Here is a 115,343-nt window from a genome sequence, read left to right as displayed (position 1 = left end):
CAACGTCGGCGTGCAGGACGCCACGAACCTCGGCTGGAAGCTCGCCGCGACCGCGCTGGGCACCGCGCCCCACGGGCTGCTGGACAGCTACCACGACGAACGCCACCCGGTCGGCGCGGACCTGCTGCTCAGCACCCGCGCGCAGACCGCGCTGATGAACGCGGCCACCCCGGAGGTGCTGGCGCTGCGCACGCTGCTCAGCGGGCTCATCGCCACCGTGCCGGAGTTCTCCCGCACCCTCGCCGAACGCCTGTCCGGCCTCGCCGTCGCCTACGACCGCGGCGCGCACCCCCTGGTCGGCACCCGCGCGCCCGACCTCCGGGTCGGCGACACCACCCTGTTCACCCTGCTGCGCACCGGGAAGCACGTCCCGCTGGACTTCACCGACGAGCCCGCCAAGCACGACGGCTGGGAGGACGTCCGCGGCGCGGTGGTCCGCCCCGACGGCCACGTGGCGTGGGCGAGCGGCGACACGGCCCCGGATCCGGCCACCCACTAGCCTTCAGGCATGGCGAGCACGCGGCTCTACCGCAAGGGCAGGTTGGAGGCGTCCGACTTCGACCTGGACCAGGTGTCCGACCACCTCCAGGACCCGGACGCGGTGGTGTGGGTGGACTTCCACTCGCCGAGCCAGGAGGACCTGGCCACGATCGCGCAGGAGCTGGGACTGCACGCGCTCGCCATCGAGGACGCGCTGGCCAAGCACGAGCGGCCGAAGTTCGACCAGTACGACGGGCACTCCTTCCTGACCGCGAAAGCCGTCCGGTTCGACGACGGGGTCCTGGCCCCGACCGAGGTGTCCGCGTTCATCACCGACCGCGCGCTGGTGACGGTCCGGGACGAGTTCGACTTCGCGGACGTGCTGAAGCGGTGGGACGAACCGGGCGACCTGTCCGGCGTCGGGGTCGGCTTCCTGCTGCACGGGCTGCTGGACTCGATCGTCGACGGGCACCTGGCCGCCGCGCAGAAGCTCGACGACGAGATCGAGGACCTCGAGGACGTGCTGTTCGAGGAACGCCCCGACCACAAGGGGATGCAGCGGCGGGCGTTGCGGCTGCGCAAGAACCTGGTGATGCTGCGGCGGGTGGAGCTGCCGATGGCGGACGTGGTGGGGGCGTTGCTGCGGACCGACGACACCATCGTGACCGACGAGCTGAGGCCGTACTTCCAGGACGTCAACGACCACGTGCTGCGGGTGACGGACTGGACGGAGTCGTTGCGGGAGATGACGACGACGCTGCGGGAGACGCAGCTGACGGCCCAGGGCAACGTGATGAACATGATCATGAAGAAGGTGACGAGCTGGGCGGCGATCATCGCGGTGCCCACGGCGATCACGGGGTTCTACGGGCAGAACCTGCCCTATCCGGGGTTCGAGAGGGCTTGGGGGTTTTGGGTGTCGACGGCGGCGATAGTGGCGCTGTCGGGGGTGTTGTACGCGACGTTCAAGAAGAGGGACTGGTTGTAGGTCTATTGTGGAGGGTTGGGCGGTGTCGGGGGGCGCTGTGGGGGCCGTGGTCTCTGGGGGTGTCGCTGCGGGGGGCTCCGGGGGTGTCGCTACAGCGGACCCAGGTGCGGTCGGCTTGACTTGGGGCCCCTTTTTTGGGCTTCGTCGGGCGAAAAAGGGCAGGTGGCAGAGCCTGCCCGCCGACTCATTGTAAGCCCAAAAACCCCAAGTCAAGCCGACCGCACGAGCGGACGAGCATGCTCGCTTCCAGCGTCGCTGGGGGCTTGTGTGCTGCTTCCAGCGTTGTTGGGCGACTTGCCCTTTGGTTCCAGCGTCGCTGGGTGACTTGTGTGCTGCCGCCAGTGTCGTTGGGTGACTTGTCTTTGGTTCCAGCGTTGTTGGGTGGCCGGGTCGCGGAGTCCATTGTGAACTTACAGCCAGCCGTGGTCGCGGGCGGTGGTGGCGGCTTCGGTTCGGTTGCGGGCGTTGAGCTTGGCCATGGCGGTGGAGAGGTAGTTGCGGACGGTGCCTTCGGCGAGGTGGAGGCGGTGGGCGATGTCGGTGTTGGAGGCGCCGTCGAGGACTTCGCGCAGGAGCTCGCGTTCGCGGTCGGTGAGCGGGTCGGCGGAGTCCCAGGCGGCGACGGCGAGTTCGGGGGCGATGACGCGGTGGCCGGCGTGGACCTCGCGGAGGGCGTCGGCCAGTTGGGCGATGGGGGCGTCCTTGAGGACGTAGCCCAGGACGCCCGCGTCCATGGCGCGGCGGAGGTAGCCGCCGCGGGCGAAGGTGGTGACGATGAGGACTCGGGTGGGGTCGTCGCGTCTGCGGAGCTCCGCGGCGACGTCCAGGCCGGAGCGGCCGGGCATCTCGATGTCGGTGAGCAGGACGTCGGGGCGGTGTTCGGTGACGGCGGTGAGGGCCGCGTCGCCGTCGGAGACGGCCGCGACGACCTCGATGTCCGGTTGGAGGTCGAGGAGGGCGGCGAAGGCGCCGAGGACCATGCCCTGGTCCTCGGCGAGGACGACCCGGATCACGTCGCCACCCGCAAGGGGACGGCGATGGTGACGGTGGTGCCCTCGGTGGCGGTGCGGTGGACGCGGCCGCCCAGAGCGGCGATGCGCTCCCGCATGCCGGACAGGCCGTTGCCGTCGGCTCCGCCGCCGACGCCGTCGTCCGCCACCACGACCCGCAGCTCGCCGTCGACGGCGTGGATGCCGACCTGGCACGTGCGGGCGTCCGCGTGGCGGGCGACGTTGGTGATCGCCTCCCGGACGGCGAGGGCGAGGGCGTGTTCGGTGGAGCCCAGCAGGGCGAGGTCGGGGTCGCGGCGCACGTGCAGGTCGACCCCGGTGCTCGCCAGCGCCCCTCGGGCGGCGTCCAACTCGGCCTCCAGGCTGGCCTGCCGCCAGCCGCTCACGGTGGCGCGGACCTCGCTGAGGGCGTCCCGCGCGGTGCGCTCGATCTCGCGCACCTCGGCCCGCGCCCGCTCGGGGTCCACGGCCACCAGTTGTTCCACCAGCTGCGCCCGCATCACCACGGCGGTGAGCGAGTGCCCCAGCAGGTCGTGCAGGTCCCGCGCGATCCGCTCCCGCTCGGACACCGTGGCCAGGTGCTCGATCCGCGCGTTCTCCATGCGCAGCTCGGTGTTGGCGCGGGCGCGGGCGGCCTCCGCGATCTGCACCAGCCCGATCACCCAGATGAACAGCACCGGCGGGACGACGTTCCACAGCCGGTAGGGCATCGGGGTCGCCGAGAGCACCCCGAACACCAGGGTCAGCGTCGTGAGGAACCCGAACCACCTCAACGCCGTCCGCCGCGTCTCGGTCAGCCCCGCGCACGCCGCCGCGTAGACGAACAGGACCGCCGCACCCGCGTTGAAGTGCACGGCGAGCACGCCGAGCACCGTCGCGGGCACCGTCAGCCACCACCGCGCCTGCCACGGGCGCAGCAGCGACATCGCGTACATCGGCAGGAACGCCACCACGATGAACGCGACCAGCGCCCAGTCCCCCGCGTCGGCGGTCGGGTCGAAGATCGGCTGGAAGGCGGGCAGACCCAGGTACACGAGGTGCACCCAGGTCCACACGCGCAGGCGGGATGTCGTCATGGTCGAGCGGAACGATAGGACAGACCGGCCAGTCCCGCGCTCACGACCGTCATGGCGACCAGCACCAGCGCGTGCCCGAGCACCCCGTCACCCGGCTGGAGCTGCGCCAGCGCGAGCTGGGCCAGGTGGTAGGGCGGCAGGAACGGCGCGACGTGCGAGAAGAACGCGGGCAGGAAGGCCAGCGGCATCCACAGCCCCGAGAAGATCGCCGACGGCATCAGCAGCGCGTTCAGGATCGCCGCCGCCGCGTTCGTGCTCGCCCGGAACCCCACCGCCAGCCCGAGCAGCGCGAACGGGAACGCGCCCAGCAGCAGCACCACGACCAGCCGCGCCATCTGCCACGGCGTCGCGCTCAACGACCCCGTCGCCGCCGCGGCCGCCGCCATCGCCACCAGCACCCCCACCGCGTACGGGAACGACGCCGCCACCTTGGCCGCCAACGTCACCCACACCGGCACCGCCGACACCTGCTTCGCCCGCAGCCACCCGCGCTCCCGGTCCTTCGCCACCCCCATGCCGGGGTTCATCAGCGTCACCGCCAGCACGCCGAACGTCCCGAAGGTCGCCAGCATCCCGCTGTTCTGCCGCCCGAACATCGACACGAACAGCACGAAGAACCCCACCGGCATCACGATCGAGAAGAACAACGCCGTGGGCTCGCGGACGATACCCCTCAGATCGTCCACGAGCTCCACGACGAAGACCCGCCCCAGACCGACCGGTCCACGCTCCCGGCCGACCGGCCGCCCGACAACTCCCGACGCGCTCACGCCACAGCTCCTCTGCAGGTCACATGTCCCGCACGCCGCGCGCGCGAGTAGGACGTCACCAGACCGCCCAACGGTTCCCCGGTTCCACCACCGGAACCGGAAGTCGGGCAGACCGACCGGTCTGGTGTGGACGGACGAGTGCGCACCGGTCGGTCCGCGGAGCGCACCCTCACACCCCCGCCCCGATGCTCACCACGGCCTCCTCCAGCCCCGCCTGTTCCACCCGCAGGTCCCCCAACCCCGGATCCGCCGCCAGCAGCACCCTCAACACGGCCTCGGGCTCGCGGGTCCGCAGCCGCACCCACCGCCCCTCCCGCGTCATCGACAGCACCCCCGGCACCCCGGCCAGCACCGAGTCCTCCAACGAGGACGTCGCCACGATCGTCCGGTCCGGCAGCACGGCGACCAGCTCGTCCGGTGTCCCCGACGCCAGCACCCGCCCCTTGTCCACCACCACGACCCGGTCGGCCACCCCGGCCGACTCCTCGATCAGGTGCGTGGTCACCAGCACCCCGACCCCGCGGGCGCACCGGGCGGCCACGATCCCCCAGAACGAGCGGCGGGCGGCGACGTCCAGCCCGACCGTCGGCTCGTCCAGCACGAGCAGCGCCGGGTCGCCCACCAGCGCCATGGCCAGCTGCAGCCGCTGCCGCTGCCCGCCGGACAGCTTCACCGCCCGCCGCCCGGCCAGCTCGGCCAGCCCCAGCTCCGCGAGCACCGGCCCGGCGGCGGAGCGCGGTCGTCCGGCCCGCACGGCCGCCCCCACGACCAGCTCGCGCACCTTCAACGTCGTCGGGAACCCCAGCGACTGCTGCACCACGCCCAGCTCCCGCCGCGAGGCCGCGGCGCGCGGGTCGCCCCCGACGATCGCGATCGTCCCCGCCTGCCTGGCCAGCAGGCCGACCACCAGGTTCACCAGGGTGGTCTTGCCCGCCCCGTTGGGCCCGAGCAGCGCGACGCACTCCCCCGCGCCGACCCGCAGGTCGACCCCGTCGAGCGCGACCGTCCCGCCGTAGCGGTGGCGCACCCCCTGCACGTCCAGCACCGTCGTCATGGACACCAGCCTGGGGCAGGACCAAGTGGTCCAGTAGTGCCCCGACGTCACCGATCCCGGATGACAATTGTCAACCCGCAGGTCACGAAGATCCACAGTGGTCTAACGGGGAGGACACGGGTCTGCATCGTAAAAGGAAACCCGCGAATCGAACTGGTAGGAAGGAGTGGACGGGATGCGAATTGGACCCGCTGTCACGACCACGATCCGTGGATTGAACTCCGAAGTAGCAATAAATAAAACTTGGTCGATCCTTAAATAGACTTTAAATGCCCTAATCCGGGGCTGTGACGGAAGATCACGATCCGTGACATCGCTGGCGAGGACATGCCAAGGAATGGGAAGTCCGGGACTCTCCGTCACCGAGGTCGTACAGTGCCATGGCCTCGGTGATCCCGGGGCTGCCGACACCCGTCGACAACCGCGGAGATACCGATGAACGACTTCAGGGTCCGCCCCTACGCCCTCACCGGCGGACGAACCCGCTCGAACGTCACGTTGGACATCGAGACCATCGTGACCACGAACGACGAGGTCGAACGGGATCCCATGACCGACACCCTGGAGCACCGCACGATCAGCGCGCTGTGCCGGGACCCGCACTCGGTGGCGGAGGTCTCCGCACGTCTGAGGCTTCCACTGGGGGTGGTGAGGGTCCTGCTGGCGGACATGTCCGACCTGAGCCTGATCACCGTGCACCGCAACGAGGGGGTCAGGGACAACCGGCCGTCGACCGCGCTGATGGAGAGGGTCCTGGCGGGGCTGCGCAACCTGTAGGACTCAGGTGGGCATGTTCAGCAGGGTCGCACCACTGCTGTCGCGCACCACGAACGCGGCGATCTCGTTCCACCGCATGCCAAGGCCTCCGTCCAGCTGGACGGGGGCCTTGTCGCCGTTCAGCGCGGGTGCGCCGACCAGCCACGTCGTCACGGGCATCGTGCCCCCGTCGCGCGTCAGGGCGACCAGCTCGCACCGGCCGGGCCCCTTGGCGCCCTCTACTTCGAACTCGATGGACGTGCCCCACGCCTCGGGACGGGCGTGGATCTTGGCCTTGAGCCCCGTCTTGGGGTCGGAGCGGCTGAGCTCCTGGAACACGTCGGTCTCGTTGTTGGCCACCGCGGACTGCTTCGGCGGGCTCTGCGTGTTCTGGGCCACGTTCGAGGTGTTGCCGCTGCCGGAGGTGAGCTTGACGGTGGCGGCGGCGGTGCCACCCATCAAGAGCACGGCGACCGCTGCGGCCGCCAACGCGTAGTTGCGCCTCTTGCGCCCGCGGTCGATCGACACCGAGTCCAACATCGCGCGAACCGAGCGACCGTCGGGGCGTTCCCCCGCGGTCCCCCGAAGGAGTCCTGCCTGGTCAGCCTCGTCCAGAAGGTCGGGCAGAACGGCGAAGTCCTTCAGGTCCAGCGCGCACTTGCGGCACTGGGCGAGATGGTTCTCGAAGGCGTCGACCTCGTCCTCGTCGAGGACACCGAGGACATACGCCGCCACGTCGATGTGGTCCGGCAGCGCTGTCACCTGGTCAGCCCCGATCCTGCAGTGCCCGCCGAAGGGCGCGAAGTGCGTAGTAAACCCTGGACTTCACCGTACCCGCGGGTACGCCGAGCACCTCGGCGGCCTCGCCGACGGTCCGGTCGCGCAGGTACGTCTCGAGAATAGCCTCCCGGTGCTCCTCGGTCAGGCCGCTCATCGCTTCCGCGACCACGATCGCGGAGAGCGTGCGGTCCGCCTCGTCACGCACCGGAGCCTCGTCCGACGGCGTCAACTGGGACTCCTGGGGTCGCACGCTGCGCTTGCGCCGGTCGTCGATGACCAGGCGTCGAGCCACCGTGAACAGCCACGATCGGAGCAGCACCGGGTCGCGCTCGAGCTTCTCGGCGTTGCGCCAGGCTCTGACGAGCGTTTCCTGCACGATGTCCTCTGCCCATTGCCGGTCGTGACCGGTCAACCGCATGGCATGTCCCAGCAGGGGACTACCGAATTCTTGGTATAGCCGTCGGATCAGTTCGTCTTCCAGACTTCCGTCCGGTTGCCACATCTGATCACGCTCGGTTTGCGTACGTCTGTGCCGCGCCACGTCACGCATCTTGGCTTGAGTTCGCCTTCTAGTCGAGAGTTTTGGCGGAAGAAAAGTTTTCGAATCGTTTGTGAACCTTCATCCAGGCCGGACCGTACTCCTAGGTATCCGCCACATTGGCCTGGGGGCACCTCCAGCCCATTAGGCCGATCGGCGGATCCGGACAGGAGAGAAGGGACCCACGTGATGCGAAGCCGACATGTCAGGCGGCCGCTGCTGCTCGTTCCCGCAGCCGCCGCCCTCGTCCTCGCCAGCGCGTGCGCGGTGCCCGCCGCGACCGGTGGGCCCTCGACCGACCCCGGCTACGACGCCGCCCCCAACGGCAACGCCGCGGGCACGGCGGGCGGCACGGGGGAGTCCCCCAAGAAGGGCAGCGCGGGTGGCGAGACCACCCTGCAGCTCTCGGCGACGGAGTCCAAGGACGTCGGCTGGTTCGTCGCCGACCGGGACGGCTACGCGCTCTACCGCTACGACAAGGACACCGCGAAGCCCCCGAAGTCGGCCTGCGAGGGCGACTGCGCGAAGACGTGGACCCCGGTCCCCACCAGCTCGCACACCATGGTGAGCGGCGTGGACCCGACGATCGTGGGCGAGGTCGTCCGCGCCGACGGGACGAAGCAGGCGACCCTCGCCGGGTGGCCGCTCTACCGGTTCACCGGCGACAAGGCCCCCAGCCGCACCAACGGCCAGGGCAAGGGCGGCACCTGGTGGGTCGTCACCCCCGAGGGCGGCAAGGCCCAGTCCGCGACCGGCGCGGCGACGACGCCGACGACCGGCGCGGAGGGGTACTGAGGTGACCTTCGTGTCCCCCAAGCGGTTCCTCGGCGTGCTGCTCGCACTCCAGTTCTTCCTCGCGGTGGCCGTGACCGGCACCGCGACCGCCGCCGAGCCCGGTCAGCAGACCCCGCTCGGCGTGATCACCGAGTCCGACAAGGACCTGCTCGTCAAGGTCCGCCAAGCGGGCTTGTGGGAAGGCCCGATGGGCGAGGAGGCGCAGACCCGCGCCGAGGCCCAGCGGGTCAAGGAGGTCGGCGCCCAGCTGGCCAGCGACCACCAGTTCCTCGACCAGCGCGTGACGAAGCTGGCCGAGCAGATGGGTGTGCCGCTGCCGTCGGTGGCCAACCCCAACCAGCAGTCGTGGATGGACGAGCTCCGCGGCCTCAACGGCGCGGCCTTCGACCAGACGTTCGCGAACCGGTTGCGGGCCGCCCATGGCCAAGTGTTCGGTGCTATCGCTAAGGTTCGAGCCGGCACGGGCAACGAGGCCATCCGGGAGTTCGCCCAGATCTCCAACAACATCGTGCAGAAGCACATGACGCTGCTGGAGAGCACCAACCTCGTCAACGCGCAGGGACTGGCCGACCCGGTCCCCGCGGGTGGCATGGCGGGCATGGGCCCGAACGGCGGCGATCCGGCTCTGGCCGCGCGGTCCGGGTTCCTCGGTGGACTGCTGTCCTCCGACGGCCCGAGCCCGCTGATGATCGGCCTCATCGTCCTGGTGGGAGCGGTCGTCACGACCGCCCTGCTGCGCCTGACGAAACCCAGGCATTCGGTGAAGTGACCGAAGCCGTGCCGGGGTGCGAACCCCGGCTCCCCGCGAACGAGGAGGGAGGTGGTCCGAGAGGACACGACGACTTCCATCGCGGAACTGTTTCCACCCGCCCGTCCGTCCTGGCGTGAACACTCCTGCACGCCAGGGCGGGCGGGTACCGCCCCCGTCCCCCGAGCTGTCTCCACCCCGCCGTTTTCTCGGAGGTTCCACGTGTTCAACCAGGTCCCGCTCCTGCTCGCTCAGGCAAGCGCCGACCAAGACGCCGGAGTGAAGAGCGTTGCCCAGCTCTCGGCCCGTCTTGCCTACGCGACCATGTGCGCGACCCTCGCCTGGGGCGTCCTCATCGCCACCGGCTGGGCCCACAAGATCACCGGCACGCAAGGTCTCCGCAACACCCACATGGTGCTCGCGACCCTCGCGCTGGCGTTCGGCAGCCTCCACGCCTTCTGCTTCACCATGTTGAAGACCATCGACTTCGGACTGATCAAGGTCCTCTTCCCCTTCGTGAACGGCGGCCTGCTCCGGCACGCGCTCGGCATCGTCGGGCTCGAGCTGATGATCGCCATCGCCTTCACGGTGGGTCTGCGCAAGAAGGCCCTGTACCGCAAGTGGTTGCGGTTCCACCAGATGGCCTACGTCGCGGTGACGATCACGATCGTCCACTCCTGGTTCGGGGCCATCGCCAACGGGAACCTGGCGATCCTGTGGCTCGCGGGGCTGACGATCTTGATCCCGACGGCTACGATCGCCATCGCGAGGTTCCTGCCGGCGGAGATCCTCATGCGACTCGGGATGATGGAGCCCGAGCCGGGCTTCGAGCCCGAACCGACCGGCGGCGGAAACGCCATGGATGTCAGCGTCGACAACCACCGGTGCCACAGGTACGGCGTCTGCCAGGCCGAGGCACCGGAAGTGTTCCAACTCATCGAGGACAACAGGTTGACCTACGAGCGCAGGCCTTCGCCCGAGCTGTTCGCGAAGGTCCGCACGGCGGCCAGGTCCTGCCCCATGCGGGCGATCGAACTGCGGGAGCGTGTGCGGTGAAGGCGGAGGAACGGGTAGTCATCGTTGGCGGTGGCCTGGCGGGGCTGCGGGCCGGGGAACGCTTGCGGGAACTGGGCTTCAACGGCGAGCTGATGATCCTGTCGGCCGAGAAGCACAAGCCGTACCACAGACCGGCGCTGTCCAAGGAAGTCATCACGGGTGAGCTCAACCCCCGTGAGCTGGGGTTCAAGATCAGTGACGAGATGGGCGCGACCTGGCGGCTGGGAGTGCCCGCCGAGTCGTTGGACACGAGCAGGCGCATGGTGGGTCTCCCCGGCGGGGAGGAGGTCCGCTACGACGGCCTGATCATCGCGACGGGCGTGGAGTCCCGGCACATGCCGGGCGCTCCCCGCCAGGACGAGCGGGTCCACGTGCTGCGGACCGTCGACGACGCCATCGCGATCCGCAACTCGATCGCGACCACGCAGGGCCTCGTCGTCGTCATCGGCGGCGGCCTGATCGGCTGCGAGATCGCCGCCTCGGTGCGCGGCATGGGCCGCGACGTGGCGATCATCAACCGCAGCAACACGCTGCTGGGCGGCGCGACCGGCAAGGTGATCGGCGACTACGTCACCGACACGCACCGCGCCAAGGGCACCCGGCTCGCGCTGGGCGTGAAGATCCTGCACTGGATGCGCCAGGCCAACGGCATCGCCATCCACCTGTCCGACGGCCAGGTGCTGTTCGCCGCCGTCGTCGTCCTCGCGGTCGGCTCCGTGCCCTCGGTGTCCTGGCTGCGCGGCTCCGGTCTCGTCCTCGAGGACGGGCTCATGTGCGAGCCCAGCTGCCACGTGGTCGGCGGTACGGACATCGTGGCCGCCGGTGACGTCGCCCGCTGGCCCAACCTGCGCTTCGGCGGCGTCCAGCGCCGCGTCGAGCACTGGCTCAACGCCGTGGAGATGGGCCGCGCCGCGGCCGAGAACCTCCTGGTCGGCCGGGACAGCTCCCGCCCGTACACGCCGGTCCCGCGCTTCTGGACCGAGCAGTACGGCATGCGCATCCAGGGCGCGGGCCTGGCCTCGCTGGCCACGGACACGACCACGCTGTCGCAGCCGACCGGCGACCACCGGACGATCACCGGCTTCATCAAGGACGGCAAGCTCGTCGCCATGGTCGCCCTCGACTCCCCCGGTGCCCTGATCCGGCTGTCGCCGCAGCTGTTCCAGCAGAACGGCATCACCCGGCCCGAACGCACCCAGTTCGTGCCCCAGCCGCAGGTCGCGCAGGAGCAGCAGGTCCCGATCGCTCCTCCGGTCCAGCAGCCGGTGGCCGAACCGCCGACCCGGTACGCACCGCAGCAGTCCGAGCCCCAGTACCAGGCTCCGCCCGCCGCGCAGTTCGAACCGGAGATCGACGTCGACCCGGCCCAGGAGCGCGAGCTGGAGGCCGCCATGGCCGAGGCCTTCCTGCCCCGCAGGAGCCAGGGCCCGACCATCCGCTCCAGGTCCGGCGGCCAACCGCGGCTGCTGGTCCGCTCCGGCGGTGGCGGCGGCCGCAGCAGCGCCCGCCCACCCAGGTAGTCAAGAGGACCCGGAAGGCCGGGTGCCGTGTGGATGTCCACACGGCACCCGGCCTTCCGCCGTTCCGGCACAGGACGACCACCCGCCGGGCGGGTCCGTCCACGGCGGGTGGTCCCGTGGCACCAGCGCGACAGCCGACCTCCCCGGTGCCGGCACTGTTCACCTGCCCGACCTGTTGGGGTAATGACCGGTCCTCAGCATTCCGGGGAAGACTTGCCGCCGAACAGGCGAACGACCTCGGGGAGTTGTGGTGTCAATGCCGACGAACAGGACCGGTGTCACCGTCGTGGGGATCCCGGCGCGCAACGAGGCGACGACCGTCGCCGCCGTGGCCCGCGCCGCGGACGCGGGCCTGCGGGCCGCGTTCCCCGACGGCGGGAACGTGGTGGTGCTGGCCGAGAACGGCAGCACGGACGGGACGGCCGAGCGCTTCGAGGACACCGAGCTGACGGTGGGGAAGGTGGTCGTGCGGTCCAGCGGGATCGGCACCGGCAAGGGCACCAACGTGTTCGAGATCCTCGACCAGGGCGCGCGGCTGGACGCCGACCGGGTGCTGCTGCTCGACGCGGACGTCCGGTCGACCGAGCCGGAGTGGATCGACCGGTTGGCCCGCGCCGTGGACGGCGACGAGCCCGCCATCGCGGTGCCCGCCTACCGGCGCAACAGGTTCGAGGCCAACACCACCAACCACCTCGCCAGCCCGTTGCTGGCCGCGGTGTACGGGGTGCACGTCCAGCAGCCGATCGGCGGCGAGTTCGCGTTCAACCGGGCGTTCATCGAGCGCGCCCGCACGTGGGCGCGGCCCGCCAGCTCGTACCTGTACGGCATCGACGTCTGGCTGACCGCCAACGCCCTGCGGGAGAACCTGCGGGTGGTCGAGGTGCCGTTGGGGCGCAAGCTGCACAACTCGCCGTTCCCGAAGATCCTGCGGCTGCCCCAGCAGGTGCTCGACTCGTTGTTCCACGTCCTGCTGACCACCGACGAGGTCCGCCCGCCCGCGCCCCGCGAACCGGTGGCCCGTGCCGCGATCGACAGCGCCTCCGTGCGGCCCGACCCGGTCGTGGTCGCGCACGTGACCCGGTCGGTCGGCCGCTACCTCGGTGACCACTGGAGCGGGGTGTGCGACCTCTTCCCGTCCGCGCGCGACCTCCAGGCGGCTCCGTGGGGGCTGCGGGTGGGCACGGACGAGTGGCCGGAGCTGCTGGCCGACGCCGTGGCCGGTGTGGCGCACGGCGACCTGGAGACGACCAGGGACCACCTGGTGCCGCTGTACGTGAACCGGGTGCTGACGTTCTGGGAGGAGATCGAGGAGCTGGACGGCTCCCAGATCGACGTGCTGCTCGACCGGCAGGCGACCGAGACCGTGCGGGCCCTGGGGTCGCGTTCGATCGCGTTCGGCCGAACGGCGGAGCACGCCGTCTTCCACGAGAACCACTGGGTGGGCTACAACGACGAGTCCGAACAGCCCCTTGGCTGGAGTGTTCCGGCCTGACGTAACGCCGGGGCGCTCTGAAACGCTTTGTAGTGCATGAGCCGACGCGGCGACCTGCCGAGCACGGGACGCCCCCGCCTGCCCAAAGCACTGATCCTGTTGGCGATCGTCTTCCTCGCGTTGGCCGCGTGGAACGGCTGGCTCGCCGTCGGCGACTCGGCCCTCTGGCGCAGTGTCACGGCGGCGGCGTGCCTGTTGTGCGCCGTCGCCCTGACCCTCATCGCCGTAAACGACGGACGGAGCTGAGAACCCCTAAAGTTGACCCATGGTCTTCTTCGGCGGTCTGCTGGTCCTCCTGGCGCTGGTGACGCTGGTCTTCCGCGACGCCGACGTGCTCGGCGTCGCCCCCACGACGGTCGGCATCGCGCTGCTCGTCATCGGCGCGCTGTCGATCGCCCTGGGCTTCCTCCGGAAGGCACGGGCCCGACGCCGCCGCGCCGCCAGGGGCGAACCCGAGCCGGTCGGCAACGTCTTCGAACGCGCCCGCGCCCTCCCGAGGCTGCTCAGGGCCGCGCGCAGCAAGGAGGGCTACGCCGGGCTTCCCAAGGGGCGCATGGCGCTGTGGGGGTTCGCGCTGCTGTACCTGGTGTCGCCGATCGACGTCCTGCCGGAGTTCCTGCCCATCATCGGCGTCACCGACGACGCCGGTGTCGCCGTGTGGCTGCTCACCAGCGTGTCGGCCGCCGCCGGGATGTACCTGAGCTACGAACGCGAACGCAAGAACGTCCCGCCCGCCCGCTAGCCCAGGGTCTGCTTCACGCGACCGCGGAGTCGGCTCGGCGGTCGTAGATGTCGGCCCAGCGGCTGAACATGGCCAACGACTGCTCCGCGTCCAGGGCCAACGCGGCCAGTTGCCTGCTCTTGCTCTCGAAGCGCTTGATGGCGACCTCCTCCTCCGCGAAGACGGTCGAGACGTCGTTCTCGGCGTAGGCCACCGGCTTCGTGTGCTTCTCGAAGGTCATGAGGTTGTACGCGTGGCCGAGGACCCAGTGGCCGCCCGCCGCCATGGGGATCACGCGAGGGCGCAACCGCGACCAGCCGCACATGAAGGCCAGCCGCATCATCTGGTCGTGCATCACCCGAGGGCCTCCGACGACCACCTGCAGCGCCACCTCGTGGATGTAGAAGGTGGTGTCCGGCGAGTGCTGTCCGGTCAGCACCGACTGGCGGTCCATCCGGGCCGCCACCAACAGCTCCAGCTCCTCCTCCGACAGGCCCTCGTGGGCGAGCATCACCGCCCGTGCGTAGGCCTCGGTCTGCAACAGACCAGGGATCACCATGGGCTCGTACTTGTGCATGGTCCGCGCGGCCCGCTCGTGGATGGTCAGGCACAGCAGGTTGTCCGACAGCCGGTCCGCGTGGGCGCGGACGAACTGGCCCACGTCCTGTTCGGACGCGATCCGCTGAACGCGTTCCCTGGTGCGCTGGTCGGCGCCGAGCTTGCCCAGCAGGGTGCCGTAGTCCCAGGAGGTGGTTGTGCGCCAACCGTTCTCCAGCTTGCTGAGCTTCCCGGCCGACCACCCCAGCTCCTCGGCGACCGTGGTCGCCTTGAGGTTGGCGCGCTTGCGGGCCAGGTGGAGTTCCTGGCCCAGCTCCCGGCTGCGCGCGGTGGTCAGCCGTGCGTAGTGCTCGGTGTCCAGGTCTGCTTCCATGACATCCGAAACTAGCGCTCGTCGGCCCGGAAACCACTGCTGAGCCTGGTTTTCCACTCCAAGGGATCACCTGTGGAGCAGTCGTGACAGGCGGTCAAGATCTGCTTGAGCAGGCCGACCCACCAGGCGATCGCATGGCCGTTCGTGCGTCCCCATGCCGGTCTTCCCCCAGATGTTTTAATTCACTGTACTAAAATATATCCGGAGGTAAAGTGCCGGGCATGGCGGAGGATCGGGGCGTCGACCTCGGACGCGAGCTGAGCACGGCGGTGGTGATGTTCCACGAGGCGGTGGGGCAGCACCTCGGTGTCAGCGCGGGTGACCAGCGCGCGCTCGCGCTGATCCGCGGCGGACCGCTGTCCGCGGGCGCCCTCGCCAAGGAGATCGGCCTCACCCCCGGCGCGGTCACCGGCATGATCGACCGGTTGGAGGCCGCGGGACTGGTGCGGCGCGAGGTCGATCCGAACGACCGCAGGAGGATCCTGGTCGGCAGCACCGACTCGGGCATCAGCGCCCACAGTGGACTGTTCGACGAGCTCGCCGCCGCCATGCGGCGGATGGCGACCCGCTACACCCCGGCCGAGCAGGCCGTGATCGACGACTACGTCGTCCGCACCGTCGCGATCCTGCGCGGGCAGACCGAACGGTTGACCGAACGCAAGCAGAGCGGAAAGCGCTGACCCGGCTGTCATCGCGTCGCGAGGGGTGACGGGTCGGTGGTGGAACAACACCAGCGGTGCGCGTCCGCATAACGCCGGGGACGCCGCGCCGAGGCCGGATCAGCGGTGCCGGAGCAGGGTCGAGCCACGGGTGGACGAGTCCGATGTGGCCCAGGTCGCCTGCGCACCACCGGCGGTGCCGGAAAGGTTGCCCTGGCAGGGGTTCGCGACGGGTCAGAGGTAGTGCTGTTCGCGGAGCCGGGCGTTGGCGAAGTTCCGCTCGGCCAGGTCCTTGTGCGTGATCAGCCAGTACGCCCCGCAGCGGCCGGGGTCGTCCAGGTAGGGGAAGAACGACTGGGCGAGCAGGACTTCCGCGTCGGCACGGGTGTCGGGCCACTCGCACGGGTCCTCGTGGATGGGGTGGGTGTAGCCGCCGATGATGAGCTCGTTGGCGGTGGCGGGACACCCGTCGACGCTCAGCAGGTGCTCGTCGAACAACCCGCTGACCTCGGCGCCGAGAGCGATGGTGTTGTTGAAGTCCGGCACGTGCCGGTCCAACCTCGCCACCAGCGGCCGCGCTCCCCTGGTGTACTTCAGGTGCTCGGGGGTTGGGACCCGTTCGGAGGTCGGCGTGCCCGCCGGGACGTACACGACCCAGCAGTGGACGTCGGGTTCCCAGTCAGGGGTGCGGCGGTCGGCGAAGAACAGCAGGTGCCCGTCCTCCGGCAACGGGATGTCCAGCTCCCCCACCGGAACCGCTGACAGGTCTACCGAGGCGACGAAGTCGGGGTAGCCGGACCATTCCACGTCGTCGGGAAGGTACGGGTTGCCCAGGTACTGGCCCACGGGTGCACCGGGTGCGCCAGCGGAACCGTTGAAGCCGTTGGTGCCGGAGAGCACGAAGAGTTCTAGGCTGGGACGTGCCAGTGCGACGGCGCGGTCGACGACGTGCTCGGGCACGTCCTGCTTCCGGGCCGCTTCGCGGAACTCGTCCAGTGCGCTCATGGCCCGCCAGTGTGCCGCACTCGACGGACAAAAAAGTGACGAAGTTTCATGTGTGTGTTGGTGGGTGGGTGGAGTGGGGGTCGCCCGGTGTCGGTGCCGCGGACTCCAGGGGTGTCGGTGCCGTGGACTCCGAGGGTGTCGCTACAGCGGACTACGGGGTATCGCTGCAGCGGACCTAGGTGCGGTCGGCTTGACTTGGGGCCCCTTTTTTGGGCTTCGTCGGGCGAAAAAGGGCAGGTGGTAGAGCCTGCCCGCCGACCAATTTTAAGCCCAAAAACCCCAAGTCAAGCCGACCGCACGAGCGGACGAGCACCGCTCGCTTCCAGCGTCGTGGGCCGCTTGTTGGCCGCTTGTTGGCCGCTTGTTGGCCGCTTCCAGCGTCGTCGGGTAGCCGGCTGACTGCTCCAGCAGCGTTGGGCCGGTTCGGTCGCTTCCAGCGTCGTTGGGCGACTTGTCTTTTGTTCCAGCGTCGTTGGGTAGCTAGCTGGCTGCTTCCAGCGTCGTTGGGGTGTTTGTTCGCTTCCAGCGTCGTTGGGTGACCTGCCCCTTGGTGCCGACGTTGTTGGGGCGTTTGCTTGTTGCTCCAGCGTCGTTGCCCCTCCCTCCCCTTCCCTCCCTGACGGTGGGTGCGCTGGTGCTCGCTTCCAGTGTCGTTGCGCGACTTGCCCTTGCTGCCAGCGTGGTCCCCCCTCCCGACAGCGGGCGCGGCCGTGGTCGTTTCCGGCGTCGCCGGACCCTCTGCGGTGTCGTGGCCTGGGTGGGTGGTTTGCTTTGGTGTCAAGGCAATTGGGCGGTTGGGGGCCGTGCGGTCAGGCGCTGGCGTACTGCCAGAAGTCGCGCATGACCGGTGGTGTGGTGGGGGAGGTCATGGCCAGCTGGGTCATCATGAGGGCGATGGTGCCGGTTGACGGGGTGATGTGGGCGGTGGTGCCGGTGCCGCCGACCCAGCCGTAGCGGCCGGGGATGGTCCAGGGGTCGGTGTGGTCGATGTCGACTGAGCCGCCGTAGCCCCAGCCCTGGCCTTCGAGGAAGATCGCGCCGGCTTCGCGTTGGGAGCGGGTGAGGTGGTTGGTGGTCATGAGGCGGACCGAGTCGGGGCTGAGGAGTTTGGCGCCGTCGTCGAGGAGCATGCGGCCGAAGGCGTGCCAGTCGTCGACGGTGGAGACGAGGCCGCCCGCGCCGGACGGGAAGGCGGGTGGGGTGCTCCACTGGCCGGTGGGGGTGTCGAGGAGGGTGGTGCCGGTGTCGGTGGGTTGGTAGTAGGAGGTGAAGCGGTCGAGCTTGTCCGCCGGGACGGAGAAGGCGGTGTCGGGCATGCCGAGGGGGTCGAAGAGGCGTTCGGTGAGGAAGTCCTGCAGCGGTAGGCCGGAGATCCGGGCCAGCAGGACGCCCAGGATGTCGGAGCAGGTGTTGTACAGGAAGGCCTCGCCGGGCTGGTGGAGCATGGGGACGCGGGCGAGGGCGGCCATCCAGTCGTCGGAGGACGTGACCTTCTGGGGCTGCGGTGGGCCTTGGGTGAGCTCGCTGAAGAGCGGGGCGACGGCGGGCAGGGAGAAGTCGGCCGGGAAGCCGTAGCCCGCGCGGAAGGTGAGCAGGTCTTCGAGGGTGATGGGGCGGTCGGCAGGCACGAGGTCGTCGACGGGGGCGTCGGGGGTGCGGACGACCATGGGGGACGAGAGCTCGGGGAGCCAGCGGGAGACGGCGTCGTCCAGGGCGATGCGGCCGTCCTCGACGAGGAGCATGGTGGCGGCGGCGATGACGGGTTTGGTGGTGGAGGCGATGCGGAAGATCGTGTCGCGCGCCATCGGGGCGGACCCCTCGACGTCGACCGAGCCGACCACCTCGACCTCCACCTGGTCACCGCGGGCCACCAGGGCGACGGCGCCTGGGGCCTTGCCGTCGCCAACGTGGGCCTTCAGGGTGTCGTGCAGGGTCTTCATCGGATCCGCCTCTCACGTGTGCTGTCCTAGGGCGTGCATCGAAGTCCGTGTTCGCGGTAGCCGGGCCTGACGCGGCCCCTGCGGGCACGGCCGACTGACCCGCATACAACAGCGGTATGCGGACCAGACGGCCGCACCGCCAGGAACCACCTCAGGCGCGACTCCCATCGAACGAGACTTCGACACACGCCCTAGGTAGGACACGCGCCGGGCCGAAATGTCATCGCTCGCCGAGCACTGTTCTCACGTACCTGCGGACGGCGTCCGCGTCCGGGCGGCTGCTTTCGCGGTCGGCGTGCAGGAGGTGGCCCGAGCCGATGAGGGTGGGTGCGAGGACCTCGACGTCGGCGTCCGCGTCGAGGCGGCCCAGGTCGCGTTCGGCGGCCAGGTAGGCGGTGAGCATCGCGCCCGCCTCGGTGAGCAGCGGCAGACCGGTCGGGCTGGTGGCGCGCAGGCGGGCGCGGAGCTCGTCGCGGAAGATCAGGAGGCTGACGACGGCGACGGCGACCGAGCCGAACAGGTCGGTCAGGGCGTCGGCCACGTTGTCCACGACGGTGCGCGTGCCCGCGGCGGCCAGCAGGGCGGCCGACTGGTCGGCGATCCGGGCGATGCGGTCGCGGACCAGCTCCGCGAGGAAGTCGTCGAAGTCCGCGAAGTGCCGGTGCAGCACGCCCTTGGCGACGTCCGCCTCCGTCGTGACAGCCCTGCTCGTCAGCCCGTTCGGGCCGTCGCGGAGCAGCACGCGCTCGGCCGCGTCGAACAGCTGCTGCCGCGCGTCCCGGATGTGCACGCCTGTCGGCACCGTGGTCGCACCTTCCCCTAGTGGGCGCTTGCCCACTAGGGTGGGCACATGCCCACTGTAGAGCCCCACCGGTTCCGCCAGGTCGCCGAGTCGTTCGGCGAGGACGCCGCGCGCTACGACCGCACCCGCCCCGCCTACCCCGAAGCCCTGATCGCCCGGATCGCCGCGGCGGGCGCGGACGTGCTCGACGTCGGCTGCGGGACGGGGATCGAGGCCCGCCAGCTGCGCGACGCGGGCTGCACCGTGCTGGGGGTCGAGCCGGACGAGCGCATGGCCGAGCACGCGCGCCGGTCCGGCCTGGACGTGGAGGTCTCGACGTTCGAGACGTGGGACGCGGCCGGTCGTGCGTTCGACGTGGTCGCGGCCGGGCAGGCCTGGCACTGGGTCGACCCGGTGGCCGGTGCCGCGCGTGCCCTGGAGGTCCTGCGACCCGGCGGGCTGCTGGTCCCGTTCTGGCACGTGTTCGACCCGCCCGCCCCGGTCGCCGAGGCCGTCGCGTCGGTGTTCCAGCGCGTGATGCCGGTCCCCCAGGCAGCTCTGCCCAGGCGGGCGATGGACGCCTACGACGCGATGTGCGCCAAGGCCGCGGACGGGATGCGCGAGGTCGGCGGGTTCGGGGAACCGGAGCGGTGGTCCTACGAGTGGGAGCGGGACTACACGCGGGAGGAGTGGCTGGACCTGCTGCCGACCACGGGGGTGCTGACGCGGCTGCCCGCGGCGGAGCTGGCCGAGGTGCTGGACGCCGCGGGTGCCGCCATCGACGGCATGGGCGGCGGGTTCACGATGCGGTACACGACGGTGGCGGTGGCCGCGGTGCGGGTCTGAGGCCCGCCTAGCCGCGGCCCACCAGCTCCAGCAGCACGATCCCCGCCACGACCAGCCCGCCGGCGGCCAGCCGGACCCGGCCGAACCGCTCGTGGAACACCACGGCGCCGATCACCGCTCCGAGCACGATGCTGGTCTCGCGCAGGGCGGCGATGGCGGGCAGGTTGGCGGGTTCGCGGTTCTGGGCCCACACGACCAGGCCGTAGGCGACCGCCGACAGCGCTCCGCCGACGACGGCCCGACCACCCGCGGCGCGCAGCCGGGGCGGCAGCGCCCGGCGGTGCCGGAGGAGGGCGTACAGGGGCAGCGGCAGCGCCTGGAGCAGGAACTCCCAGCCGATGTAGCCCAGGACGCTGTCCGCGTGCCGGACGCCGCTGCCGTCGACCACGGTGTAGGCCGCGATCATCAGGCCGGTGCCGAACGCGGCCGCCAACGCGGGCAGGTGGCCACGACCGGGCACGCCGTGGGCCAGGGTGAGCACCACCAGGCCGAGCGACAGGGTCAGGACGCCCGCCCACTGGTGCGCGGGCAGCGGGTGGCCGAGCACGGTGGCGGACAGGACCGCCACCACCCACGGCGACGTGCCCCTGGCCAGCGGGTACACCTGGCCGAACTCGCCGAGTCGGTAGGCCTGGAGGAGGAACACCTGGTAGGCGACCTGGAGGACGACCGAGGCCGCGATGAACGGCCACGCGGCGGGGTCGGGCGGCGGCGCGAGGACCACCAGCGGCAGCGCGCAGGCCAGGCTGCCCAGGCAGAGCAGGACGAACCCGGCCAGCGTGTCCCCGGTCGCGTGCGCCAGCGCGTTCCACGTCGCGTGCAGCACGGCCGACGCCAGCACCACGACCACCACGGTCACCGACACCGCGCACCCCCTCGCACCGCGGGCCGCCACCCGACCCGGTCGTCCGGCGACCCTCCCATCCGGCAACTACGGTCGGACGCGTGACGGTGACCGGTGTGGTGGCGGGCGTGGTGGACAGCGTGCTGGACCGGGCGATCGCGCCCGGCTACTCGGTGCTGGGGTTCACCGCGCGCAAGCACTTCTGGCCCGCCGACCCGCCCGCGGGGGCGCTGCGCGGCCGGGTCGCGGTGGTGACGGGGGCGAACTCGGGGCTGGGCAAGGCGGCCGCGACCGGTCTGGCGGAGCTGGGCGCGATCGTGCGGCTGGTGGTGCGGGACACCGCCAAGGGCGAGAAGGCGCGGGCGGAGATCCTGGCGCGGGTGCCCGGCGCGGAGGTGCGCGTGGACCGGTGCGACGTCAGCGACCTGGCCGACGTGCGGAAGTTCGCCGAGGGGCTCACCGGACCGGTGGACGTGCTGGTGCACAACGCCGGTGTGCTGCCGCCGAGCCGGACCGAGACCGCGGACGGGCACGAGGTGGCGTTGGCGACGGCGGTGCTCGGGCCGTTCCTGCTGACCGACCTGCTCGCCCCGGCGCTGCGCGCGTCCGCCGACGGGCGGGTGCTGTTCGTGTCGTCGGGCGGGATGTACAGCCAGCCGTTGCGGATGGACGACCCGGAGTACCGCGAGGGCGAGTTCGCCGGGGCGAAGGCGTACTCGCGGGTGAAGCGGATGCAGGTAGTGCTGGCCGAGCTGTGGGCCGAGGAGCTGAGGACGGACGCCGTGGTGGTGCACAGCATGCACCCCGGCTGGGCCGACACCCCCGGCGTGAGCACGTCGCTGCCGAGGTTCCACCAGCTCGCGAAACCGTTCCTGCGCACACCGGAGCAGGGCGCGGACACCGTCGTCTGGCTCGCCGCGTCCGCCGAGGCGGGCCGGGAGACCGGGCGCTTCTGGCACGACCGGCGGGTCCGGCCCACCCACTACCTCCCGTGGGGCAAGGAGTCCGAAGTGGACCGCCAGGCCCTCTGGGCCTACTGCCGGTCCGCCACCGCGGCGTGCCGCCGGTAACGGCCCGGCGCCACGCCGTACTCGCGCTTGAACGCCTTGGCGAACGCGTACTCCGAGCCGTACCCGGCGCTGCTCGCGACGGCGCTCAGCGGCACGTCCGACTCGCGCAGGAGCCGGGCCGCGCCGGACATCCGCCAGCGGGTGAGGTAGGTCAGCGGCGGTTCGCCCACGAGCGCGGCGAACCGCTTCGCGAACGGCGAGCGCGACAGACCCGACCGCCGGGCCAGGGACTCGACGGTCCACGGTGCCGCCGGGTCGTGGTGCATGGCGGCGAGGGCGGGGGCGACGACCGGGTCGCTCAGCGCCGAGGCCCAGCCGCCCTCGTCCCGCGTGGACTCCAGCCAGGCGCGGAGGATGTAGAGCAGCAGCGAGTCGATCAGCGCCGCGACGACGCTCTCCGACCCGCAACGCGGTCGGTCCAGCTCCGAGCCGAGCAGCCCGACGGCGGCGGTCAGCTCGGGGTGCCCGCCGGTGCGCAGCAGGATCACCGGGGGCAGCATGCCGAGCAGCGGGTGCCGCCTGCCGTGGTCGAGGTGGTAGCGGCCGCACAGGATCCGGGTGCGCGGCCCGCCACCGCCGAACGAGAGCACGCCGACCGGTGAGCCGGGGCTGACCCACTGGGGGGCGATGTCCGAGGCCGGGGTGGCGGGGTCGTCGGCGAGCACGTGACCGTCGCCCTCGGCGAGGAACACGACGTCGCCCTCCGCCAACGCGGTCGGCGCGGCGCCGTCCAGCGGCACGAGCCAGCACCCGCCGTGCAGCACCACGTGGAAGCCGGTGCCCCGGACGCCCAGCCCCCACGGCGCGTACCCGTCGGTCCGCACCGACGACGGGCGACCGGTCCGCATGGACTCCAGCACCTCGGCGAGCACGTCCACGTCAGACCGTCAGCACGATCTTGCCCGTGGTGTGGCCGGACTCGACCAGCTCGTGCGCCTTCGCGGCCTCGGCGAAGGTGAACGCCTCGCTGACGTGCACCCGGATCCGCCCTTGGTCGACGAGCGCGGCGACGGCGGCCAGCGCCGGGCCGTCCGGGACGACGCTCGTGCCGACGAACCGCCGACCGGCCGCGGTGACCCGCGCGGCCAGCTCCTCGTCGGTCTGCTCCTTGATGGTGACGAGCGTCCCGCCGGGCCGCAGGACGGTCAGCGAGCGGTCGGACTGCCGGACCGAGTCGAACACGACGTCGAGGTCGCCGAGCACGGTGGTGAAGTCGGTGCTCCGGTAGTCGACCACCTCGTCGGCGCCGAGCCCGCGCACGAACTCGTGCTTCGCGGCGCTCGCCAACGCGATCACGTGGGCGCCGTGCGCCTTGGCGATCTGCACCGCGAGGTGGCCGACACCGCCCGCGGCTCCGTGCACCAGCACCCGCTGGCCCTCGGTGATCTCGGCCCCGTCCACGAGGCCCTGCCACGCGGTCAGCACCGCCAGCGGGAGCGCGGCGGCGTGCACGTGGTCGAGCGAGACGGGCTTGCGGGCCAGCTCGTCGGCGGGCGCCGTCACGTACTCGGCGTAGGCGTTCGCGGCACCGGGGAAGCGCGGCATCCCGTAGACCTCGTCGCCGACCTGGTACCCGCCGGCGGCCTGCTCGACCACGCCGGAGACGTCCCAGCCGACGACGAACGGCGGCTCGCCCAGCAGCCGGTAGCCCCCGGCCCTGACGAGCGCGTCTACCGGGTTGATACCGGCCGCGTGCACCCTGACCAGAACCTCGCCGGGACCGGGCGCGGGGCGGTCGACCTCCGCGACCTTCAGCACCTCGGGTCCACCGAAAGCGGTCTGGAGGACAGCGCGCATGACTTTCTCCTTGGTCGTTCCTGATCTGTGCCGACGACGCTACGGACGGCCAGGTGGGACGAACAATATCCCCGCGTCCCCCGGTGATGTCCGATCGTCCTCGAAGGGGTGCTCTTGAGGTTCCGCAACCTGGTGAACGGCAAGGAGTCGGACGCGGCCGACGGGCGGGAGCTGGAGGTCGTCGACCCGGCCACCGGCGAGGTGTACGCGACCTCCCCCCTGTCCGGCGCGGCCGACGTGGACGCCGCCCTCGACGCCGCGTCGACCGCGTTCGCGACCTGGCGGTGGAGCACGCCCGCCGAGCGCCAGCTGGCCCTGCTGCGGATCGCGGACGAGCTGGAGGCGCGCACGGCCGAGGTGGTGGCCGTGGAGGTCGCCGACACCGGCAAGCCGGTGGCGCTGACGGCCTCGGAGGAGGTGGGGCCGTGCGTGGACCACCTGCGGTTCTTCGCGGGTGCCGCGCGGCTGCTGGAGGGGCGGTCGGCGGGCGAGTACGCGCGCGGCTTCGCCTCGGTCGTGCGGCGCGAGCCGGTCGGGGTGTGCGCCCAGGTGACGCCGTGGAACTACCCGCTGATGATGGCCGTGTGGAAGATCGCGCCCGCGGTGGCGGCGGGGAACGCGGTGGTGGTCAAGCCGTCCGAGTGCACGCCCGCCAGCACGGCGCTGCTGGGCGCGATCTGCGCCGGGCACCTGCCGCCGGGGGTGGTGAACGTCGTCTGCGGGGACCGCGACACCGGGCGGGCGCTGGTGGCGCACCCGCGGCCGGACCTGGTGTCGATCACCGGGTCGGTGCGGGCGGGCACGGAGGTGGCCGGGGCCGCCGGGCTGAAGCGCACCCACCTGGAGCTGGGCGGGAAGTCGCCGGTGGTGGTGTTCGCGGACGCCGACCTGGCCGCGGCGGCCGGGACCGTCGCCGCGGCGGGGTTCTTCAACGCCGGGCAGGACTGCACGGCCGCGACCCGCGTCCTGGTCGAGGCGTCCGCGCACGACGAGTTCCTGGCCGCGCTCGTCGGGCACGCGCGGGCCACCCGGACCGGCGGGCCGGAGGACACCACCGCCGACTACGGGCCGTTGAGCAGCGCCGACCACCTCGCGCGGGTCGCCGGGTTCGTCGACCGGCTGCCACCGCACGCCGTGCTGGAGACCGGCGGCACCAGGGTGGGCGACCGCGGCTACTTCTACGCCCCCACCGTGGTGTCCGGACTGCGGCAGCGGGACGAGGCCGTGCAGCAGGAGATCTTCGGACCGGTCGTCACGGTGCAGCCGTTCACCGACGAGGAGTCCGCGGTGCGGATGGCCAACGGCGTCGCCCACGGGCTCGCGTCGTCGGTGTGGACCCGCGACCACGGGACCGCGCTGCGGATGTCCGCGCGGCTGGACTTCGGGGTGGTGTGGGTCAACGCGCACTCGGTGTTCGCGTCGGAGATGCCGCACGGCGGGTTCAAGGACTCGGGGTACGGCAAGGACCTCTCGGGGTACGCGCTGGAGGACTACACGCGGGTCAAGCACGTGATGAGCGCCTTCTGAGCGCCGGTGGAGGTGCCCGGCTCAGCCGGTCCTGATCCCGGCCAGCAGGTCGGTGATCGCGGCCATGATCCGGGCGGTCGCCTTGTCGAGGACCTCCTTGGTCGGCTCCAGGTCGTAGAGGTCCGACAGGTCCACGGCGGGCCCGGCGGCGACGTCCACGCGCTTTCGGGGCAGCGGCCGGGGCAGGAACGAGCCGCGCGGCAGCAGCCGCTGCGTGCCCCACTGGGCGATCGGCACGACCGGGACGCGGCTGGCCAGCGCGGCGCGCGCCACCCCGGACTTGCCCGTCATCGGCCAGCCCTCGGGGTCGCTGGTGAACGTGCCCTCCGGGTACACCGCCACGCACTCCCCGCGTTCCACGGCGCCCTGGGCACCGGTGAGCGCGAGGCCCGCGCGGGCCGTGCCGCGGTCGACCGGGACGTGGCGGCCCGACCTCATGATGGAGCCCACCAGCGGCAGCCTCCACAGGCTGGCCTTCGCGAGGTAGCGCGGCACCCGGCCGGACACCAGGGCGAACACCGTCGAGCTCACCGGGTCGGCGAAGGAGATGTGGTTGAACGCCAGCAGCACGCCACCGGTCTTCGGCACGTGCTCGCGGCCCGTCATCCGCATGGGGACGAACAGCACGACGACCGACCAGAGGACGTCGATGGTCAGGCCGAACCAGAACCCGCGGCCGCGGCGCGGCATCAGCCGGGTGAGTGCGGCCATCTGACGCACGGTCAGCGCCTTTGTGGACTCGTTCACACCAGGATCTTCGGCGCAGGGCCGCGAAAGGTTTCCGCCGGGGCCGTCCGGACCGCCTCCGGGCGATCCGGAGGGGCTGTTCGGCGCTCCTTCGAGGGCCCCGCCGAAGGCGTTCGACTACTCTCCCCGCTCGTGCCCAGCCTCACCGAAGCGGATCAGGTCGTGATCTCGACCCGACCTGTGCGCGTGCTGCTCGTCGAGGACGACGAAGGTGACGCCGTGCTGGTCGAAGCGCTCCTGGAGGAAGTGGACGCGCTGGTCGAGCTGACCCGTGCGCGCAGTCTCCAGGAGGCCGAGAAGCTCCTGCCGCACGCCGACTGCGTACTGCTCGACCTCGGGCTGCCGGACACCACCGGCCTGGACGGGCTGCGCAGGCTGCTCGCGCTCTCCTCCCCCGCCGCGATCCTCGTGCTGACCGGCCTCACCGACGAGCGCCAGGGCACCATGGCCGTCGCGGCCGGTGCCCAGGACTACCTGGTGAAGGACCAGGTCGACGGCGCGCTGCTGATGCGCGGCATCCGCTACGCCGTGGAGCGCAAGCACGCCGAGGAGACCACCCGCCAGCTGCGCGACGAGCAGCTGCACGCCGCCGAGAAGACCCGCCTGGAACGCGGCCTGCTGCCCTCGCCGATCATGCACGGCGAGGACCTGGCCCTGGAGACCCGCTACCGGCCCGGCGGCAGCCGGATGCTGCTGGGCGGCGACTTCTTCGACGCGGTGCGGCTGTCCGACGGCACCCTCCAGGTCATCATCGGCGACGTCTGCGGCCACGGCCCCGACGAGGCCGCGCTGGGCGTGTGCCTGCGCATCGCGTGGCGCGCGCTCGTGCTGGCCGAGCAGGAGCCGTGGAGGGTGCTGCGCACGCTGCACCAGATCCTGGTGCACGAACGCCACCAGCCCGGCCTGTTCACCACCGTGTGCATGCTGACCATCTCCCCGGACCGCCGCTGGGCGCGGGTGTACCTGGCGGGCCACCCGGAGCCGATGCTGCTGGTCGGCGACCGGGTCGTGGAGCTGCCCCGCGACCGCGCGGGCCTCCCGCTGGGCGTGCTGGCGGACAGCACTTGGAGCGGCCTGGACGTGCCGCTGCCGTCGGGCTGGTCCCTGATGCTCTACACCGACGGCCTGGTCGAGGGCCGGGTCGTCGGCGACCCGGAACGGCTCGGGTCGGAACGGCTCATCTCCCTGATCGAGGGCATGTCCGGCAGCGAGCCGGACTGGCCGCGCAGGCAGTCGTGGCTGCTCGACACGCTCATCTCCAAGGTGGAGGAGCTCAACGGCGGCGAGCTGGACGACGACATGGCCGTCCTGCTCCTCTCGGAAAGGACCCGATGACCACCCCGGACTACACGACGAGGTGGCCCGCCAAACGGCTGCTGTTCGCCTCCGTGGCGATCCTGATCCTCGTGTCGGGCGGGGCGGTGGGCGCCGTCGCGGTGTCGTTGTCCCAGCTCACCGACGCGCGGCTGCTCGTGCTGGAGCAGATCGGTCCGGCGCGGCGGCACGTCCAGGAGCTGTCGACGGCGTTCGTCAACCAGGAGACCGGCGTGCGGGGCTTCGCGCTCAGCGGCCGCGACGACTTCCTCGCGCCCTACCTGTCCGGCCAGGGCGACGAGCGGACCGCGCTCGACAACGCCCGCACCCGGATCGGGTCGACCTCGCCCGCCTACACCGAGGAGCTCGGCCGCATCGAGCAGTACGCGGTCGAGTGGCGCGGCGGCTACGCCGAGCCGCTGATCGCCCAGGTCCGCGCCCAGGGCCCCAGTGCCGCGGCGGCGTCGACCGACCAGGGCAAGCAGCTGTTCGACCGGCTGCGCGGCGCCACCGACGACCTGGAAGCCAGGATGGCCGTCGACGTCGACGCGGCCCGCGCCAAGCTCGACCGGGCCGCGAACATCGTCCTGTGGGTGGCGCTGAGCGTCGGCGTCCTGATGGTCGGGCTCATCGCGGTCGTCGCCTTCGTGCTCTACCGGATCCTCATCGCGCCGCTGGCCGGGCTGGCCGAGCAGGTGCGGGTCGTCGCGTCCGGCGACTTCGCCAAGCAGGTCGACGTGACCGGTCCGCGCGAGATCGTGATGCTCGGCCACGACATCGACGGCATGCGCCACCGGATCCTCGCCGACCTGGAGTCAGTCCAGGAGGCCCACCGGCGGCTGGACGCCCAGTCCACGGAGCTGCAGCGCTCCAACGCCGAGCTGGAGCAGTTCGCCTACGTCGCCTCGCACGACCTCCAGGAGCCCCTGCGCAAGGTCGCGAGCTTCTGCCAGCTGCTCGAACGCCGCTACGGCGGGCAGCTCGACGACCGCGCCGACCAGTACATCGGCTTCGCCGTCGACGGCGCCAAGCGCATGCAGGTGCTGATCAACGACCTGCTCGCGTTCTCACGGGTCGGCCGCATGGCCCGCGAGCACACCATCGTCGACCTCGGCGAGGTCGTCGGCCAGGTCGTGGCGTCGCTGTCCCCCGCCATCCAGGAGGCGGAGGCCACGATCGACGTGGCCGCGGACCTGCCGTCGGTGCGCGGCGAGGCGTCGCTGCTCGGCGGGGTGTTCCAGAACCTCATCGGCAACGCGCTGAAGTTCCACGGCACCGAGAAGCCGGAGGTGCGGCTGACCGTCGAGCGCACCGACGGGTTCTGGACGTTCACCTGCCGCGACAACGGCATCGGGATCGACTCCGAGTACGCCGAACGGATCTTCGTGATCTTCCAGCGGCTGCACCACAAGGACGCCTATCCCGGTACGGGGATCGGTCTCGCGATGTGTCGCAAGATCATCGAGTACCACGGTGGCACCATCTGGTTGGACACCGACCAGGACACCGGCACCACCTTCCGTTTCACCCTGCCCGTCGTCGAGGAATCCGAGCCCCCCCATGAGTGATGCACTGAGCGTGGTAGACGTCCTGCTGGTAGAGGACGACCCCGGCGACGCGTTGATGACGCAGGAGGCCTTCGAACACCACAAGATCCGCAACTCGCTGCACGTCGTCCGCGACGGCGTCGAGGCCCTCCAGTTCCTGCGCCGCGAGGGCGAACACGCCAACGCCCCCAGGCCCGGCCTCATCCTGCTCGACCTCAACCTGCCCAGGATGGACGGGCGCGAGGTGCTGGCCGAGGTGAAGGCCGACGAGCGGCTGCGGTCGATCCCGGTGGTCGTGCTGACCACGTCGGAGGCGGAGGAGGACATCCTGCGCAGCTACAACCTCCACGCCAACGCCTACGTCACCAAGCCGGTGGACTTCGACCGGTTCATCGAGGTCGTCCGGCAGATCGACGACTTCTTCGTGACCGTGGTGAAGTTGCCGCGCTGAGGGTGGTTTGACCTCGGACGGCGTCGGGTAGCTGATCTTCATGACCAACGCGTCCCGCAGCCCCCGAGGCAAGTTCGACACCCTCCGCCCCCCGGGCCGGTCGCGACGCGGCACGCCGTCGCAACCGGCCCCTCGGCGTTGAGGGGCTTTTTCACTGCTTGACGTGGACGCTGACCGCGTAGTTCCCACCCGCATAAGGCTCCCGGTCCCACGTGGCCCAGCGGTCCTCAAGGCGTAGCCCCGCAACCTCGCACCACCCGTCGTACTCGACCACCGAAGGCCAGTCCGGGCGGAGTTGGAAGCCCGCGACGAGACGGCCGCCGGGTGACAGGTGGGACGCGCAGGTGGCGACGGCCGTGGCGCGGACGTCCGGCGAGGCGTACGGGATGACGTTGCCGGCGAGGACGACGAGGTCGAAGAGTTCGTCGAGGGCCATGGACTCCAGGCCCGACTGCACCCAGCGCAGGTCAGGGGCTTTGCCGCGAGCCGCAGTGAGCATGGTCTGGTCGTGGTCGACGCCGACGACGTGGACGCCGCGGCCGGCCAGTTCGATGGCGACGCGGCCGGTGCCGCAGCCGCCGTCGAGGACGCTTCCCGGTGAGTACGACATGACCAAAGAGGCTTCGCCGTGCGGGTCGTGGCCGGCGGCGGCCATCCGGCGCCAGCGGTCGTCGTAGGTGGACACGTCGACGCGGTCGCGCCAGGCGGACCAGTCGGCGGGCAGGTCGGTCACGTGATCTTCAGCTCGGCGGTCAGCCGGGTGTCGCCGTAGTCGTGGCCGACCTCGACGACGTACGTCCCGGTCAACGTCCGCCACGCGCCGTCCTCCCAGCCCTGGACGGCCCGCTCCGGCACCTCGACCACCACCTCGACGGTCTCCCCCGCCTCCGCCGCGACCGAGGCGAAGCCCGCCAACCAGCGGGTCGGGCGGTCGGGTAGCGGGGTCTCGGGGACGAGGTAGACCTGGACGACCTCGCGGCCCGCGCGGGTGCCGGTGTTGCAGAGGCGGACGGTGACTGTGACGGTGGCGAGGTCGGTGACCTCGATCGACTCGTAGGACCAGGTGGTGTAGCCGAGGCCGTGGCCGAACCAGAAGGCGGGGCGGACGTCGCGGCCCTGCCAGGCGCGGTAGCCGATGAACAGGCCCTCGCGGTAGGTGAGCACGCCGTCCACGGGGTCGACGTCGAGCACCGGGGCGTCGTCTTCGCGCACCGGCCAGGTGGTGGGGAGGCGGCCCGCGGGCTCGGCGTCGCCGAAGAGGACGTCGGCCAGGGCGGCGCCCGCCTCCTGGCCGGGGAACCAGGTGAGCAGCACGGCGGCGACGTCGTCGAGCCAGGGCATCTCGACGGGCGACCCGGCGTTGACGACCACGACGGTGCGGGGGTTGGCGGCGGCGATGGCGAAGACCATGTCGTCCTGCCTGCCGGGCAACGCGAGCGAGCGGCGGTCGAAGCCCTCGGACTCGACCTCCTCGGTGGTGGCGACCACGACGACGGCCACCTGGGCGGACGCGGCGGCGACCACGGCGCGGCGGATGAGCTCGTCGTCGGAGGGGCCCGGCTCGGCGTGGCCGAGGGTGAGGCCGACGACGGTGCCGAGGCCGGGGCGGACCCAGACCTTGTGGCGCAGGGACACCAGCACGGGACCGGCGACCTCGGCGGTCACCTGCGTCTCGGGGTGCAGCAGGATGCCCGCGGCCGGGTCGTCGTCGTAGGCGACCTGCTTGTCGTCGAACAGGACCTCGCCGTCGACGGTGAGCACGAAGTCGCCGATGCCCGCCACGCCGAACCGGTGCTCGCCGAACACCAGCGGGCGGAACAGGGCGGTGACCTCGACGGTGTCCAGCAGCGAGCTGTCGAGCTCGACGGGCATCCTGCCGATCCAGCCGGTCCTGGCCTCGTCCAGCAGCACGCGCCCGAGCTCGGCGCCCGCCGCGTCGCGGAACACCATGCGCAGCCCGGTCTCGCCGGTCTCCGGGTCCGTCCACTCCGGACCGGACGCGGCGGGCAGCTTGGTGCGCGGGTCGACACCGGGCTCGTAGACGAGCTCGACGCCGCGGTCGCGCAGACCGTCCAAAGGGGACACGACGTGCGGCGGGAACACGTGGACGCTGCCGCCGCCGAGGATGCGGGCCTGTTCGGCCGCCATGCCGACCACGGCCAGGGTCGGGGACGCCAGCGGAAGCGTGCCGTCGTTGCGCAGCAGCACGAACGAGCGCTCCGCCACCTCCTTGGCCAGCGCGTCGCCGTCGACCTCGGGCGGCGGCTGCGCCACGACCGGGTCGACGCCGTCGAGCAGGCCGACGCGGCCCGCTAGGCGCAGCACGCGGCGGACCATGTCGTCCACGACGGACTCGGGGACCTCGCCGGAGCGGACGGCCTCGACGAGCTTGGCGCCGTAGGGGTTGCCGGGTCCGGGCATGGCGACGTCCAGACCGCCCAGCGCGGTTCCGGCGGTGGTCTTCGCGGCCGTCCAGTCGGAGACGACCACGCCGTCGAAGCCCCACTCGTCCTTGAGCAGACCGTTCTGCAGCAGGCCGTTCTCGGACATCGTGCGCCCGTTGACGCCGTTGTACGCGGACATGACCGCCCAGCCGCCCGCGCGCACGACCGCCTCGAACGGGGCGAGGTAGAGCTCGCGGAGGGTGCGGTCGTCGACGGCGGCGTCGAGGACGAAGCGGGCGGTCTCGGAGTCGTTGGCGACGAAGTGCTTGACGGTCGCGCCGACACCGCCGTCCTGCACGCCGAGCACGTAGCCGACGCCGATCCCCGCGGTCAGCAGCGGGTCCTCGGAGTAGCACTCGAAGTGCCTGCCGCCCAACGGGGTTCGGTGCAGGTTCACGGTCGGCGCGAGCAGCAGGTGCACGCCCTTGCGGCGGGCCTCCTGGGCCAGCAGGGTGCCGACCCTCCTGGCCAGCGCCGGGTCCCAGGTCGCGGCGAGCGCGGTGGGGCTCGGGAGCACGACCGCCGGGTCGTCGGGCGTCCACTCGGTGCCGCGGACGCCGATGGGTCCGTCCGACATGACCAGCGAGCGCAGGCCGATGTGCGGGACCTCCGGCAGCGACCACACGTCCTGGCCCGCGAGCAAGCCGACCTTGGTCTCGAGGTCGAGCGCGGCCAGTGCGGTGTCGATCGGGCTCATCGTCCTCCTACCGAGCGGGCGGTCGGTTCGTGACCGGCACGTTACCCGGCGCCCGCGGTCAGCGGTACCGGGACCGCGGTGGCCAGCAGGGCCTCGACCGGCGCCGGGTCCACGGCCACCGACCGGACCAGCCGGGTGGCGTAGTCGCGGAAGCAGGCGACCATGTCGACCCGTTCAGGGCGCAGCAGCCACTGCAGCTGCAGGCCGTCCATCACGGCGACGACCTCGCGGGCCAGCGCCGCGCAGTCGGTGTCCGGGCGCACGGTTCCCCGTGCCACGCCGTGGCGCAGACCGTCCTCGACGGACCCCGTGACGCGCTCGTAGCGGTCGGTGAACCAGGTCCGCGCCGGGTGGTCGTCGGTCACGCTCTCGCCGGACAGCGCGGTGTAGATCTGCACCAGGCCGCCGAGCCTGCGGTTGCGGTCGACCAGCCGCAGCAGGCTGACCAGCAGCCGGGGCCCGGACAACCCGTCGGGGTCCAGCTCGGCCAGCCACTCGCGGTCGAGCCGGTCGCGGGCCTCCAGCACGGCCGTGAGCAGGTGCCGCTTGGTCGGGAAGTGGTGCAGCAGCCCGGTCTGGCTGATGCCGACCTGCTCCGCGATGCCCGCCAACGACGCACGGTGGTAGCCGTGGTCGGCGAACACCACCATCGCCGCGTACAGGATCTGCTCGCGGCGCGCGTCCCCCCGTGTCACCATCAGCCGAGGGTAGCGCTGTAGTGCACGACTCCGTCCACAGTGGACGCGGCGAGTCGCCCGTCGCGCACCAGCACGTCCAGGTGCGCCGACGTCTCACCCGTCGCCAGCACCTGATTGAACAGGTTCAGCTCGTCGAACCGGCGCTGCCTGCGGGTCCAGCCCAGCCTGCGCGCGGTCTCGTACGCGGTGGCCGTGCCGCCCGCCACGGACGCCGCGGTCGCCTCCAGCCGCTCCTCGTGGTGGCGCAGCAGCTCGTCCACGCGCCGGTGGACGCTGTCGGTCACCGGGCCGTGCGCGGGCAGCAGGCGCAGGTCGGGGTGCTCGCGCATCAGCCGCAACGAGTCCAGGTAGTCGCCCAGCGGCAGCTCGGGCCGCGAGGGCTCGAAGCCGATCGACGGGGTGATGTGCGGCAGCACGTGGTCGCCCGCGAACAGCAGCGACGACGCGGTGTCCACGAACACCACGTGGCCGGCGGTGTGGCCTGGCGTGGGCACGGTCTTGAGCACGCGCTTGTCGAGGTCCACGACGCTCGCGCCGGTGAGCCACTCATCGGGCAGCTCGTAGGCCGCCACGGACTTGCGCTCCAGCGGCACCGCCGCCTTCCGCCAGCGCTCGGCCAGGTCGGTCGCGCCCCAGCCGAGCAGGTTGGACAGCTGCGCGTCGGCCCGGCCGCCGAGGATGCGCTCCAGCGACGGCTGCTCGCCGACGCCCAGCGCGATCCGCGTGCCGAACCGCCTGCGCAGCGCCACGGCGAGCGTGTAGTGGTCGCGGTGCATGTGCGTGACGAGGAACCGGCGGATGTCGGCGAACCCGTACCCGAGGGTGTCGAGGGCGGCCTCCAGCCGGTCGGTGGCCTCGTCCAGCGCCCACCCCGCGTCGATCATGACGACGCCGTCGCCGTCCTCGATCGCGTAAACGTTCACCGTGTGCAGGCCGTCGTTCGGCAGCGGCAGCGGGATCCGGTGCACGCCCGGCGCTACCTCGAAGACACCTGGCTCAGTCCAGTCCGTCATGGCTACCGGAAGGTAGCATGCCGCTACAGGGCGAACTCCGCTCGACGGTCCGGGGGCACGAGGTCGAGGTAGTCGGGGTGCTTGCCGATGTAGCCGCGCACGAACGGGCAGGCGGGCAGCACGGCGGTCCCGGCGTGGCGGGCGTCGTCGAGGACGTGCCGGACCAACGTGGACCCCAGCCCCTTCCCGCCGAACGCCTCGTCGATCACGGTGTGCGTGAACGTGATCGTGCCCTCGCCGCGCTCGTACTGGGCGTAGCCGGCGAGCGCGCCGTCGTGCACGACCTCGTAGCGGTGCAGCTGCACGTTGTCCACCACGGTTGTCATCAGTCGACCTCCACACTCGTCGCGGGCCACTCGCCCGCGCGGCCTGGGCACGCGGCCCGTCCTCGTCCGGGTCGACGGTGTGACGGTGGTCATCCCCGGTGACCGGGAGGACCACGGTAGTCCGGCGGGGCAGGATGGCGCGATGGATGTCTACCTGCTGATCCTCGGCGACCACCTCCCGGACCCCGCGACCGGTGTCGTCGTCAGCGAGGCGACCCGGTTGCAGGCCGTGGTCGAACAGGCCGTGGTGGCCGAGGAGGCGGGCTTCACCGGCGTCGCGATCGGCGAGCACCACTTCACCCGCTACATCGTGTCCGCGCCGGAGCTGCTGCTCGCCACGATCGCGGCCCGCACGTCCACGCTGCGGCTGTCCACCGGCGTCACCCTGCTCGCCCACCGCGACCCGGTGCTGGTGGCCGAGGAGCTGGCGACGCTGGACGTGCTGTCGCTCGGGCGGGCGGAGCTGGTCGTGGCGCGCGGGGTGTCGCCGCGCACCGACGCCGTGTTCGGCGTGCGGTCGGACGACCTGCGGGCGCGGTTCGACGAGAACCTGCGGCTGCTGCTGCGGCTGCTGGAGGAGCCGGACGTCACGTGGGAGGGGCGGTTCCGGCCGCCGCTGGCGGGGGTGACGACCACGCCCCGGCCGTTGCAGCGGCCGCACCCGCCGGTGTGGATCGGGAGCGGGTCGGCGGTGTCGGCGGACCTCGGCGCGGAGCTGGGGATGCCGCTGATGCTGCCCAGCACGCTGCGGGATCCGGCGACCCACCTGGAGGTGGTGGAGCGGTACCGGGCCGCGATGGGCGCGAAGGGCCGGATCGCGCTGCCCAGCCACGTGTTCGTGGCGGACGACGCCGTCCGGGCCCGTCGGCGGTGGCGGCCGTACCTGGACGGGTACGCGCGGTTCGCCGACCCGTGGCGGGGCGACGGGGACGTGGACGTCGACCTGCTGATGGACGGGGCCGCCGTGTGCGGGGACCCCGCCGAGGTGGCGGGGCGGCTGAACGAGCTGGCGCGGACGCTGGACCTGGACGCGCACCTGGTGATGGTGGACGTCGGCGGGCTGCCGCAGGAGGACGTGCTGGGGGCGATCAGGCTGTTCGGCGCGGAGGTCCTACCGCTGCTCAAGCGGTAGGATCTCCGTCCCTCACCCGCCCGTGGCGGCTCGGGGGCGCAGGCCGTGCAGCGACGCGGGCAGCGGCGCGGTGTGCAGGACGCCGAGCCGCTGGGTGGCGCGGGTCAGGGCCACGTAGCGCTCGCCCGCGGCCATCAGGTGGGGTTCGAGCACCAGGACGGTGTCGAACTCCAGGCCCTTGGCCTCGCGCGGGGTGATCACCGGGCCGGGCAGGTCGGTGACGGACTCCGGGGCGATCACCGCGACCGTCCCCCCGTGCCGGAGCGCGAGCTCGGCGGCCACGGCCCCGCGCAGGTCGGCGACCTCGGCCGCCCACGGTGCGATGCCGTTGCGGCGCACGGACCTCGGGACGGTCGCGGTCGGGTCGACCTCGGCCAGCACCGCGGCCGCCACGTCCATGACCTCCGCCGGGGTGCGGTAGTTCAGGGTCAGCTCGCGGTAGGCCCAGCGGGATCCCGCGTAGCGGTCCAGCACGTCCGACCAGCCGCGGGCACCGGCGGCGGACTGGCGCTGCGACAGGTCGCCCACGATCGTCATGGACTTGCTGGGGCAGCGCCGGAACAGCAGCCGCCAGTCCATTTCGGACAGCTCCTGGGCCTCGTCCACCACGACGTGGCCGTAGGTCCACTCGCGGTCGGCGGCCGCGCGCTCGGCTAGGTAGCGGTGGTCGCGCTCCTCGTGCCGCTCGGCCAGGTGCTCGGCGTCGATCAGGTCCACCGCGCGCAGCAGGTCGGGGTCCATCGTGGGATCGGTGTCCAGGATCTCCAGCACGCCCTGCGCGTACTCCTGGCCCGCCTTCTCCTCCTTGGGCTTCAGGGCGTGCTCGCCCAGCAGCTCGGCGGCCTCGTCGAGCAGCGGGACGTCGGACACCGTCCACGCCCGGCCGACCTCGCGGTGGAACTCCGGGACACCCAGCTCCGCGCAGCGGTCCGGGGACTCGTAGAGCTCGGCCAGCAACCTGCGCGGGGTGAGGGCGGGCCACAGCACGTCGACGGCGGCGCGCAGCTCGCGGTGGGCGTACAGCTCCCGGCGCACGTCCGCGGCCACGCCGTCCCACGGCTCGTCGATCTCGGCCAGCGCCACGTCCAGCAGCACGTCCACCAGCGCCTCGTGGAAGACGACGCGGGTGTGGTTGTGCAGCAGCCCGGCCTGCCGGGCGCGGGTGCGGGCCACTTCGGCGACGGCGGCGTCGAGGTGGACGACGCAGTGCTCCAGCTCGATCGGGACGGGCTCGGCGGGCAGCTCCTGGCGCTGCGCGACGGCGGCGGCGAGCAGGTCCAGGATCCCGAGACCGCCCTTGCGGCGCTGGACCTCCGGGACGTCCTCGCGGACGGTGCGGAGCCGGGGCATGAGGTCGCCGGGCGAGGCGAACACGACGTCGGTCTCCCCCAGCGACGGCAGCACGTTGCCGATGTAGCGGAGGAACCCGGAGTTCGGGCCCACGACCAGCACGCCCCGCTTGGCCAGGCGTTCGCGCTGGGTGTAGAGCAGGTAGGCGACGCGGTGCAGCGCGACGGCGGTCTTGCCGGTGCCGGGACCGCCCTCCACGACCAGGACGCCGGGGTGGTCGAAGCGGATGATCTCGTCCTGCTCGACCTGGATCGTGGCGACGATGTCGCGCATGACCTCCTCGCGCGGCGCGTCCAGCGCGGCCGTCAGCGCGACGCCGTCCAACCGCAGCTCGTCGTCGTGGAAGTCCTGCAAGCGGCGGCCGCGGGTGTGGAAGTGCCGCCTCCTGGTCAGTCCTTCGGGGACGGCGGCGGTCGCCACGTAGAACGGGCGGGCGGCGGGGGCGCGCCAGTCCGTGAGCAGGGGCTCGTACTCGTCCTGCTCGTCGAACAGCCCCACCCGGCCGATGTAGGTGCGGGTGCCGTCGACGTGGTCGGTGCGGCCGAAGCAGAGCCCGTCGTCGGCGACCCTCAGCCTGCTGAGCTGGTCGGACAGCGTCCGCACGGACACCTCGCGCTGCCAGCGCTGGGCGGTCGTGTCGCCCAGGGCCTCCTCCAGCGCGCGCAGTGCGACGGCCCGCTGGGCGTCGAGCTTGCGGTACAGGAATGCGACGCGTTCACGTTCCGCGAGCAATTCCTCCATGTGGTGGCCTGTCCTTTCGCGGTGCTACAATAGATGCAGAATCGGCGGAACCAATTCCTTGGTGCCGATCTTTCATTCTCACCCCTTTGTCAAATCGACCCCGGAATTCATTGTCGTTTTTCCCCGCGCGCGCGAAAACGCCCCGGTGGGCACCGGGGCGCGGGGGACGCGGTGGGGTCAGCTCTCGGGGACGGGGCAGGACCCGGAGACCGAGCCGAGGCTGTTGATCTCGGCGTTGCTCCGGTGGTCGCCCGCGTAGTCGATCTGGTCCGTGCACTTCACGCCCTCGGTGTACGGGCGGGGCACGGGGCAGGTGCCGGTGGCGAAGCCCACGCTGTTGATCTCCGCGGCGCTGCGCGCGTCACCGGCGTAGTCCGCCTGGTCGGTGCACTTGACGTTGGAGAACCCGCTGCCGGGCGTCGGGGAGGCGGTGGCCGAACCCGTCACCGCGAAGACGGTGCCCGCGCCCGCGGCGCACAGCGCTGTCACGACCAGTGCACGACGCATGTTCATGAGCCCCCTGTACCTCCGGCCGCACGCCGGTAAACGCTCTGACCAGTCGAGACACCGGGAAGTGATCGCGGTCGCACCGGGGCAACCCACCACCCCACCGGTCGCCGGGCGGCACCGTCAACCCCCGGTCGGTCGGGAACACCGAGCGTGAAAGCGCTGTCTTGGTTGGCCATTCCCTTTCACCCCAATGGGTGCGACGGGAGAATTGGTATGGACATCTAGGGTCGGGAGGGTGTCCACACGGCGGCAGTTCATGAAGTTGGGCCTCGCGGCAGCGGCCACTCCCCTTCTCCCGACGGGCTTCCCGCGAGCCGAGGCCGAGGTCGACGCGGCGGCGGGCATCCAGCCGTTCGCGTCCTACTGGCACCCGAACACCCTGCTGGCCTGGGACCCGGCCACCGACCCCGACGCCCGGTTCAACCGGGCGAGCGTCCCGCTCGCGCCGAGGGCGGTGCCCGCGCGTCCCGCCAACGCGCACGCGCACCCCGGCGAGGCGAAGGTGCAGCCGCTGGTGGCGTACGCGCCGACCAGCGGGAACCCGGCGCAGGGCGCGCTGGAAATCAACTACTACGCCACCAACTACTGGCAGTACATGGACACCCTGGTCTTCTGGGGCGGCTCGGCGTCGGAGGGGCTGATCCTGGCGCCGAACCCGACCGTCACCGACGCCGCGCACCGCAACGGCGTCAAGGTGGTCGGCAACGTGTTCCTGCCGCCCACCGCGTACGGCGGCCGGATCCAGTGGGTGCGCGACTTCGTGCAGCGCGACGGGGACCGGTTCCCGGTGGCGGACAAGATGGTCGAGGTCGCCCGGCACCACGGGTTCGACGGGTGGTTCGTCAACCAGGAGACGGCGGGCGGTGACGCGGCGCTGGCCGCGGCGATGCGCGACATGGTCGCCCAGCTGCGGGCCAGTGGGCTGCACGTCATCTGGTACGACGCCATGACCCGCACCGGCGGCGTCAGCTGGCAGAACGCCCTGACCGCGAGCAACCAGATGTTCCTGCAGGACGGCGCTACCCGCGTGAGCGACCAGATGTTCCTCAACTTCTGGTGGAGCGGCTCGGGTCTGGCGGGCTCCGCCGCGCTCGCCCGGTCGCTGGGCCGCAGCCCGTACGAGCTGTTCTCCGGGGTCGACGTCGAGTCCAACGGCTACAACACCGCGGTCGGCTGGTCGTCGGTGTTCCCGGAGGACCAGCCGCACGTGACCTCGCTCGGCTTCTACCGTCCGGAGTGGACGTTCAAGAGCTCGACGGGTCCGGCGGACTTCTACGCGCGGGACAACAGGTTCTGGGTCGGTCCGAACGGCGACCCGGCGAACACCACGTCCACCGCGAGCTGGAAGGGCGTCGCGCACTACGTCACCGAGCTGACGCCGATCACCTCGCTGCCGTTCGTCACGAACTTCGACACCGGTCACGGGCGGCTGTTCGCGGTCGACGGGCAGGTCGTGAGCACGAGCCCGTGGCACAACCTGAGCCTGCAGGACGTGCTGCCGACCTGGCGCTGGAGCGTCGGCTCGACCGGCACGAAGGTCGTGCCCGGCCTGGACTGGGACAGGGCCTGGGACGGCGGCACGTCGCTCAAGGTCACCGGGACCCCGAGCGCGGACAACGACATCCGGCTGTTCGCCACCGAGCTCGCCCTGGGCGGCGCGGCGAGCCTGGAGCTGGTCTACGACTCCGGTGCCGCGGGCCCGTCCCGGCTGCTGGTCGGCCTCCAGTTCGCCGACGCGCCGGACACCACCGAGCTCCTGGACGTCGGCGACTCGGCGGGAGGCTGGCAGCGCGCGGTGTTCGCGCTCGACGCCCACGCCGACCGCGTGCTGGTCGGGATCTCCTTGCGGGTCACGGCGGGTGGCGCGTTCACCGGGTACGTCGGCAGGCTCGGCGTGCACGAGACCGCCACGCCCGCGGAGATCGCCGCGCCGGGGCCGGTCACCGTCGAGCAGGTGGCGCGGAGCAGCACCACCACGGCGGCCGTGCGGCTCGGCTGGGTCCGGTCGCCCGACGCGGTGCGCCAGTACCGGGTGTTCAAGCGCGACGCGGACGGCACGCGGACCTTCCTGGGCGGCACCCCCAACGACGCCTACTTCGTCCCCGCCGTGGCCAAGGCCGAGGGCGAGGAGGTGACCCTGGAGGTGGTCGCCGTCAGCGAGGCCTTCGCGGTGTCGACGGCGAGCGAAGTCGTCGTCTCCTAGGACCTCACAGCGCCGTGAGGGACTCGGCGGCCGGGACCCGCTGCCGCTTGAGCGGCACGACCAGCGGTGTCCCGGTCTCCGGGTCCGGCACCACCCGGCACGGCAGGCCGAACACGTCCTCGACCAGCTCCGCCGTCACGATCTCCGACGGGTCGCCTTGCGCGACGATGCCCTGGCCGGGCTTCATCGCGATCAGGTGGGTGGCGTAGCGGCAGGCCTGGTTGAGGTCGTGCAGCACGGCCACGAGCGTGTGGCCGCCCTCCTCGTGCAGGTCCGCGCACAGGTCGAGCACCTCGACCTGGTGGGCGATGTCGAGGAACGTCGTCGGCTCGTCCAGCAGCAGGATGGTCGTCTCCTGCGCCAGCACCATCGCGAGCCACACCCGTTGCCGCTGGCCGCCGGACAGCTCGTCGAGCATCCGGTCGGACAGCTCCAGCACGTTGGTCAGCCGCATCGCGTCGGTGACGACGGCCTCGTCCTGCGCGGACCACTGCTTGAGCAGCCGCTGGTGCGGGTAGCGGCCGCGGGCGACCAGCTCGCCGACGGTGATGCCGCCGGGCGCGATCGAGGTCTGCGGCAGCAGGCCGAGCCTGCGCGCGACCTCCTTGGACTTGTAGGAGGAGATGGCCTCGCCGTCCAGGTACACCGCGCCCGCGCGCGGCTTCAGCATGCGCGCCAACGCCTTGAGCAACGTCGACTTGCCGCACGCGTTCGGCCCGACGATGACCGTGAACGAGCCGTCGGGGATCACGACGCCGAGCCCCTCGGCGACGGTGCGCTGGTCGTAGGCCAGCGTCAGGTCCTCCGCACGCAGTCTCGTCATCGTGCGACACCCCTTCGCCATTCGTGCGCCAGCAGCCAGATCAGGTACAGCCCGCCGAGGGCACCGGTCGCGATGCCGACCGGGAGCTGGGCGGGCGAGAACAGGCGTTGCACCGCGAGGTCGCCCGCGGTCAGCAGCAGCGCGCCCATCAGGGCGGCCGGGACCAGCCCGGCGCCCGAGGACCCGGTGAGCCTGCGGGCGAGCTGCGGTGCGGCCAGCGCGAGGAACGACACCGGTCCGGCGGCCGCGGTCGCCACGGCCGCCAGCCCGACGCTGATCGCGATCAGCGCGAGCCGGGTGCGCTCGGAGTCGACGCCCAGGCCCTTGGCCGTGCTGTCGCCCATCTCCATCAGCGCCAGCCGTCGGCCGAAGTACAGGGCCAGCGGCAGCAGCACCGCGGCGGCGGCCCCGACGACCTGCGCGTGCTCCCAGCCCCGGCCGTTGAGCCCGCCGACCTGCCACGCCTGCGCGGCGATCGCGTCCGACAGCGACGCGCGGGTGATCAGGTACTTGTTGAGCGACAGCATGACGAAGCTGACGCCGATGCCGATCAGGATCAGCCGGAACCCCTGCACGCCCTGCTTGAACGCCAGCACGTAGACCACCGCCGAGGTCGCCACGCCGCCGACCACCGCGCCCGCGCCGATCTGGACCATGCTGCCGTCGGCGAGCACGATCACCAGGATCGCGCCGGTAGCGGACCCCTGCACGAACCCGATGATGTCCGGGCTGGCCAACGGGTTGCCGGACAGGCTCTGCAGGATCGCGCCGCTGACCGCGAGGGCGGCGCCGACCAGCAGGCCGGTCACCAGCCGGGGCAGCCGCAGCGTGAGCACGATGAAGTCGGACGCCCCGTCACCCTGGCCCAGCAGGGCTTTGACGACCTCGGGGACGGTCAGCTCGAAGTCGCCGGTGGTCAGCGTGACCAGCCCGACGCCCACGACGACGGCCAGCAGCGCCAGGCACACCACGACCGCGCGCTCGGCCACCCGGAAGGACACGTGGGCCGTGCGGACGACCCGACCCCGGACGGCCGCGCGCTCGCGCGCCGGGGCGCTCACAGCTGCGCCAGCTTCCGGCGGCGGCACAGGGCGATGAACACCGGCGCGCCGAGGAACGCCGTCACGATGCCGACCTGGAGCTCGGCGGGCGCGATGACGACCCGCCCGACCACGTCCGAGCCGATCAGCAGGATCGGGGCCAGCACCAGCGAGTACGGCAGCACCCACCGCTGGTCGGAGCCCGCGATCATCCGCGCCACGTGCGGGATCGTCAGGCCGATGAACGCGATCGGCCCCGCGGCGGCCGTGGCGGCGCCGCAGAGCAGCGTGACCGCGAGCGCGCCGAGCGCGCGGGTGCGGCCCAGGTTCGCGCCGAGCGCCTTGCCCGTCTGGTCGCCCAGTGCCAGGACGTTGAGCGAACGGGCCAGGCCGAGGGCGAGGGCGACGCCGACCAGGATGAACGGCGCGACCTGCGCGACCGCGTCCATCTTGCGGCCCGCCAGCGCGCCGACGTCCCAGAAGCGGAAGGAGTTGAACGCCTGCGTGTCGAGCACCAGCACGGCCGACACGAACGCGACCAGCACGGCCGTGATCGCGGCACCGGCCAGCACCAGCCGTTCCGGTGTGGCGGCGGAACGACCGGACGAGCCCAGCACGTAGACGAGGACGGACGCGGCGGCCGCGCCCGCGAAGGCGAACCAGATGTAGCCGGTGACCGTGGAGACGCCGGTGAAGGCGATGGCGACGACCACGGCCGTCGCGGCGCCCATCTCGACGCCGAGCAGGCCGGGGTCGGCCAGCGGGTTGCGGGTCAGCGCCTGCATGAGCGCACCCGCCAGGCCGAGCGCGCCGCCCACCAGCAATCCCATCAGGCCGCGCGGGACCCGCAGGTCGTGGATGATCACGGCCTCGGTCGAGCCGTCGTTGTGCAGCAGCACGTGCCAGGTGGACGCGAACGGGATGTCGCGCGAGCCGACCCACAGGCTCAGCACGAACACCAGGACCAGCACGCCGATGGCGACCACCAGCCCGACCGCGCGCACCGCGTGGCCCGTGCCGCCACGTGGTCGCGCCTGCACCGCGGTGTCCACCGCATCTCCCCTGTGTCGAAGCCGACCCCCTGGACGTCCGCCAGATTAGCGTAGCCTTACCTACCGTTACGTCCGCTGTCCAACTGCATGGGGTGGGTTTGTGCGCGCCGGAGATCCGACGGGTCGCGATGTCCTGAAGTCAGCGATCAGGGGCCAGTGGCGCCACGTGACGGCGGCGTCGATAGCGGGCGCGGGCCACCAGGCGGGCGAGGCGCTGGTCCCGGTGATCATCGGCGTGGTGATCGACCGCGCGGTGTCGACCGGCGCGACCGCGGAGCTGGTGTGGTGGCTGGTGGCGCTCGGCGTGGTGTTCGCGGTGCTGTCGGTCAGCTTCCGGATCAGCCTCCAGGCCGGTGAGCTGGCCTCCGAGCGGGCCGCGCACGCGCTGCGGGTCCAGGTCACCACCCGCGTGCTCGACCACCGCGGCGGTGCCGGGACGGGCAGGCTCGCGGGCGGGCTGGTCACCATCGCGACCAGCGACGCGCTGCGGGTCGGCCACGTGAACCGCGCGCTGCCCACGGCCGTCGCGGCGGGCACGGGCCTGCTGGTGGGCGCGGTCGCGCTGCTGCGGGTGTCCGTGGTGCTCGGGCTCGTGGTGCTGGTCGCCACTCCCCTGCTGCTGTGGCTCGCGCACGTGCTGGGCAAGCCGCTGGAACGGCGCAGCGAGGCCGAGCAGGAACGGGCCGCGCACGCGTCCGGGATCGCCGCCGACCTGGTCGCCGGCCTGCGCTCGCTCAAGGGCTTCGGCGCCGAGCGCGCCGCCGTCGACCGGTACCGCGGCACCAGCCAGGGCTCGATGCGCGCGGCCATCCGGTCGGCGCGGGCCCAGGCCTGGCTCGACGGGTCGATGCTCGCGGTCACCGGGCTGCTGCTGGCGCTGATCGCGCTGGTCGGCGGGACGCTGGCGGCCGACGGCGCGATCACGGTCGGCGGGCTCGTCGCCGCGGTCGGGCTGGCGCAGTTCCTGCTGTGGCCGCTCAACGTGATCTCGTGGGTCAACGGCGCGTTCGCGATGGGCCGCGCTTCGGCCGCCCGGATCGCCGAGGTGCTGGGCGCCCCCGCCGACCTGGTCGCGGGCGAGGACGCCGTGCCGACGCCGGTCGCGGGCGCGGTCCGGCTGCGCGGGCTCACGCACGGCACGTTGCGCGGGATCGACCTCGACGTGGCGCCGGGCGAGCTGCTCGGCGTCGTGGCGGCGGACCCGGCCGACGCGACCGCGTTGCTGCACTGCCTGGCGCGCGAGGTCGACCCGGAGGCCGGGACGGTCGAGCTGGACGGCGTCGCGCTGTCCACACTGGACCCCAGCGGGGTGCGGGCCGCGATCCTGGTGGCCGCGCACGAGGCGGACCTGTTCTCCGACAGCGTGGTGGACAACATCCGCGCGGTGTCGGCCCGACCCGAGGAGGTCGACCGCGCCATGACCGCGGCCGCCGTGCACGACGTCGTCGAGGCGCTGCCGCAGGGCGCGGACACCGTCGTCGCCGAACGCGGCCGGTCGCTGTCCGGCGGGCAGCGCCAACGCGTGGCGCTCGCACGGGCGTTGGCCGCCGCACCTCCGGTGCTGGTGGTGCACGACCCGACCACGGCGATCGACGCCGTGACGGAGATGGCCCTGGCACAGGGGATCCGCGGGATGCGGCGGGGGAGGACGACCATCGTGGTGGCCACCAGTCCGGCACTGCTCGCCACGGCCGACCGGATCGTGGTGCTGACCGGTGGTGTGCTGACGGCCGAGGGCTCGCACGCCGACCTCGTGCACGACGCCGACTACCGGGCGACGGTGCTGGCATGAGCGAGCTCCTCCCCACCGCGGGCACGGCCCAGACCTGGGCGGCCGTGCGGAAGCTGGTGCGGCCGCAGCGCCTGCTGGCGTCGACGACGATCGCGGTGCTGCTCGCGGGCACCGCCGTCGGGCTGGCGACCGCTCCCCTGCTCGGCGACATCGTCGACCTCGTCGCCGCGAGGCGGCCGTCGACCGACATCACCCGGCCGGTCGTGCTGCTCGCGCTGGTCGCGGTGGCGCAGGGCGTCGCGACGGCGATCGGCGCGGCGCTGATCTCCCGGCTCGGCGAGAGCATGCTGGCGGAGCTGCGCGAGCGGTTCGTCGACCGCGCCCTGAACCTGCCGTTGGAGCAGGTCGAACGGGCCGGGTCCGGCGACCTGACCGCGCGGGTCACCGGTGACGTCACCAAGATCGCCGAAGCCGTGCGGCAGGCGCTGCCGCTGCTGGCCCGCTCGGCGCTGACCATCGTGCTGACGCTGGGCGCGCTGGCCGTGCTCGACTGGCGGTTCGCGCTCGCCGTGCTCGCCGCCGCGCCGGTGCAGGTGCTGACCGTGCGGTGGTACGGGCGCAACGCGAAGACCATGTACAGCGCCGAACGCGTCGCGATCGGGGCGCAGCAACAACAGCTGCTGGAGACGATCGGCGGTTCGTCGACCGTGCGCGCGTTCGGGCTGACCGACGAGCACGTGCGGCGGGTCACCGAGCGGTCCGGCGCGGCGGTGGGCACGACCATGCGGTGCATCCGGCTGCTCGGCGGGTTCTTCAGCAGGCTCAACCTGGCCGAGTACGTCGGCCTGACCGCGTTGCTGGTCACCGGGTTCTTCCTGGTGGGCGCCGGGACCGCCACCATCGGCACGGCCACCGCCGCCGCGCTGTACTTCCACAGCCTGTTCAACCCCATCAACGCCGCCCTGTCGCTGGCCGACGACGCCCAGTCCGCCGCCGCCAGCCTGGCCCGCCTCGTCGGCGTCGCGGACCGCCCCGCCACCCCCGAGGACACCGGCGAGGTGCCGTCCGACACGACGCTCAAGGTCGCGGGCCTGGGCCACGCCTACGAGGCGGGCCACGACGTGCTCGCCGACATCGAGCTCCACCTCGACCCCGGCGAACGCGTCGCGCTCGTCGGCGCGTCCGGCGCGGGCAAGACCACGCTGGCCAAGCTCGTCGCGGGCGTGCACCGCCCCAGCCGGGGCACGATCACGTTCGGCGGCACCGACATCGACGACCTCGGCCCCGCCACGACCCGGCGCGCCATCGCGCTGATCACCCAGGAGGTCCACGTCTTCGCGGGCACCCTCGCCGACGACCTCCGCCTGGCCAGGCCGACCGCCACCGACGACGACCTGCACGCCGCCCTCGACCGCGTCGGCGCCCTCCCGTGGGCCCGCGCCCTGCCCGACGCCCTCGCCACCGTCGTCGGCGAGGGCGGTCACCGCCTCACCGTCGCCCAGGCCCAGCAGCTCGCCCTCGCCCGGCTCGTCCTGGCCGACCCGCCGATCGCCGTGCTGGACGAGGCGACCGCCGACGCGGGCAGCGCCGGTGCCCGCGTCCTGGAGTCCGCCGCCACCGCCGCGCTGGCGGGCCGCAGCGGCCTCCTCGTCGCCCACCGACTCACCCAGGCCGCCACCGCCGACCGCGTCGTCGTGCTCGACCACGGCCGCGTCGTCGAGTCCGGCACCCACGCCGAGCTGGTCGAGGCGGGCGGGCGCTACGCCGAGCTGTGGGCCGCGTGGTCGGACCAGCGCTGACCGCTATCGTCACGCCGACCGGGTGACCACGAGGTTGGGCAGGCGCGTTGACGACAGTTCCCGCGGACACCACGATCCGCCACGTCCTGGAACGCGCCTGCCCCGGCCTGCGCGTCGACTCCGTGCACCGGCTGGACGCCGGCCACACCAGCAAGCAGTGGGTCGCCGCCACCGACGAGGGCCGCCTGCTGGTCAAGATCCCCCAACGCGACCGCGACCCCGCCCACTTCCACCGGCTCGTCGCCACCACCCGCCTGGCCGCCGCCCACGACATCCCCGTCGTCCGCTACCGGACCCTGATCCCCCACGACCCGGACGCGGACGGCCCGGTGCTCGTGCAGGAGTTCCACGAGGGCGACGCGGCCGGTGACGTGTGGGAGTCGCTCGACGAGGACCGGCGCAAGATCCTGTGCCGCGACCTCGGCGAGCTCGTCGGCCGGGTGCACGGCATCCGCGGGAGCCACTTCGGCGACCCGCAGGGCGACGGTCCCGCCACCCTGCCCGAGTCCGTCGACGCCGAGCTGACCGCCCTGCTCGGCCGGACCGACGTCCTCGACGACACCGTCCGGACCACCGTCATGGCCGCCGTCGCCCGCCTCGACCCCGCCGCCAGCACCCCCGCACTGGTGCACGGCGACCTGTGGCTGCCCAACTTCCTGGTGTCGAACGGCCGCGTCACCTGCGTCCTCGACTTCGAGCACGCCACCTACGCCGACCGCTTCCGCGACTTCGGCAAGCTCGACGAGCACATCTTCGACGGCTTCCCCGCAGGCCGCGGCGTCTTCCTCGACGCCTACACCGACGCCTGCCCCGTCCCCGACGACTGGGAACAGCGCACCGACCTCGCCCACGTCCTGCACGCGGCGACGATGCACGTCTACTTCCAGCGCTGGTCCCCCCAGTGGGCGCCCCAGTACGCCCAGCAGGTCAAGGAATGGCTGGCCCGCAACGCCTGAGCGTGGTGGCCGCGAGGCGGGTGCCCCGGAGCGGGCGCACCCGCCCCACCGGCTCAGACCCCGCTGTCGACGAGGTCCCGCCCTGGCAGCCACCCGTTCGGGATGTCCGTCGCGCGCCATGCCATCACCTGGAGCTGCACGGCCTCGATCGGCGTCCCCAGGAACGGCTCGACCTGCGGCACCTTCGCGAGCAGCACCCGGCGCACCTCGTCGGCCTCAGCACCCCGCACGATCCGCGCGGTCGCCTGCGCCTGGAGGAACGGCTCGGCGGGCGTGCCGGAGGAGATGATCACCGACACCACGGGGTTGTCGCGGAGCGCGGCGAGGGTGCGGCCGCGCTGCTCCAGCACCAGCGACAGGGTGAACAGGCCGGTCTCGGCGAAGTACGCGCCGTTGACCCACGGGCCCGCGCTGCCGGACGTCGCCAGGTAGAAGGACTGGTGCGCGGCAAGGGTGTCGCGCACCACTGCCTCGATCTCGGAGGCGGTCTCGACCATCGTCATGCCGCGAAGGTAGGCAACGATCGGACGGCTTCCGGCCGATCGGACCGGTGCCCACCCGTTCGAGCGAAGGAACCCGCTCGAACGGGTGGGTCACTCCAGGAACCCGGTGGGCCCCAACGGGATCACCGTCAGGCCATGGCCTCGCGCAGGCTCTTGGGGCGCAGGTCGGTCCAGCGCGACTCGACGTAGGCCAGGCACGCCTCGCGGGTGTCCTCGCCGAACACCGGCCGCCACCCGGCGGGGACGTCGACGAACGACGGCCACAGCGAGTGCTGCTCCTCGTCGTTGAGCAGGACGAGGAAGCGGCCCTCGTTGTCCTCGAACGGGTTGCTCATGACTGGGTCCTCCTGGTGGGAACGGACGGGTCGGCGACCGCGGCCGCGAGCACGCCGACGACTTCGGCCGCCAGCCCCTCGACCGTGGCCCGGTCGAAGAGGTCGGTGGGGTGGATGAACTCGCAGGGGACGGGTCCGCCGCCCCGCGGCTCGTACAGGCTCAGCGTCAGGTCGACGTCGGTCGTGGGGACCGGGACGGCGTGGAACTCGCCGATCCCGCCTTCGAGCACCTCGGCCCTGGCGCGCTCGTGGTGGATCAGCATCACCCCTGGCCGCGGCGCCCCGGCGGCCAGCACGTCCGCGAACGGGACGTCCTGCCGGTCGAACGCGCTGAGGTCGGTCTCGCGGATCCGGGTCAGCAGCTCGGTGAAGCTCGGGTCGCCCGCGGTGTCGGTGCGCAGCAGCACGGTGTTGAAGAAGCAGCCGACCAGGTCGGCCAGCGCCTCCTCGCTCCGGCCCGCGACCAGCGTGCCGATCGGCAGGTCCTCCCCCGCGCCGTGCCGGGTCAGCAGCACCGCCAGCGCGGCCTGCACGACCATGAACAGGCTCGTGCCGGTCTCGCGGGCGAGCCGGTCGATCCCCTGGTGCAGCACCGGGTCCAGCTCGAACTCGACGACGCCCGCGGCCCCGGTGGGCTCGGCGGGACGCGGCCGGTCGAACGGCAGCGCCAGTTCCGCGGGCGCGCCGCGCAGGACCGCTCGCCAGTGGTCGAGTTGCGGCGCGGCCGCGGTGTCGAGCCAGCCCCGCGCCCACGTCGTGTAGTCGGCGTAGGTCACCGGCAGCGGCGCCCAGCCCGGCGTGCGGCCGGCGAGCCTCGCGGTGTACGCCGTGGTCAGGTCGCGGAACAGCGGCACCACCGACCACTCGTCGAGCACGAGGTAGTGCGCGGTGAGCAGGAACGCCTGCGCGCCGGACCGGTCGGTGACCAGCGTCGCCCGCACCGGGAACCCGTTGTCCCGCGCCAGTTCCGCGAGCCGGGCGGCCAGGTCGTCGGTCACCGGGTCGAGCTCCAGCACCGGCGGGGTGCCGGGCCGCTGCTCCGCGCCGTCGCACGCGGTGCGCAGCGGTTCGTGCCGTTCCACGACGTCCGCCCACGCCCGCGCCAGCACGCCGGCGTCGAAGCCGTCGGCCGAGCGCAGCGAGAGCGCGTGGTCGTTGGCGCGGCCGCGTTCCCACTGCCAGCGCTGCGGCGGGGCGAGCGGGAGCACCTCGGGCCTGCTGGTGGGCACCAGCGGCGGACGGGCGTCCGCCGCGCCCGCGAGCCGTGCGGCGAGCCCGGCCACGGTGGGCGAGTCGAACACGTCCCGGATGGACAGCTCGACGCCGAGCGCGGCCCTGACCTGGCCGACCAGCCGCATGGACGACATGGAATGGCCGCCCAGCGCGAAGAAGTCGTCGTGCACGCCGACCGACGGCAGCTCCAGGATCGACGCGAACAGGTCCGCGATCACCTGTTCCTGCTCGGTGGCCGGGCGGTCGTCGCCGGTGAGGGCCGACCAGTCCGGTTTGGGCAGCGCCTTGCGGTTCACCTTGCCGTTCGGGGTGAGCGGCAGCGGGCCGTCCAGCGTGAGGACGGTCGCCGGGACCATGTACTCGGGCAGGCGGTCGGCCACGAAAGCCCGCAGTTCCAGGGGATCCGCGTCGCCGACGACGTAGCCGACGAGCCGGGTGACGTCGCCTTCGCGGTCGGCCACGACGGTGGCCTGGGTGATCGCCGGGTGCCGGGTGAGGGCGGCCTCGATCTCGCCGAGCTCGATGCGGAACCCTCGGATCTTGACCTGGTCGTCGACCCGGCCGAGGAAGTCCAGGGAGCCGTCGGCCCGCCACCGCGCCCGGTCGCCCGTGCGGTACATGCGTTCGCCGAGATCGCCGAACGGCGAGGCCACGAACCGTTCCGAGGTGAGCGCGGCCCGGTTCAGGTAGCCGCGGGCCAGGCCGCGACCGCTGACGTACAGCTCCCCCACCACGCCGGGCGGCACCGGGCGCAGGGCGGAGTCCAGCACGTAGACCGTGGTGTTGGGGTCGGGGACGCCGATCGGGACCGCGCCGGACCAGCCCGTCCTGGCGCGCCACAGCGTGGAGTTCACCGTGGCCTCGGTCAGGCCGTAGGCGGCGAGCAGGTTGAGCCTGCCCGCCCAGCGGCCGATCACGTCCGGCGGCACGGTCTCGGTGCCCACCAGGATCGTGGAGCCGGCGGGGAGTTCGCAGTCCTCGGGGAGCGCGGCGACCAGGGACGGCGGCAGGATCATGTGGGTGATCCGGCGCTCCCGCAGGAAGTCCGTGAGCGCCGGGCCCGCGACCCGCACCTCGTCGGGGGCGAGCACGAGCCTGCCGCCGACGGTCAGCGCCATGGTCAGTTCGAACACGGCCACGTCGAAGCCGACCGAGGCGAACTGGAGCACGCGGCTGTCGGTCTTGAGGTCCATCCTGTCGACCGCCGTCGCCGCGAGGCTCGCGATGCCCTCGTGCGGCACGACGACGCCCTTGGGCTTGCCGGTCGAGCCGGACGTGTAGATCACGTACGCCGCCGAGTCGAGCGCGACCGGACTGGTGTCCACAGTGGACCCATCCAGGCCGGCGAGTTCCTCGGCGATCGCGGGGTCGTCGAGCAGGACGCGGGGCAGGCCATCGACGTGCGGCACCCGTGCGGCTTCCTGCTCGGTGCCCACGAGCAGCGCGGCGGACGAGTCCTCCAGCATGAAGGCGATCCGGTCGGCGGGGTGCGAGAGGTCGAGCGGCAGGTAGGCCGCGCCGACCTTGAGGACGCCGAGGATCGTGGCGACCATCTCGATGGACTTCGGCACCGCGATGCCGACGACGTCCTCCGCGCCGACGCCTCGACCGGTGAGCAGGCGGGCGATGCGGTTGGACAGCGCGTCGAGGCGGGTGTAGCTGATCGACCGGGACCGGTCGACCACGGCGACCGAGTCGCCGAACTCCTCGACCCGCCGGGCGAACAGGGCCGGGAACGTCTCCTCGGGCACGTCCCGCACGGTGGCGTTGAACCCGTCGACCACCAGCGAGCGCTCGGCGTCCGACAGCACCTCGATGGCGCTGACCGGCGCGTCGGGGGCCGCCGTGACGGCTTCGACCAGCGCCGACAGCCGCTCGCCGAGGCGTTCGGCCGTGGCCGCGTCGAACAGGTCGGTCGCGTACTCCAGCGCCAGCACGAGCGCGCCGGTGTCCACGTGCTCGGTGAAGCTGAACACCAGGTCGAACTTCGCCGAGCGGGTGGTGACCGGCTCCCAGTCGACGTCCAGGCCGGGTAGCTCCAGCCAGTCGCCGGACCGGTTGTGGTAGCCGACCATGACCTGGAACAGCGGGTTGCGCGCGGTCGAGCGGGTCGGGTTGACCCGTTCGACGACGGCCTCGAACGGCACGTCCTGGTGGGAGAACGCGGCCAGGTCGGTCTCGCGCACCCGTGCCACCAGCTCCGCGAAGCTCGGGTCGCCGGACAGGTCGGTGCGCAGCACCAGGGTGTTCACGAAGAACCCGACCAGGTCGTCCAGCGCCTCGTCGGTGCGGCCCGCGATGGGCGCGCCGAGCGGGATGTCCACGCCCGCGCCGAGCCGGTGCAGCAGCGCGGCGACGGCGGCGTGCAGCACCATGAACATGCTGGCGCCGGTGCGCCGGGTCAGCTCGCGCAGACCGTCGGCCACCGGGCCGAGATCGACCTCCAGCTCCGCGCCGCGGAACGACGGCCGCGCCGGGCGGGGCCGGTCGGTCGGCAGCTCCAGCTCCTCGGGGACGCCGTCCAGCGCCGTGGCCCAGTAGTCGAGCTGCGCGGTGGCCAGGTCGCCGTCGCCGAGCACCTCCTGCTGCCACAGCGCGTAGTCGCCGTACTGCACGGCCAACGGCGGCAGCTCCGGGTCCCGCCCGTGCGACCTGGCCGCGTAGGCGGCGGCGAGGTCGGCGAGGAACGGCCGGTCGGACCACTCGTCGGTGGTGATGTGGTGCAGCAGCAGGACGACGACGTTCTCCTCGGCTGACAGCCTGCCGACCGTCGTGCGCACCGGGAGTTCGACGGACAGGTCGAACGGATGGTCCACAGTGGACGCGACGAACTCCTCCACGTCCGGATCGGCGGAGAGGTCGATGACCTCCAGCACCGGGTCGGCGACCGGCACGACCCGCTGGAACGGCACGCCGTCCCGTTCGCCGAACACCGTCCGCAACGCCTCGTGGCGGGCCACCACGTCACCGATCGCGGCGCGCAGCGCGCCGACGTCCAGCCTGCCGCGAAGCCGCAGCACCAGCGGGAAGTTGTACGCCGACGACGTGCCCTCCAGCTGCTGCACCAGCCACAGCCGGCGCTGGGCGAAGGACAGCGGCAGTTCCTCCGGCCGGTCCAGCGCGACCACGGCGGGGCGCGCGGCGGCACGGGAACCACCGGCCCGGACGGCCAGCTCGGCGACCGTCGGTGCCTCGAACAGGTCGCGGATGGCGAGTTCGGTCTCCAGCGCGGTGCGGGCCCTGCTGATCAGCCGGGTCGCGAGCAGCGAGTGGCCGCCCAGCTCGAAGAAGTTGTCGTCCACACCGATCCTCGGCACACCGAGGACGTCGGAGAACAGCTCGCACAGCACGCGTTCCTGCCGCGTCCGCGGGTCGCGGCCGCCCGCGGCGGAGGTGATCTCCGGCTTGGGCAACGCCCGCACGTCCAGCTTGCCGTTGACGGTCAGCGGGAACGAGTCCACGGCCACGATCGCCGTCGGCACCATGTACTCCGGCAGCCGCGTCTTGAGACCGGCGCGCAGGGCGGCCGGGTCGGCGGTGCCGACGACGTAGCCGATGAGCCGCTTCTGCTCGTCCACGACCACGGCGGCCTGCACCACGTCCTCGTGGTCGCCAAGTGCCGACTCGATCTCGCCGAGTTCGACGCGGTATCCGCGGATCTTGACCTGGTCGTCGGTGCGGCCCAGATAGTCAAGGAATCCCGACTCCGTCCGATTGTCGGCTCCGCCGACGGCACGTGACCGCACCAGGTCACCGGTCCGGTACATCCGGGTGCCCGGCTCGCCGAACGGGTCGGCGACGAAGCGTTCGGCGGTCAGCCCGAACCGCTCGTGGTAGCCCCTCGCCAGGCCGACGCCCGCGATGTACAGCTCACCGGGCGTGCCCGGCGCGGCGGGCCGCAGGTTCGCGTCCAGCACGTAGGCGCGGGTGTTCCAGATGGCCCGGCCCACGGTCGGTGTCGCACTGTCCTCAGTGGACGCGCCGAGGGTGTTGATCGTGTACTCGGTCGGCCCGTACAGGTTGTAGCCGTACGTGCCGGGGGTGTCGCGCAGCCGGTTCCACACCGCGTCGGACACGGCCTCGCCGCCGAGCAGCACCAGCGCCGGGACGTGCCCGTCGAGCAGGCCCTCCTCGATCAGCAGGTGCGCGTAGGTCGGCGTCACGTTGACCACGTCGACCAGGTGCTCGTCGCAGTAGGCCACCAGCGCCTGGGCGTCGCGGCGCAGCTCCTCGTCGCACACGTGCACCTCGTGGCCCTCCACCAGCCACAGCAGCTCTTCCCACGACATGTCGAACGCGAACGACACGGTGTGCGCGATCCGCAGCCGCCGTCCGCCCGCCGCCGCGATGGCCGGGGCGAAGATCGCGCCCTGGTGGTTGAGGTGCATGTTCGTCAGGCCGCGGTACGGCGTGACGACGCCCTTGGGCTTGCCGGTGGACCCGGACGTGTAGATCACGTACGCCGGGTGCTCCAGGCTGAACGAGACCTCCGGCCGGGTGGTCGGGTACTCCGCGAGCACGGCGAGGTCGTCCAGCCGGACGGTGGGGGCGGTCAGCGCCGCGCCCTTCGACAGCAGCACCACCGGGTCGGTGTCGTCGATCATCAGCTGGAGCCGGTCCAGCGGGTGGTCCAGGTCCAGCGGCAGGTAGGCGGCGCCGGTGCGGAGCACGGCGAACAGCGCCACGACCATCTCGGTCGAGCGCGGCAACGCCAGCGCCACCACGCGTTCCGGCCCCGCGCCGCGGGCGAGGAGCAGGTGGGCGAGCTGGTTGATCCGGCCGTCCAGCTCCGCGTACGTCAGCCGCTGCTCGCCGAACACCAGCGCGACGGCGTCCGGCGTGCGGGCGACCTGCGCGGCCAGCAGGTCGGCGATCGTCTCGTCCGGCACGGGGTTCGCACTCGCGCCCCACTCCGCGGCCAGCAGCGCGTTCTCGTCGTCGGACAACAGGTCCAGCGTGCCGACCGGCGCGGAGACGTCGGCCAGCAGGCGGTCGAGCGCGGTGGTGAACCGGGCCAGGGTGGTCGCCGCGTGCTCGGCCGCGATCAGGTCCGGGCGGAAGTCCAGCGCGATCCGCACGCGGCGACCCGGCGTGACGACCAGCGTCATCGGGTAGTGCGTCGAGTCGACGCTGCCCACGGCGGTGATGCCGTGCCGCTCCTTCAGCCGCGCGAACCCGTCCTCGTCGGCGAAGTTCTGCAACACGTACAGCGTGTCGAACAGGGTGGTGTGCCCGCTCTCCCGCTGCACGTCCCCGAGCCCTAGGTACTCGTGGCTCATCAGGGTCGCGCGCTCGGACTGCAAGCGCCGCAACAGCTCCAGCACGGTCTCGCGCGGGTTGAACGCGACCCGGACCGGCACGGTGTTGAGGAACATGCCGATGGCGTTCTCGACGTCGCGCACCTCGGCGGGCCGACCGGCGGCCGTGGTGCCGAACACGACGTCCTGCCTGCCGACCTCGGTCGCCAACACCAACGCCCACGCGGCGTTGAGCACGGTGTTCAGCGTGACGCCGTGCCTGCGGGCCTCGGCGCGCAGCCGGTCGCCGTCCTCGGCGGACAGCTCGACGTGGCAGCGGTCCGGGATCGCGGGTTCGCCGCCGCGGTCGGCCGGGCCGACCAGCGTGGGCTCGGCGAGCCCGGACAGCGCCCGCCGCCACTCGGCCTTGGCCTCGGTGACGTCCTGCTCGCCCAGCCAGGTCAGGTAGTCGCGGTAGGTGCCGGGCTCGGCGAGACCCGTGGCGTCGCCGCCGGTCTCGTAGAGGCCCAGCAGCTCCTCCAGGAACAGGCCCTGCGACCAGCCGTCCCACAGCACGAGGTGGTGGCTGAGCATGAGCCGGTCGTGGTCCGGCCCGAGCCGGATGACCTTGAGCCTACACAGCGGCGGGTGCGCGAGGTCGAACCGCCGCCTGCGGTCCTCGGTCTTCAGCTGCTCCATCCGGGCGTCCACGTCGGCCAGCCCGGTGAAGTCGAGCACCTCGACGGGCACCTCGGGCGCGCGGCCGACAAACTGGACCGGCCGGGACAGGCCGTCGCTGGTGAGCCCGGCGCGCAGGCTGGGGTGGCGGGCCAGCAGTGCCGCGCACGCCGCTCGCAGCCGGTCGACGTCGAGCCGGTGGTCGAAGTCGAACGTGTCCTGCGCGGTGTAGACGTCCAGCTCGCTCCGGTCGTAGCTGGCGTGGAAGTAGATGCCCTCCTGCAACGGCGCCAGCGGCCAGACGTCCTCCACGGGCACCGGGCTGACCTCGGCGACCCGGTCGATCTCGGTCTGGGTCAACGCGATCGTGGTCAGGTCGGACGGCGTGAGCCCGGCGGACGTCCCCGCCAGCTCGCGCAGCGCGGTCACCCACCGGTCGACCAGCCTGTCGTCCACAGTGGACGGACACAGCCAGGTCGCGACCAGTTCCGGGCCGCGCGGCGTCTCCTCGCACACGACGTCGAGCTGCACCTGGTACGGCAGCGCGAGGTCGTCGTCGTAGCGCGCGGAGACGGTCTCGGACGTCGGCTGCCAGTCGGCGTCCTGACCGGCGCCGAACCGGCCGAAGTAGTTGAACAGCACCTGCGCCTGGGCGGAGGTCGCGAGCAGCGGGGCGACCTGGGCGTTGAGGTAGCGCAGCATCCCGTAGCCGAGACCGTTGTCCGGGGCGGCCTGGAGGCGTTCCTTGATGGTCCGCAGGTCGCCGTCCGCGGGCAGCCGGACGGGCTGGACGCTGGTGAACCAGCCGACCGTGCGGGTCAGGTCCACGTCGGGCGCGATCTCCTCGCGGCCGTGGCGCTCCACGTCCACCAGCAGCTCGCCGCCCGCCGCGCGGGCCAACGCGGCCAGCAGGGTCTCGGTGATCTCCGCGCCGAGCAGCGGCGCGGTGTCGGCCGTGGAGAGCCGGACCTCGCGACGGTGTGCGCCGCCCGCGGTCCCGGTGCGCGGAGCGCCGGGGACCAGGTCCGCGCCGGGCTGGAGGGTCTCGACCCAGTGGGTCAGCTCGCCCAGCCGTTCGGGGCTCTGCGCCTGCTCGGTGACGGCCTTGGCGTAGCGGCGCAACGACGTCCGCACGGGCTCCAGCGGCACACCGGTCCACGCGGCTTCCAGGTCCTCGAACAGGATCCGCCACGAGACGCCGTCCACGGCGAGGTGGTGCGCGGCCAGGAACAAGCGGCCGGGTTCGAGGGGGCCGCCGTCGAACCACACGGCTTGCAGCACGACACCGGCGTCCGGGTCGAGCCGTCCGACGGCCGCGTCGGACTCGGTCTCGTAGTCCTGGTTCTCCACGCGCCGCAGCAGGTCGGAGGCCCGGACCGCGCCGACCGGCTGGGTTTCCAACGACCACAGGACACCGGCGACGCGGGTCAGCTTGAGCCGCAGGGCGTCGTGGTGGTCGATCACGGTCTGCAACGCCGCCGCGAGCCGGTCGACATCCGCGTCGACCGGGGTCCGCACGAGCATGGAGAGGTTGAACCGGCCGATCGAGCCGCCGTCGGTGCGCAGCTGGTGCACGATCGGCAGCTGCGGCACGTCGCCCACCCCGTCGGACACGACGACCGGTGCGGCCTCGACGGGCACGAGCGCCGCCAGCGCGGCGGGAGTCCGGTGCTCGAACACCTCGCGCGGGCTGATCTTCAGCCCCTCCTTGCGGGCACGGCTTGAGACCGAGATCGACAGGATGCTGTCGCCGCCCAGCGCGAAGAAGTCCTCGTCCGCGCCGACCTCCGCGAGGCCCAGCACGGCCGCGAAGATGTCGGTGAGCCGCCGTTCGCGGTCGTCGCGCGGCCCGGTGAGCGCGGCGCGTTCGACCACGGGCTCCGGCAGCGCCTTCACGTCGACCTTGCCGCCGACGGTCAGCGGCAGCGCGTCGAGCACGACGATCGCGCTCGGCACCATCGGCTCGGGCAGCGATCCGATCAGCTCGGCACGGAGTCGTTCTCCCGCGGTGGTTCCCGCGACGTAGGCGACGAGCCGCTTGGCGCCGCGCTCGTCCTCGCGCGCCACGACCAGCACGTCGGTCACGCCGTCGAGCCCGCGCAGCGCGGCCTCGACCTCGCCGAGCTCGACCCGGTTGCCGCGGATCTTCACCTGGTGGTCGGTGCGACCGAGGAAGTAGAGGTACGGGTGCTCTGCTTGATGATCGGCTTCGCCGATGGCCAACCGCACCAGGTCGCCGGTGCGGTACATCCGGCTTCCGGGCGCGCCGAAGGGATCGGCGACGAACCGGTCGGCGGTCAGGTCCGGGCGGCCGCGGTAGCCGCGGGCCAGCTGCTCGCCCGCGAGGTAGAGCTCACCCGGCACACCCGCCGGAACGGGGCGCAGCAACGGGTCCAGCACGTACAGCCGGGTGTTCCACACCGGTCGCCCGATCGGCACCGCGGTGCCGGTCGAGCCGTCGTACTCCCACGACGTCACCTGCACCACGGCCTCGGTCGGCCCGTACACGTTGACGATCGGCACCCCGGTCGCCGCGAGCCAGCGGCCCGCGAGGTCCCCGGTCAGCGCCTCGCCGCCGCTGAACGCCCGGCGCAGGCTCGACGACCAGCCCGCGGGCAGGTCGGAGCGCAGCAGCGCGGCGTACATCGACGGCACGAGGTCGACCGTGGTGACGCGCTCGCGCCGGACCAGCTCGGCCAGGTAGCCGGGGTCGCGCTGGCCACCGGGCTTCGCGACGACCACGGTGCCACCGCTGAGCAGCGGCCCGAAGACCTCCTGGATCGACGGGTCGAAGCTCGCGGAGTACTGGTGCAGCACGCGTTCGCCCGCGCCGAGCCCGAAGCGGTCGCGCAGCCAGGCGAGCTGGCCGACGACCGCGCGGTGGGTGACCAGCACGCCCTTGGGCCGCCCGGTGGAGCCGGAGGTGTACATCAGGTACGCCGGGTGGTCCGGCCCCGCGGCCCGGAGCTCGCGCTCGGGCGCGGTGTCGGTGAGCTTGACGCGCCGGACCCCGGCGACCGCGGGCAGCACCGCGGACGCGACCGTGAGCACGGTCGTCGCGCCGGAGTCGGTGAGCAGGAAGGAGATCCGGTCGGCCGGGTGGTCCAGGTCGACCGGCAGGTAGGCGGCACCGGCCTTGAGCACGGCCAGCAGCGCGACCACGAGGTCGGCCGAGCGCGGCACGGCCACGGCGACGACGTCCTCCGGGCCCGCGTCGAGCAGCCGGGCCGCGGCCGACGCTCGGCGGTCGACCTCCTGGTAGGTCAGGGAGATCCCGCCGTCGACGACCGCGGTCGCGTCCGGCGTGCGGGCGGCCCGCGCCTCGAACGCGGCGGCCAGCGTCGTCGCGGGGACGTCTCGCACCTCGCCCGCGAGCAGGTCCAGCGCCCGCCGGGCGCGGTCCGCGCCGAGGTCGGCCACGCGCCGGGACGGGTCGGCGGCCAGCGCCTCCAGCACGACGACCAGGTGGTCGGCGAGCTGCCGGACGAGGTCGGTGCCGAGCCGGGCGGCGTCGTGCTCGAAGCTCAGCCCGATCGCCGTGCCGGGCGTGATCGTCAGCTCGACGGGGTAGTGCCCGGTCTCCGACGTGCCGGTGCGCACCACGGACAGCGTGCCGCCGGGTGCGGTCGGGGTCCGGTCGAGCCGGTAGTTCTCGACCACCACGAGGGTGTCGAACAGATCGCCGACGCCCGCGGCGCGCCGCACGTCGGACAGGCCGAGGTGCTGGTGGTCCAGCAGAGCGGCCTGCTCGTCCTGCAGCCGGGCCAGGACCTCGCCGACCGGCTCGTCGGCCTGCCAGCGCACCCGCACGGGCAGGGTGTTGATGAACAGGCCCACCATCGACTCGATGCCCGCGACGGCCGCCTCGCGACCGGACACCGTGCTGCCGAAGACGACGTCGTCCCGGCCGGTGAACCGGCCGAGCACCAGGCCCCACGCGCCCTGCACGACCGTGCCCAGCGTCAGGCCCAAGTCCCGCGCGCGGGACACGACCGCCGCGGTGACCTCCGGCGGCACCTCGACGCGCACGTGCTCCTGCCTGGCCGCCTCCCGCCCGACGGCCTCCGGTGTGAGCCTGGTCGGCTCGGCGAGCCCGTGCAGCGCCCGGCCCCACGCCTCGCGCGCGGCCGGGACGTCCCGCTCGGCCAGCCAGCCGAGGTAGTCGCGGTACGGCGCGACCTCGGGCAGCCGCGGCAGGTCCTCGCCGGGGGCGTAGAGCGCGAGCAGCTCCTGGAACAGGATGGGCTGCGACCAGCCGTCGGCGACGATGTGGTGCACGGTCAGCAGCAGCCAGTGCCGCTCGGGTCCGCCGCGCACCAGCGTGCCGCGCAGCATCGGCGGCGCCGCGAGGTCGAACCGCCGTGCGCGTTCCGCGGCGACCAGCTCCCGCACCCGTGCGGGCTGCTCGTCGGCGGGCAGCGCGGAGATGTCGACCTCGCGCCACGGCAGCTCGACGTCGGCGACGACCTGCACGACCCGGCCGTCGGGGAACTGGTGGAACCCGGCGCGCAGCGGCGCGTGCCGGTCCAGCAGGCCCTGCGCCGCGCGGCGCAGCGCGTCCGCGTCGACCGGCCCCGCGAGCTCCAGGTGCTGGCCGACGACGTAACCGTCCACAGCGGACTCGTCGAACAGCGAGTGGAAGAAGAACCCCTCCTGCAACGGGGACAGCGGCAGCACGTCGGTCAGGCCGGGTGCGGACAGCCCGTCCACCTCGGCCTGGGCCAGCGACACCAGGGGGAAGTCCGACGGCGTGTGCCCGCCCGCGCCCTCGTGGCGCGCCAACGCGTCCAGCGCCTCCAGCCAGCACACCGCCAGCCGCTGCACGGACTCCTCGGCGAGCACGCCGTCCGGCCAGGTGAACGTGGCGCTGAGCCGGGGTCCGGCCTCGTCGTCGCGGACGACGGCGTCGATCTCCAGCGCGTGCCCGAACGGCATCCGCGGGTCGCGGTCCTCGCCCAGCGGCGGGGCCTCCGGCGCGGTGGCCCAGTCGACGCCGCCGGTCGCGGTGAACCGGCCGAGGTAGTTGAACAGCAGCTGCGGCACCGGCGCCTCGGCCAGTCCGGAGGCGGTGTCCAGGTAGCGCAGCAGGCCGAAGCCGATGCCGTTGTCCGGGATCTCGCGCAGCTGCTCCTTGACCTTCTTCAGCGCGTCGTCGAGGTCGCCGGTGCCGGGGTCGAGGCGCACCGGGAAGATGCTGGTGAACCAGCCCAGCGTCCGGGCGAGGTCCACGTCGGGCACGATCTCCTCGCGACCGTGGCCCTCCAGGTCCAGCACCACCTCGGTGCCGCCGCGCCACTTCGCCACGGCCAGCGCCAGCGCGGTCAGCAGCACGTCGTTGACCGCGCCGTGCACCGCCGCGGGAACGGTGGTGAGCAGCGGCTCGGTGCGCCCGGCGGGCAGCGTGACGGTCAGCCTGCGCGCGGTCGACACCAGGTCCACGGCCGGGTCGAGCGGGCGGCGGGTGAAGTCCGGGTCGGCGCCCGCCAGCATCCGGTGCCACACCGGGAGCTCCGCGCGGCGGTCGACGTCCTGGAGCGCGGCGGCCCAGCGCCGGAAGGACGTGCCGACCGGGGCCAGGTCGCCGCCGGACCAGGCGCGGGCGAGGTCGGTGGACAGGATCCGCCACGAGACGCCGTCGACGATCACGTGGTGCAGCACCAGGAGCAGCCGCCGCTCGGGCGCGAACCACACCGCGCGCAGCATGCCGCCGCGCGCAGGCGCGAGCCGTTCGGCGGCGCGGGCCGTCCACAGGTCGACGTCGAGCCCGGTGTCCACCCGTTCCACGACGTCCGCCGCCCGGACCGTGCCGGGCGCGGAGACCTCCAGCGACCAGTCCGGGGCGATCCGCGACCGGAGCAGGTCGTGGTGGTCGATCACCTTGTCCAGCACGGACTCCAGTCCCGCGGCGTCCAGCGACGCCGGGACCTGGAACAGCATCGACTGGTAGAACGCGTCGACCGCGCCGCCGAGCTCGCCCAGCCACCGGATGATCGGCGTCGCGGCGACCGCGCCGGTGCCGGTGTCGTGCGTCCGCGCGGCCTCCTGCCGGGCGACGGCGGCGAGCGCGGCGGGGGTGCGCAGGCGGAACACCTCGCGCGGGGTGATCGCGAGCCCGGCGGCGCGGGCGCGGCTCACCAGGCCGATGGCGACGATGCTGTCGCCGCCGAGCTCGAAGAAGTTGTCGTGCACGCCGACGGACGGCAGGCCCAGCACCTCGGCGACCAGCCCGACGAGCGTGCGCTCGGCCGGGGTGCGCGGCTGGGCGTGGCCGGTCAACGAGGTCCAGTCGGGGTCGGGCAGCTCCGCCCGGTCCAGCTTCCCGTTGGGCGTCAGCGGAAGCGGCCCGTCGTGGACGACCACAACCGACGGCACCATGTACTCCGGCAGCGCGTCGGCGACGTGGGCGCGCGCGGTCGCGGCGTCGGCCGTGCCGACCACGTACCCCACCAGGCGCTTCACCCTGCGGTGGTCCTCGCGGACGACCACGGCGGCCTGCTGGACGTCGGGGTGCGACATCAGGGCGCTCTCGACCTCGCCGGGCTCGATCCGGTAGCCGCGGATCTTCACCTGCCCGTCCGCGCGGCCGCAGAACTCCAGGATCGTCCCGCTTGCCCGGCCGTCGGCTCCGCCGGCGGACGCGCGCCACCTCGCGCGGTCCCCCGTGCGGTACATCCGGGAACCCGGCTCGCCGAACGGGTCGGCGACGAACCGCTCCGCGCTCAGGCCGGGCCGTCCGAGGTACCCGCGGGCCAGGCCGCGACCGGCCACGTACAGCTCGCCCTCGACACCGACGTCGACCGGCCGCAGGTCCGGATCCAGGACGTAGCACCGGGTGTTGGGGTCGGGCACGCCGATCGGCACCGGGCCGACCCAGTCCGCCTCGGCCTTCCACAGCGTGGAGTTGACCGTCGCCTCGGTGAGCCCGTAGGCGGCGACCACGGTCACCCTCTTGGCCCAGCGGGCGATCAGCTCGCTCGGCACGGTCTCGGTTCCCACAACGAGCACCGCGCCCTCGGGCAGTTGGCAGTCCGGTGGCAGGGCCGCCACCAGCGACGGCGGCAGGATCATGTGGGTGCCGCCGTGCCGCGAGATGTACTCGGTCAGCGCCTCGCCCGCGACCCGGCGCTCGGTCGGCACGACGACGACCCGGCCGCCGACGCCCAGCGCCATCGTCAGGTCCCACACCGCCACGTCGAACCCGACCGACGCGAACTGCACGACGCGGCTGTCCGCCGTGACGCCGATCCGGTCGGTCGCGGTGGCGATCAGGCTGCCGATGCCCTCGTGCGACACGACGACGCCCTTGGGCTTGCCCGTCGAGCCGGAGGTGTAGATGACGTAGGCGGCCTGGTGCAGGTCGATCGGCACGTCGAGGTTGCCGTCCGCACCGTCGAACGACTCCCGGTCCAGCAGCACGACGTCCTGCCCCGGCGGCAGCTCGGAAGCCATGTCCGACACCGAGAGCACGACCCGCGCGCCCGCGTCGGCCAGCATGAACGCCACCCGGTCGCGCGGGTGGTCCAGGTCCAGCGGCAGGTACGCGGCACCGGCCTTCAGCACCGCGAGCAGCGCGACGACGAGGTCGGTCGACCGCGGCAACGCGACCCCGACCACGTCCTCCGCGCCGACACCGCGAACCGCCAGCGCACGCGCCAGGCGGTTCGCGGCCGCGTTCAGCTCGCCGTAGGTCAGCAAGTCGTCCTCGCAGACCACGGCGACGGCGTCGGGAGTCCGACCGACCTGCCTTTCGAAGACGGCGGGCCATGACAGCTCGTCGACCTCGCGCACGGGCCAGGCAGCGGTCGGGATCATCACAACGCCTTCCTCGGTCTTGCCTTCTACTTGGCGGCGAGCAGCGGGAGCATCTGGTCCAGGGCGTAGGGGATGCTCAGGACCGTGTTGAACGACATGGCGGCACCGATCGGCGGCTCGTCGTAGGGCACGAACAGGTCGTGCTTGTCCTGCACGACCTTCAGGCCCTTGTACAGCGCCTCGCCCTTGATCTGCTCGGCCGACGCGGGGTCGGTCGTCAGCCACACCAGCCGGTCCACGTCGACGACGTCGAAGCGCTCGTAGCTGAAGTCGACGACGTTCTCCTTGCCCACGGCCTCCTTCAGCTTGTCCGGCACCACGAAGCCGAGCTGGGACAGGAAGAGCATCTTGGGGTCGTTCGGGGAGAACAGCGAGTACGTGCCGGGCTGGTAGGCGTCCGCGACGACGGCCGTCTTGCCGGTGAACTCGGGGTGCGCGGTCTTGGCGGCGGCGAACTCGTCGTCGATGTCCTTGATCAGTTTCTGCACCTGGTCGGACTTGCCGAGCGCCTTGCCCGCGAGCCGGGCCATGTCCTGCCACGGCGCCTGGTAGTCCTCGAAGCCGGTCGGCTGCGCGACCACGGGCGCGATCTTCGACAGGGTGTCGTACTGCTCCTGCTTCATGCCCGAGTACTGGGCCAGGATCAGGTCGGGCTTGAGGCCCGCGATCTTCTCCAGGTTGTACTCGTCGCGCTCGCCGACGACCTCCGGTGGCGTGTCGCCCCACAGCGACTTGGTCCACGGCCACTTGCCGTACGGGGTCTCCTTGAACCAGTCGACCGCGCCGACGGGCTTGGTGCCCAGCGCGAGCACGACGTCCTGGTCGGACAGGCCGAGGGTGACGACCCGCTTGGGCTCGGCCTTCACCTCGGTGGTGCCGTACTTGTGCTCGACCTTCACCGGGAAGGCGCCGCCGGCGGGCGCGGCGGACGTGCCGGACCCGGTGCTGGTCGTGGCGCCGCCGCCGCAGGCCGCGAGCAGCAGCGTGGCGACGAGCGCCACCGCTGCCACCGGGAGGCGGCGCACGGCGCGGGCCGCGGGCGTGGACATGCTGGACATCGGGATGTTCCCTTCGGGGTGCTGCACGGGCGGAATCGGGCGGTGGACCGCGAACCGGTCGGCTAGTGCGAGGAGGTCGCGCTCACCGCGTACTCGGGCTGCGCGGGGATGGCGGGCGGCCGGTGGTCGACGACCGACTCGAGGATCTCCCCCACCCGCACGGCGAGGTTCGACAGCAGCGACGACGTGATGCCGTGCGAGTGCTCGGTGCCGCCCTGGAGGTAGATCCCGCCGCGCACCTGGTCGTCGGTGTCCAGCCGGTAGTCGCGGCCGACCCGCAGCCGCGACCGCTCGTCGCGGCGGCAGTGCGGGGCGATCCCACCGAGCATCGCGGTCGGGTCGGACTCGCGGTACCCGGTGGCGTAGACGACGGCGTCGGCGTCGAACACCGTGCGCTCGCCGGTGGTCAGCGACTCGACGGTCACCCGCACGCCGTTCGCGGTCTCCACGACCTCGGCCGGGCGCGACACGTTGACCAGCCGGAGCCGTCGCACACCCAGCACCTTCTCCTGGTACACCCGGCGGTACAGCTCGGCGATGAGGTCGTTGTCGACCACCGCGTAGTTCGTGTTCCCGTGGTAGGCCATCAGCCTGCGCTTGACGTCCTCGGGCGCGAGGTAGAACTCGTCCACCGCGGCCGGGTCGAAGATGCGGTTGGCGAACGGGCTGTCGTCGGCCGGGCTGTAGCCGTAGCGCGAGAACACCGCGCAGACCTCCGCCTTCGGGAAGTGCTCGTGCAGGTAGGCCGCCACCTCGGCGCCGCTCTGGCCCGCGCCGACCACGACGAACCGGCGCGGCGCGTCGGCGTCGAGCTCGCGGACGCGGTGCAGGAAGTCGCGGTTGTGCCAGACGTGCTCGGACGGGGTGACGCCCTCGGGCAGGTTGGCCTGCAGCCCGGTGGCCAGCACCAGGTTGCGGGCGCGGCGGACCTCGACGTTGCCCCGCGCGTCGCGGGCGTGGACGTCGAAGTGGGTGATCACGCCGTCGTGGCGCACGGGCTCCACCGAGACGACCTCGTGGTCGTAGGACACCACGTCGTCGACCTTGGCCGCGGCCCACTCGAAGTAGTCGTGGAACTCGACCCGCAGCGGGTACAGGTTCTTGTGGTTGATGAAGTCCACCAACCGGTTCCGGTCGTGCAGGTAGGACAGGAAGCTGAACCCGCTGTTGGGGTTCCGCATCGTCACCAGGTCCTTGAGGAACGACACCTGCATGGTTGCGTCGTCCAGGAGCATGCCCCGGTGCCACCCGAAGGACGGCTGGCGCTCGAAGAAGTGGGCCGTCACCACGTCGTCGGCACCGGCGATGGCGTTGTGCTCGGCCACGGCGATCGCCAACGCCAGGTTGGCGGGGCCGAATCCCACTCCGACGAGGTCGTAGACCGGAACGTCACCATCGGTTCGTGCCTGTGGCATAGCAGTCCCATCACGCGGCAGGAGGAAGGTCGACTAAAGTTAGCCTAACTTAACTTAGGTGACACTCAGCCGGCTAGCTCCGCGACGTGATCTCCACCGCTTGCTAAACCTAGCCTGCCCTAACCGTGCGGTGGAAGCCCCCGAACGACAGCAGGCCGCCGGGCGGACGTTGGTCCACCCGGCGGCCTGCCTCCCCGCTGTGCGCGCTACTTCTCGCGCGTGCTCCTGATGGTGTCGCGGTACCACTCGGCGGAGCGCTTCAGCGTCCGCTCCTGGGTGTCGTAGTCCACCCGGACGATGCCGAACCTCTTGTCGTAGCCGTAGGCCCACTCGAAGTTGTCCATGAGCGACCAGGCGAAGTACCCGCGCACGTCGGCGCCCTGCGCCACGGCGCTGCCGACCGCGGCGATGTGGTCGCTGATGTAGGAGAGCCGGTCGGAGTCGTCGACCACGCCGTTCTCGTCCACCTCGTCGTCGAAGGCGGCACCGTTCTCGGTGATCACCATCGGCAGGCCGGGGTAGTCCTGGCTGATGCGCACCAGCAGGTCGGTGAAGCCCTGCGGCACGATCTCCCAGTCCATCGCCGTGACCGGCAGGTTCTGCGACACCGCGACGGGCTCGTGCGGCTCCTCGCCGCCCTCGAAGACGTGCGAGGAGTAGTAGTTCACGCCGAGCACGTCCAGCGGCGTGGAGATGACCTCCAGGTCGCCCGGCTCGATCGGCAGCACCGCGCCGCGCGCCTCCAGGTCTGCCACGACGTCCTCGGGGTAGTGCCCCTTGACGAGCGGGTCGAGGTAGATGCGGGTGCCGAGGCCGTCCGCGCGGCGGGCCGCGTCGACGTCCTCCGGGCGGTCGGACGCGGGCTTCGCGCTGCCCATGTTGAGCGTGATGCCCAGCTCGATCGGTTCCTTGGCCGCCGCGCGCAGGGCCTGGCCCGCGAGGCCGTGGCCCAGCAGCAGGTGGTGCACGGCGCGCATCGACGCGCCGAAGTTCTGGATGCCGGGCGCGTGCTTGCCCTGGTCGTAGCCGAGCATCGCCGAGCACCACGGCTCGTTCAGCGTCGTCCACGTGCGCACGCGGTCGCCGAGGCCCTCGTAGACCAGGCCCGCGTACTCCGCGAAGCGGTAGGCGGTGTCGCGCTCCGGCCAGCCGCCCGCGTCCTCGAGCTCCTGCGGGAGGTCCCAGTGGTAGAGCGTCACCCAGGGCTTGATGCCCTTGCCCAGCAGCTCGTCGACGAGCCGGGAGTAGAAGTCGAGCCCCTTGGCGTTGACCGGACCGCGGCCGCCCGGCTGCACGCGGGGCCAGGAGATGGAGAACCGGTAGGAGTCGACACCCAGACCGGCGATCAGCTCCACGTCCTGCGGCATGCGGTGGTAGTGGTCGCAGGCCACGTCGCCGTTCTCCTCGCGGATCACGGCACCCGGCACGCGGCAGAACGTGTCCCAGATGGACGGGGTGCGGCCGTCCTCGGCCACGGCACCCTCGATCTGGTAGGCAGAGGTAGCCACTCCCCACAGGAAGTTCGCCGGCAGCTCGGCGGTCGCTTCGGTGGCACGTTGCCCGACAATCGTCATGTCGCTCCAACTCCTGGGTGTCCCGATAGGGATGGTGTGTTCAGCCAGCAGGCGACGCTGCGGCTGCTGTCTCCGTTGGTGCCCGACAACTTCTCGAGGACCGGGATCTCCCGCTCGCACGCGTCGAAAGCACTGGGGCACCTCGGGTGGAAGGGACAACCGGACGGCACGGTCCGCATGTCCGGCGGCGAGCCGGGGATGCCGGTGAGCGGACGGCGCGGGCCGTGCAGCGCGGGGAACGAGCCCAGCAGGCCCTTGCTGTAGGGGTGGGCCGACGAGCGGTACATGTCCTCGGACGCGGCCTGCTCGACGATGCGCCCGGCGTACATGATGGCGATGCGGTCGGAGAACTCCACCAGCAGCGAGATGTCGTGGGTGATGAACAGGACGGAGAAGCCGAGCTCCTCGCGCAGCCGCATCATCTGCTCCAGGATCTGCCGCTGCATCACCACGTCCAGCGCGGTGGTCGGCTCGTCCATGATGATGATCTCGGGGTCCAGCGCGAGCGCCATCGCGATCATCACGCGCTGGCGCATGCCGCCGGAGAGCTGGTGCGGGTAGGCGCCGAGCCGGTCGGCGGAGATGCCGACCAGCCGGAGCAGCTCTGCGCTGCGCTTGGAGCGCTGGCCGCGGCTCATCTCCGGGCGGTGCGCCCGGTAGATGTCGTCCAGCTGCGAGGCCACCGTGGAGACGGGGTTGAGCGAGTTCATGGCGCCCTGGAAGACGATCGCGATGTCGTTCCAGCGGAACGACCTCAGCTGCCGGGCGGTGAGCCCCAGCACGTCGACGGGCTCCTTGTCGCGGCCGTGGTGCAGGACCTCGCCGCCGGTGATGAGGCCCGGCGGCGGGAGCAGCCGGGTCATCGCGTAGGCCAGCGTGGACTTGCCGCTGCCGCTCTCCCCCGCGAGACCGAGGACCTCGCCGCGGTTGAGCACCAGGTTGACCGAGCTGACGGCGTGCACGGCGCCCGCGCCCTGCCCGTAGTCGACCGACAGGTCGCGGATCTCCAACACGGGGGTCACGACCGCCCGCCTTCCTGCCTCAGCACCGGTGTGAACCCGACGCGCATCTTGACCTTGCCGCCGATCGACGTCCGGAGACGGGGGTTCATGTACTCGTCGATCCCGAAGTTGATCAGCGCGAGAGCGGTGCCCAGCAACGCGATGCACAGGCCCGCGGGGATGAACCACCACCACGCGCCCTGCGCCAGCGCCTGCGCGTTCTGCGCCCAGAACAGGATGGTGCCCCAGTTCCAGTTGGACACGCTCGCGACGCCGATGAACGACAGCGTGATCACCGACAGCACCGCGAAGATCACCGTCCCGACGAAGCTGGACGCGATGATCGCGGTCAGGTTCGGCATGACCTCGAACACGATGAGCCGCCACGTGCGCTCACCGGTGGCCCGCGCCGCCTCGACGTAGTCGCGCTGGCGCAACGACAGCGTCTGCGCGCGCAGGATCCGCGCGCCCCACGCCCAGCCGGTCGCGCTGATCACGAACGCGATCAGGAAGTCACCGGCGTCGGGGAGGAACGACGTCACGATGATGATCAGCGGCAGGGCCGGGACGACGAGGAAGATGTTGCTCAGCGCGGAGAGGAACTCGTCGGCGACACCACCGAGGAACCCGGCGGTGACACCGATCAGCACCGACAGCGCCGTCGCGATGGCACCCGCGACGAGCCCGACGATCAGCACGCCCCTGGTGCCGACCATGACCTGGGAGAAGATGTCCTGCCCGGTCTGGGTCGTGCCGAACCAGTGCGCGCCCGACGGCGGTTCCATGATGTCGCTGCTCATCGCCGACGGGTCGTACGGCGCCAGCCAGGAGCCCACGATCGCGATCAGGACGAAGAAGCCCATGATGGCCAGTCCGGCCATCGTCTTGCCGTTCAAGGCGGACTTCATGGTCAGGCCTTCCGGGTGCGCGGGTCGAGCAGCAGGTACACGACGTCCGCGATCAGGTTCGCCAGCAGCACCGCGAGGGTGATGATGAGGAAGATGCCCTGCATCAGCGGGTAGTCCTTGGCGTTGACACCGGTGAAGAGCACGTAGCCGATGCCGGGGTAGGAGAACACCATCTCCACCAGCAGCGTGCCGCCGACGATGAACCCGAGCGACAGCGCGAAACCGGAGATGCTGGGCAGCACCGCGTTGCGGGCGGCGTAGCCGAGCATCACGCGCCGCTCGGGCAGCCCCTTGGCGTGCGCCACGGTCACGTAGTCCTCGGAGGACACCGTGACCATCATGTTGCGCATGCCCAGGATCCAGCCGGCGATCGAGCTGATGATGACCGTGAGGGCGGGCAGCACCGCGTAGTACAGCGCGCTGGAGATGAACTCCCAGTCGAAGCCGGGGATCAGGCCGGGCTCGTAGCCACCGGCCGCCGGGAAGGCGCCCCAGGTGACCGCGAACACCGAGATGGCGATGAGCCCGAGCCAGAAGTACGGGATGGCCGAGAAGAACGTCGCGATCGGCAGCAGCGAGTCGATCCACGAGCCGCGGCGCCAGCCCGCGTAGACGCCGATCATGGTGCCCAGCACGAAGCTGATCACCGTCGTCACGCCCATCAGGGACAGCGTCCACGGCAGGCTCTGCGAGATCACCTCGGACACCGGCGTCGGGAAGTAGGTGAACGACAGCCCGAGGTCGCCCTTGAACAGGTTGCCCCAGTACGTGACGTACTGCGAGAACATGCTCGTCTGCGTGTCCAGTCCGAAGAGGACGTACAGCGAGGCGATCGCGTCCGTGCTCAGCCTGCCCTGGAACCGCGCGATCATGGCCTGCACGGGGTCACCGGGCAGCATCCGCGGCAGCAGGAAGTTGATCGTGATCGCGGCCCAGGCCGTGACCAGGTAGAACAGCGCTCGTCGAAGCAGGAACCTCATGCCCCGACCTCCACCGGCTCGCGACGCGGGTGCTCGTCGGAGGTTTCCGAGTCGTAGAGCCAACAAGCGGCGTAGTGGTCCCCGACCAGGTCGAACTTCGGCGGGGTCTCGGTGCGGCACTTCTCGGCCGCGTACGGGCAGCGCGGCGCGAACCGGCAGCCCGGAGGCGGGCTGATCAGGCTCGGCGGCTCACCGGGAGCCGTCGTCACCGTCGGCACGCCGTCGTGCGCCCGCTCCGGGTCGGGAGCGGACCTGATCAGCAGCTGGGTGTAGGGGTGGGCGGGTTCCTGCGTCACCGTCTCGCTGTCCCCGCCCTCGATCACCTGCCCCGCGTACATCACCATCGTCGTGTCGGCGAAGTAGCGCGCCGACGCGATGTCATGGGTGATGTAGAGGATGGCCAGGTGCAGCCGTTCCTTCAGGTCCCGCAGCAGGTTCAGCACGCCGAGCCGGATCGACACGTCGAGCATCGACACCGGTTCGTCGGCCAGCAGGACCGTCGGGTCGGCGCCCAGCGCCCGCGCGATGGCCACGCGCTGGCGCTGGCCGCCCGACAGCTCGTGCGGGTACTTGTCCAGGAAGCGCTCCGGAGGGGTGAGGTTGACCCGCTCCAGGAGCGAGGTCAACCCCTTCTCCAGCTCTTCTCCCTTGACCCGCCCGTTGTGCACCCGAAGTGCCCTCGTGAGGTGGTAGCGGATGGTGTGCACCGGGTTCAACGACGCGAACGGGTCCTGGAAGATCATCTGGACCTGCTTGCAGTAAGCCCGGAACGACTTCCCCCGCTTCACCTTCGTGGGCACGTCGTTCAGAACGATCTCGCCCGAGGTCAGCGGGTACAGCTGCGCGAGCAGCCTGGCCACGGTGGACTTTCCAGAGCCCGACTCCCCGACCAGCGCGGTCACGTGTCCTCTGCGCAGGTCGAACGAGACGTCGTCCACCGCGTGTACCGCGCGCGGCTGGCGGGTAAGCACTTGCCGACCCTTGCGGGACACCGGGAAGTGCTTGGTGACTCCACGTGCCGCCAGCACGACCTCGCCGGTCACGCGGTGGCCGGCTTCAAGCGGAGGACCACCTGCAACGCGTTGGTCTGCGTCGGCTGCGGCGGCGCGTACGGGTCCTCGGCGGTGGGCCAGCCGATCCAGGACTTCGTGCTGTACTCGGCGCCGACCGGCGAGGAGACCAGCGGGATGGCCGGGACCTGCTCGACGAAGATCTTCTGGAGCAGGTCCAGGTTCGTCTTGCGGGCGGCGTCGTCCGGCGCGGAGGCGTAGGCCACCAGCGCGGAGGTCGCGGCGGGGTCGTTGAACCGGCCCTGCGCGTTGGCGGCGGGCTCGCCGATCGGCTTGCTGGCCGCGGCGTCCATGATGTTCTGGTAGCCCTCGAACGGCGTCGCGCCGCTGTTGGTCCAGTGCATCGTGGCGTCGAACGCGCCGGTGTTGAAGTCCGTCGTCCACTGGTCGACGGTCTGCGTCTTGACCTCGGCGGTGATGCCCAGCGCCTTGACGGCGTTCTTGATGATGTCGAGGTCGGTCAGGTAGTCCGACCAGCCCGCGGGGTCGGTCAGCGCGAAGGTGACCGGAGCACCGGCCGGGTCCTTCAGCACGTCGCCCTCGAGCTTGTAGCCGGCCTCGGTGAGCAGCTTCTTGGCGCCCTCGACGTCGACCTTGGCGGTCTTGCCCTTGTAGTCGGCGGAGAGGAAGGGGTCACCGGCCGGGCTGGGGATGCCCGTGACGTTGTCGACCTTCGGGAACAGCTTCGAGTGGCCCTGCTGGAAGATGACCTCGCGGTCGATCACCATGTTCAGCGCCTTGCGCAGCGCGACGTTGTTGAACGGCGCCTTCGCGGTGTTCAGCCACAGGGCGTGGATGCCGAGACCGGCGGGCATCCAGATCTTGTGGTTCTTCGGGTCCTTGTTGACGTACAGGGTCTCGTAGTTCGGCATGAACACGTAGGACCACTGCGCCGCACCGCTCGCGAGGGCGGTCGTCTGCGCGCTGTTGTCGTTGTACGACGTGTACTGGATCTCCGGGACCTTGGGGAGGTCCTGCCAGTAGGCGGTGCGCACCGACAGCGTGACCGTCTGCGGGGTGAAGGTCTTGAGGGTGTACGGACCGGTGCCGACGGGCTTCTCGTTGGTGAAGGTCGTCGGGTCCGGCACGTCCTTCCAGATGTGCTCCGGCACGATGAACGAGTTGAGGATCTTGTTCTCGTTCACGAACTGGGGCTTGCTGAAGGTGATCTCGGCCGAGGTGTCGCTGACCTTGCTCGCGCCCGCGATCGGGAGACCGTTGGTGTTGAGGGCCGACTTGTCCTTCAGCAGGTTGAACGTGTAGGCGACGTCACCGGCGGTGAAGGGCTGGTCGTCGTTCCACTTGACGCCCGCCCGCGTGGTGACGGTGAGCTTCTGGTAGTTGTCCGCCCACTCCCACTTCTCGGCCAGCCACGGCGTGCCCTTCTCCGACGGCGCGATCGGGTTGGTCTGCACGAGGGGCTCGTAGATCATGAAGCGGTAGCCCAGCGACGCACCCGCCGACGTGGCGAGGAAGGGGTTGCTGTTGTTGGTCTGCACCCCGTTGGGCATGCCCACGGTGAGAACGCCGCTCGACGCGGACTTGGTGGCACCACCCGACGAACAGCCGGCGGCCACCAGCGCCGCGACGGCGACGGTGCCGATCAGCGCGAGTGTTGTCCTGCGGCGTATGCCTTGCATCGAAATCTCCCGGCGGGTTATGAGAGAGCGCTCTCAGGAAGGTGGAACGGGTGGCCCACACTAAGCAGCGGGCACGGCGAACAACAGGGTGTGGCGCTAGTTCTGTGGAGCTGACTGTCGGACCACGAGCGAGGTCGGCAGCACGAGTGGTTTCTCCGGCAGCGCCTCGCCGCCGAAGTGGGAAAGCAGCATCCGCGCGGCCGCCACGCCCATCTCCTGGAGCGGCTGCCGGACGGTGGTGAGCGAGGGCTCGGCGTGCGAGGCGATGGGCACGTCGTCGAAGCCGACGACGGACACGTCACCGGGCACGTCCCGGCCCACCTTGCGCAGCGCGCGCAGCACACCCATCGCGGAGAGGTCGTTGTGCGCGAAGACCCCGTCGAACGGGATGCCCGTCGACAGCAGCTTCTCGGTGGCCACCGTACCTCCGTCGGTGGTGAAGTCACCATCGACGACGAGACGGGGGTCCACCGACAGGCCGGCGGCGGCGAGCGCGTCGCGGAACCCGTCGAGCCGTTCCCTGGTGCAGCCGAACTGCATCGGGCCGGTCACGACGGCGAACTTGGTGCGCCCCGCGGCGAGCAGGTGGCGCGCGGCACCCTGCGCACCCTCCCGGTTGGTGGTGGCGACCGAGGGGAACTGCGGGTGCGAGCCGCGGTCGTCGATCATGACGACCGGCAGGCCCTGCGCGTACAGCGTTGCTATGTAGTTGAGGGTGTCCGGCGGCTCTATCACCAGCAACCCGTCGAAGGCGTTGGCCGAGACGTGGCTGGCGAACTGGCTGAGCGAGTCCGGACCCCGGTTCACGGTGTAGAGCAGCAGACCGTAGCCCTCCGCCTCCAGCGTGTCGACGATGCCCTGCAGGACCTCGCCCATCCACGGCCAGGTGAGCGACGGGGCGAGCATCCCGACGGTGCGGGCCCGGCCGCGGGCGAGTCCGACGGCGCGTGCGCTGGGCACGTAGCCGATCTCGTCGATCACGTGCCGGACCCGCTCCGCGGTGGTCACGTCCACATCGGGCTTGCCGTTCAGGACGCGGGACACAGTCGCCTTGCTCACCTGGGCGCGGAGGGCGACCTCGGCGATCGTGACCCGCATCTGGCACTCCTCGTCATGCGGTCCGCTACCGTCAATCCCCTCGCGGTACCGGTACCGAAACCGGTTCCGGGAGGGATGTGGTGCAGTTAACATGGCCGAAACGCCGATGGTCAATACCTCGTTGTGTAACGAAAAGGCGACGCCCGGTCAGCTACGGCAAACGGCCGCTGAACTGCGACGGACGCCAGTACGGTCACCGTCATGGGGACCATAGAGGCGGTCAGCCGCAGCTCGGAGCACGCGTTCACGAAGCCCACCGTCGACGAAATCCACTTGCTCGCCGGCCTCGGAGTTGCTGGCGACGCGCACCTCGGTGTGACGGTGCAGCACCGGTCGCGGGCGCGGAGGGATCCCACCGCGCCGAACCTGCGCCAGGTGCACCTCGTCCACGCCGAACTGCACGACGAGCTGCGCGGCCTCGGCTACGACGTGACGCCCGGCGCGGTTGGCGAGAACGTGACAACCCGCGGGGTGGACCTGCTCGGCCTGCCCACCGGCGCACGGCTCCACCTGGGGGCCGTCGCGGTGGTCGAGGTGACCGGGCTGCGCAACCCCTGCCTCCAGCTGGACGGGTTCCGTCCGGGGCTGATGAAGGCGGTGCTGGGCCGGGACGCCTCGGGGAACCTGGTGCGAAAGGCGGGAGTCATGGGGGTCGTGCTGGCCGGTGGACCGGTCCGGCCCGGTGACCCCGTCGAGGTGGAGCTGCCGGACGGGCCGCACCGGGGACTGGAGCCGGTGTAACGGGTCGTCTGGTGGGAGCGCTCTCACGGTAGCCACGTCCATGGGGCACCTTTCGTGGGATCGAGGTGCTGGAAAAGGTGTCACGGGGTGTGGTGTGGCGTCAATGGGAGCGCTCTCACGGTTAGGTCACGGGTTGTGGGGGGTGGTGTGCGCGTCTGCGTGAAGCCCGCTGCCGGTTGCGTTGTGGTCAGTCGGCGCGAAGCCCGGCCCCCGGCGCGCGATTGTCTCAATGCTTGATCTTGCTTGTCAAGACGGTGAAGCTGTCTTGACAAGCAAGATCAAGCAGGAGGGCGCTGTGGATCGGGGGCAGAGGGGAAGTCTGGCTTCGCCAGCATCGAGCTGCGCTCGACAGGGCATCCTCGGCTTCGCCGTCGGACAAGGCATCCTCGCTGCGCGTCGGACAGGGCATCCTCGGCTTCGCCGTCGGACAAGGCATCGGGCTTCGCCCGACTCAAGCATCGGCTGGCGCCGACAAGGCCCCAGGCGCTCCGCGCCGGATGCGCGCTGGCGGGCTGCGCCCAACGGGGTGGGGGTGGTGGTTGTGGTTGGTGGTTGGTCTTGCTGGGTTGTCAGTTGTCCAGGGTGGCGAAGGTTTTCTGGGCGGTTGCGAAGGCGCGGTTGGCGGTGGGGACGCCGGCGTAGACGGCTACCTGGAGGAGGACTTCGTTGATTTCGGCGCGGGTCAGGCCGTTGCGGAGGGCGGCTTTCACGTGCAGGGCGAGTTCGTCGTAGTGCTGGAGGGAGGCGAGCATGGCGAGGGTGATGCAGGATCTGGTTTTGCGGTCCAGGCCTGGTCTGGTCCAGATGTCGCCCCAGGCGTACCTGGTGATGAGGTCCTGGAAGTCGGTGGTGAACTCGTCGGTCTTGGCGATGGCGGCGTCGACGTGGGCGTCGCCGAGCACTTCCCGGCGGACGGCCATGCCCTCCTCGTAGGACATCAGCGTGCGCTGGCGGTGGTGGTGAGGTGGCCGTGCAGGATCACCGAGACGGCGTCGACGGCCTCGACGTTGGCGAGGTGGGCGGCGTCGCCGACGATGTAGAGCTCGGCGTCGGGGATGGCGTCGGCGATGACGCGGAGGAACTCGGGTGGGGTGGCTTCGTCCTGGGCGCCGGCGATGACGACGGTCGGGGCCCCGATGGTGGGGAGCTGGGGGCGGAGGTCCATGGTGGCGATGGCCTCGCAGATGGCGGCGTAGGTCTGGTCGTCGACGCTGGAGAGGGTCTGCTGGAAGGACTTGACGACTTCCGGTGACTGCTCGGCCAGCTCGTGGGTGAACCAGCGGCCGACGACGGACTCGGCGATGGCGGACGTGCCGGACTCGCGGACGGTGGCGGCGCGGTCGAGCCACGGTTGCGCGGACGGGAAGGAGGCGGTGGTGCAGCAGAGGGCGAGGCGGTCCACGCGGTCGGGGGCGTTGGCGGCCAGCCACATGCCGATCATGCCGCCCAGGGAGAGCCCGCAGTAGGAGAAGTGCCGCACGCCAAGGGAGTCGACGAGCTCAAGGACGTCGGCGCCGAGGTCGGCGATGGTGAACGGGCCGGTGGCCGTGGCGGTGGCGCCGTGGCCGCGGTGGTCGAAGCGCAGGACGCGGAAGAACTCCTCCAGCACCGGGAGCTGGGGTTCCCAGAGGGCGCTGGTCGTGCCGAGGGAGCTGCCCATCACGAGGACCGGGGCGTCGTCGGGTCCGCTCAGTTCGCAGTGCAGTCTCACCGGTCTGCCTTTCGCTGGTGTGCCGCCAGAGCGCGGTCCACGAACGCGGCCGCGCTGCCTACGTACCCCGACGGGTCAAGTGCCTCATCAATCTCCCCCGTTGACAAGTGCTCCAGGACCCTGGCGTCCGCCGCCAGAGCCTCCCCCAACGTCAGTCCTCGCGCCACCGCGTCGCGGCACAGCTCCGCGACGAGGTCCTGGGCCCCGGCACGGCCGAGGGCGGGAGCGAGGCGGACCGAGACGTTCTCGGCGAGCAGCAGACCTCCGGTGAGGTCCAGGTTGCGGCGCATGCGGGCGGCGTCGACCTCCAAGCGGGACAACAGCTCCTGGGTCCCGCGCACGGCGCCGCCGACGAGGCGCAACAGCTCGGAGGAGGTCTCCCACTCGGCGTGCCAGGCGCCCGCGGCGCGTTCGTGCTCGTGGTCCATCGACGCCAGGACGGTCGCGACGAGACCGGGGACGCGGCGGGTCGTGGCGGTGACCAGGACGGCGCGGACGGGGTTGCGCTTGTGGGGCATGGCCGAGGACGTGCCGCCGTCGGCCTCGGCGACCTCGCCCACCTCGGTCTGGGCCATCAGCAGGACGTCCCGCGCGATCTTCGCGAGCACCCCGGCCACCGAGCCGAGCGCGCCCGCCAGCTCGGCGAACCGGGTCCGGTCGGTGTGCCACGGCAGCACCGGGGCGACCAGGCCGAGCTCGTCGGCGAGCCGGTCGACCAGCGGCGCGCCCGCGTCGCCGAGTGCGGAGAGCGTGCCCGCCGCTCCCCCGAACTGCACCGCGAGCCGTTCGGCGCGCACGGCGTCGAGCCGGTCGCGCGCCTCGTCGACGGCGACCAGCCAGCCCGCGCACTTGAGGCCGAACGTCGTCGGCACGGCGTGCTGCGCCAGCGTCCGGCCCGCGACCAGCGTGTCCCGGTGCGCGACCGCGAGCCGTTCGCACTCGTCCGCGACGCCCGCGAGCCCGTCGAGGATCGGCCGGAGCGCGCGGAACGCGACCAGCGAAGCTGCCGTGTCGAGGACGTCCTGGCTGGTGGCGCCGTGGTGGACGTACGCCTTCGCCGCGGCGGGCAGCGCGTCGGCGAGGTCGCGGACCAGCGGCACGACCGGGTTCCCGGAGGCGGTGGCGCGGGCGCCGAGCGACGCCGGGTCGGGCGCGGCGGAGTCGATCGCGGACACGATGGCGCGCGCGGCCTCCTGCGGCACGATCCCGGCGTGCGCCTGCACGACCGCGAGCGCGCGTTCGAAGTCGAGCATGGCGCGCAGCCACGCCCCGTCCCCCACCTCCGCGTCGACGAGCGGGTCGCCGAAGAGCGGACCGAAGAGGTCAGAGGTCGAAGAAGACGGTCTCATCGTCGCCCTGGAGGTGGATGTCGAAGCGGTAGCCGTACGGCGCCGCCTCCGCGATGAGCGTCCCGCGCCGGGCGGGATCGGGCAGCGAGACCAGCACCGGGTCCTGGTCGTTGCCGGGCTCGTCGGGGAAGTAGATCCGGGTGACCAGGCGGACCAGCATGCCTCGGCAGAAGACCGACACGTTGAGGTGCGGCGCCTCCTCGCCGTCGTCGCACGGCAGCGCGCCGGGTTTGACCGTGTGGAACCAGAACCGGCCGCTCTCGTCGGTCGCGGACCGGCCGAAACCGCGGAAGTCCATGCGCGCCAGCGGTCCGCGCGGGTCGTCCGGGTGCGCGAACCGGCCCTCGGGGTCGGCCTGCCACACCTCGACGAGCGCGTCCGGCACCGGAGCGCCGTCGCCGTCGAGCACCTTGCCGACGACCCGGAACGCGTCCGGGCTGTCCTGGGCGACGACGAACGGCCCGTCCTCCCAGGGCAGCCCGATCGCGAAGAACGGTCCGACGGTCTGGGACGGCGTGGTCTGCAGGTCACTCATCGTCGTGGTCTTCCTCGTCCTCGAACGGGGTCGGGTCGCTGCCGCGCAGCACGATGTCCCAGTGGTACCCCACAGCCCACTCCGGAATCGTGCTGTCGAGGTCGAACTTCGCCACCATCGCCTCGCGCGCGGCGGGACGGGCGGAGGTGAAGATCGGGTCCTGGTCGAACAGCGGGTCGCCGGGGAAGTACATCTGGGTGATCAGCCGCTGGGTGAAGGCCCGGCCGAACACCGAGAAGTGGATGTGCGCGGGGCGCCAGGCGTTGTGGTGGTTCTTCCACGGGTACGCGCCGGGCGCGATCGTGATGAACCGGTAGTTGCCGTCGGCGTCGGTCAGCGTGCGGCCGACCCCGGAGAAGTTCGGGTCCAGCGGCGCCGGGTGCCGGTCGAGGTCGTGCCGGTAGCGGCCGCCCGCGTTGGCCTGCCACACCTCGACGAGGGTGTTCGGGATCGGTTTGCCGTCGCCGTCGAGCACCCGACCGCCGACGACGATCCGCTGGCCCTGCGGCTCCTCGCTGTGCTGGATGGTCAGGTCGTTGTCGTAGCGCCCCACCCGTTCCTCGCCCAGCAGCGGGCCGGTGATCTCGCCGAGCCGTTGCGGCAGCAGGACGAGCGGGTGCCGGGGCGCGCGGGCGACGTTGGACCGGTAGGCGGGGAACGACACCGGCGGGTGCGACTCGGGGTCGGGCCGGTAGTGCGCCGGCGGCCTGCGGCGCGTCGTGTCGGCGGTCACGGGAACTCCTCCGTGGGTCAGGCGGCGAGCTCGCGCAGCGCGGCGAGCTCGGCGTCGGTGGGCGGCGCGGTCGTGACCAGGTCCGACGAGACCTTGAGGTCCCAGCCGGTGCGCGCCTTGGCGGTGGCGAGGTCGACGCCGGGGTGCAGCTGCGTCATGGTCAGCTCGCAGGTCCGCGGGTCCGGTCGCAGCACGCCGAGGTCGGTGATCACCAGGCGCGGCCCGGCACCGCGCAGCCCGAGCCGTTCCCGGTCGCCCGCGCCGGTGCCGAAACCCAGTGAGGTCACGAAGTCCACCCGCTCCACGAACGCGCGGGCGGTCTGCCGGACGATCATGAACACCTCGCGGCAGGACGCGGCGATCTCCGGTGCGCCGCCCGCGCCGGGCAGCCGCACCTTCGGGTCGCGGTAGTCGCCGCCGATCACCGTCGTGTTGATGTTCGCGAACCGGTCGAGCTGGGCCGCGCCGAGGAACCCGACGTCGACCCGGCCGGGCTGCAGCCAGTAGTTGAAGATCTCGGGCACGCCGACCAGGCTGTCCGCCGTCTCGGCGAGCACACCGTCCCCGATGGACAGCGGCAGCGTGCCGGGCTTCGAGCCGATCGTGCCGGACTCGTAGATCAGCACCAGGTCCGGCGCGTGCGTACGGCGGGCGAGGTTCGCGGCCGTGCTGGGCAGTCCGATGCCGACGAAGCACACGGCACCGTTCTCCAGGGCGCGCGCGGCGGCGACGGTCATCATCTCGTCGGAGGTGTAGTCGGTCACGCGACACCCGCCAACCAGGCCCCGAAGCTCTCGCGGTCCTTGCTGATCGCGTCCCAGCGCTGGTAGAAGTCGTTGTCCCGCACCGAGTAGTCGTGCGCGTAGGACGGGTGCGCCCCGCCCGGCACCTCGGCCACGAAGTCCACCACCCAGGACGGCAGCACCACCGCTCCGGGCCGCGGCTCCAGCTCGTCGACGACCTCCTCGACCGTCACCAGCGACCGCGTGGCCGCCAGCACGGCCTCCTTCTGCACGCCGGTGATCCCCCACAGCTGCACGTTGCCCTTGCGGTCGGCGCGCTGCGCGTGGATCACGGCGGAGTCCAGCCGGAGCGCGGGCACCGCCGTGAGCACCTCACCGGTGAACGGGCACGTGATCGGCTTGATGTTGTCGGTCTGCTTCGGGAGGTCGGTACCCACGTACCCGCGCAGCACCGCGAACGGCAGACCGGAGGCCGCGGCCACGTACCTGTTGGCCATGCCCGCGTGGCTGTGCTCCTCCAACTCCAACGGCACCGGCCACCCGTTCTGGACCGCGTCGCGGAACCGGTGCAACGACCCGACGCCGGGGTTGCCGCCCCAGGAGAAGACGAGCTTCTTGGCGCAGCCGGCGCCGATGAGCTGGTCGTAGATCACGTCCGGCGTCATCCGCACCAACGTCAGATCCCGCCTGCCCTGCCGAATCACCTCGTGCCCGGCCGCGAACGGGATCAGGTGCGTGAACCCCTCGAACGCAACGGTGTCCCCGTCCCGCACGACCTCCGACACGGCCTGCGCCAAGGGCGCGATGGTCGCCATACGGGTTGCTCCTCGATGCGCGCGATACGTCTCGGTGTTCGCACAGCGAACATGTCTCCGTAGGGCGAACACTAGTCGGCGCACAGGGGGCGGGCCAGACCTGTATCCACTGAGTGGAAGGCCCTTGTTCGCCGGAACAGCCGCGCGTTGGTCAGCCGAGGACCGCCACGACGCCTGGTCTCGACGCCCTGACCACCCGGTGCTCGCGCCGGTGGCTCAGCTCCGACACCTCCGACCACGACGTCCTCCGGTCAGGCACCGCCCGTCGCCCTCGCGGTCAGCTCGCCGACCACCCGTCCCAGCAGCTCCTGCTCGTCGTCGGGCAACGAACGGCTCGCGTGCACCATGCCGACGGCCGCCAGCAGCCGCGTCCGGTCCTCGACGCCGCCGAGGTCGCCCAGGTAGGCGGGCAGCAGCACGGCCAGCGCCTTCAGGTCGGCACGGGCGCACAACCGCTCCACCAGCACCGCGAGGTCCGCGGGGCCCCGCAAGTCCTCCCTCCCCGTCGCCCGCAACCCCTCCGCGACCGCGAACCGCAGCCCGTCCCCGTACGGGCCCGCGGGAACGTCCCCGATCCGACCCGCCGCGGCCTCGTAGTGCCGCCGCGCCTCGACCTCGTCACCCAGGTCCTGCCGCGCCCGCGCGATGTTCAGGTGCAACGACGGGTAGAACCCGCGCACCCGCTCGTCCCCCACCCGGTCCGCGCGGTCGAGGCACTCCTCGTTCCAGCGCAGCACCTCCTCCGGCGTGTCCTGGTGCCGCGCCAGGTAGTGCGCCGCGATGCACGCCTCGTAGTCATCCCCCGCCGCCTCCCAGGCCTCCCCGAAAAGCCGTCGGGCATCCCTTCCCGCCCTTCCACCTCCGCCCGCATGCCTTCACCGCACAACCGCACGACCACGTTCTCCGCGTCCACCCGGACCACCTCCTGACCGTCGAGGGCAAGGAGGCGGGCGCCCGACTCCCGGACTCGCGGCGCGAAGACCGACCCGGCTTGACCGGGCACACCCGGTCGATCACTCTCCGCTAGCAACCGGGTGTCCGCGGCCGCTCGGCCGATCCGAGACCACCGGGACTCGAAGCAGTCCGATCACCAGGCAATTCCCGCTCTTTTGCGGTTAGCCGTTTTGCAAGTCAAATCGCGAAGTTGACCCTATCGAGATACCCGAGACTCACTCGCGTCACGGAAGGTAACGATGAACGGTCCCTATCGCGCTGCAAGCGGCACCTGACTACCAGAACGAGTGAACTTCGCCCGAAGCTCACAGCGCACCGCGAGGACCGTTCGCCGATCGGATCCACCGGTCGTCGCGAGCCAGTCGATCACCGGAAGCCCGACCGGGCAGGTATGACAACCGTGTCATCCACAAAGGCCGTCCTATTGGACCAGGTCAGACCGGTGGTCAACGGACGACCGTCCACAGAGGTGTAGACCAAGGGGTCTGGTCGCGGGCGGAGGCGCCTGCGCGGACGACCTGGTTAGCTGATCACCACCGCGGGGTCACGGCACCGCGGTGAGGTGGTCTCCACCCGCATCCGCTCTCCTGCGTCCCGACTCCGATCGGGTCGGGAAGGACCGGCGCCCGCCCGCTGAGGAACGGCCGGTGAGGAAGAGGGTGCGAAGTGGACGCCCCCGCACGAGGGGACGATGGCGATCTCGGCGAAGAGCCGCGACGTGAGCACGACCGGAGCTGCAACTCCGGCCGGCTCATCATCGTTCTTGCATTCCTGACGGAGGCCATGCAGCTCGTCAACAAGGTGCTGGACCTCGTCAAGTAGTGCGCTCGGGTGGTGCGCGAACGCGTGCCACCCGACCTCTAACAACCGGTGGTGCTACAGGACTATCGCGCGAGTCGTGAAAAATGTTTCACCGGCACCGCCGAATGTAGCATTCCCGCGCGCCACGATGGCGGCCACGCGTTTCCCGGGGCAACGGTAATCCCTGGTCAGAACTCCCGCGCCCATTCATCGTTCACCTGGTCGGCGACCCGAATTCCACCTCGACCACTCCAGAATCCCGCCCCACCTGGAATCAGCCCGTCGGAGCGGCCTGGATGGCGAGCAGGGTGATGTCGTCGTGTTCGGAGGGGCCGAGCCAGTCGAAGACGGCGCGGCGGACGGTGTCGACGGCGGCTTCGGCGCGCAGGCCCGTGCATTCGCGGAGGACGGCTTGGAGGCGGTCCTCGCCGAACAGCTCCTCGCGGTCGGACTCGGCGCGGGCCTCGGTGATGCCGTCGGTGTACATGAGGAGGGTCTCGCCGGGTTTCACGACGACCGAGGTGGACTGGAAGCGGACGTCGGACAGGACGCCCACGATGCCGCCCCTGGCGACGACCTCCTCCACGGTGCCGCCCGCGTGCAGCAGGATGGGCGGCGGGTGGCCGCCGGACGACACGGTGAGGCGCAGGCCGCCGTCGTCGAGCTGCACGATCGTGCCCACGACGAGCGTGGTGAACAGCTTGCTGCCCGCGGCCACGAGTGCCGCGTTGAGCAGGTACAGGAGCTGGGCGGGGCGCTGCTCGACCAGCAGCAGGGTGTGCAGGGAGCGCCGGACGCGGCCGGAGTGCACGGCGGCCTCGAGGCCGTTGCCGCAGACGTCGCCGAGCACGAACGTGGCGGTGCCGTCCTGGCGGACGTGGACGTCGTAGAAGTCGCCGCCGACCTCGGTCCGCCGCGCGGCCGGGTGGTAGGCGGCCGCGAGCAGGGCGCCGGGCACCTCGGGCAGTGGGGACGGCAGCAGGTCGGCGCGCAGGACCTCGACGACCCTGGCCTGCTCGCCGTGCCGGATCGCGGCCTCCAGCGCGCGGGCGGCGTGGTCGCCGTAGCGGCGGATCGACTCGACCTCGACGTCGGTGAACGGCTCCCTCGGCACCCGCCTGACCAGCACCAGCGCGCCGAGCGAGGTGCCGCCGATGATCAGCGGCACGGCGTGCGCCGAACCGGGCTCGCCGAAGTCCACGGGCAGGTCGGGGGTGCTCTCGCGGCCGAACTCGGCGTGCCGCACGACCCCGTCGAGCACGTCGAGCAGTCCGGTCACGACACCGGCGGACTGCCGGGTGGTGCGGCCGCGGACGACCTCGCCCGCGCCCTTCGCGCCGTACCACCACTCGACCCGCCCGCGCAGCGCTGGGACGATCACCGCGCACTGGTCGGCCAGGTGCGCCAACCCCAGCTCGACGATGGCGGTCAGCGTGGCGGCGCGGTCGGTCGCGGCGGACAGCCTGCGCAGCGCCTCGTCGAGGAACGCCGTGTCCCAGGTCGCCGGGTCGTCCAGGTAGCACGCCGTCCAGCCGTCGCCCAAGGCCTGCCTGCGGCCCGGCGCGGTGAGGGGCAGACCGGGCGCCAACGTCGGGTACAGCTCGGTCGCGGCGTGGTTGACCAGGGCGATCGTGTCGTCGGGGTCCAGCACGACGACGGCCTCGCGCAGCCCGTCCACCAGCCGCCGCCACCCGCCCAGGTCGATCCCCGGTGCGTCCGTGTCCACACGGTGCCCCTGGGCCATCGGTTGCGCTCCTGGTGGTGTGGGGACGGTGGTGGCGCGGTCCTCAACCTATCGGACCGGCTCGTGGGAGGCTTGGGGCAGATCGCCGATTCTCGCGGAGGCTGTAGTGACGACGGGGCTCAACGACACCGACGTGACGGGCGACGCGGCCCTGGAGCGCGTGCTGGTCGCCATGCGCGACATGCGCGACGGCAACTTCCGCCGCCGGCTGGTCCCCGCGGGCAGCGGGGTCGCGGCCGAGCTCGCCGAGGTGTTCAACGACATCGCCGGGCGCAACCAGTGGCTGGTCGGCGAGCTGGTGCGGGTGCGCCAGGCCGTCGGGCAGGAGGGGCGGCTGGACGTGCGGCTCGCCCCCGACGACGGGCAGGGCGGCTGGGCGCTGGCGGGCGAGGCGGTCAACGGCCTGCTGGAGGACCTGATGCGGCCGACCACGGAGCTGAGCCGGGTGCTCGCCGCCGTGGCGAACGGCGACCTGTCGCAGCAGGTCACGGTGTCCGCGCGCGGCGACCTGGCGGCGCTGGCCGAGACGTTCAACTCGATGACGGCGACCCTGCGCACGTTCGCGGGCGAGGTCACCAGGGTGGCCCGCGAGATCGGCACCGACGGGCGGCTGGGCGGCCAGGCCGAGCTGCCGGGCGTGGCGGGCATCTGGAAGGACCTGACCGACTCGGTCAACTTCATGTCCGGCAACCTCACCGCGCAGGTCCGCGACATCGCCCAGGTCGCCACCGCCGTGGCGCAGGGCGACCTGACGCAGAAGATCACCGTCACGGTCGCGGGCGAGATGCTAGAGCTGAAGGACACCCTCAACACGATGGTGGACCAGCTGTCCTCGTTCGCGGGCGAGGTCACCCGCGTCGCGGTCGAGGTGGGCACCGACGGTCGGCTCGGCGGCCAGGCCCAGGTGCCCGGCGTCGGCGGCACGTGGCGCGACCTGACCGACTCGGTGAACTTCATGGCGGGCAACCTCACCAGCCAGGTCCGCAACATCGCCCAGGTCGCCACGGCGGTGGCGCAGGGCGACCTTAGCCAGAAGATCGACGTCGACGCACGCGGCGAAATCCTCGAACTGAAGACCACCCTGAACACGATGGTCGACCAGCTCTCCTCCTTCGCGGGCGAGGTCACCCGCGTGGCGCGCGAGGTCGGCACCGAGGGCATCCTCGGCGGCCAGGCGAAGGTGCCCGGCGTCGCGGGCACGTGGCGCGACCTCACCGACTCGGTGAACTCCATGGCGGGCAACCTCACCAGCCAGGTCCGCAACATCGCCCAGGTCACCACCGCCGTCGCGCGCGGCGACCTTAGCCAGAAGATCGACGTCGACGCACGCGGCGAAATCCTCGAACTCAAGAGCACCCTGAACACGATGGTCGACCAGCTCTCCTCCTTCGCCGGCGAGGTCACCCGCGTCGCGGTCGAGGTGGGCAGCGACGGCCGACTTGGCGGCCAGGCAACGGTTCCCGGCGTCGCGGGCACGTGGCGCGACCTCACCGACTCGGTCAACTTCATGGCGGGCAACCTCACCAGCCAGGTCCGCAACATCGCCCAGGTCGCCACCGCCGTCGCGCAGGGCGACCTGAGCCAGAAGATCACGGTCAACGCCAAGGGCGAGATCCTCGAACTGAAGACCACGCTGAACACGATGGTCGACCAGCTCTCCTCCTTCGCCGACGAGGTCACCCGCGTCGCCCGTGAGGTCGGCACCGAGGGACGGCTGGGCGGCCAGGCCCAGGTGCCCGGTGTCGCGGGCACGTGGAAAGCGTTGACGGACAACGTGAACTCGATGGCCGACAACCTCACCGCGCAGGTGCGCAGCATCGCCCAGGTGACCACGGCGGTCGCGGGCGGCGACCTGAGCCAGAAGATCACCGTGGACGCCCGCGGCGAGATCCTCGAACTCAAGAGCACGATCAACACGATGGTCGACCAGCTCTCCTCCTTCGCCGACGAGGTCACCCGCGTCGCCCGCGAGGTCGGCACCGACGGGCGGCTCGGCGGCCAGGCGAAGGTGCCGGGCGTCGCGGGCACGTGGAAGAACCTCACCGACAACGTGAACTCCATGGCGGACAACCTGTCCGGCCAGGTGCGCAACATCGCGACCGTCGCCACCGCCGTCGCGAACGGCGACCTGTCGAAGAAGATCACCGTCGAGGCCAAGGGCGAGGTGCGGGCGCTCGCCGAGACGATCAACGGGATGGTCGACACGCTGCGGGCGTTCGGCGACGAGGTCACCCGCGTGGCGCGCGAGGTCGGCACCGAGGGGATCCTCGGCGGCCAGGCGCGCGTGCCGAACGTGGCGGGCACGTGGAAGGACCTCACCGACAACGTGAACTTCATGGCGGGCAACCTGACCAACCAGGTCCGCAACATCGCCCAGGTGACCACCGCGGTGGCGCTGGGCGACCTGTCGAAGAAGATCGACGTCGACGCCCGCGGCGAGATCCTCGAGCTCAAGACGACGATCAACACGATGGTCGACCAGCTGTCCTCGTTCGCGGGCGAGGTGACCCGCGTGGCGCGCGAGGTCGGCACCGAGGGGCGGCTGGGCGGCCAGGCCGAGGTGGACGGCGTGTCCGGCACCTGGCAGAAGCTGACCGAGAGCGTGAACCAGCTGGCCAGCAACCTGACCACGCAGGTGCGCGCGATCGCGGCGGTGGCCACGGCGGTGACCGCGGGCGACCTGACCCGGCAGATCACCGTGGAGGCGTCCGGTGAGCTGGCCGAGCTCAAGGACAACGTCAACCAGATGATCGGCAACCTCAAGGAGACGACCCGCACCAACCGCGAGCAGGACTGGCTGAAGACGAACCTGGCCAGGCTGTCGGGGCTGATGCAGGGCCACCGCGACCTGCACGCCGTCGCGTCGCTGATCATGAGCGAGCTGACGCCGCTGGTGTCCGCGCAGCAGGGCGCGTTCTTCCTGTTCCAGCAGGAGGGTTTCGAGCTGACCGCCAGCTACGGCTACGGCAGGCCGGACGGGCGCGTGGTGCGGTTCGCGCCGGGCGAGTCGCTGGTCGGGCAGGCGGCGCTGGAGAAGAAGACGATCCTGGTCACCGGTGTGCCGCCGGGCTACCTCACCGTCGCGTCCGGACTCGGCTCGTCGACGCCCGCGAACCTGATCATCCTGCCGGTGCTGTTCCAGGGCGAGACGCTCGGCGTGATCGAGCTGGCCACCCTCAACGAGTTCACCGACGTGCACCTGGACCTGTTGGAGCAGCTGAAGGAGAACATCGGCGTCAACGTGAACACCATGCTGGCCAACGCCCGCACGGACGCGCTGCTCGCCGAGTCCCAGCGGCTCGCCCAGGAGCTGCGCGCCGGGTCCGCGGAGCTGGAGGACCGGGCGAAGCAGCTGTCGTCGGCGTCGAAGTACAAGTCCGAGTTCATGGCGAACATGTCGCACGAGCTGCGGACCCCGTTGAACAGCCTGCTGATCCTGGCGAAGCTGCTCGCGGACAACCTGGACGGCAACCTCAACCCCAAGCAGGTCGAGTTCGCCCGCACGATCCACTCCTCCGGCAGCGACCTGCTCCAGCTGATCGACGACATCCTGGACCTGACCAAGGTCGAGGCCGGGCACATGCAGGTGCAGGCCGAGCCGGTGCGCGTCGCCGAGCTGGTCCGCTACGTCGAGGCGCTGTGCCTGCCGATGACCGCGGAGAAGGGCCTGGAGTTCCACATCAGCGTGGAGCCGGACGTGCCCGTCACGCTGCACACCGACGAGCACCGGTTGCAGCAGATCCTGCGCAACCTGCTGTCCAACGCGGTGAAGTTCACCCACGAGGGCGGGATCGACCTGCACATCCGGCACGCGCAGCCGCAGGAGGCGCCGGACATGGCGTGGCCGCGGACGACGTCCATGCTCGCGTTCGACGTGCGCGACACCGGCATCGGCATCCCGGCGGAGAAGCTGTCGGTGATCTTCGAGGCGTTCCAGCAGGCGGACGGGACGACCAGCCGCAAGTACGGCGGGACGGGGCTGGGGCTGTCGATCAGCCGCGAGCTGTCGCAGCTGCTCAACGGCCGGTTGAACGTGCGCAGCGAGCCGGGCGTGGGGAGCACGTTCACGCTGTACCTGCCGCTGACCAGGACCGCGTCGCACGCGGACATCCCGGCGCCGCTGCCGGAACCGCTGGAGGCGGTGCCCGCCGCGCCGGTCCGGCCGCAGGCGGCGGCCGCCGGTGCCACCGCCACGGCCACCGCGCCCGCGGCGCTCGTCGCCCCGCCGGTGCCGCTGCCCGCGGCGCCCACCCGGTTCCACGGCGAGAAGGTGCTGGTGGTCGACGACGACCTGCGCAACGTGTTCGCGCTGACCAGCGTGCTGGAGCTGCACGGGTTGCAGGTCATCTACGCGGACAACGGGATCGCGGGTGTGCGGGCGCTGGAGCAGTACGACGACGTGACGCTGGTGCTGATGGACATCATGATGCCGGAGCTGGACGGCAACGCGACCATGGCCGCGATCCGGGCCATGGAGCACTACGAGGACCTGCCGGTCATCGCGGTCACGGCGAAGGCGATGAAGGGGGACCGGGAGAAGAGCCTGGCCTCCGGTGCCACCGACTACGTGACGAAGCCGGTGGACACCGACCACCTGCTCCGGCTGATCGCCTACTACCTGGGGATGGGCGAGTCCTAGGGCGTGCGGCCCGCTCAGGCGGGTTCGACCTCGCGGACCTTCGCCCGGAACGTCCGCCGGTAGGCCAGCGGCGACACCCCGATCGCCGCGTGGAGGTGCTGCCGCAGGGACGTGCCGGTGGCGAAGCCGACCTCGCCCGCGATCTCGTCGACCGGCAGGTCGCTGGACTCCAGGAGGTGGCGGGCGCGGGCGAGGCGCTGCTGGGTGATCCAACGGCCGGGGCTCATGCCGACCTCGTCGGTGAAGCGGCGGGCGAAGGTGCGCAGGCTCATCCGCGCGTGACCCGCGAGGTCGGCCAGCGCGAGCGGCTCGTGCAGGTGCGCGAGCACCCACCGCCGGGTGGCAGCCGTGCCGTCGTGCGGCGCCTTCGGGACCGGTGCCTCGATGTACTGCGCCTGGCCGCCCTCCCGCCACGGCGGCACGACGCACCGGCGGGCTGCCCGGTTGGCGACCTCGCTGCCGTGGTCCTTGCGCAGCAGGTGCAGGAACACGTCGACACCGGAGGCGGCGCCCGCGGAGGTGAGCACGTCGCCGTCGTCGACGAACAGCACGTCCGGGTTCAGGTCGACCTCGGGGAAGAGGGCCCGGAACCGGTCGGCGGCCTGCCAGTGCGTGGTGGCGGGGCGGCCGTCCAGCAGCCCCGCGGCGGCGAGCACGAAGGCCGCGGTGCAGATGGACACCAGGCGGGTGCCGGGTCGGATGCGCCCGAGCGCGTCCGCGATCGGTGCAGGCAGGTCGGGCAGGTCCGGCAGGAACGCCCCGGCCGGGGCGAAGGGCGCGACCACGACGGTGTCCGCACCGGCCAGCGCCTCGGGACCGTGCTCGACGGCGATGGTGAAGTCGGCGGCCGTCCGCACCGGCAGGCTGTCGACGCTGCAGGTCAGCACCTCGTACAGGCCTTCGGCCGCGCCGAGGATCCGGCTCGGCATGCCGAGCTCGAACGGGTACACGCCGTCCAGGGCGAGGACGACGACGCGATGCGCGTGGGCCATGGCACGACTCCGTGGACCGGGGCCGCCGGGTTGGCAGGATCCCATCGGAAGGTGACCATCATGCCATCGCCGCACCGGTGGGTCCCGGACAGACTGGGATCATGAACGAGAACGCGGGCACGAGCCCGATGCGCGCCATCGGCCAGGACGTCTTCGGCGGCCCGGAGGTGCTCGCGGAGGTCGAACTGCCGCGGCCGGCGCCCGGTATCGGCGAGGTCGTCGTCCGGGTCCACGCGGCCGGGGTGAACCCGACCGACTGGAAGCTCCGCGCGGGCTTCCCGTGGCTGGACCGGCCGATCCAGGTCCTCGGGTGGGACGTCTCGGGCGTCGTCGACGAGGTCGGCCTCGGCGTCACCCTGTTCAAACCCGGTGACGAGGTGTTCGGCATGCTGCCCTACCCGAAGGGGGCGGGCGCGTACGCCGACTACGCCGTGGCCACCGCCCGGTCGTTCGCCCGCAAGCCCGCGAACGTCGACCACGTGCACGCCGCCGCGCTGCCGCTCGCCGCGCTGACCGCCCACCAGGCGCTGGTCGACACCGCGGGCCTGCGGCCTGGGCAGCGGGTGCTGGTCCACGCCGCCGCGGGCGGGGTCGGCCACCTGGCCGTGCAGATCGCCAAGGCGCACGGCGCGCACGTGATCGCCACGGCCGGCGCGGGCAAGCACGAGCTGCTGCGCGGACTCGGTGCCGACGAGGTGGTCGACTACCGGACCGCGGACTTCGCGGACGTGGTCGGCGAGGTCGACGTGGTCCTGGACCCGCTCGGCGGCGACGTGCGCACCCGGTCGCTGGACGTGCTGCGCAGGGGCGGCGTCCTGGTGGCGATCGTGTCGGACGGCGACGAGGCAGCCGCCGCGGAGAAGGCGGCGCAACTGGGGGTCCGGCTGGAGGGGATGATCGTCGAAGCCGACCACGGGGGCATGCGCGCCATCGCCGACCTCGTCGCGCGGGGTGGGCTCCACCCCCACGTCGAGGCGACCTTCCCGCTCGCCGAGGCCGCCAAGGCGCACGCCCACGGCGAGACCGGCCGGACCACGGGCAAGCTCGTCCTCGTCGTGCGGGACGAGGGGTAGGGCCGCGGGAGCCGGTCGCCCTAGGCGGGTTCCGCGGTCGCCTGGCCGACCGAGTCGTGGATGCTCATGACCGCGGTGAGGTCGGTCAGGCGGAACAGCTTGTGCACGGCGGGGCGCAACGAGGCCAGCCGGAGCCGCCCGCCGCCCGCGTCGAGCCTGCGGTGCCAGTCGACCATCAGGGCCAGGCCGGTGGAGTCCATGAACGAGAGGTCGGCGAGGTCGACCACGACCCGCCCGACCGGTTCCGGGGCAGCGCGTTCGAGGTGGTCGGCCAGGGTGGGCACCGTCTCGGCGTCCAGTTCGCCGGACACCACCACCACCTTCCACGTGCCGTGGGCCTCACTGCGCACCTGCAAGTCCATCGTCCCGCGTCCTTCCGCACGACCGGTGTCGCGATCCAGGAGATCGTGCAGCAACGGGCCCCCGCGCGCGAGCACCGGGTGGCCGAAGCGGCGAACCATCCGGTGGATGTGCGACGATGCGGTCCGGCCGATCAAGGGCGACCGGGGAGCGGATGTGCTGAACGAACCAGCGACACCCGTCGCCGTCGTGCTCCCGGCGGAGTCCGGTTCGTGCTCGCGCGCGCGGCGCATGGTCGACGAGGCGATCACGACCTGGGGACTCCCGGAGGAGTTCGCGGACGACGCGGCACTGGTGGTCACCGAACTGGTGTCCAACGGTGCGGACCACGCGGAAGGACCGCTGCGGCTCACGGTGAACCGCACGGACGACGGCGTGCTCATCGAAGTGCACGACCGCTCCACAGCCCTGCCCGTCCTCAGACCCGTCAGCCCCGAGTCCCCCCGCGGCCGCGGCATGATCATCGTCAACGCGCTCAGCAAGCGCTGGGGCGTCACCCCGGACGCCGACGGCAAGACCGTGTGGGCCGAACTGGCGGTCTCCTAGCCGACCGCTCGGCCAGCTGTTGCCCCAAGCCGCTCGCCTTGACCCCAGCTTTTCCCCTGCTCGCGGGTCGCCCAAGGTCAACCATCTCGGGCACCGACCGTCACTCAGGCCACTCGGCCTGGGTTCGCTGTCCACAGGCCATTCGCCCAGGTTCACCTTGGGGCATTCACCCCTCGCCGGCGCCCCCATGCGGACTACACCTGGGCCTGGGAAGCGCGCGCAAGGCGTCCCGCCTCGCGGCAACAGCAGGTCAAACCCGGCAAAGAACATGATGTGACCGGGATCACGATGCACTGCAGAGGCCTTCCGTCACCCAGTGAGACGTCTTGGACGTTCCCCATTCCAGGCGACTGGGGCAGGCTTGAAATCCACCTGGCGGAAGCGTAGAGCGGGTCGGGGATCCACCCCCGACCCGCCCACGCGTCTACCTGCGACAACACCAGGCTCGGCGAAGAGGACTGGCCGTCACGGGGGAAACATTGAGCCTTGGGCGCGTACGAAACCACATAGTTTTGGAGTTTGTCGCACAATTTTTCCCGATCGACACGCCTATCGCAGCCCCCAATATTACGGATAAGGCACGCATGAGATCGACAAGAACGCACACAGAGTCACAAGACTCCACCACGACTCACCCGTCGTGTTGAGGACCAGTCCTCTATCGCACATTCATTGCGCTCCGTTAGCACTGGCGACAAACGGTTGCTACTTCTAGGCTCTACCAACCCCCCAAGGTGGCGTCCTAATCCAAACGCCTTCCGACCATGAGGGGCCTGTGCTACCAGGCTCGGCGAATGGAATTCATCCACAATGGAAGCAACGCACGATCCACTCCTGATCATCACTGCCGGAGTGGTTTCCCTGGCATTCTTCGTCCTGATCGCGTTCGTGGTGTGGCGCCTGTCGGTCGCCACGCCCACCACGATGGGACGCGTTCTGATCGCGCTGGGCGGTGTCCTCGGTGAGCTGGCGGTCATCGTCTACGCCCTCGCGGAACTGCGGGGCTGAGGCGTGGCGCCCGACGTGCACTCAGAACGCAACTGGCTCAGCGACTCGTTCCTGCGCAAGTTGCACACGGTCGACGTGAAAGCGCTGTTCGACGTGGGCCACCGGATCCGCTTCGCGACCGGGGTGAGCCTGACGACCCAGGGCGAGGCGACCCCGTCGGTGAGGGTGGTGCTCAGCGGGGCGGTCAAGGTGTTCCGACTGGCCCAGCCTGAGAGCACACCGATGCTGGTCAACCTCGGCGGGCCGGGGGAGCTGCTGGGGGTGGAGGCGGTGCTGCTGAGGAAGCAGAGCCACACCGGCCACGTCGCGAGCATCCCCACGGAGTGCCTGGTGATCAACCAGAGCACGTTCCGGAACTTCGTGGACGACCGCCCGCCGGTCAAGGACGTCCTGCTCGCGATCATGGCGAAGCAGCTCACCCTGCGGGAGGTCGCTCTGGCGTTCGCCACCCACAACGTGCGCAGGCGGCTGCTGGCGTTCCTCGCGAGGCTGCAGTTCGTCTACGGAAAGGACAGCTTGCGGGGCACGGAGCTGGACCTCGGTCTGAGCCACGGTGACCTCGCCGCGGCCGTCGGCGCCTCGGAGGCGTCGGTGGCCACGGTGCTGGCGGAGCTGAAGCAGGAGCAGGTCCTGTCGACGGGCTACAAGAAGATCTACGTCAAGCAGGACCTGCGCAAGCTCCTGCGCAAACCCGAGGCCCCCAACACTCCCGCGCGTCCCCCGGCTCAGGTGTAGTACCCCTCCACCACGGCCCGTGCCTCCTCCGCCAGCCCCGGCCCCTCCGACCGGAACCCGGCGAACCCCGGCCCCGGTTTCAGCTCCGACAGCTGGGCCGTCGACAACGCGAACACCACCCGCCCCAGCCCCGACCGCACGATCGCCCCCTCGCACATCCCGCACGGCTCGCAGCTGGTGTACATCGTCGTCGTCGCGGCCGTCGCGGCGTCCAGCGACCGGGCCGCCCAGCGGGCCAGTTTGAGTTCCGGGTGGGCGGTGATGTCGTCGTCGGTGAGGACGGTGTTGCGCTCCTCGACCAGCACGGTCCCGTCGGCCGCCACGAGCAGCGAGCCGAACGGCGGGTCGCCCGCCGAGCGGGCGGTGCGGGCGAGGTCCACGGCGCGCTTGAGGAAGTCGTCGTTCTGCACGCGGTCCAGCGTAGGAAGAGCCGGTCGAATCGGGAAGGCGATGTCCCCGGCAAAACAGCGATCCAGCCGGGTTTTCCCCGGTAAAATCGCGGGATGGCCGAGAGTCTCGACGCGACGGACTGGGCGATCCTGGCGGAACTGCAGGCGGACGGGCGGGTGCCGCTGACGGAGCTGGGGCGGCGGGTGAACCTGGGGGCCTCGGCGACGACCGAACGGGTCAAGCGGTTGGAGGCGTCGGGGGTGATCACGGGGTACCGGGCGGTGGTGGACCTGGAGCGGGTGGGGTGCGCGGTGCTGGCGGTGGTGCGGCTGAAGCACGCGGGCAGCAGGCACGAGCCGTTCCACCGGGTCGTGCGGAGGCGGGCGGAGGTGCTGGAGTGCCTGCGCACCACCGGGGAGGACTGCTACGTGCTGAAAGTCGCCGCGACGTCCATGGCGCACCTGGAGCGGGTCGTCGACGAGCTGTCGTTCTTCGGGGACACGAACACCAACATCGTCTACGGCCAGACGCTCCCCTACCGCGGCCCGCAGGGGCCGTGAACACGGCGTGAACCGGCCGTAACGGCGTTGCTCCGTTGGTGGGAAGCCCGTTCGCGCACGGCCCACCGGCCGGCCGCGGCGGGGGCCGTGTTTGCCCCACCTGGGACACTGTGGGTTTGATCGAGTGCTCGAGTGGGCACCAACCCGGTCCGCGGGACCGCACAGGAGGCGCAGGTATGTCCGGTAGGCCCGAGCGGGTCGGAGTGCTCGACGTCGGTTGTTTCAGCGCTCAGCTCGTCGTGGTGGACCGGGCACGGGGCTCCCTGCTGCACCCGGAGGTCTCGCACAAGGTGCGCCTGCGGATGGACCGCGCGCTCGACGAGCGCGGCCGGATCACCAAGGCGGGTGTGGACGAGCTGGTGTCCGCCGTGCGCCAGGCCAGACGGCTGGCCGACCGGGCCGAGGTGACCACGCTGGTGCCGTTCGCGACCTCCGTCATCCGCGACGCCGCGAACGGCGCTGACGTCATGGAGCAGGTGGCGACCCGGTCGGGTGTCGGGCTCGGCGTGCTGTCCGGGCCGGAGGAGGCGCGGCTGTCGTTCCTGGCCGCGCGCCGGTGGTTCGGGTGGTCGGCGGGGCCTCTGGTCGTCATGGACGTCGGCGGCGGCACGGTGGAGATCGCGGCGGGCGAGGCGGAGACGCCCGACTTCGCGCGGTCGCTGCCCATCGGTGCGCGCACGCTCACCAGGGAGTGGCTGGACGACGTGGCCGCGTCGCCGCGCAGGCTGCGCGACCTGCGCTCGCACCTGACCAAGCGGATCGACGACGTGCTGCCCGCGGAGGTCACCGGCCGCGCGGTCGGCTGCTCCAAGGTGTTCGAGCAGCTCGCCCGGCTGGCGGGCGCGCGCCCGCAGCGCGACGGCCTGTCCGTGCCGCGGCGGCTGACGATCGACGACCTGCGCGCCTGCATCCCGCGGCTGGCCTCCCGGTCGGCCCGCCAGCGCGCCCGGCTGCCCGGCATCTCCGCGCACCGCGCCCGCCAGTCGCTCGCCGGCGCGGTCGTCGCCGAGGCGCTGATGTCGACGGCGGGCCGCGACGTGGTCGAGATCTGCCCGTGGTCCACCAGGGAGGGACTGCTGTTGAGCCTGATCGAGCGCCCCGACCGCGTCGACCACCAGATCAGGGTCGCGTGACGTGCCGCGGGAGACGATGACGCTCGCGGTCGAGACGGACCGTTCGGGCCGCGTGGTGGTGTCGGTGAAGGGCGAGATCGACCAGGCCGCGGCGGTCAAGCTGCTGCACAAGCTGGACCGCCTGGTCGCCGAGGGCCGGTCGCGGATCGTGCTGGACATGTCCGGGGTGCGGTTCTGCGGCGCGCAGGCGTTGAGCGCGCTGGTGCGCACGCGGGCGCGGGCCGACCGCGCGGGCGGCTGGCTGCGCCTGGCGGGCACGCCGCCGCACGTGCGCAAGGTGATCGCGGTGACCGACCTGGACCGGCTGCTGCCCAACCACGAGGACGTGGCCGCCGCGCTGCTCGGCAGGCGGTCGACGGCGGGGACGGCCAAGTAATCCAGGGGCGCGCGCGGCCGGTCCGCGCGTACGTTGCCGCGGTGGAGATCCGCACCGCGCGAGCCGACGAGCTCGTCCTGCTGCAAGCCCTTGAGGACGCCTCCGGCGAGGTGTTCCGGACCGTCGGCATGCCGGAGATCGCCGACGACGACCCGCTGCCCCTCGACGTGCTGACCCGCCTGCACGGCCTCGGCCGGGTGTGGGTGGCGGCCGACCCGGACCCGGTGGCGTGGGTCGCCGTGGACGAGGTCGACGGGTGCGCGCACGTCGAGCAGGTGAGCGTCCACCCCGACCGGGCGCGGCGCGGCATCGGCAGGCGGCTGCTCGACCACGTGGACGGGTGGGCCCGCGAGTGGGGTCTGCCCGCGGTCACGCTGACCACGTTCCGGGACGTCCCGTGGAACGCGCCGTACTACCAGCGGCTGGGGTTCGCCCCGGTGGAGGTGCTGACGCCGGGGCTGGCGGAGGTCGTCGCACGGGAGGCGGCGCACGGCCTGGACCCGAGCACGAGGGTCTGCCTGCGCCGGGAGGTGGGCCCGGCATGACGCACCTCTCAGATCCACCGGGTTTCGAGGTGGCGCACAGCGGGCAATCCCGGCGGGACCCCTCACCGAGAGGCTGCTCCAGCGATGGTCCACTTCGTGCACGAAGCCCTGTTCTACCGGGACCCCGGCCAGTACGTGGCCGGTACCGTCCCCTTCGTGCTGGACGGCCTGGCCGCCGGTGAGCCCGTCCTCGTCGCCGTGCCGCCGACCGGGATCGACCTGATCCGCGGCGAGCTCGGCTCCCGCGCCGCGGACGTGGAGTTCCTCGACATGACGCGGGGCGGCCGCAACCCCGGCCGGATCATCCCCGGTGTGCTGACCGAGTTCGCCGACTCCCACCCCACCCCCGTGCGGATCGTCGGCGAGCCGATCTGGGCGGGCCGCTCGGCCACCGAGTACCCGGCGTGCGTGCAGCACGAGGCCCTGATCAACACCGCGTTCGACGGCAGGCGCGCGGCCATCCTCTGCCCGTACGACACCGCCGAGCTGGCCCCCGACGTGCTGAAGGACGCCGAGCGCACGCACCCCGTGCTGGTCGAGGGCGGCAGGCGCGCGCCGAGCGAGCGCTACGACGACCCGCTGCGCACGGCGACCGACTTCAACGTCCCGTTACCCGACCCGCCGTCGTCCGCGCGCACGCACCGCTTCGACGCGTCGAACATGACCGAGACCCGCGGGCTCATCGCCGCCCACGCGCTGGCGGCGGGCCTGGGCGAGGACAAGGCCGACGACCTCGTGCTCGCGGTGAACGAGCTGACCACGAACAGCGTCGTGCACGCGACCGGCGGCGGCGAGCTGCTGCTGTGGCGCGAGGGCGCGACCGTCGTGTGCGAGGTCCGCGACGGCGGTGCGCTGGACGACCTCATGGTGGGGCGCCTCAAGCCGCCGCCGAACACCAGGGGCGGGTACGGCGTCGTGATGGTCAACCTGCTGTGCGACCTCGTGCGCATCCACTCGGACGCGGCCGGGACGGCCATCCGCGTGCACCTCGCCTGAGGCATCACCCGATCGGTCCTGGTTGTCGCGCTCATGTCACGCGCGGGCCTCACCGCCGTCATCCTTGTCTGGTTGTCTGGAGGCATTCCGGACGCCGTCGGCGGAGGACCTTCGACACATGACGACCGAACAACTGAGCCCGCTGGACGTCGCCTTCCTCTGCTTGGAGGACGACAAGAACCCGATGCACCTGGGGGCGGTGGCGACGTTCGCGCCGCACCAGCCGGTGCACCCGGCGCGCATCGTGGCGCTGCTGTGCGAACGCGCGCAGGAGATCCCCAAGCTGCGCAAGCGGACCAGGGTGTCCTGGATGCCGCTGGGCGGGGCGTCCTGGGTGGACGATCCGTGCTTCGCCGTCGAGGACCACGTGACGGGGCACCACCTCCGCGGCCACGGCGGCGAGGACAGGTTCGCCGAGCTCGTGTCCGCGCTGATGGCGCAGCCGCTGGACATGAGCAGGCCGCCGTGGGAGCTGCACGTCGTGACCGGGCTGACCGGTGGGCGCTTCGCGGTCGTCGTGAAGCTGCACCACGCGCTGTGCGACGGCATGAAGGCCGTCGGGCTGGGCGTGCGCCTGCTCGACGACCTCGGCCGCGACCTGCCCGCGGCGCAGGACTGCGAACCGGAGCCCGTCGGGCTCGCGACGTCCGTCGTGGACTCGGTGAAGGGGTTCGCGAACACGGCCACCATCGCCTCGGCGGTGCTGCGCAGCGCCCGCACGCCGATCACCCGCTCTCCCGTGCTGACCCGGTCGTCGCGGCCCCGCCAGGTGGTCATGGCGCGGCTGGGGCTCGACGAGGTGCAGCGGGTGCGCAAGCAGCACGGCGGGACGGTGAACGACGTGCTGCTGGCGCTGGTGACGGGGGCGTTGCGGCAGTGGCTGGTGGCGCACGACAGCGCGGCCGCCGGGACGACCGTGCGGGCGCTGATCCCGGTGAGCCAGCGGGCGCGCGACCCCAAGGGCGCGTCCGGGAACCGGATCTCGGGGTTCCTGTGCGAGCTGCCCGTCGGCGAGTCGGACGCGCGTGAACGTTTGCGCGTGGTCCGGGCGGACATGGACCGGAACAAGGCGGCCGGGCCCGGCCGGGGGCCGGGGGCGCTGCCGCTGCTGGCGGACCGGATCCCGGCCGCGGTGCACCGGTTGGCCACGCCGTTCGCCGGTCGGTGCGCGCCGCTGCTGTTCGACGCCGTGGTCACCAGCGTCCACCTGCCCGCGCTGCCGTTGAAGCTGGACGGGGCGGAGCTGAAGGAGATGTACCCGGTGGCGCCGGTGGCGGCCGGGCACGCGGTGGGTGTCGCGCTGTCGGTCTACCGGACCGGCGTGCACATCTGCCTGCACACGAACCAGCCGTGGATCTCCGGATCGCGGTGGCTGCTCGCGGCGCTGCGCCGGGAGCTGGCCGCGCTCGACCTGCCGCAAGCGCGTGTAGACCGGGCATAGAAGTCGTCCGTACCGTCGAAGACCTCCAGAGCCCACGGGAGTCAACATGGAGCTGACGTCGACCACCGAGTCGGAAACGCAGGAGTTCTTGGTCCCGCCGCGGGAGTGGTGGGACGAGGAGCCGACGATCGTGCGGGGCGAGGACTGAGGGCTTCCCCGGCGCACCCCGGTGGGTGTCGTCGGGACCCACCGGGACGAGCGGCGGGCCCCGACGACGGCTTCTACAGGCGCGCCTTGGCGAACAGCTCCTCGTAGGCGTCCAGGACCGCGGGCACGCTGTACCGCTCGGCCGCCGCGGCCACACCCGACTCCTTGTCCGGCGGGCTGTCCCTCAGCTCGCGCAGGCGGTCGGTGATGTCGGCGGCCACCCCCGGACGCACCAGGGCGCCGAAGCCGGTCTCCTGGACGGGGATGCGGACGCCGGGCAGGTCGCTGGCCAGTGCCGGGACGCCCGCGAGCATGCCGACGACCTGCACGATGCCGAAGGCTTCGAAGGCGTTGACCGAGGGCAGGGCGAAGACGTCCATGGAGGCGTAGAAGTCGCCCAGCCGGTCGTCGGGGACGAAGCCGAGCAGCTTGATGCGCGGGTCGCCGTCGACGTGGCCGCGCACGCGGTCGATGACGCTGCCGCCCGCCACGTTGCCGAACTCGCCGCCGATGAGCAGGCGGGCGTCCGGGTCGTCCAGGGCGCGGAAGCCGTCGACCAGGAACTCGACGCCCTTCTCCTCGACGATGCGGCCGAGGAAGCCGACGTGCAGGCCGTCGCCGTCGCGGAAGGACGGCTTCCCCGCGGGCACCGGCCGGCAGGGCGGGGGAATGGCGGCCATGGTGGGGGCGATGGAGGGCCAGAGGCGGCTGTGCCGGGCGTAGTCCTCGCTGGTGACGGCGACGGTCCTGGCGTGCTTCATGGCGAGCTTGCTGGAGGCGTCGATCACCTTGCCCTGCACGGAGTTCACCAGGCCGGGCGGCAGGCTGACGTCGCAGTGGTAGGTGAGGACGACGGGGCAGCGAGCGCCCTTGGCGACGAGACCCGCTTCCAGCATGGGGAGGTGGACGTTCAGCACGTGGGCGGTCTTCGACGCGGCGACGACCATGCGGGTGAACTCGGGGCTGATGGTGCCCTTGCCGAGCTTGGCCAGCACGGGCGCGCGGGAGACCCGGACGCCGTTGACGACCTCCTCCGCGGGCAACGCGGGGTCGTGGCGGGTGGTGACGACGCGGACGCGCTGGCCGCGCGCGGCGAGGCCCTCAGCGACGTCCCTGGCGAAGTTGGTCAGCCCGGACACGTAGGGCGCGTAGTAGGTCAACGCGATGACCAGGTCGTCGTGCACGACGGTCCTCTCCGGAGGTGATGAGCAGGAACATGCCGGTGAACCAGCCGAGACCGGAGCCGACGAGGAACGAGAGCTCGGCGCGGAGCAGCAGGTCCGGCACGAGGGCGAACACCACGGCGGCGGACGCGATGCCCGCCAGCCAGCTCCAGGCGACCTTGGCGTGCAGCGCCGAGGCGACCAGCGCCTGGGTGGTGACGATGAGGCCGAGGTGGGCGGTGACGCCGACCGCCATGAGCACGAGGTCGCCGCCCGCGAGCTCGTAGGAGTCGCCGAACACCAGGCGGACCACCCACGGGCCGAGCAGGCCCGCGAAGACCGCGGCGGCGAGGCCGAACGCGGCCAGCACGGCGGTCAGCTTGGCCAGCGCCCTGACCAGGAGTCCCTTGCCCGCCTGGGAGAGCTTCGTCAACGACGGCAGCAGCGCGGTCTGCAGCGGGACGGCGACGAACAGCGGAACGCGGACCAGCAGGAACGCGGCCAGGAACCGACCGGCGGTGGCGGAGTCGGTGGCCACGGCCGCGACGACGACCGGAAGGCCGTTGAGCAGGAGCTGGGCGCAGACCGACCCGAGCAGCAGCGGGAGCGCGGACCGCAGGAAGTCCGAAGTGGACACTTCACCGGATCCGTCGCGCGGCAGCAGGAACAGCACCGGCAGGTGCGCGACGGCGATCGCGGCGACCAGCGTCCACGCGAACCCCGCGCTGTCGGTGGTGACGGCGAACCCGAGGCCCAGCGCGAACAGCACCCGCAGCGCGGTGTCCAGCACGAGCAGCCCGCCGTGCCAGGCGAGCCTGCCGCCGCCGATGAGCGCGCCGCGCACGAGGAACTGGCCTGCCGACACCAGGCACAGCGCGGCGACGGCGACGACCGCCCACGGGCGGCCGCCGAGCGGGTCGAGCAGCAGCGGGGACCCGGCCGCGACGACCAGCAGCTCCACCCCGGCGAGCCCCAGCGCGACCTTCGTCGCGGCACCCATGGCTTTCGCGGGCGACAACCTGGCCAATTCCTGTTCGACCGGAAGAAATGCGCCGAATCCGACGAGGAGCGAAAGCGACCAGAATGCGCCGAAGTACCCGTACTCGGCGGGTGTGACGTTTCTCGCGACCACGGCCAGGTAGGCGTTCACCAGCAGGCCGGACACCACGACGCACACCCCGACCAGTCCGATGGTCCTGGTTCCGCCGCTGGTAGACGTGCTCAGGACGGCTCCTTCCGCAGGGGGACGACAGGTGGGGTCGCCGGAACCATAACGGGGGTCCGGAGAGCGTCATGACCGCGTTCCGGGTACGTAACACGCTCCTCACCTGGTTAACACGATCGTTGCAGGAACCCCAGCAACCACGTTCCTGACGTAATTGGGCACCGCTAGCTTCACGCCTCGTCGATGAATATCCGGCCGACAGAGGACCACCACGAGTGACGACAACGATTACCCCTGCGCCCGAGATCGAGTCCACTCCACCCCGACGCCGGGACGGGACGGCTCTCCGGGCGATCGTCCTGGTCGCGGGCCTGCTCACCGTGGTCTTCGCGGGGCTGCTCCCCCTGGCCCCGGTGACCGTGAACGACCCGACCGTCCAGTGGCCGCTGGACGCCTCCGCGCCGCGGTCCACCAGCCTGGCGCTCGGCGCGTACAAGCCGCTCGGCCTGGACGTGCGGTTCAGCTGCGCCGCGGTCCGCGCCGCGGGTGACCCAGGGGTGGTCGTGGCGACCATCGACCCGGCCGTACCCGCCGCGGGGGAACGGGGTCTGGTCGTCCGGACGCGGGGCGACCGGCTGGTCGTCCAGGGTCCCGGCGTCACGCTGCTGGACACCACCGTGCCCACGGGCGACTGCGCCTACCAGGTGCACGGCGACGCGACCGGCCTGACGGTGCTGCGCGACGGCACCGAGGTGGGTCACGGTGGTGTGCTGCCGGACGTCCACTCGCTGGCCACCACGATCACCGCGCTGGGCGGGGCGACGACGGCCGACCTGGACGTCGAGGTGCGGGTGGACGACCAGTTCACCACCAGCCCGTCCACCGCGAAGATCGTGCTGATGGTGCTGCTGGCGCTCGCCGCCGCCACCGCCGTGGTCGGCCTGGTGCGGATGGACGTGCGGATCCCGTTGCCGCGCAGCGGTTTCCGACCGCGGCTCGTGGACATCGTGGTGCCCGCGGTCATGGTCCTGTGGGTGTTCCTCGCGCCGATGTCCGACGACGACGGCTACTACAGCGCGATGGCGCAGAACGTTCCGGTCACCGGCTACGTCGGCAACTACTACCAGCTCTTCAACCAGGGCTTCACGCCGTTCGCCTGGTTCTACTACTTCCTGGCCAAGTGGCAGGTCCTCGGCCTGGCACCGGTGGTGCTGCGCGTCCCGGCGCTGGTCTTCGGCCTGGTCACCTGGTTCACCGTGCGCTGGTTCGTCGCGCAGGCCAAGGTGCTGCCCGCCGCCTGGTCGCGGCGCAGCCCGTGGGTGGACCGCGCCGCGCGGGTCGTGCTCGGCTCGGCGTTCCTGGTGTGGTGGCTGCCGCTGGACATGGGCGTGCGGCCCGAGGGCGTGGTCACGATGTGCGGCGCGATCGTCCTGCTCGCCGTGGCGAAAGCCGTGGAACGGCAACGACTCGCGCCGATCGCGGTCGCCATCGGCGTCGGCGGCGTCGGGTTCTTCGCGCACCCCACGGGGTTCACGGTCCTGGCCCCGCTCATCGCCGGTCTGCCCTTCCTGATCCCGGTGCTGCGCAAGGACGCCGCGGACTGGAAGACCGTCCTGGCCCGCACGCTCGGCGTGCTCGCGCCGGGCGCGGTCGCGATGATCATGGCGTTCTCCGACGGCACGCTGCGCGACTTCGTGCACGCGCAGGACATCTTCATCCGGCTGGCCGGTCAGGACAGCTGGTACAGCGAGATCGCCCGGTACACGTTCCTGCTCAACGCGAGCGACCCGATGGCCAACTACGCCAAGCGCGCCCCCGTGCTGCTGTGCCTGGTGGCGCTGGTGTGGTTCGTCGTGCTGGTGACCGCCGCCCGCGCCCGGCGCGTGCCGGTGCCCGCCCGGTTGTCGCTGGCGGGCTGGTCGACGCTGTTCGCGTTCCTGCTGCTGTGGTTCACGCCGAGCAAGTGGACGCACCACTTCGGCAGCTTCTCCGGGATCGGCTCGGCGTTCCTGGCGCTGGTGCTGGTCGGTTCCATCCCGTTGGCGCGCGAGCTGACCCGCGACCGCAAGGTGCCGCTGCCGATCGTGGCGGGCGCCGTGGTCAGCGTGTCGGCGATGATGGCGCTGGCCTTCCACGGCGCCAACAAGTGGCCGTACTCGTGGTTGCTGGGCATCCCGAACCCGAACGTCTCGCCGGGTGTCTCGGTGGTGCGGTTCGACAAGCCCTACTGGGGGATCATCGCGATCGCGGTGGTGGCGTTCCTGGTGGCGCGCAGGCTGCCGCACTGGCGCAAGCTCTCCGTCGTCGTCGCGATCCCGACCGTGGTGGTGCTGTTCTTCCTGGCCAACATCACCTACCTGGTCGGCGGTTTCTCCTACGCGACCGTGCGGACGCTCGGCACCTGGTCTCCGTGGGCCGCCAACGTCCGCGACCCGCTGGCGACCGACTGCGGTGCGGCGGAGGCGATCGACGTGCTCGACGTGCGCGGCGCACAACCCCTGGCCGCGCTCGCGGGCCAGCCGCCCGTGGACCAGTCGGCGTTCGCGGAGGGGCGCGGGTGGTTCCCGTCCTCCGCCCCGCCCGAGGGCCGCGCGGGTGAGCTCGCCTGGGGCAGCCTGGTGCAGCGGCCGGGTGAGCGGATCCCGGAGCAGACCGTCGGCACGATGACGACGCCGTGGTTCGTCCTCAACGGCGGGCCCGACGCGACCGCCGTGCTGGTGGCCGGGATGCTGGGCCACGGCAACACCCTGGTCGCCGAGTACGGCACCACGGCGGGCAAGGTCCTCTCCAGCACGCCGATGACCGACGCGCAGGACAGCGTGATGTGGCGCGACCTGGTGCTGCCCGCGGCCCCCGCGGGTGCCGAGACCGTGCGGCTGGTCGTCACCGACGGCTCGATGGACTGGGGCGGCTGGCTCGCGGTCACCGCGCCCTCGGTGCAGCGCGCGGTGGCGTTGAAGGACTACCTGCCCAAGGACGCCGCGGTCGCCGTCGCGTGGCAGTTCGCGTTCCTGTTCCCCTGCCAGCGCCAGCCCGAGCTGCGCGACGGGATCGTCGAGCCCGTCTCCTACGCCGTGCAGTGGGGCGACACCGCCACCGCCGGGATCTCCGACGCCACCTGGCAACCCGTCCGCGGCGGTCTCTTCGGCGACGTCCTGGTGTCGCAGTCGATCACCAACCTGACCGCCGGGATGCACGACTTCCCCGGCCCGTTCCCGACCCAGGTCTACCAGACCGCGGCGCGGTACCCGGCGGACCAGTACACCACCACCCACCAGCGCAAGACCCTGTTCGGCTGGGAGGCCATGTCATGACCGGCTCGATGAGCGCACGGGAGGCCGTGGCGCTCGGAGCGGTGCAGTCGGCGCTCGGATCACCACCCGTGGTCCGGGCGGCGAAAGCCCTGTCGCTGTTCGGCGAGCACAGCGCGGGGTGGTTCGCGCTCGGCCTCGTCGGCGCCGCCGTCGACCGCGACCACCGGCGCGAGTGGGCCGTCGCGGCGGGCTCCGTCGTCGCCGCGCACGCCGCGTCCATCGTGGTGAAGCGGATCGTGCGGCGGACCAGACCCGACCACCCGGACGTCCGGGTGCTGGCGGGCACGCCGAGCAGGCTCAGCTTCCCGTCCTCGCACGCCACGTCCACCACGACCGCCGCGATCCTCTACGGCGCGTTGACCAAGCAGCCCCTGACACCGCTGCTGGTGCCCCCGATGGTCGTCAGCAGGCTCGTGCTGGGCGTGCACTACCCGAGCGACGTCATCGCCGGGTCGCTGCTGGGCGCGCTCGTCGCGGGCGGCGTCCGGCGGCTCACCGCCCGCCGCCCCGACCAGGAGGAGCGATGACCGTGGCCGTGGAAGCCAACACCCGCCCCGCGCCCTGGCGCACGTTCGTCGGGCTGGTCAAGACCGCGCGCCCCCACCAGTGGACCAAGAACGTCCTGGTGCTCGCCGCACCGTTCGCCTCGACCCGGATCCTCGACGTCGACGTCCTGCGCTCCGCCGCACTGGCCTTCGCCGCGTTCTGCCTGGCCGCGTCGTCGATCTACCTCGTCAACGACGCCATGGACGTGCTCGGCGACCGCGAGCACCCGAAGAAGCGGTTCCGGCCGATCGCCGCGGGCGTCGTGCCGGTGCCGCTCGCCTACGGCGCGGCCGGTGTGCTGATGCTCGGCTCGCTGGCCACAGCGGCCGTCGCGAACTGGACGCTCGTCATCATCATGGCCGTGTACCTGGTGGTGCAGCTGGGTTACTGCTTCGGCCTCAAGCACCAGCCGGTGCTGGAGCTGTGCATCGTCGCGTCCGGGTTCCTGCTGCGGTGCATCGCGGGCGGGGTGGCGGCGGGCATCGTCCCGTCGCAGTGGTTCCTCCTGGTGACGGCGTTCGGCTCGCTGTTCATCGTGGCGGGCAAGCGGTACGCGGAGATCAAGCTGTTCGAGAGCACCGGCGCCGCGATCCGGCACTCGCTCACCAAGTACTCCGAGACCTACCTGCGCTTCGTCTGGGCGACCTCGGCCGCCGTGGTCAACATGACCTACGGCCTGTGGGCGTTCGAGATCAGCCAGCGCACCCACAACCAGTGGGGCGCCCTGTCCATGGTCCCGTTCGTGATCGCCGTGCTGCGCTACGCGGTGGACGTCGACAGCGGCAAGGCGGGCGCACCGGACGAGATGGCCCGCACCGACCACGTCCTCCAGGTGCTCGGCGTGATCTGGCTCGCGGCGCTCACGCTCGCGATCTACGTCTGACCACCGCCCGCACTGCACCGGACGCCCGCTCCTGCTGGACCCGCCGCTTCGCCGCGGCGGGACCGGTGGGAGCGGGCGAGCCCATCCGCGCTTCGGACGACGGTCACGAGTCGGGCTGGTCGAGGACAACGGTAGGACAATCGACTCCGGTGGGATCTCCGCCTCCTGCAAGAACAAGGAGGCCTGCTCGAGGTCGTACTCCTCGTGAATGGCCGCTGCGATCTTTCGGGTCAGTGCGGCAGATGCGAAGCTCCTGGACGAAACCCCGCAGTCGCGATTCCTCGGTCACGAGCCCACCGGCAAGCTCTTCCACCAGTTGAAGGCCGGTCACTCCCCGAGCAACGCCGCCGCCCGCCCGCTCTGATCAGTGAGGCGAAGAGCAGTGGCTCGCGGCGCTCACGCTCGCGATCTACGTCTGACCACCTCAGCCGTGTGATTCCCCACCCGTCGGCGTTTCGCGGCCCACGGGTGGGGAATCCGGCTTCCCATGACCAACACGCTGCTGCTGGACGTCGACGGCACGCTGGTGGACACCAACTACCACCACGCGGTCGCCTGGGTGCGGGCGTTCGGGTCGGCGGGGATCGCGGTGCCCGCGTGGAAGGTGCACCGGTCGATCGGCATGGGTGGTGACCGGCTCGTGGAGGCGGTCGCGGGTGAGCACGTCGAGGCGGAGCACGGGGACGAGCTGCGCAAGGCGTGGGAGCACGAGTTCGAGCCGATGCTCCGGGAGATCCGCCCGCTGGAGGGCGCGCACCGGCTGGTCACCTCCGCCGTGTCCGAGCACGGGCTGCACGTCGTGCTGGCCAGTTCGGGCAAGCGCGAGCACGTCGAGCACTACCTCGACCTGCTCGACGTGCGCGACGCCGTCACGGCGTTCACCACGTCCGAGGACGCCGAGGACAGCAAACCGGCGCCGGACCTGCTCCAGGTCGCCCTGTCGCACGTCGACACCGAGCGCGCGGTCGTCATCGGCGACTCGGTGTGGGACTGCGAGGCGGCCAAGAGGATCGGCCTGCCCGTCGTCGCCCTGCGCACCGGCGGCTTCGGCGAGGCCGAGCTGCGGGAGCACGGCGCTTCCGCCGTGTACGAGGGTTTGGACAACCTCCGCGCCGACCTCGCCGATCTCCCCTTCGCGACCGTCTAGGAGGCTCACCATGCGCATCGGCTACACCTTGATGACCGAGCAGGCCGGGGCCAGAGCGCTCGTCGGGCACGCCGCCGCGGCCGAGCGGGCGGGCTTCGACTTCGAGGTCATGAGCGACCACTACTTCCCGTGGCTGGACGAGCAGGGCCACGCGCCGTACGCGTGGAGCGTGCTCGGGGCCGTCAGCATCGCCACCGAGCAGGTCGACCTGATGACCTACGTGACCTGCCCGACCATGCGCTACCACCCGGCCGTCGTGGCGCAGAAGGCCGCCACGGTGCAGGAGCTCAGCGGTGGCCGCTTCACCCTCGGCCTCGGCTCCGGCGAGAACCTCAACGAGCACGTGCTCGGCCGCGGCTGGCCGCCGGTGAACGTCCGGCACGAGATGCTGGGCGAGGCCGTCGAGATCATCTCCCAGCTGTTCGACGGCGGGTACGTCGACTACGTCGGCGACCACTTCCGGGTCGACTCGGCCAAGCTGTGGGACAGGCCGGAGAAGCGCGTCCCGATCGCGGTCGCCGTCTCGGGTTCCCAGTCCGTGCAGCGGTTCGCGCCGGTGGCCGACACCATGGTCGCCGTCGAGCCGGACGCGGAGCTGGTGCGCTCGTGGGACGTGTTCCACGGCGACGGCGGCACCTCGCGCAAGGTGGGCCAGCTCCCGGTCTGCTGGGACCCCGACCGCGAGGAGGCCGTGCGCCGGGCGCACGAGCAGTTCCGCTGGTTCGCGGGCGGCTGGAAGGTCAACGCGGAGATCCCCGGCACGGCGGGCTTCGCGGCCGCCAGCCAGTACGTCACGCCCGAGGACGTCGCGAAGAACATCCCCTGCGGGCCCGACGTGGAGCCGATCGTGGCCGCCGTGCGCGAGTTCCGCGAGGCCGGTTTCACCGACCTGGCACTGGTCCAGGTCGGCGGCGAGCACCAGGACGACTTCCTGGACTTCGCGAAGGGCGAGCTGCTGCCCGCGCTCCGCGGAGCCTGAACGTCCACAGTGGACCGCCCTCAGGTGCCGTCGCTGGGCGGCGGGGTCGAGCTGGAGAAGTGCGGGCAGGGAGGCGGGCTCCCGTCCGGGAGCGGCGGCGGCGGATCCACCCCCTCCGGCAGCGGCGGGCAGCCCGGTGGCGGTTGTCGCCGGGACCCCGACCGCGGCGGCGGCTGCACCACGGTCACGGTGTGCGTGGTCGACCCGTCCCCCGCCCCCGACGGCCCGCCGCCACCGCCCGGAGACTGCTTCGCGGGATCGGTCCCGGTGTTCGCCAGCGCCACCACGACACCGATCAGCGCGGCGGCCACCGCCCCGGCCAGCACGACGGTCAGCCGGGCGGGCGTCCGCTTCTTCACCAGCGGGGTGGCGCGGGTGGGCTCGTCGTCGAAGGCCGCCTTGATGTCGGTCAGCGGCGGCACGCCGACGCTGGCCTCCTGGGCCGCCCGCAGCAGCTCCGCGCACTGGGCCGCCCGCGGCCTGCGGCTCGGGTCCGAGTGCGTCATCGACACCAGCAGCTCGGTCCACGGCTCCGGCAGCCCGGCGGGCACGCGGGCGGGCCGCGACAACCGCGCCAGCGCGGCCTCGGTGTCGCCGCCGGGGTACTCGGCCTGGCCGGTCAGGCACTCCAGCAGCACGAGCCCGAGCGCGTAGATGTCCGTCGGCGGCGCCACCTCCCGGCCGCGCAGCTGTTCGGGCGCCAGGTAGCCGGCGGTGCCGACCAGGAGGCCGGAGCGCGTCACGCGGGTCGCGTGCGCCTGCAGCGCCAGGCCGAAGTCCGCGAGGTAGGCCTGCCGCCCGGTGTCGTCCAGCAGGATGTTCGACGGCTTGATGTCGCGGTGCACGATCCCCCACGCGTGCACGAAGTCCAGCGTGTCCGCCACCTGCGCGCCGACGCGGGCGACCAGCGACGGCGGCAGCGGCTGGCGCATCCGCTGGCGCAGCGTGCCGCCGTCGACGACCTGCATCACGTAGTAGGGCCTGCCGCGGTGCGATCCGGTGTCGAACACCGTGACGACGCCGGGGGTGTGCAGCGCGGCGAGCATCTGCGCCTCGCGGTCGAGCCGGATCTGGTCCTCGGGCGTGGCACCGCTGAGGAAGAGCTTCACGGCGACGGAGCGGTCGAGCCGGGAGTCGTGGGCGCGGTAGACCTCGGCCATGCCGCCGGTGCCCAGTAGACTGCCCAGTTCATACCGGCCGCCGACGACCTTGCCACTCTGGTCACCGTCCCAGACGGCGGTCGCTTCACTGCGGCTGGTCATCCCCGACTGGCCCTCCCGCTTAGCAGATCACCCGATCGCAACCTACCCGCCAGGGGCCGAAGTTGCCCCTGTGGGGTCGAATCCGATGATCACCGTCACCCGGCGCGACCCACTGTCGACCGGGCGTGCAGATGCACGTGCATCTAAACGGTAGTCGGCTGTCAAGCCTCCAGTGTTACGCGCAGAGAGCCAGCCACAACTCAGCGCGCACGCCGGGGACGTCCAAAGACCGTCCCAGCAGCGCTTCCGCCTTGCGGACGCGGTTGCGCAGGGTGTGCCGGTGCACGCCCAGGCGGGCCGCGGCGGGATCCCACTGGCCGTGGTGGGCGAGCCACACACGCAGGGTTTCCCGCAGTTCAGGGGAAAGCGGTGCCAACAGCGACTCGGCGAACGCGCGTCCCGCGCCGTCGGGGAGCAACGACATCAGGCCCGCACCCGCCAAGTCGGCGAAATGTACCTCCGGCACCGAGCGCCGCGCGACCGCCAAAGCGGCTAAAGCCTGGCGGAAACCCTCGCCCACGGCGGTGATTCCCACCGGCGTGGACACACCGAGCAGCGCGCCCGGCAGCACCGGTACTTCCTGCGCCACCACGACGACGTGCCCGTCGACCTCCGCGGCGAACCCCGGCACGTCCTCGACCTCCACGCCGTCGACCACGACCACGCGCACCGGTCCGTCCGGCAGGTCCGGCACGAGGTCCACGCGACCGGCCGCCAGGAGGTGGAACTCCGCGGTGCGCAAGCGCCTGCGCGCGGAGTCGGACTGGGCCAAGGACAGGGTGAGCAACGACGCCGCCGTGGTCACGATGTCGCGGTCGGCCGGGTCCCACGGCTCGTCGCGGACGACCACCAGGAACCCGCGCCCGCGACCGCCGAGGACCTGCGCCACGACGTGCCCTCCGTCGGCGGAGAACGCCGAGCTGGCCAGCCCGCCGGAGGCCCGCAGCCGGGCCAGTTCCGGTGCCAGGTCGGGCATCGGGCGGCGGCCGAAGCCGTGCACGGGCTCCCCCGCCGGGTCGAGCAGCACGACCCGCGCCCCCACCCACTGGCCCAGCCGCCGCACCACCGCGGCCATCCCGTCGCGGCCGACCGCCGCCCGCGTCAACGCCCGCCGCGCCTCGCCGGCACGGGTCAGCGCCGCGTACTCGTCGGCGGCCACGGCCCGCGACACCGCTTTGCTCAGCGCGATGAACGGCGTCTCGCGCGGCACCTCCAGCAGCGGCAGGCCCGCTCGCGCCGCGGCCGCCACCAGACCGGGCGGCACGACGGCGTGGCTCAGCCCGGTGCCGAACCCCAGCCCCACCACGCCGACCGCGGCCAGCCGCTCGACGTAGCCGCGGAAACCGCGCCGCACGGCCAGTCCCGTGGTGAGCAGCAGCTCACCGCCCTCCAGGAACGGTGTCGGGTCGACCAGCTCGGTGCCGTGCACCCAGGACACCACCCGGTCCAGGCCAGCCGCGCCCGCGAGCACCGGCAGCCGCAGGTCGTCCACCAGGGAGCGCAGGGTCAGGGGCATGCCAGTTTGTACATCAGCGGCCCCGGAAGTGGCCACATCCGGCACTGCGCGCCCCGCGGAACCCGACCATGCTGGAGCCATGACGCGACTGCGCACCGAACTGCCCGGTCCCCGATCCCTCGAACTGGCCGCCCGCCGCAAGAACGCGGTGGCCTCCGGGGTCGGGTCGACCCTCCCGGTCTACATCGACTCCGCCGAAGACGGGCTGCTGGTCGACGTCGACGGCAACCGGCTCATCGACCTCGGCTCCGGCATCGCCGTGACGGGCGTCGGCAACCCGGCGCCCGCGGTCGCCGAGGCCGTGCACGAGCAGATCGACAGGTTCAGCCACACCTGCTTCATGATCACGCCGTACGAGGGGTACCTGGAGGTCTGCGAGCAGCTCAACGAGCTGACGCCGGGCGACCACGAGAAGCGGTCGGTGCTCTTCAACTCCGGCGCGGAGGCGGTGGAGAACGCGGTCAAGATCGCCCGGCACGCCACCGGGCGGCAGGCGGTCGTCGTGTTCGACCACGCCTACCACGGCCGCACGAACCTCACGATGGCGCTGACGGCCAAGAACATGCCGTACAAGCACGGTTTCGGGCCGTTCGCGGGCGAGATCTACCGGGTCCCGATGTCCTACCCCTACCGCGACGGCGGGCTCAGCGGCGCCGAGGCCGCGGCGCGCGCGATCGACCTGATCGAGAAGCAGGTCGGCGTCGACACCGCGGCGTGCGTGCTGATCGAGCCGATCCAGGGCGAGGGCGGGTTCGTCGTGCCCGCGGAGGGTTTCCTGCCCGCCATCGCCGAGTGGTGCGCGCGCACCGGCGCCCTGCTGGTGGCCGACGAGATCCAGACCGGCTTCTGCCGCACGGGTTCCTGGTTCGCCAGCGACCACGAGGGCGTGGTGCCGGACATGGTGACCACCGCCAAGGGCATCGCGGGCGGGATGCCGCTGGCCGCGGTCACCGGGCGCGCCGAGGTGATGGACGCCGTGCACGTCGGCGGCCTGGGCGGCACCTACGGCGGCAACCCGGTCGCGTGCGCCGCGGCGCTGGGCGCGATCCGGACCATGCGCGAGCGCGACCTGTCCGCCGCCGCGCGCCGGATCGAGGACGCCGTGCTGCCCAGGCTGAGGGCGTTGGCGGAGAAGACCAGTACTTTCACGCCCTCCGCTGGGACAAGCACGTCGGGCGAAACCTCCACGCCCTCCGCTGGGACAAGCACGTCGGGCGGCCTGATCGGCGACATCCGCGGCCGCGGCGCGATGCTGGCGGTGGAGTTCACCGAACCGACGCCGGACATCGCGAGCCGGGTCGCGAAGGCCTGCCACGCCGCCGGTGTGGTCGTGCTGACCTGCGGCACCTACGGCAACGTGATCCGGTTCCTGCCCCCGCTGGTCATCCCGGACGACCTGCTGGCCGAGGGCATGGACATCTTCGAGCAGGCGGTCCTGGGAGTGGCGAAGTGACGACCCCGTACTGGGTCGCGGGTACCGCGACCACGAGCGAGACCGAGCTGGCCGTGCACAGCCCGTTCGACGGAGCCCTGGTGGGCACGACGTCCCAGGCGAGCGCGCGGGACGTGGAACGGGCGGTGGCCGCCGCCGAGGCGGTCGCGCCGGAGCTGGCCGTGCTGCCCGCGCACGCCCGCGCCGCCGCGCTGGACCACGTCTCGCGCAGGCTGGCCGAGCGCGCGGACGAGATCGCCGCGCTGATCACCGGCGAGTCCGGCAAGCCGGTGAAGTGGGCCCGCGTCGAGGTGACCAGGGCGGTGTCGACGTTCCGCTGGGCCGCCGAGGAGGCACGCCGGTTCTCCGGCGAGCTCCAACGGCTGGACACCGACCCGGCCGCGAACGGCCGGATGGCGCTGGTGCGCCGGGTGCCGCGCGGACCGGTGCTGGGCATCGCGCCGTTCAACTTCCCGCTGAACCTGGTGGCGCACAAGGTGGCCCCCGCCATCGCGGTCGGCGCGCCGATCGTGCTCAAGCCCGCGCCCGCCACCCCGCTGGTCGCCCTGCTGCTGGGCGAGCTGCTGGCCGAGACCGACCTGCCCGCGGGCGCGTGGTCGGTGCTGCCGGTGCCGAACGAGGTCGCCGCCGAGCTGGTCGCCGACCCGCGGCTGCCCGTCGTGTCGTTCACCGGTTCCGGCCCGGTGGGCTACGGGATCCAGGACCGGGTGCCGCGCAAGCACGTCACGCTGGAGCTGGGCGGCAACGCGGCGGCCATCGTCTGTCCTGATTGGACGGACCTGGACTGGGCGGCGCAGCGGATCGCCACGTTCGCGATGTACCAGGGCGGCCAGTCGTGCATCTCGGTGCAGCGGGTGTACGCGCACCGCGACGTCTACGACGAGGTGTCCGCGGCCGTGGTGGCGCACGTGCGCAAGCTGGGCACGGGTGACCCCTCGGACCCGGCCACGGACGTCGGCCCGCTCATCAACCGGCCCGCGGCCGAACGGGTGGAGTCCTGGGTGGCCGAGGCCGTCGCGGCGGGCGCGGACCTGCTGACCGGCGGCGGGCGGGACGGCTCGACCGTCGCGCCCACCGTGCTCGCCGGTGTGCCCGAGGACGCCAGGGTCGTGGCCGAGGAGGTGTTCGGGCCGGTCGTGGTGCTCCAGGCGGTCGACAGCGTCGACGAGGCGTTCGAGCGGGTCAACGCGTCGCGCTTCGGCCTGCAGGCCGGGGTGTTCACCCACGACCTGCGGGTCGCCTTCCGGGCGTCGGCGAGGCTCGCCGTCGGCGGCGTGATCGTCGGCGACGTGCCGAGCTTCCGGGCCGACCAGATGCCCTACGGCGGCGTGAAGGAGTCCGGGACGGGCCGCGAAGGCCTCAGGTCGGCCATGGAGGACCTCACTGAGCAGCGCGTTCTCGTGCTGACCGGACTCACCATCTGACGGCGCAGACATCGGAGGCATTACCAGTTTTGGCCTACCTGCGGACCTCCACAGGCTTGCCCGCCCGATCTTGACGGCTCGCCGGATCCGTGTGCATCCTGCATGGCCGCCACGACGAGAGGAGCCGCCGTGCCGGTCACCATCAGGGATGTCGCACGTCAGGCCAGGGTGTCGGTGTCGACGGTCTCGCGGGCGATCAGCGCGCCCGACCTGGTCCGCGCCGACACCAGGGAACGGGTGCTGGAAGTGGTGCGGGGGTTGGGCTACCAGCCCAACCCCGCGGCCCGCAGCCTGATCACCGGGCGCACGGGCAACCTCGGCATCGTCGTGCCCGACCTCGGCAACCCGTTCTTCCCGTCGATCCTGCTCGGCGTGCAGGCCCGCGCCCGCGAGGCGGGCAACTCGGTGTTCTTCTGCGACAGCGGGCAGGACGGCGTGACCGAGGAGGAGCTGATCCGCACCATGGCGCGCCAGGTCGACGGCGTCGTGGTGTGCGCGTCCGAACTGGACGACGGCAGACTCGCCGAGCTGGCGTCGCTGACCACGATGGTGCTGGTCAACCGCGCGCTGCCGGGACTGCCGTCGGTCATGATGGACAGCGCGTCCGGGATGGCCGCGGTGGTCGGGCACCTGGCCGCGCTCGGCCACCGGCGGTGCGCCTACCTCGGCGGGCCGGGGCGGTCGTGGTCCACCCAGGCCCGCCGCCGCGGGCTGCGCGAGGCCGCCGCGCGCACCGGCCTGTCCGTCCTGGAGCTGGGCCCGTTCGAGCCGACGTTCCGCGGTGGCGCCCAGGGCGTCGAGCAGGCGCTGGCGGCGGGCGTGACGGCCGTGGTCGCCTACAACGACCTCATGGCCCTGGGCGTGCTCAACCGGCTCCAGCAGCTCGACGTGGCGGTGCCGGAGCGGATCAGTGTCACCGGGTTCGACGACATCCTCTACGCCGCGATGTGCGGCCGTCCGCTCACGACCGTGACCATGCCCGCGGAGGAGGCGGGCCGCGCGGCCGTGGAGCTGCTGCTCGACCAGCTCGACAACGGCGCCACGGCGGCGGTGCCCAAGCTGAAAGAACTCCCCACGTCCTTGGTCATCCGGGCTACCACCGCTGCGCCCGCCGGACCAACGA

The 115,343-nt window shown here is 71.9% G+C and carries 96 protein-coding genes (2 of these 96 cut by a window edge); 44 read left to right on the top strand and 52 right to left on the bottom strand.

Translation table 11 applies throughout. The annotated features are described in order from the left end of the window. Together CLV43_RS31350 and CLV43_RS31345 are read left to right on the top strand one after the other, a co-directional pair. Positions 1-499: the 3' end of an FAD-dependent monooxygenase gene (locus tag CLV43_RS31350; protein ID WP_106191647.1), read on the top strand. The gene continues 860 nt to the left of window position 1, outside the view; 499 of the gene's 1,359 nt are visible here — the last part of the coding sequence; its start codon lies off the left edge, out of view; its stop codon occupies positions 497-499. A 9-nt stretch (positions 500-508) separates the two neighbouring features. After that, on the top strand, positions 509-1,468 hold the full coding sequence (locus CLV43_RS31345; protein ID WP_106191645.1) for a magnesium transporter CorA family protein: 960 nt from the start codon (positions 509-511) through the stop codon (positions 1,466-1,468). A gap of 410 nt (positions 1,469-1,878) precedes the next feature. On the opposite strand, the gene CLV43_RS31335 is transcribed toward CLV43_RS31345, so the two are convergent. From CLV43_RS31335 to CLV43_RS31320, 4 genes are all read right to left on the bottom strand, one after another. Then, the gene (locus tag CLV43_RS31335) at positions 1,879-2,481 is read right to left on the bottom strand and encodes a response regulator transcription factor (RefSeq protein WP_106191643.1); all 603 of its coding nucleotides are present in this window, start codon (positions 2,479-2,481) and stop codon (positions 1,879-1,881) included. Then, positions 2,478-3,554, bottom strand: coding sequence for a sensor histidine kinase (locus CLV43_RS31330; RefSeq protein ID WP_106191642.1), 1,077 nt, complete (start codon positions 3,552-3,554; stop codon positions 2,478-2,480). Before CLV43_RS31330 ends, CLV43_RS31335 begins: the two co-directional genes overlap by 4 nt. Further along, positions 3,551-4,324, bottom strand: coding sequence for an ABC transporter permease (locus CLV43_RS31325; protein WP_342749822.1), 774 nt, complete (start codon positions 4,322-4,324; stop codon positions 3,551-3,553). Before CLV43_RS31325 ends, CLV43_RS31330 begins: the two co-directional genes overlap by 4 nt. A gap of 169 nt (positions 4,325-4,493) precedes the next feature. Next, positions 4,494-5,378 carry an ABC transporter ATP-binding protein gene (locus CLV43_RS31320; RefSeq protein ID WP_106191944.1) on the bottom strand — a complete coding sequence of 295 codons (885 nt, stop codon included), beginning with the start codon at positions 5,376-5,378 and terminating at the stop codon, positions 4,494-4,496. Positions 5,379-5,813: 435 nt separating this feature from the next. On the opposite strand from CLV43_RS31320, the gene CLV43_RS31315 reads away from it, so the two are divergent. Beyond that, positions 5,814-6,155 carry a DUF742 domain-containing protein gene (locus CLV43_RS31315; RefSeq protein WP_106191640.1) on the top strand — a complete coding sequence of 114 codons (342 nt, stop codon included), beginning with the start codon at positions 5,814-5,816 and terminating at the stop codon, positions 6,153-6,155. A 3-nt stretch (positions 6,156-6,158) separates the two neighbouring features. On the opposite strand, the gene CLV43_RS31310 is transcribed toward CLV43_RS31315, so the two are convergent. Then, entirely contained in the window at positions 6,159-6,896 is a 738-nt protein-coding gene (locus CLV43_RS31310; protein ID WP_106191639.1) for an anti-sigma factor family protein, read from the bottom strand. Between the two features lie 4 nt (positions 6,897-6,900). Further along, entirely contained in the window at positions 6,901-7,464 is a 564-nt protein-coding gene (locus CLV43_RS31305) for a sigma-70 family RNA polymerase sigma factor (protein ID WP_106191637.1), read from the bottom strand. 177 nt (positions 7,465-7,641) lie between these two features. Here CLV43_RS31305 and CLV43_RS31300 point away from each other — a divergent pair, with 177 nt between their 5' ends. The 7 genes from CLV43_RS31300 to CLV43_RS31270 all read left to right on the top strand — a co-directional run bounded on the left by CLV43_RS31300 (position 7,642) and on the right by CLV43_RS31270 (position 13,805). Beyond that, positions 7,642-8,247 carry a hypothetical protein gene (locus CLV43_RS31300; RefSeq protein ID WP_106191636.1) on the top strand — a complete coding sequence of 202 codons (606 nt, stop codon included), beginning with the start codon at positions 7,642-7,644 and terminating at the stop codon, positions 8,245-8,247. A 1-nt stretch (position 8,248) separates the two neighbouring features. Further along, positions 8,249-9,016 (top strand): DUF4142 domain-containing protein, encoded by a 768-nt coding sequence (locus CLV43_RS31295; RefSeq protein ID WP_106191634.1) that lies wholly within the window; start codon positions 8,249-8,251, stop codon positions 9,014-9,016. A 51-nt stretch (positions 9,017-9,067) separates the two neighbouring features. Further along, positions 9,068-10,051, top strand: a complete 984-nt coding sequence (locus tag CLV43_RS31290) for a ferredoxin (RefSeq protein WP_245887125.1) — start codon at positions 9,068-9,070, stop codon at positions 10,049-10,051. After that, a complete protein-coding gene (locus CLV43_RS31285) occupies positions 10,048-11,571 on the top strand; it encodes an FAD-dependent oxidoreductase (protein ID WP_170156096.1) in 1,524 nt (507 codons plus the stop codon). The genes CLV43_RS31290 and CLV43_RS31285 overlap by 4 nt, the downstream gene beginning before the upstream one ends. 256 nt (positions 11,572-11,827) lie before the next feature. Continuing rightward, entirely contained in the window at positions 11,828-13,063 is a 1,236-nt protein-coding gene (locus CLV43_RS31280; protein ID WP_106191630.1) for a glycosyltransferase, read from the top strand. A 36-nt stretch (positions 13,064-13,099) separates the two neighbouring features. Next, positions 13,100-13,309, top strand: a complete 210-nt coding sequence (locus tag CLV43_RS31275) for a hypothetical protein (protein ID WP_106191628.1) — start codon at positions 13,100-13,102, stop codon at positions 13,307-13,309. A 19-nt stretch (positions 13,310-13,328) separates the two neighbouring features. Next, complete coding sequence (locus CLV43_RS31270) at positions 13,329-13,805, top strand: YkvA family protein (protein ID WP_106191627.1); 477 nt, start codon at positions 13,329-13,331, stop codon at positions 13,803-13,805. A gap of 13 nt (positions 13,806-13,818) precedes the next feature. Here the strand turns inward: CLV43_RS31270 and CLV43_RS31265 are convergent, their stop codons facing one another. After that, positions 13,819-14,715 (bottom strand): helix-turn-helix domain-containing protein, encoded by an 897-nt coding sequence (locus tag CLV43_RS31265; protein WP_106191625.1) that lies wholly within the window; start codon positions 14,713-14,715, stop codon positions 13,819-13,821. Between the two features lie 221 nt (positions 14,716-14,936). Here CLV43_RS31265 and CLV43_RS31260 point away from each other — a divergent pair, with 221 nt between their 5' ends. Next, complete coding sequence (locus CLV43_RS31260; RefSeq protein WP_106191623.1) at positions 14,937-15,395, top strand: MarR family transcriptional regulator; 459 nt, start codon at positions 14,937-14,939, stop codon at positions 15,393-15,395. Positions 15,396-15,608: 213 nt separating this feature from the next. Here CLV43_RS31260 and CLV43_RS31255 read toward each other — a convergent pair whose 3' ends face one another. The 3 genes from CLV43_RS31255 to CLV43_RS31245 form a co-directional block, all read right to left on the bottom strand. Further along, the gene (locus tag CLV43_RS31255; RefSeq protein WP_106191621.1) at positions 15,609-16,379 is read right to left on the bottom strand and encodes a DUF1963 domain-containing protein; all 771 of its coding nucleotides are present in this window, start codon (positions 16,377-16,379) and stop codon (positions 15,609-15,611) included. An 809-nt stretch (positions 16,380-17,188) separates the two neighbouring features. Beyond that, positions 17,189-18,319, bottom strand: coding sequence for a serine hydrolase domain-containing protein (locus CLV43_RS31250; protein ID WP_106191620.1), 1,131 nt, complete (start codon positions 18,317-18,319; stop codon positions 17,189-17,191). A 220-nt stretch (positions 18,320-18,539) separates the two neighbouring features. Then, the gene (locus tag CLV43_RS31245; RefSeq protein WP_106191618.1) at positions 18,540-19,121 is read right to left on the bottom strand and encodes a TetR/AcrR family transcriptional regulator; all 582 of its coding nucleotides are present in this window, start codon (positions 19,119-19,121) and stop codon (positions 18,540-18,542) included. 48 nt (positions 19,122-19,169) lie between these two features. Between CLV43_RS31245 and CLV43_RS31240 the strand changes: the two genes are divergently transcribed. Beyond that, entirely contained in the window at positions 19,170-19,946 is a 777-nt protein-coding gene (locus CLV43_RS31240) for a class I SAM-dependent methyltransferase (protein ID WP_106191617.1), read from the top strand. 7 nt (positions 19,947-19,953) lie between these two features. Here the strand turns inward: CLV43_RS31240 and CLV43_RS31235 are convergent, their stop codons facing one another. Continuing rightward, positions 19,954-20,811, bottom strand: a complete 858-nt coding sequence (locus tag CLV43_RS31235) for an EamA family transporter (protein WP_106191942.1) — start codon at positions 20,809-20,811, stop codon at positions 19,954-19,956. Between the two features lie 80 nt (positions 20,812-20,891). Here CLV43_RS31235 and CLV43_RS31230 point away from each other — a divergent pair, with 80 nt between their 5' ends. Further along, the gene (locus CLV43_RS31230; RefSeq protein ID WP_245887124.1) at positions 20,892-21,860 is read left to right on the top strand and encodes an SDR family NAD(P)-dependent oxidoreductase; all 969 of its coding nucleotides are present in this window, start codon (positions 20,892-20,894) and stop codon (positions 21,858-21,860) included. On the opposite strand, the gene CLV43_RS31225 is transcribed toward CLV43_RS31230, so the two are convergent. Together CLV43_RS31225 and CLV43_RS31220 are read right to left on the bottom strand one after the other, a co-directional pair. After that, on the bottom strand, positions 21,824-22,738 hold the full coding sequence (locus tag CLV43_RS31225) for an AraC family transcriptional regulator (RefSeq protein WP_106191615.1): 915 nt from the start codon (positions 22,736-22,738) through the stop codon (positions 21,824-21,826). The two genes, CLV43_RS31230 and CLV43_RS31225, sit on opposite strands and share 37 nt — an antisense overlap. 1 nt (position 22,739) lies before the next feature. Next, entirely contained in the window at positions 22,740-23,657 is a 918-nt protein-coding gene (locus CLV43_RS31220) for an NADP-dependent oxidoreductase (protein WP_106191613.1), read from the bottom strand. A gap of 114 nt (positions 23,658-23,771) precedes the next feature. On the opposite strand from CLV43_RS31220, the gene CLV43_RS31215 reads away from it, so the two are divergent. Beyond that, positions 23,772-25,184 (top strand): aminobutyraldehyde dehydrogenase, encoded by a 1,413-nt coding sequence (locus CLV43_RS31215; RefSeq protein WP_211304638.1) that lies wholly within the window; start codon positions 23,772-23,774, stop codon positions 25,182-25,184. A 21-nt stretch (positions 25,185-25,205) separates the two neighbouring features. On the opposite strand, the gene CLV43_RS31210 is transcribed toward CLV43_RS31215, so the two are convergent. Then, positions 25,206-25,895: a lysophospholipid acyltransferase family protein gene (locus CLV43_RS31210; RefSeq protein ID WP_106191610.1), complete on the bottom strand. Its 690-nt coding sequence runs from the start codon at positions 25,893-25,895 to the stop codon at positions 25,206-25,208. Positions 25,896-26,063: 168 nt separating this feature from the next. Here CLV43_RS31210 and CLV43_RS31205 point away from each other — a divergent pair, with 168 nt between their 5' ends. Genes CLV43_RS31205 through CLV43_RS31195 form a run of 3 tightly spaced genes read left to right on the top strand, consistent with a single transcriptional unit; the run spans position 26,064 to position 29,243 of the window. Beyond that, positions 26,064-27,266, top strand: a complete 1,203-nt coding sequence (locus tag CLV43_RS31205) for a PP2C family protein-serine/threonine phosphatase (protein ID WP_245887123.1) — start codon at positions 26,064-26,066, stop codon at positions 27,264-27,266. Then, positions 27,263-28,813, top strand: coding sequence for a sensor histidine kinase (locus CLV43_RS31200; RefSeq protein WP_106191609.1), 1,551 nt, complete (start codon positions 27,263-27,265; stop codon positions 28,811-28,813). The genes CLV43_RS31205 and CLV43_RS31200 overlap by 4 nt, the downstream gene beginning before the upstream one ends. Then, positions 28,806-29,243 carry a response regulator gene (locus tag CLV43_RS31195; protein ID WP_106191608.1) on the top strand — a complete coding sequence of 146 codons (438 nt, stop codon included), beginning with the start codon at positions 28,806-28,808 and terminating at the stop codon, positions 29,241-29,243. The genes CLV43_RS31200 and CLV43_RS31195 overlap by 8 nt, the downstream gene beginning before the upstream one ends. Before the next feature lie 151 nt (positions 29,244-29,394). Here the strand turns inward: CLV43_RS31195 and CLV43_RS31190 are convergent, their stop codons facing one another. From CLV43_RS31190 to CLV43_RS31170, 5 genes are read right to left on the bottom strand one after another with little or no spacing between them, the layout of a single operon-like run. Then, positions 29,395-29,976 (bottom strand): class I SAM-dependent methyltransferase, encoded by a 582-nt coding sequence (locus CLV43_RS31190; protein WP_245887122.1) that lies wholly within the window; start codon positions 29,974-29,976, stop codon positions 29,395-29,397. Then, positions 29,973-32,384, bottom strand: a complete 2,412-nt coding sequence (locus CLV43_RS31185) for a glycoside hydrolase family 3 protein (protein WP_106191607.1) — start codon at positions 32,382-32,384, stop codon at positions 29,973-29,975. The genes CLV43_RS31190 and CLV43_RS31185 overlap by 4 nt, the downstream gene beginning before the upstream one ends. Before the next feature lie 41 nt (positions 32,385-32,425). After that, the gene (locus CLV43_RS31180) at positions 32,426-33,082 is read right to left on the bottom strand and encodes a TetR/AcrR family transcriptional regulator (RefSeq protein ID WP_106191605.1); all 657 of its coding nucleotides are present in this window, start codon (positions 33,080-33,082) and stop codon (positions 32,426-32,428) included. Beyond that, positions 33,082-34,095 (bottom strand): MBL fold metallo-hydrolase, encoded by a 1,014-nt coding sequence (locus CLV43_RS31175; RefSeq protein WP_106191604.1) that lies wholly within the window; start codon positions 34,093-34,095, stop codon positions 33,082-33,084. The genes CLV43_RS31180 and CLV43_RS31175 overlap by 1 nt, the downstream gene beginning before the upstream one ends. Positions 34,096-34,118: 23 nt before the next feature. Continuing rightward, entirely contained in the window at positions 34,119-34,421 is a 303-nt protein-coding gene (locus CLV43_RS31170; RefSeq protein WP_106191602.1) for a GNAT family N-acetyltransferase, read from the bottom strand. Between the two features lie 142 nt (positions 34,422-34,563). Here CLV43_RS31170 and CLV43_RS31165 point away from each other — a divergent pair, with 142 nt between their 5' ends. Continuing rightward, the gene (locus CLV43_RS31165; RefSeq protein WP_106191600.1) at positions 34,564-35,553 is read left to right on the top strand and encodes an LLM class flavin-dependent oxidoreductase; all 990 of its coding nucleotides are present in this window, start codon (positions 34,564-34,566) and stop codon (positions 35,551-35,553) included. Between the two features lie 12 nt (positions 35,554-35,565). On the opposite strand, the gene CLV43_RS31160 is transcribed toward CLV43_RS31165, so the two are convergent. Both CLV43_RS31160 and CLV43_RS31155 read right to left on the bottom strand, forming a co-directional pair. After that, the gene (locus tag CLV43_RS31160; protein WP_106191599.1) at positions 35,566-37,644 is read right to left on the bottom strand and encodes a helicase domain-containing protein; all 2,079 of its coding nucleotides are present in this window, start codon (positions 37,642-37,644) and stop codon (positions 35,566-35,568) included. Between the two features lie 177 nt (positions 37,645-37,821). Next, the gene (locus CLV43_RS31155; protein ID WP_106191597.1) at positions 37,822-38,157 is read right to left on the bottom strand and encodes a hypothetical protein; all 336 of its coding nucleotides are present in this window, start codon (positions 38,155-38,157) and stop codon (positions 37,822-37,824) included. 232 nt (positions 38,158-38,389) lie between these two features. Here CLV43_RS31155 and CLV43_RS31150 point away from each other — a divergent pair, with 232 nt between their 5' ends. Further along, positions 38,390-40,357 (top strand): endo-beta-N-acetylglucosaminidase, encoded by a 1,968-nt coding sequence (locus CLV43_RS31150; RefSeq protein WP_170156095.1) that lies wholly within the window; start codon positions 38,390-38,392, stop codon positions 40,355-40,357. A gap of 4 nt (positions 40,358-40,361) precedes the next feature. On the opposite strand, the gene CLV43_RS31145 is transcribed toward CLV43_RS31150, so the two are convergent. The 3 genes from CLV43_RS31145 to CLV43_RS31135 are packed head-to-tail and all read right to left on the bottom strand — an operon-like array spanning position 40,362 to position 43,272. Further along, positions 40,362-41,180 (bottom strand): ABC transporter ATP-binding protein, encoded by an 819-nt coding sequence (locus CLV43_RS31145; protein WP_106191593.1) that lies wholly within the window; start codon positions 41,178-41,180, stop codon positions 40,362-40,364. Continuing rightward, positions 41,177-42,241, bottom strand: coding sequence for a FecCD family ABC transporter permease (locus tag CLV43_RS31140; RefSeq protein ID WP_211304637.1), 1,065 nt, complete (start codon positions 42,239-42,241; stop codon positions 41,177-41,179). The genes CLV43_RS31145 and CLV43_RS31140 overlap by 4 nt, the downstream gene beginning before the upstream one ends. Continuing rightward, entirely contained in the window at positions 42,238-43,272 is a 1,035-nt protein-coding gene (locus tag CLV43_RS31135; protein ID WP_106191590.1) for a FecCD family ABC transporter permease, read from the bottom strand. The genes CLV43_RS31140 and CLV43_RS31135 overlap by 4 nt, the downstream gene beginning before the upstream one ends. A gap of 100 nt (positions 43,273-43,372) precedes the next feature. Between CLV43_RS31135 and CLV43_RS31130 the strand changes: the two genes are divergently transcribed. Genes CLV43_RS31130 through CLV43_RS31120 form a run of 3 tightly spaced genes read left to right on the top strand, consistent with a single transcriptional unit; the run spans position 43,373 to position 47,759 of the window. Beyond that, entirely contained in the window at positions 43,373-45,064 is a 1,692-nt protein-coding gene (locus tag CLV43_RS31130; RefSeq protein WP_106191589.1) for an ABC transporter ATP-binding protein, read from the top strand. Next, entirely contained in the window at positions 45,061-46,803 is a 1,743-nt protein-coding gene (locus CLV43_RS31125; RefSeq protein ID WP_106191587.1) for an ABC transporter ATP-binding protein, read from the top strand. Before CLV43_RS31130 ends, CLV43_RS31125 begins: the two co-directional genes overlap by 4 nt. A gap of 47 nt (positions 46,804-46,850) precedes the next feature. After that, positions 46,851-47,759 carry a phosphotransferase family protein gene (locus tag CLV43_RS31120; RefSeq protein WP_106191585.1) on the top strand — a complete coding sequence of 303 codons (909 nt, stop codon included), beginning with the start codon at positions 46,851-46,853 and terminating at the stop codon, positions 47,757-47,759. Between the two features lie 53 nt (positions 47,760-47,812). Here CLV43_RS31120 and CLV43_RS31115 read toward each other — a convergent pair whose 3' ends face one another. The 12 genes from CLV43_RS31115 to CLV43_RS31060 all read right to left on the bottom strand — a co-directional run bounded on the left by CLV43_RS31115 (position 47,813) and on the right by CLV43_RS31060 (position 74,301). Further along, positions 47,813-48,262 carry a pyridoxamine 5'-phosphate oxidase family protein gene (locus CLV43_RS31115; RefSeq protein ID WP_106191584.1) on the bottom strand — a complete coding sequence of 150 codons (450 nt, stop codon included), beginning with the start codon at positions 48,260-48,262 and terminating at the stop codon, positions 47,813-47,815. 128 nt (positions 48,263-48,390) lie between these two features. Next, entirely contained in the window at positions 48,391-48,597 is a 207-nt protein-coding gene (locus tag CLV43_RS31110) for an MbtH family protein (protein WP_106191582.1), read from the bottom strand. Further along, positions 48,594-63,560 (bottom strand): amino acid adenylation domain-containing protein, encoded by a 14,967-nt coding sequence (locus CLV43_RS31105; protein ID WP_425445782.1) that lies wholly within the window; start codon positions 63,558-63,560, stop codon positions 48,594-48,596. The genes CLV43_RS31110 and CLV43_RS31105 overlap by 4 nt, the downstream gene beginning before the upstream one ends. 23 nt (positions 63,561-63,583) lie before the next feature. Then, positions 63,584-64,615: an iron-siderophore ABC transporter substrate-binding protein gene (locus CLV43_RS31100; RefSeq protein WP_106191934.1), complete on the bottom strand. Its 1,032-nt coding sequence runs from the start codon at positions 64,613-64,615 to the stop codon at positions 63,584-63,586. Positions 64,616-64,677: 62 nt separating this feature from the next. After that, positions 64,678-66,030, bottom strand: coding sequence for a lysine N(6)-hydroxylase/L-ornithine N(5)-oxygenase family protein (locus CLV43_RS31095; protein WP_106191581.1), 1,353 nt, complete (start codon positions 66,028-66,030; stop codon positions 64,678-64,680). A 206-nt stretch (positions 66,031-66,236) separates the two neighbouring features. Then, positions 66,237-67,604: a GH1 family beta-glucosidase gene (locus CLV43_RS31090; protein WP_106191579.1), complete on the bottom strand. Its 1,368-nt coding sequence runs from the start codon at positions 67,602-67,604 to the stop codon at positions 66,237-66,239. After that, positions 67,601-68,626, bottom strand: coding sequence for an ABC transporter ATP-binding protein (locus CLV43_RS31085; protein WP_106191577.1), 1,026 nt, complete (start codon positions 68,624-68,626; stop codon positions 67,601-67,603). Before CLV43_RS31085 ends, CLV43_RS31090 begins: the two co-directional genes overlap by 4 nt. Beyond that, complete coding sequence (locus tag CLV43_RS31080) at positions 68,623-69,513, bottom strand: ABC transporter permease (RefSeq protein WP_106191576.1); 891 nt, start codon at positions 69,511-69,513, stop codon at positions 68,623-68,625. The genes CLV43_RS31085 and CLV43_RS31080 overlap by 4 nt, the downstream gene beginning before the upstream one ends. Positions 69,514-69,515: 2 nt before the next feature. Next, the gene (locus tag CLV43_RS31075) at positions 69,516-70,493 is read right to left on the bottom strand and encodes an ABC transporter permease (protein WP_106191574.1); all 978 of its coding nucleotides are present in this window, start codon (positions 70,491-70,493) and stop codon (positions 69,516-69,518) included. After that, a complete protein-coding gene (locus tag CLV43_RS31070) occupies positions 70,490-71,536 on the bottom strand; it encodes an ABC transporter ATP-binding protein (protein WP_106191573.1) in 1,047 nt (348 codons plus the stop codon). Before CLV43_RS31070 ends, CLV43_RS31075 begins: the two co-directional genes overlap by 4 nt. After that, entirely contained in the window at positions 71,533-73,203 is a 1,671-nt protein-coding gene (locus CLV43_RS31065) for an ABC transporter substrate-binding protein (protein ID WP_106191571.1), read from the bottom strand. Before CLV43_RS31065 ends, CLV43_RS31070 begins: the two co-directional genes overlap by 4 nt. A 96-nt stretch (positions 73,204-73,299) precedes the next feature. Further along, a complete protein-coding gene (locus CLV43_RS31060; RefSeq protein ID WP_106191570.1) occupies positions 73,300-74,301 on the bottom strand; it encodes a LacI family DNA-binding transcriptional regulator in 1,002 nt (333 codons plus the stop codon). Between the two features lie 201 nt (positions 74,302-74,502). Here CLV43_RS31060 and CLV43_RS31055 point away from each other — a divergent pair, with 201 nt between their 5' ends. Next, positions 74,503-75,042 carry an MOSC domain-containing protein gene (locus CLV43_RS31055; RefSeq protein ID WP_106191568.1) on the top strand — a complete coding sequence of 180 codons (540 nt, stop codon included), beginning with the start codon at positions 74,503-74,505 and terminating at the stop codon, positions 75,040-75,042. 569 nt (positions 75,043-75,611) lie between these two features. Here CLV43_RS31055 and pcaC read toward each other — a convergent pair. The 8 genes from pcaC to CLV43_RS31020 form a co-directional block, all read right to left on the bottom strand. Beyond that, positions 75,612-75,980: a 4-carboxymuconolactone decarboxylase gene (gene pcaC / locus CLV43_RS48025; protein ID WP_170156093.1), complete on the bottom strand. Its 369-nt coding sequence runs from the start codon at positions 75,978-75,980 to the stop codon at positions 75,612-75,614. Continuing rightward, positions 75,980-76,753, bottom strand: coding sequence for a 3-oxoadipate enol-lactonase (gene pcaD, locus CLV43_RS48020; RefSeq protein ID WP_170156092.1), 774 nt, complete (start codon positions 76,751-76,753; stop codon positions 75,980-75,982). Before pcaD ends, pcaC begins: the two co-directional genes overlap by 1 nt. Beyond that, positions 76,750-78,102: a 3-carboxy-cis,cis-muconate cycloisomerase gene (gene pcaB / locus CLV43_RS31045; RefSeq protein WP_106191567.1), complete on the bottom strand. Its 1,353-nt coding sequence runs from the start codon at positions 78,100-78,102 to the stop codon at positions 76,750-76,752. The genes pcaD and pcaB overlap by 4 nt, the downstream gene beginning before the upstream one ends. Further along, on the bottom strand, positions 78,077-78,637 hold the full coding sequence (pcaG, locus tag CLV43_RS31040; protein ID WP_106191565.1) for a protocatechuate 3,4-dioxygenase subunit alpha: 561 nt from the start codon (positions 78,635-78,637) through the stop codon (positions 78,077-78,079). The genes pcaB and pcaG overlap by 26 nt, the downstream gene beginning before the upstream one ends. Continuing rightward, complete coding sequence (pcaH, locus tag CLV43_RS31035; RefSeq protein ID WP_106191564.1) at positions 78,630-79,370, bottom strand: protocatechuate 3,4-dioxygenase subunit beta; 741 nt, start codon at positions 79,368-79,370, stop codon at positions 78,630-78,632. The genes pcaG and pcaH overlap by 8 nt, the downstream gene beginning before the upstream one ends. A 17-nt stretch (positions 79,371-79,387) precedes the next feature. Next, entirely contained in the window at positions 79,388-80,134 is a 747-nt protein-coding gene (locus CLV43_RS31030) for a CoA-transferase subunit beta (protein WP_245887119.1), read from the bottom strand. Further along, positions 80,131-80,928: a CoA transferase subunit A gene (locus CLV43_RS31025; protein ID WP_106191562.1), complete on the bottom strand. Its 798-nt coding sequence runs from the start codon at positions 80,926-80,928 to the stop codon at positions 80,131-80,133. Before CLV43_RS31025 ends, CLV43_RS31030 begins: the two co-directional genes overlap by 4 nt. 251 nt (positions 80,929-81,179) lie before the next feature. After that, positions 81,180-81,665, bottom strand: coding sequence for a hypothetical protein (locus CLV43_RS31020; RefSeq protein ID WP_245887118.1), 486 nt, complete (start codon positions 81,663-81,665; stop codon positions 81,180-81,182). A gap of 883 nt (positions 81,666-82,548) precedes the next feature. On the opposite strand from CLV43_RS31020, the gene CLV43_RS48015 reads away from it, so the two are divergent. Beyond that, positions 82,549-82,704, top strand: a complete 156-nt coding sequence (locus tag CLV43_RS48015) for a hypothetical protein (protein ID WP_170156091.1) — start codon at positions 82,549-82,551, stop codon at positions 82,702-82,704. 253 nt (positions 82,705-82,957) lie between these two features. On the opposite strand, the gene CLV43_RS31015 is transcribed toward CLV43_RS48015, so the two are convergent. Continuing rightward, positions 82,958-84,409, bottom strand: a complete 1,452-nt coding sequence (locus CLV43_RS31015) for a PP2C family protein-serine/threonine phosphatase (protein WP_245887117.1) — start codon at positions 84,407-84,409, stop codon at positions 82,958-82,960. 124 nt (positions 84,410-84,533) lie between these two features. Here CLV43_RS31015 and CLV43_RS31010 point away from each other — a divergent pair, with 124 nt between their 5' ends. Continuing rightward, positions 84,534-89,066: a hybrid sensor histidine kinase/response regulator gene (locus CLV43_RS31010; RefSeq protein WP_245887116.1), complete on the top strand. Its 4,533-nt coding sequence runs from the start codon at positions 84,534-84,536 to the stop codon at positions 89,064-89,066. A gap of 14 nt (positions 89,067-89,080) precedes the next feature. Here the strand turns inward: CLV43_RS31010 and CLV43_RS31005 are convergent, their stop codons facing one another. After that, positions 89,081-90,058 carry a GlxA family transcriptional regulator gene (locus tag CLV43_RS31005; protein WP_106191559.1) on the bottom strand — a complete coding sequence of 326 codons (978 nt, stop codon included), beginning with the start codon at positions 90,056-90,058 and terminating at the stop codon, positions 89,081-89,083. 128 nt (positions 90,059-90,186) lie between these two features. On the opposite strand from CLV43_RS31005, the gene CLV43_RS31000 reads away from it, so the two are divergent. After that, a complete protein-coding gene (locus tag CLV43_RS31000; protein WP_106191929.1) occupies positions 90,187-91,131 on the top strand; it encodes an NADP-dependent oxidoreductase in 945 nt (314 codons plus the stop codon). A 20-nt stretch (positions 91,132-91,151) separates the two neighbouring features. Here the strand turns inward: CLV43_RS31000 and CLV43_RS30995 are convergent, their stop codons facing one another. Continuing rightward, positions 91,152-91,493, bottom strand: a complete 342-nt coding sequence (locus CLV43_RS30995; protein WP_106191927.1) for an STAS domain-containing protein — start codon at positions 91,491-91,493, stop codon at positions 91,152-91,154. A gap of 154 nt (positions 91,494-91,647) precedes the next feature. Here CLV43_RS30995 and CLV43_RS30990 point away from each other — a divergent pair, with 154 nt between their 5' ends. From CLV43_RS30990 to CLV43_RS30985, 3 genes are all read left to right on the top strand, one after another. Further along, entirely contained in the window at positions 91,648-92,037 is a 390-nt protein-coding gene (locus CLV43_RS30990; protein ID WP_106191926.1) for an ATP-binding protein, read from the top strand. An 852-nt stretch (positions 92,038-92,889) separates the two neighbouring features. After that, the gene (locus CLV43_RS48010; RefSeq protein WP_170156090.1) at positions 92,890-93,045 is read left to right on the top strand and encodes a hypothetical protein; all 156 of its coding nucleotides are present in this window, start codon (positions 92,890-92,892) and stop codon (positions 93,043-93,045) included. A 15-nt stretch (positions 93,046-93,060) separates the two neighbouring features. Beyond that, positions 93,061-93,780, top strand: a complete 720-nt coding sequence (locus CLV43_RS30985; protein WP_170156089.1) for a Crp/Fnr family transcriptional regulator — start codon at positions 93,061-93,063, stop codon at positions 93,778-93,780. Here CLV43_RS30985 and CLV43_RS30980 read toward each other — a convergent pair. Then, positions 93,771-94,190 carry a nucleoside deaminase gene (locus CLV43_RS30980; RefSeq protein WP_211304636.1) on the bottom strand — a complete coding sequence of 140 codons (420 nt, stop codon included), beginning with the start codon at positions 94,188-94,190 and terminating at the stop codon, positions 93,771-93,773. The two genes, CLV43_RS30985 and CLV43_RS30980, sit on opposite strands and share 10 nt — an antisense overlap. Positions 94,191-94,283: 93 nt before the next feature. On the opposite strand from CLV43_RS30980, the gene CLV43_RS30975 reads away from it, so the two are divergent. From CLV43_RS30975 to CLV43_RS30950, 6 genes are all read left to right on the top strand, one after another. Continuing rightward, a complete protein-coding gene (locus CLV43_RS30975; protein WP_106191556.1) occupies positions 94,284-94,730 on the top strand; it encodes an Lrp/AsnC family transcriptional regulator in 447 nt (148 codons plus the stop codon). Positions 94,731-94,906: 176 nt separating this feature from the next. Further along, the gene (locus CLV43_RS30970) at positions 94,907-95,863 is read left to right on the top strand and encodes a Ppx/GppA phosphatase family protein (protein ID WP_106191554.1); all 957 of its coding nucleotides are present in this window, start codon (positions 94,907-94,909) and stop codon (positions 95,861-95,863) included. 1 nt (position 95,864) lies between these two features. Next, positions 95,865-96,239 (top strand): STAS domain-containing protein, encoded by a 375-nt coding sequence (locus CLV43_RS30965; RefSeq protein WP_245887115.1) that lies wholly within the window; start codon positions 95,865-95,867, stop codon positions 96,237-96,239. Between the two features lie 41 nt (positions 96,240-96,280). Next, positions 96,281-96,784 (top strand): GNAT family N-acetyltransferase, encoded by a 504-nt coding sequence (locus CLV43_RS30960; protein ID WP_106191553.1) that lies wholly within the window; start codon positions 96,281-96,283, stop codon positions 96,782-96,784. Between the two features lie 96 nt (positions 96,785-96,880). Continuing rightward, on the top strand, positions 96,881-97,780 hold the full coding sequence (locus CLV43_RS30955) for an anti-sigma factor RsbA family regulatory protein (RefSeq protein WP_106191921.1): 900 nt from the start codon (positions 96,881-96,883) through the stop codon (positions 97,778-97,780). Between the two features lie 118 nt (positions 97,781-97,898). Next, a complete protein-coding gene (locus tag CLV43_RS30950) occupies positions 97,899-99,221 on the top strand; it encodes a wax ester/triacylglycerol synthase family O-acyltransferase (protein WP_106191551.1) in 1,323 nt (440 codons plus the stop codon). Positions 99,222-99,442: 221 nt separating this feature from the next. On the opposite strand, the gene CLV43_RS30945 is transcribed toward CLV43_RS30950, so the two are convergent. Together CLV43_RS30945 and CLV43_RS47270 are read right to left on the bottom strand one after the other, a co-directional pair. Further along, the gene (locus CLV43_RS30945) at positions 99,443-100,552 is read right to left on the bottom strand and encodes a glycosyltransferase family 4 protein (protein WP_106191549.1); all 1,110 of its coding nucleotides are present in this window, start codon (positions 100,550-100,552) and stop codon (positions 99,443-99,445) included. Continuing rightward, entirely contained in the window at positions 100,470-101,699 is a 1,230-nt protein-coding gene (locus CLV43_RS47270; RefSeq protein WP_146174970.1) for an MATE family efflux transporter, read from the bottom strand. The genes CLV43_RS30945 and CLV43_RS47270 overlap by 83 nt, the downstream gene beginning before the upstream one ends. 272 nt (positions 101,700-101,971) lie before the next feature. On the opposite strand from CLV43_RS47270, the gene CLV43_RS30930 reads away from it, so the two are divergent. The 6 genes from CLV43_RS30930 to CLV43_RS30910 all read left to right on the top strand — a co-directional run bounded on the left by CLV43_RS30930 (position 101,972) and on the right by CLV43_RS30910 (position 108,565). After that, positions 101,972-105,010 (top strand): arabinosyltransferase domain-containing protein, encoded by a 3,039-nt coding sequence (locus CLV43_RS30930; protein ID WP_106191544.1) that lies wholly within the window; start codon positions 101,972-101,974, stop codon positions 105,008-105,010. Further along, positions 105,007-105,537 carry a phosphatase PAP2 family protein gene (locus tag CLV43_RS30925; protein ID WP_106191543.1) on the top strand — a complete coding sequence of 177 codons (531 nt, stop codon included), beginning with the start codon at positions 105,007-105,009 and terminating at the stop codon, positions 105,535-105,537. Before CLV43_RS30930 ends, CLV43_RS30925 begins: the two co-directional genes overlap by 4 nt. Continuing rightward, positions 105,534-106,439 carry a decaprenyl-phosphate phosphoribosyltransferase gene (locus CLV43_RS30920; protein WP_106191541.1) on the top strand — a complete coding sequence of 302 codons (906 nt, stop codon included), beginning with the start codon at positions 105,534-105,536 and terminating at the stop codon, positions 106,437-106,439. The genes CLV43_RS30925 and CLV43_RS30920 overlap by 4 nt, the downstream gene beginning before the upstream one ends. Positions 106,440-106,647: 208 nt before the next feature. Beyond that, a complete protein-coding gene (locus tag CLV43_RS48005) occupies positions 106,648-106,803 on the top strand; it encodes a hypothetical protein (protein ID WP_170156088.1) in 156 nt (51 codons plus the stop codon). 123 nt (positions 106,804-106,926) lie between these two features. Further along, the gene (locus CLV43_RS30915; protein ID WP_106191540.1) at positions 106,927-107,586 is read left to right on the top strand and encodes an HAD family hydrolase; all 660 of its coding nucleotides are present in this window, start codon (positions 106,927-106,929) and stop codon (positions 107,584-107,586) included. 10 nt (positions 107,587-107,596) lie between these two features. After that, a complete protein-coding gene (locus CLV43_RS30910; protein ID WP_106191538.1) occupies positions 107,597-108,565 on the top strand; it encodes a TIGR03557 family F420-dependent LLM class oxidoreductase in 969 nt (322 codons plus the stop codon). Between the two features lie 20 nt (positions 108,566-108,585). Here the strand turns inward: CLV43_RS30910 and CLV43_RS30905 are convergent, their stop codons facing one another. After that, positions 108,586-109,827: a serine/threonine-protein kinase gene (locus tag CLV43_RS30905; protein WP_106191536.1), complete on the bottom strand. Its 1,242-nt coding sequence runs from the start codon at positions 109,825-109,827 to the stop codon at positions 108,586-108,588. A gap of 175 nt (positions 109,828-110,002) precedes the next feature. Then, the gene (locus tag CLV43_RS30900) at positions 110,003-111,343 is read right to left on the bottom strand and encodes a PucR family transcriptional regulator (RefSeq protein ID WP_106191535.1); all 1,341 of its coding nucleotides are present in this window, start codon (positions 111,341-111,343) and stop codon (positions 110,003-110,005) included. A 79-nt stretch (positions 111,344-111,422) separates the two neighbouring features. Here CLV43_RS30900 and CLV43_RS30895 point away from each other — a divergent pair, with 79 nt between their 5' ends. The 3 genes from CLV43_RS30895 to CLV43_RS30885 all read left to right on the top strand — a co-directional run. Then, positions 111,423-112,796: an aspartate aminotransferase family protein gene (locus CLV43_RS30895; RefSeq protein WP_106191533.1), complete on the top strand. Its 1,374-nt coding sequence runs from the start codon at positions 111,423-111,425 to the stop codon at positions 112,794-112,796. Further along, positions 112,793-114,220 (top strand): aldehyde dehydrogenase family protein, encoded by a 1,428-nt coding sequence (locus CLV43_RS30890; RefSeq protein WP_106191531.1) that lies wholly within the window; start codon positions 112,793-112,795, stop codon positions 114,218-114,220. Before CLV43_RS30895 ends, CLV43_RS30890 begins: the two co-directional genes overlap by 4 nt. A 129-nt stretch (positions 114,221-114,349) precedes the next feature. Next, positions 114,350-115,343 carry the 5' portion of a LacI family DNA-binding transcriptional regulator gene (locus tag CLV43_RS30885; protein ID WP_106191530.1) on the top strand. It continues 8 nt past the right edge of the window, so 994 of the gene's 1,002 nt are visible here — the first part of the coding sequence; the start codon lies at positions 114,350-114,352; the stop codon falls past the right edge of the window.

Source organism: Umezawaea tangerina (assembly GCF_003002815.1).
Classification (GTDB): domain Bacteria; phylum Actinomycetota; class Actinomycetes; order Mycobacteriales; family Pseudonocardiaceae; genus Umezawaea; species Umezawaea tangerina.
The sequence above is the reverse complement of the archived record's forward strand: the minus strand, read 5'-3'. Positions and strand labels throughout refer to the sequence as shown.

Coding starts and splice junctions, on each gene's coding strand:
- CLV43_RS30975 (WP_106191556.1), top strand. CDS start 94,284: ATGGCCGAGAGTCTCGACGCGACGGACTGGGCGATCCTGGCGGAACTG.
- CLV43_RS30950 (WP_106191551.1), top strand. CDS start 97,899: ATGACGACCGAACAACTGAGCCCGCTGGACGTCGCCTTCCTCTGCTTG.
- CLV43_RS30920 (WP_106191541.1), top strand. CDS start 105,534: ATGACCGTGGCCGTGGAAGCCAACACCCGCCCCGCGCCCTGGCGCACG.
- pcaC (WP_170156093.1), bottom strand. CDS start 75,980: ATGTCCTACGAGGAGGGCATGGCCGTCCGCCGGGAAGTGCTCGGCGAC.
- CLV43_RS31210 (WP_106191610.1), bottom strand. CDS start 25,895: ATGGCCGCACTCACCCGGCTGATGCCGCGCCGCGGCCGCGGGTTCTGG.
- CLV43_RS31025 (WP_106191562.1), bottom strand. CDS start 80,928: ATGGCGACCATCGCGCCCTTGGCGCAGGCCGTGTCGGAGGTCGTGCGG.
- CLV43_RS31160 (WP_106191599.1), bottom strand. CDS start 37,644: ATGGAGGAATTGCTCGCGGAACGTGAACGCGTCGCATTCCTGTACCGC.
- CLV43_RS31200 (WP_106191609.1), top strand. CDS start 27,263: ATGACCACCCCGGACTACACGACGAGGTGGCCCGCCAAACGGCTGCTG.
- CLV43_RS31175 (WP_106191604.1), bottom strand. CDS start 34,095: ATGACGGACTGGACTGAGCCAGGTGTCTTCGAGGTAGCGCCGGGCGTG.
- CLV43_RS31000 (WP_106191929.1), top strand. CDS start 90,187: ATGCGCGCCATCGGCCAGGACGTCTTCGGCGGCCCGGAGGTGCTCGCG.
- CLV43_RS31305 (WP_106191637.1), bottom strand. CDS start 7,464: ATGCGTGACGTGGCGCGGCACAGACGTACGCAAACCGAGCGTGATCAG.
- CLV43_RS31330 (WP_106191642.1), bottom strand. CDS start 3,554: ATGACGACATCCCGCCTGCGCGTGTGGACCTGGGTGCACCTCGTGTAC.
- CLV43_RS31115 (WP_106191584.1), bottom strand. CDS start 48,262: ATGACGATGGTCGAGACCGCCTCCGAGATCGAGGCAGTGGTGCGCGAC.
- CLV43_RS31250 (WP_106191620.1), bottom strand. CDS start 18,319: ATGAAGACCCTGCACGACACCCTGAAGGCCCACGTTGGCGACGGCAAG.
- CLV43_RS31345 (WP_106191645.1), top strand. CDS start 509: ATGGCGAGCACGCGGCTCTACCGCAAGGGCAGGTTGGAGGCGTCCGAC.
- CLV43_RS31240 (WP_106191617.1), top strand. CDS start 19,170: ATGCCCACTGTAGAGCCCCACCGGTTCCGCCAGGTCGCCGAGTCGTTC.
- CLV43_RS31260 (WP_106191623.1), top strand. CDS start 14,937: ATGGCGGAGGATCGGGGCGTCGACCTCGGACGCGAGCTGAGCACGGCG.
- CLV43_RS31320 (WP_106191944.1), bottom strand. CDS start 5,378: ATGACGACGGTGCTGGACGTGCAGGGGGTGCGCCACCGCTACGGCGGG.
- CLV43_RS31315 (WP_106191640.1), top strand. CDS start 5,814: ATGAACGACTTCAGGGTCCGCCCCTACGCCCTCACCGGCGGACGAACC.
- CLV43_RS48005 (WP_170156088.1), top strand. CDS start 106,648: ATGGCCGCTGCGATCTTTCGGGTCAGTGCGGCAGATGCGAAGCTCCTG.
- CLV43_RS31065 (WP_106191571.1), bottom strand. CDS start 73,203: ATGCAAGGCATACGCCGCAGGACAACACTCGCGCTGATCGGCACCGTC.
- CLV43_RS30925 (WP_106191543.1), top strand. CDS start 105,007: ATGACCGGCTCGATGAGCGCACGGGAGGCCGTGGCGCTCGGAGCGGTG.
- CLV43_RS31220 (WP_106191613.1), bottom strand. CDS start 23,657: ATGCGCGCTGTCCTCCAGACCGCTTTCGGTGGACCCGAGGTGCTGAAG.
- CLV43_RS31110 (WP_106191582.1), bottom strand. CDS start 48,597: ATGAGCAACCCGTTCGAGGACAACGAGGGCCGCTTCCTCGTCCTGCTC.
- CLV43_RS31005 (WP_106191559.1), bottom strand. CDS start 90,058: ATGGCCCACGCGCATCGCGTCGTCGTCCTCGCCCTGGACGGCGTGTAC.
- CLV43_RS31170 (WP_106191602.1), bottom strand. CDS start 34,421: ATGACAACCGTGGTGGACAACGTGCAGCTGCACCGCTACGAGGTCGTG.
- CLV43_RS31270 (WP_106191627.1), top strand. CDS start 13,329: ATGGTCTTCTTCGGCGGTCTGCTGGTCCTCCTGGCGCTGGTGACGCTG.
- CLV43_RS31060 (WP_106191570.1), bottom strand. CDS start 74,301: ATGCGGGTCACGATCGCCGAGGTCGCCCTCCGCGCCCAGGTGAGCAAG.
- CLV43_RS31125 (WP_106191587.1), top strand. CDS start 45,061: ATGAGCGAGCTCCTCCCCACCGCGGGCACGGCCCAGACCTGGGCGGCC.
- CLV43_RS31055 (WP_106191568.1), top strand. CDS start 74,503: ATGGGGACCATAGAGGCGGTCAGCCGCAGCTCGGAGCACGCGTTCACG.
- CLV43_RS31255 (WP_106191621.1), bottom strand. CDS start 16,379: ATGAGCGCACTGGACGAGTTCCGCGAAGCGGCCCGGAAGCAGGACGTG.
- CLV43_RS31165 (WP_106191600.1), top strand. CDS start 34,564: ATGGATGTCTACCTGCTGATCCTCGGCGACCACCTCCCGGACCCCGCG.
- CLV43_RS31075 (WP_106191574.1), bottom strand. CDS start 70,493: ATGAGGTTCCTGCTTCGACGAGCGCTGTTCTACCTGGTCACGGCCTGG.
- CLV43_RS31275 (WP_106191628.1), top strand. CDS start 13,100: ATGAGCCGACGCGGCGACCTGCCGAGCACGGGACGCCCCCGCCTGCCC.
- CLV43_RS31090 (WP_106191579.1), bottom strand. CDS start 67,604: ATGACGATTGTCGGGCAACGTGCCACCGAAGCGACCGCCGAGCTGCCG.
- CLV43_RS30905 (WP_106191536.1), bottom strand. CDS start 109,827: ATGACCAGCCGCAGTGAAGCGACCGCCGTCTGGGACGGTGACCAGAGT.
- CLV43_RS31155 (WP_106191597.1), bottom strand. CDS start 38,157: ATGAACATGCGTCGTGCACTGGTCGTGACAGCGCTGTGCGCCGCGGGC.
- CLV43_RS31195 (WP_106191608.1), top strand. CDS start 28,806: ATGAGTGATGCACTGAGCGTGGTAGACGTCCTGCTGGTAGAGGACGAC.
- CLV43_RS31180 (WP_106191605.1), bottom strand. CDS start 33,082: ATGGTGACACGGGGGGACGCGCGCCGCGAGCAGATCCTGTACGCGGCG.
- CLV43_RS31100 (WP_106191934.1), bottom strand. CDS start 64,615: ATGTCCAGCATGTCCACGCCCGCGGCCCGCGCCGTGCGCCGCCTCCCG.
- CLV43_RS31300 (WP_106191636.1), top strand. CDS start 7,642: ATGCGAAGCCGACATGTCAGGCGGCCGCTGCTGCTCGTTCCCGCAGCC.
- CLV43_RS31265 (WP_106191625.1), bottom strand. CDS start 14,715: ATGGAAGCAGACCTGGACACCGAGCACTACGCACGGCTGACCACCGCG.
- CLV43_RS30895 (WP_106191533.1), top strand. CDS start 111,423: ATGACGCGACTGCGCACCGAACTGCCCGGTCCCCGATCCCTCGAACTG.
- CLV43_RS31280 (WP_106191630.1), top strand. CDS start 11,828: ATGCCGACGAACAGGACCGGTGTCACCGTCGTGGGGATCCCGGCGCGC.
- CLV43_RS30995 (WP_106191927.1), bottom strand. CDS start 91,493: ATGGACTTGCAGGTGCGCAGTGAGGCCCACGGCACGTGGAAGGTGGTG.
- CLV43_RS30970 (WP_106191554.1), top strand. CDS start 94,907: ATGTCCGGTAGGCCCGAGCGGGTCGGAGTGCTCGACGTCGGTTGTTTC.
- pcaG (WP_106191565.1), bottom strand. CDS start 78,637: ATGAGTGACCTGCAGACCACGCCGTCCCAGACCGTCGGACCGTTCTTC.
- CLV43_RS31095 (WP_106191581.1), bottom strand. CDS start 66,030: ATGCCACAGGCACGAACCGATGGTGACGTTCCGGTCTACGACCTCGTC.
- CLV43_RS30900 (WP_106191535.1), bottom strand. CDS start 111,343: ATGCCCCTGACCCTGCGCTCCCTGGTGGACGACCTGCGGCTGCCGGTG.
- CLV43_RS31185 (WP_106191607.1), bottom strand. CDS start 32,384: ATGAGCCCGATCGACACCGCACTGGCCGCGCTCGACCTCGAGACCAAG.
- CLV43_RS31145 (WP_106191593.1), bottom strand. CDS start 41,180: ATGACGAGACTGCGTGCGGAGGACCTGACGCTGGCCTACGACCAGCGC.
- CLV43_RS30915 (WP_106191540.1), top strand. CDS start 106,927: ATGACCAACACGCTGCTGCTGGACGTCGACGGCACGCTGGTGGACACC.
- CLV43_RS31080 (WP_106191576.1), bottom strand. CDS start 69,513: ATGAAGTCCGCCTTGAACGGCAAGACGATGGCCGGACTGGCCATCATG.
- pcaB (WP_106191567.1), bottom strand. CDS start 78,102: ATGAGACCGTCTTCTTCGACCTCTGACCTCTTCGGTCCGCTCTTCGGC.
- CLV43_RS30910 (WP_106191538.1), top strand. CDS start 107,597: ATGCGCATCGGCTACACCTTGATGACCGAGCAGGCCGGGGCCAGAGCG.